This window comes from Pseudomonas sp. MF08831, assembly GCF_059862645.1.
Window position 1 is genome coordinate 1 of sequence record NZ_JCBCUX010000022.1, and the last position, 82,043, is coordinate 82,043.

The following is an 82,043-nucleotide window of genomic DNA, read 5'->3' on the forward strand; positions in this document are numbered from 1 at the left end:
CATGGATGGCCCGTCACGGCGGCCCACGGATTCAAGCCTTCGTTCGGGCACACCGAGCCTAAGCGAGGTGCCGAGTGGTGGGGCAAGAGCCCTTTGGTTACTTTGGGGCTTTTCCAAAGTGACCCGCCGTAAGGGCGGAACCCAAACCAGCCATCACCCAAACAACGGATATGTACTCAATAACCCCCCAAAAAACATCACCGAAAAAACTCCCCCGGTGTCGCATCAAACTGCTGCCGAAACGCCGCAATAAACGCCGAAGTCGACTCATACCCACACCCCAGCGCCACATCCGTAACCCGCTCCCCCTGCTCAAGGGCAGGCAACGCACTCAGCAGCCGCAACCGCTGACGCCAAGCCCGAAACGTCAGCCCGGTATCACTCAAAAACAACCGACTCAACGTCTTCTCACTCACCCCCAGCCTGCGCGCCCAATCCCCCAAGGTCGTCTGCTGCTCCGGATGCAGATTCAAACTGCGATAAACCTGACGCAACCGCGGGTCCAGGGGCAAGGGCAGCATCAAATCCACCTGCGGCGCAGCGGCCAACTGGTCGAGCACCACTTGGGCCAGGCGCCCATCCGGCCCGTCCTCGGCATATTCCACCGGCAACTCGCTGAAACTGCGGATCAACTCGCGCAACAAACTGCTCACCGCCAACACCTGACAACGCTCGGCCGCCCAGGCGGTGACACTGCAATCGAGGTACAGGCTGCGCATTTCCGTGTGCGGCGAACTGAACACACGGTGCGGCACGCCCGCCGGGATCCACACCGCGCGCTGGGGCGGGGCGACGAAGCGGCCGGCGCTGGTCTGGATCTCCAACACCCCGCAAATCGCGTAGGACAACTGCACCCACGGGTGGCTGTGCCGGCGGGTCAGCGCGCGATTGGGCAGCGACTCCGTGCGCCCATACACGGGCCGCGGCAGGCTGGAAAGCCCGGGAACACTGCGGCGGACGGTCTTGTCATGTCCTTTAGGCGGCATTTACTGGCTCATTGGCGTTAGTCGGTAACAAGCCGTTACGTTAGAGTCGCAGCGATGCTCTTGGCAACCCCTGGAAGATTTGCTTATGACCCGCCCGCGTTTTCTGCCTGACAACTTCACCCTGACCCTGATTGCCACGGTGATTCTCGCTTCCCTGCTGCCCGCCAGCGGCCAGACCGCTGTGGCCTTTGGCTGGGTGACCAACCTGGCGATCGCGCTGCTGTTTTTCCTGCACGGCGCCAAGCTGTCGCGCCAGGCCATCGTCGCCGGTGCCGGGCACTGGCGCCTGCACCTGCTGGTGTTCAGCCTGACCTTTGTGCTGTTCCCCTTGCTGGGCCTGGCGCTCAAGCCGGTGCTGTCGCCGCTGATCGGCAAAGACCTGTACATGGGCATGCTCTACCTGTGCGCCTTGCCGGCCACGGTGCAATCGGCGATTGCCTTTACGTCGCTTGCGCGCGGCAACATCCCGGCGGCGATCTGCAGTGCGGCGGCCTCCAGCCTGTTCGGCATTTTCCTCACGCCGCTGCTGGTGACGCTGCTGCTTAACGTGCACGGCGACGCGGGCTCTACCGTCGACGCGATCCTGAAAATCAGCGTGCAATTGCTGTTGCCGTTTATCGCCGGGCAAATCGCTCGTCGCTGGATCGGCGATTGGGTTGGCCGGAATAAATCCTGGCTGAAGTTCGTCGATCAGGGCTCGATCCTGCTGGTGGTTTACGGCGCGTTCAGCGAAGCGGTCAACGAAGGCATCTGGCACCAGATCCCAGTGTGGGAGTTGGGCGGCCTGGTGGTGGCGTGCTGTGTGTTGCTGGCCCTGGTACTGGTGGCGTCCACCGTGCTGGGCAAGGCCTTTGGCTTCAACCAGGAAGACCGCATCACCATCTTGTTCTGCGGCTCGAAAAAAAGCCTCGCCACTGGCGTGCCGATGGCGCAAGTGCTGTTCGCCGGCGCGACCATGGGCGTGTTGATCCTGCCGCTGATGCTGTTTCACCAGATCCAGTTGATGGTGTGCGCGGCGCTGGCGCAACGCTACGCCAAGCGGCCGGAAAGCATCCCCGAGATGATGGGGCAGGTGGATCCGTGATCTAGATCACACCCTTGGCCGAATCACCTCAAGTTAACGCCCGGCCAGACGACTTCCTTGGTGAGAGCCCAATAAGGAGTGTCGGCATGAGCGTTAAAGGTATTTCGGTGTTTGCAGGGCTGTTTTGCCTATGTGCCAGTACTTGTGGTGCGGCGCAGACTGTAGGGCAGGGCACTATCCAGTTCACCGGCGCAATCGTCGAGCCAGGGTGTGCGACAAATGCGCGCAGCGGTGCGGTGATGGAGTTGACCGGCTGCGCCCCTTCCAACCGCGGCAGCCGCTTCGAAGTGCGCAGTCTGGCGCCGGTGGCCAGCGTCGATGCGGCCCGGGTGAAGCTGGTTGCCGACAGTGGCGCCGGGCGTTATTACGACCAGCGCTACCTGCTGGTGGAGAGCGCCGGCACGCCGATTGTGTCGGGCAACTACGTGATCACCATGACCTCGCCCTGAACCTCAGAGCGACGATGCGCGTCAACAGCGCGGCGAGAAACCTATAGAATGCTCGGCGGCGGCGCTGTTCTGCGTGGCCGTTGGATCACCGTCAGAGTACCTCGCCCGCCAATGAGCATTTCAGCCGCAACCCCCCAAGCCAACTGGCAACCGGTCATCGCCCTTGCTTTGGCCGCGTTTGTGTTCAATACCACCGAATTCGTCCCCGTCGGACTGCTCAGCGCCATCGGCGCCAGCTTCGACATGCCCATCGCCAGCGTCGGCCTGATGCTCACTATCTATGCCTGGATCGTGTCGCTGACGTCGCTGCCGGTGATGCTGCTCACACGTAACGTCGAACGGCGCAAGTTGCTGATCGTGTTGTTCGGCTTGTTTATCGCCAGCCATATTCTCTCCAGCGTTGCCACCAGCTTCGGCTTGCTGATGGTCAGCCGCATCGGCATCGCCTTGTCCCACGCGTTGTTCTGGTCGATCACCGCCTCCCTGGCCGTGCGCCTGGCGCCGCAGGGCAAGCAGGTGCAAGCGCTCGGCCTGTTGGCCACCGGCACGTCACTGGCGATGGTCCTGGGCATTCCACTGGGCCGCCTGCTCGGCGAAGCCATGGGCTGGCGCACCACGTTTCTGGTGATCGCCGCCTTTGCCGCGGCCCTGGTGTTCTGGCTGGCGCGCACCTTGCCGCTGCTGCCGAGCCAGAACTCCGGCTCGTTGCGCAGCCTGCCGATGCTGTTCAAACGCCCGGCATTGGTGGCGCTGTACGTGCTCACCGCCATGGTGGTGACGGCGCAATTCACCGCCTACAGCTACATCGAACCCTTCGTCGAAGGCGTTGCCGGCCTGAGCGGCAACGTGGTCACGCTGTTCCTGCTGGTGTTCGGCGGCGCGGGCATCATCGGCTCGCTGCTGTTCAGCCTGGTGCACCGTTTCAACCCGCACCTGTTCGTGGTCAGTGCGGTGTTCCTGCTCGCGGCATGCCTGGCGCTGATGCTGCCCTTGAGCGGCGCCGAGTCCTACCTCGTCGGCCTGAGTGTGTTCTGGGGCATGGCGATCATGGGCTTTGGCCTGGCCATGCAATCCAAAGTGCTGGTGCTGGCACCCGACGCCACCGACGTGGCCATGGCGATGTTCTCCGGCATCTACAACATTGGCATCGGCGGCGGCGCCTTGATGGGCAGTTGGGTTGGCAGCCACTTCGGCTTCGCCTGGATCGGCGCGGCGGGCGGGTTGCTCGCGGCAGTGGCGCTGATCGGCTACTGCCTGGCGATTCACCGGTATGGGCAGGGCGTGGCGCGTAGCAGCTGATGCGTTGGTCACTGATGACTTGAAACAATCAAAGGATTGAACCCGTGAGACACCTCGTCGTTTTAGGTTTTCTGTGTTTACTCAGTGGTTGCGTGACCAACCAACTGCATTTTGCTCCGTACTCCACCGAGGCGGAACTCGCCGCGATAAAAGCGCGTGTGATCCAGGCTGACGTTGTGCACGTTTCCGGCGGGGAGCGGTGCACACGTTGCTCGGAGTCGAGCAAGGTTGTGTGGCATGCGGCCAATTACAACGTCGGGCTCTATGAAGGCTTCGCCAACGTGCCGGTCGATGACTGGACCGAATTCACCCGGCAGTCGATAGGCGCGGTCCCGGGGTCGGCGCTGAAAACCGACGTTGAAATCGACCGAGTCTTTGTTAAAACCTTTAACTCACCAGACTATTACGCGTGTGAAGTCAGGCTTTCAGTGGACATCGGCGGCGCTCGTTACGCGGGCCGCGCGCGTCTCAAGCTCAAGCAATCGGGGCAGAGCCTGGTAGGCCAGAACGCTGCCACGCTTAATTCCGAGGTGCTCGGCACGGTGAGTCTGGGATTGAAAGCGGCCTATATGGATGCCGTGGATCAGTATAAAAACGTGCATTGATCCGTCGACACGGTGGGTAGCGACCCGGTGGCTCTGGGACGCAGAAAAAAATGAAGGGTGGGTGAGACCACAGAAGACCACCGCAAGTTGCCCATACGCGTGGCGTGGAATAACACCCTGCTGGTGGAGAACATCATGGAAGGCTGGCTGCCAGAGAAAGACCCTCGATAACCTGTCAGGGCGCGGCCCTGGAAGCATTTTTTTGCTGAGCAGCCGACGGGCAAAACGCTGCACATTCGATAAAACCAGACAATCCTTACAGGGCGTTTTGACGCCCATTGCTACCGTCGCCCCGGGCCTGCCACATCTCGTGGTGACGGCGATTGCCACGACCTTGAACAACAGGGCGTAGCACTTGGAATGCAAGGGAGTCGATTGTGCAAAAACGTTTGACCGCAGAGTTTCTAGGTACCTTCTGGCTGACGTTCGGCGGCTGTGGCAGCGCCATCCTGGCGGCGGCCTTTCCGGAACTGGGCATTGGTTTTGTTGGCGTTTCGCTGGCGTTTGGTCTCACCGTGCTGACGATGGCCTACGCGGTGGGCGGTATCTCTGGCGGGCACTTCAACCCGGCGGTGACCATCGGTTTATGGGCGGGGCGCCGTGTTCGCAGCGTTGATGTGCTGCCCTACATTGCGGTGCAGGTGTTCGGCGCGATGCTTGCCGCTGCGGCCTTGTACGAAATTGTCAGCGGGCAGCCGGATTTTGCGGTCGGCGGGTTTGCCGCCAACGGTTACGGTGCGCTCAGCCCAGGCAAGTTCGATATGCTTGCCGCCTTGCTGGCCGAAGTGATCGCCACGTTTTTCTTCGTTCTGATCATCATGCGCGTGACGGCGGCGGGTGCGGCGGCGGGCTTTGCGCCCATCGCCATCGGCCTGGCGCTGACCTTGATTCACCTGGTCCTGATCCCCGTCACCAACACCTCGGTCAACCCGGCCCGCAGCACCGGCCCGGCGCTGTTTGCCGGCGGCGAATACCTTTCGCAGCTCTGGCTGTTCTGGCTGGCGCCGATCGTCGGCGCAATACTCGGTGCACTGACCGCTCGCGCGCTGGGTGAACGCGACTGAAGGGTGCTCGGTGTCGAAGAACTTTTTGGTCGGCGGCGGGCCTATCTATAACGCCGCCGTTTGCCCATTTTCTTCGGAGCCCATCGCCGATGTCACGTTCATTGCTCAAACCCGCACTCTTCACCGGTATTTGCACCCTGATGCTCAGCCTTTCAAGCCAGGCCGCCAGCTTTGATTGCGCCAAGGCCAAGGCCGCTGACGAAATTGCCATCTGCGCCAACCGCAGCCTGAATGACCAGGACGTCACGATGGCGTTGCTCTACGACCTGAACAAGCACTTCATGGCGATGGGCGGGCGCGGCTCATTGATGGACGGGCAGGCGGACTGGCTCAAGCAGCGGCGCGCGTGTGGCGCGCGGCTGAGCTGCCTGAGTGATGCCTACACCCAACGGATTGGCATGTTGCGCGGGTTTATTGATGAGCGGGTGATGACGAAGGGGCCGTTCTGAATCACGTCGAACACACAGCCTTTGAATGACTGCTGTGGCGAGGGCGCAGGCTCTCGCCACAGCAATCGGGCGTCCTGTTACAACGCCGCCAGCACCGCCTCCAACTTCTCCTGATCGCGCGCAAACTGCCGAATACCCTCGGCGAGTTTTTCCGTTGCCATCGCATCTTCATTCGACGCCCAGCGGAACTGCGCTTCGGTCAATTGCTGACGCACTTCACCTTCAACGCCCGGCACCAATTTGCGCTCCAGCGTACCGTTGTCTTCATCGAGTTTGTGCAGCAAGTCGGGGCTGATGGTCAGGCGGTCACAACCTGCCAGTTGCTCGATCTGGCTGAGCGTGCGAAAGCTTGCGCCCATGACCACGGTCGGGATGGCGTTGGCCTTGTAGTAGTTGTAGATACGGGTGACCGATTGCACGCCCGGGTCTTCGGCGCCGGTGTAATCCAGGCCCGTACTTTTGCGGTACCAGTCGTAGATGCGGCCTACGAATGGCGAGATCAAAAACACCCCGGCGTCAGCGCACGCCACGGCCTGGGCGAAGGAGAACAGCAGTGTGAGGTTGGTCTGGATGCCGGCTTTTTCCAGGCGTTCGGCAGTGCGGATGCCTTCCCAGGTGGACGCCAGCTTGATCAGCACGCGCTCGCGGCCGATGCCGGCCTGGTCGTACAGGGCGATCAACTGGTTGGCCTTGGCCCACAGTGCGTCTTCGTCAAAGGACAACCGCGCGTCGACTTCAGTCGAGATGCGCCCGGGAATGACCTTGAGAATGCCCGCACCGACCGACACGGCGAAGTGATCGCAGGCCAGGCCGACGTCGCCCTTGGACAGGTTCACGGCAGTGCGCAGCAGCTCGGCGTATTCCGGGATGGCGGCGGCTTTGAGCAGTAACGACGGGTTGGTGGTGGCGTCGACCGGACGCAGGCGGCTGATGGCTTCCAGGTCGCCGGTGTCGCAGACCACGGTGGTGAATTGCTTGAGTTGTTCGAGCTTGGACGTCATGAGCGGCGGTCTCCAGGAAGTGGGATGTGGCGCAGCGCTGGGCGGCACGGGACACCCGTTGTACCACTTCCCGGGCGGCTTGTTTACCCGCGCGCCATGCCTTTACGCCTCTGGGAAGCCGACTTTCTGCGGCCAGCGGTTCTGGAAAACCTGCACATCCACTTGTTTGAACAACCCTCCACGCGTAAACGGCTCGGCCGCCAGCCACGCCCGCACATGGGCTTCATCGTCAAAGTCGACCACCATCAGCGAACCCACGGGTTCGCCTTGGGCGCCGAGCAACGGCCCGGCAAACGCAATGCGTTCGGCAACCGTTGCCAGGTAGTCGCGATGGCTGGGCAGCAGCGCGGCGCGCTGCTCGGTCACGTTAGGTAGGTAGAGTGCATGGATGGCGAAAATCATGCGCGATGACCTGATCAGCAAAAGAGGAGAAGCCCTTTATGCGGCAACCCGTGGGGGTTGCCAAATGAAACTTTTCACGGCTGCCAGGTCTGCACATCCTGGGCATCCACCGCCTTGGGCAACAAGCCAGCCTTGAAGAAGGCATCGGCGATCTTTTGCTGCTCACCCAACTGTTCGACCGTGACCGGTTGCACCTCGTAACTGCGATGCGCGTTGGCGGCTTCCACCGTGGCCACATCCAGGTTGCCCCACAGTGGGCCGAGTACTTTCGCCGCGTCCTGTGGGTTGGTTTTTACCCATTGACCGGCTTTTTCCAACTGCTCATACACACGTTTCAAGACCTCGGGATGCGCCTTGGCGTAAGGCGTGCCGGTCAGGTAATAGCGCTTGTAACTGGCAAGGCCTGCGCCGTCGGCCAGGGTGCGGGTCGGCAGTTGACGCTGCACGCTGGTGAGGAAGGGTTCCCAGGTGACCCAGGCGTCAACCTTGTTGTTCTCGAAGGCCGCGCGACCATCGGCCGGCGACAGATAGGCCGGCTCGATATCCGAGAACGCCAAGCCGGCTTTGGCCAGTGCGGCGATGAGCAAATAGTGAGTGCCGGCGGCCTTGGTCACCGCGATTTTCTTGCCTTTCAAATCTGCCAACTGCTGGATCGGCGAGTCCTTGCGCACCACGATGGCCTGGGCTGAAGGCGAGGGCGCTTCCTGGGCGAAGTAGGTGAGTTTGGCCTGGGCGGCCTGAGCGAAGATCGGCACGGTGTCGGCCACGTCGGCGCTGATGTCCACGTTGCCCACGTTCAATGCTTCGAGCAGCGGCAGGCCGCTGGGGAATTCATGCCAGCTCACGTCGATGTGGTCGGCCTTGAGGGCTTTTTCAAGCGTGCCCTGGGTTTTCAGCAGGGTGATCAGGGTCGAGGATTTCTGGTAACCGATGCGCACGGTTTCCTGAGCCTCGGCGCTCACCGCAACGCAAAAGGCCAGCAGCCCGAGGACAACGGCGAGGGGACGACGAATAGACATGGCGCGCTCGATCTTCAGCGAAATAAGACCAAGCTTAAAGTTCTAAAAAGCATTCGATAAATACTCTTTCGGTCTGAGCTTAGGGCGCTTTTAACGCGTTCCGACGGATTGGGCATAACCATAGAATTATAGGGTTCTTTCATAATTAGCCGTTCTTAATATAATCGATTTCGCTTGTCTGCCAGGCTTTATGGGGTCTTTTAGCATAAGCAGCTTCCTTCAACTCACCTATGCCAAGGCCTTCCATGACGTTGAAACAACTGATCCTCGCCGCCAGCCTGCTGTTTGCCGCAGCGGCGGCCCACGCCGAGCAGACCCTGGACATCAGCTACCAGCGCTCGTCGACGCTGTGGATCCTGCTCAAGCAAAATGGCCAGCTCGAACAGCGCCTCAAGCCCTTGGGTTTCACCGTCAACTGGCATGAATTCAGCACCGGCCTGCTCAGTTCCTTGAACGCCGGCAGCGTCGATTTGCACGCAGACGTGGCTGACGCCTTTGCGCTGTTCACCCAGGCTGCCGATGCGCCGCTGACGTATTACGCCCAGGAAAACTCATCGCCCGGCGCCCAGGCGATCATCGTCCAAGACGCATCCCCGATCCACAGCATCGCCGACCTCAAGGGCAAGACCGTGGCCGTGTCCAAGGGCTCTGGCAGCAACTTTCTGCTGATCTCGGCGCTGCACAAAGCCGGCCTGACGCTGGCCGATATCACCCCGCGTTACCTTGAGGCGCCCGACGGTGGCGCTGCATTTTCAAATGGCAGCGTGGATGCCTGGGTGATCTGGGACCCGTTCTTTGCCACCCAGCAGCTTGAGCATCACGTGCGTGTGATCGCCGATGGCAACGACGGCCTGGCCAACTACAACCGCTTCTACCTAGCGACCACACAATTTGCCAACGCGCACCCGGATGTGCTGCAAATCACCTTCGATACCCTGCGCGAGACCGGCCAATGGGTCAAAGCCCATCCCAGGCAAGCCGCTGACATCCTTGGGCCGCTGTGGGGCAACATCCCACCGGCCACCGTGGAGCGCGCCAATAGCCGGCGCAGCTACGACATCATCCCGGTCAAGCTGCAAAACCTTGCCGAACAGCAACGCATCGCCGACACCTACTACGCCGCCAAGCTGATTCCCAAGCCGCTGAACGTCTCCGATATCACCGTGTGGACCCCCAAACCATGAGCCGCCAGATCCATTTGTCAGCCTTCCTCCTGAGTGGGCCGGTGGTGCACAGCCACGCCGTGTGGCGCCACCCCGAAACGCTCGGCAATTACCTCGACCCCGACTATTACTCGCGCATCGCCAAGGTGGTGGAGGAGGGCCTGTTCGACTTCCTGTTCTTCGCCGACCGCCTGGCCGTGGGCGACCAGATGGGCGGCTCGCGCGAGTTTGCCTTGCGCTACGGCGCCCAGGACGCCACGCGCCTGGACCCGTTGCCGATTCTCTCCTACCTGATAGGTCAGACCCGCAAGCTGGGCCTGGGCGCGACGCGCTCGACCACCTATTACGAACCGGCACACATCGCGCGCGAATTTGCCACCCTCGACCACCTGTCCAAGGGCCGCGCGGCGTGGAATATCGTCACATCGATGAATGACAGCGAAGGGCGCCTGTTCGGCAAGGACAAGCACCTGGAACACGACCTGCGCTACGACCGCGCCGATGAGTTTGTCGAAGTCGCATTGAAGCTCTGGAACAGTTGGGGCAAGGACGCCCTCAAGCTGGACCGCGAACATGGCGTGCTCGCCGACCCGGCCTTGATCACGTCGGTGCAGCATCAGGGCGAGTGGTTCAAGGTCGAAGGCCCGCTGAATATCCCGCGCACGCCCCAGGGCCGTCCGGTATTGATTCAGGCCGGTTCGTCCGGGCGCGGACGGCGCTTTGGCGCGCGCTGGGCCGAGGCGATTTTCACCATTCACCCGCATTTGAACGCGATGCGCGCCTTTCGCGATGACGTGCGTGCCCAAGTGGTGCAGCAAGGGCGCGACGCCGACAGCTGCAAGGTGTTGACCGCGGTGATGCCATTTATTGGCGGCAGCGAGGCCGAAGCCCGTGCCAAGCGCGATCGGCACAACGCCCTGGCACGCCCTGAGCTGGGGCTGGTGACACTTGCTTCGCAGCTCAATGTGGACCTGTCGCCGTTCCCGCTGACGGCCACCCTGGCCGAGGTTGCCCGGTCGCCACTGATCCCTGCCGCTGCAGCGGAAAAGCTGTTGATGCAAGGGCCTGAAATCACCCTGGAACAACTCGGCCGCATTTTCGCCAGCAGCGTACGCGTGCCGCAACTGGTGGGCACTGGCGCGCAGATCGCCGACCAGTTGGCGGAGCTGTTCGAGCAAGGCGGATGCGACGGGTTTGTGATCTCACCGGGCTATCTGCCGGGTTCGTTCACTGAGTTTGTCGAGAGCGTGATTCCGCACTTGCAGCGCAAGGGGTTGTTTCGTACCGCCTATGCAGGCTCGACGCTGCGCGAGCACCTGGGGCTGGCTGATCTGACGACCTGACACCGCCTCGATGTGGCGAGCGGCGCTGTCGTGGCGAGCGGGATTGTGTTCAGTGACCGGCCGGCCAAGGTTCAGACTCAATTGACGATTGATCGGCCGTATCCTCGGCATCGGGATGATGCGTATCTGGTGGGGTTGCGGCGGGAGATATTCGGGTTGCTGGGGTTGGGCGGGCTGTCAGATCGAAGTCAAAAGCAAGATCAAAAGCAGAACACGGCGGCCTAGTAGCCGACCTGAGTGGTAGCAGCAAAAAAGCACAGCAACACACTTCTATCTGATGCACAGAGATCCAAATGTGGGAGCGGGCTTGCCCGCGAAGGCGGTGGGTCAGTCAGCTCATGTGTCACTGGCAGGCCGCCTTCGCGAGCAAGCCCGCTCCCACAAGTTGACCGCGTTCAGATGCTAGCACCGCAGTGCTTTGCTTTTCTGTGGGAGCTGGCTTGCCTGCGATGCAGGCAACTCGGTGTATCAGGCACAACCAGTTGATGCCATCGCAGGCAAGCCAGCTCCCACATTTGATTGAGTTCAGCCTTCAAGATCAGGCCGGCTGTCAGGCCGCCTCGCCTTCGCTTTTGATCTAACCACTCAGGTCGGCTACTAGGCCGCCGTGCTCTGCTTTTGATCTTGATCTGCTTTTGACTTTGATCTTAGGCGCCCCGTTAAACCACGCTGGCCGAACGCAGGCTTGAATCCGTGGGTAACCCGGCAGGACGCCGGGTTAGCCGTGTTGGGCCATGGATGGCCCGTCACGGCGGCCCACGGATTCAAGCCTTCGTTCGGGCACACCGAGCCTAGGCGAGGTGCCGAGTGGTGGGGCAAGAGCCCTTTGGTTACTTTGGGGCTTTTCCAAAGTGACCCGCTGTAAGAGCGGAACCGATATCAGCCATCACCCAAATAACGGATATACACCCAGCGACCCCGCGCCAACCACCGTCCAGACAGTATGGGTAAATACACCGCCCACCCAGGGCCTACTTGGGATACAACGGCGGCAAGCTGGTGGTATCCGTCGCCGGGTCTTGCTCTCGCTCGGCAACCGGGATGGCCTTGACCGCACGCCAAAGGTCTTCACCCAACCAGAAATGGCCACTTTCGCTGTAGAGCGCACCATTCAACCCGTCCAGCGCATCGGACAACGGCACAAACCGCGCCGCCATGTCGGCCAACGTCTCCGGCTGTTGCCGCGCCCAGGCATCCAGCGCCTGGCGCGTGGCCTGCGGGTCGTTGGCCTGGGTTGCGCGCTTGAGGTCGTCGAGCAGTGAACGCGGGCTCGGGCCCGTCTGAGCGGCCCGTTGCACGGCCGGTTGCCGACGCGCACGCCACCACAGGCCGAAGCCCAGCAGCGTGGTGCAGGCGAAGATCAACGTGCTGAGCTGCCACAGCCACAGGCGGTCATCGTCTGGCGCGGTGATCACGGTCGGCGTGGCGGGGGTGTCGACCACCAGGCTCGGGTTGGTCGCCACTTGCAGCGTGCGGGCAGGCAGGCTGGTGCGTTCGAGGTGATCCTCGTGGGTGTTCCACCACACCACCTCGACGGCAGGCAATTCGATGGCGCCGGCGCGGGTCGGCACCAGGGCTTCGCGGTCTTCGCGGCTGGCGGTCAGGCCGTGGTCGTTGTTCTGGTTGCCCAGCACCGGCTGGTCGGGGTAGCGGCGCAGGCCATTGATGTCGGTGCTGGGCAGGGCCGGCAGTTGCGCGCTGGACAACCCTTCGGCCTTGACCGTGAGGCTGCGGGTCAGCGAGTCGCCGACTTGCACGTGCTCAGGCTCGGGGTTCCAGGCTTGCGTCAGGCTGAGGCTGCGGGCCGGTATCCACGGCGCGTCGGCCGGGTACAGCGCCGGCTTGGGTTTGACCGTCAGCGCAATTTCGGCTGAGCTGACGTGAATCAGCTTGCCCGGCTTGGTGCCCTGCAGCGTGTTTTCCTGCGGCGGGCGCGATTCCACCAGCGTGGCGCTGAAGGTCTGCGCCGGAATCACCAAGGCGCCGCTGTGCTGCGGGTAGATCGCATAGCGGGTTTCGATCACGCCATGGCGAATGCTGTTGATGACTTTTTCATAGGTGCGCGACTCGCCCAATTGCTCGATGCGCGCATCGGGAATCTGCAACGGCGTGAGGCTGCTGTCGTCGTACAGCGACACCGAGTGGTACACGCGCACGGTCAGCAGCGCCTGGGCCTGGACGTACACGCTGCTCTGGTCGAGGTTGGCTTCGATGAACACCGGGGCCAGCTCGGCGCTGGTGTTCTGGCTTGCGGTTTCGACCACTTGCAGGCTGATCGGCTGGGTCTTGAGCTCTCCCACTTGAAGCGGCGGAATCACCACGGTGCCGTTTTCCTTGGGCAGCAGGGTGATGATCCAGCGCGTGGTGGCGTGATTGTCGCCGCCCAGGGTGGTCAGTTGGTTGATCTGGCGAGTGCCGCTGACTTCAAACTGCGCATCCAGCGGCGCTAGGTCCGGCTTGCCGAATTGGGTGACGTCGCTGGACTCGACTGTCAGCTCCACCGTTTCCCCGGAATTGAGGCGGCTGCGGTCGACGCTGGCGACCAGGTTCGCCGCCTGGGCGTGGCCTGCCGTTAACGCGAGCAGGAGCAGAAGGGTGGTGCGGCGGCTCATCGAGTCTTGTCCTGATGTTGTTGCTGTTCGTACCAGAATTTGCGCCGCAGCAGTTCGCCGGGGTTGTCCGGAATTTCCCGCAGCCATTGCTCCAGGGCCTGGCGATGCTCGCCGTCGATACTGGCATCGGCGGGGCGCAGCGGCGGGGTGGTGGTGTGTTCGTCGCCCAGTTCGCTGCCCGGTACGTCGTTGCCGCCAGCTTTGGGCGTGCCACCGGTCTGGGTATCGCCGGTGCCGGCCTCGCCCTGACCTTGGGGCGACTGTTCTCCACCCGTGGCACTTTGCCCGCTCGTGCCCGGTTGCGCAGTTTGGCCGGGTTGGGTGGTTTCGTCATCTTCCTTTTTTTGCGGCTTGGCGGGCTCGGGCTGGGCCTTTTCCTGGATCAGCGCTTCGACCAGCGCTTTGTTTTTTAGCGCCGGTTGCAGGTCGGGTTGGGCTTCCAGCGCCTGTTCGTAGGCGTCAATCGCGGCTTCCAGTTCGCCGGACCTGGCCAGGGCATTGCCGCGGTTGTAGTGGGAATAGGCGTCATTGCTCAGCGCAAAACGCTTGATCGCCTCGGCGTAATTACCCGCCTCGTACAGGGCAACGCCCTGCCATTGCGGGTTTTCGAAGTGTTCGGCGGCTTCGGCCGGGCGTTTTTTCTTCAGCAGGTATTGGCCCTGTTGGTCGGGACGCAGCCACAGGTCCTGAAAATCGAAGGCATAGCTGGGCTGCGGCGCGCCCATTAACAGCAACGGCAGGCAGAACAGCCAGCCGCGGCGCCCGGCGCAGGCCGCGAGCAACAACAGTGGCAGCAGCAGCCAGTAACCCTGATCGGCCCACGTGTCGAGGTGCAATAACTGGCCGTCGTTGCGCAGGGTCTGCGGGCCGTCGAGCAAGTTGAGTTGGCGCAGGTCCTTGTCGTCCAGGCGCGCGGCGCGGTAGCGGCCGCCCATTTCGCTGGCAAACGCCTTGAGGGTCGGGCTGTCGAGGCGCGGCACCAGAATCGCGCCCTGGTCGTCCTTGAGGAACTCGCCGCTTTCCTGGGTCACCGGCGTGCCTTCGCGGCTGCCGATGCCAAGGATCGACAACGTCGGTGCCTGCGCCCCTTGCAGCTGCAGCCGAATGCCTTGGCGTTCCTGCTTGGACAGCGATGAGCCCACCAACAACAGGCGCCCTTGGCCGAGGCCGCCTTGCTTGAGCAAACCCAGGGCTTTCTCCACGGCGAGGTCGGCGCGATGGCCGGGCTCGGGCATGATCGAGGGGCGCAGGGCTTCGAGCAGGTTGCGGCTGGTGCCCAAGTCATCCGACAGCGGCACCAGCGTGTGGGCGCTGCCGGCATACACGACGATGGCGGTCGGTGCATCGGCGCGTGCTTGCAGCAAGTCATAGAGCTTGCGCCGGGCTTGTTCGAGGCGATTGGGCGGGCTGTCGGTGGCGAGCATTTCCGGGGTCAATTCCAGCAACACCACCAGCGGGTCGGCGGGTTTCTGGCTGGATTGTTCAACCCGTTGCCAACTGGGGCCAAGCAACGCCAACACGGCCAGCAGCCAGGCGATGCCCAGCACCACCCACGGCGATTTGCTCTCGCGGCCACTGCCGCCACTGAGCAGTACCGCATGAAATGCCGGCGGCAAAATTATCTGCCAGCGCCCGGCGCGCTTTTGCCGATGCCACAGCTGCCACAGCAGCCAGCCGAGCAACGGCAACAGCAACACCCACCAAGGGCGGAACCAGTGCGGCCAGAGGTCGATCATCGACGCCTCCGCAAACGCAGGCGTTTGAGGCGCTGGCGCCATTCAGGGTGCTGTTGCAGGAAATTGCCCTTGGTCGAGAGTTTATGCAAGGCGCGTTGCAGCGCGTTGTTGGGCCAGCGTTCCTGGATCACCAGCAACATGCTCAGAACCAGCGCAAGGGCCAATGGCGCGCTGTACAGCGCCTGGGCCGGACGCGCCTGGGTCGGTTGCTGGGCAACGGGCTCAAGCTGGTCGAGGGTTTGCTTGATCTTGAGCAACTCGTCGCCGTCGCGGGCGCGGAAATAGCGGCCACCGGTGGCGTCGGCGATGGCCTTCAACGCAGGCTCGTCGAGGTCCAGGCTGGGGTTGACGCCCAGAATGCCCAGGGAACCGGTTTGCGCCGGATCGGCGCCAATGCCGATCGGGTAAATCTTCACGCCTTCTTCAGCGGCCAGGCGCGCGGCGGTCAGCGGGTCGATCTGGCCGGCGTTATTGGCGCCGTCGGTGACCAGAATCAGCACGCGGCTTTGCGCCGGGCGCTGGCGCAGGCGTTTCAGGGCCAGGCCGATCGCGTCGCCGATGGCGGTGTTTTTGCCGGCGATACCGATGCGCGCTTCGTCGAGCCAGGTGCGCACGGTGCGCCGGTCAAAGGTCAGCGGTGCCTGCAGGTAGGCCTGGCTGCCAAACAGGATCAGGCCGACGCGGTCGCCTTCACGGCTTTCAAGGAAGTCGCCGAGCAAGTGTTGCACCAGGCTCAAGCGGCTGACGTCCTCGTCCTGCCAGTGCATGTCGGGGAAGTCCATCGAACCGGACACGTCCACCGCCACCAGCAGGTCGCGGCCGCTGGCGGCAATCGGCAGCGGCTCGCCGAGCCATTCCGGGCGCGCGGCGGCGGTCAACAGCAGCAACCACATCACCACAAACGGCGCCTGCTGGCGCCAGCCGGGCAGGTTGACGCGTGCGCGACGGCGGGCCAGGCCTTCGAGGTCGGCGAGGTAGCTGACTTTTAACGCCGGCTCACCGCTGTCGGCCACCGGCAAGACAAGCCGCATCAACCAGGGCAATGGCAGCAGGGCGAAGATCCACGGCCAGGCGAACTCAAACATGTTTGCGAATCCAGGTGTCGACGGCTTGGGTCAGGCCGGCGATGGCCTTGTCGTCGAGTTTGCATTCGGGTTTGTAAGCGCCTTCTACCAGGACCATCCAGCGCGTGAGGCCGGCAGCCGGGCAGCGGTTGTCGAGGAACGCCAGCCATTTGCGGCCATTGAGGGTGTGGCTCTGGCTGTAGGGGTAGTCGTTGCGGCACAGGCGCTTGAGCAGGCCGTTGAGTTGCTGCAGCCAGGCACCGGCGGGCGCGCCGTCGTAGGGTTTGGGCATCAACGCCAGCTCGGCGAGGGCGGCGATGCGCAGTGGGTCCAGCGGTTGTTCGGCGCGGGCCACCGGGCGGCGCTTGGGCAGGAAACGGCGCAGCGACCACAGCCCCCAGCCAAGCAGCGGAATCACCAGCAGCAACAGCCACCACCCTGGCGCAGGCGGCCAGAATCCGATTGCCGGCGGGGCGATCAAAGGTTGCAGTTGGTCGAGGCTGCTCATTGCTTTTTAACCGGGCGTTGCGGGTTGAGGTATTCGCGCAGTTGCTCGACCATTTCGCTTTGCGTGCTCAATGGCATCAGCAGGATTCGCAGCTTTTGCGCCAGCAGCTCCCAACGCGCGATGCGGGCTTCGGCCTGGGCTTTGTAGGCCTGGCGCAAGTCGAAGTTCAGCGTGTCGAGTTCCAGTTGTGCGCTTCGCTCGGCAAAACGTAACAGCCCGGCGGCGGGCAGGGCGTGATCCAGCGGGTCTGAAATCGGCAACAGCAGCAGGTCGCAGTGCCGAGACAGCAGGCTGAGTTGTTGCTCTGCGCCTTCGGTCAGCGCGCGCTCGTCGCAGATCACAATCACCAGGCTGCCTGGGCGCAGCACTTCGCGGCCACGGCGCAGCGCCATGCCCAACGCGTCGGCTTCGGGGCGGCTCTCGGTGTTGAGGCTCTGGTTGACGCGCACCAGGCGGTTGAGCAGTTGCAACAAGCTTTGTTTGCTGCGCCGGGGTTTGATTTCGTAGTGTTCGTTGTCGCCAAACACCAGCCCGCCGACGCGGTCGTTATGGCCCAGCGCCGCCCAGCCAATCAGGCTGGCGGCTTGCGCGGCGAGCACTGACTTGAACATTTGGCCAGAGCCGAAAAACAGCCGGCAACTTTGCTCAACCATGATGAAAATCGGGCGTTCGCGCTCTTCGTGGAACAGTTTGGTGTGCGGCTCCTGGGTGCGCGCCGTGACGCGCCAGTCGATGGTGCGCACGTCGTCGCCGGCCTGGTACACGCGCACCTGGTCGAAGTCGACGCCACGCCCACGCAGCTTGGAATGGTGCAGGCCGATCAGCGGGCTGCGCTGGCTCGGTGTGGAAAACAGCTGCACTTCGCGCACGCGGTGGCGCATCTCAATCAATTCGCTGAGTGTGACGCGGATGCCATCGCCTGCGTTCATGGGGTTCAAGCGACGGCAACGACGTCGAGAATGCGTTGCACCACACGGTCCTGGTCGATGCCGGCCGCTTCCGCTTCGAACGACAGGATAATGCGATGGCGCAGCACGTCGAACAGCACCGCCTGGATGTCTTCCGGGCTCACAAAGTCGCGCCCGGCCAGCCAGGCGTGGGCACGCGCGCAACGGTCGAGGGCGATGGAGCCACGTGGGCTGGCGCCGTAGGCGATCCACTCGGCCATCTCCGGGTCGAACTTGGCAGGGGTGCGGGTGGCCATGACCAGTTGCACCAGGTATTCCTCCACCGCGTCGGCCATGTACAGGCCAAGGATTTCCTTGCGCGCCGCGAAGATTGCCTGCTGGCTGACGCGGCGCTCGGGTTTGGTTTCACCGTTGAGGGCTTCGCCGCGGGCTTGTTGCAGGATGCGCCGTTCGACGGCGGCGTCCGGGAAGCCGATCTTGACGTGCATCAGGAAACGGTCGAGCTGGGCTTCGGGCAGTGGGTAGGTGCCTTCCTGCTCGATAGGGTTTTGCGTGGCCATCACCAGAAACAGCGGCGACAGGTCGTACGTGCTGCGGCCCACGCTGACCTGGCGCTCGGCCATGGCCTCGAGCAATGCCGACTGCACCTTGGCCGGCGCGCGGTTGATTTCGTCCGCCAGCACCAGGTTGTGAAAGATCGGCCCCTGCTGGAACACGAAACTGCCGGTTTCCGGGCGATAGATCTCGGTGCCCGTGATGTCGGCGGGCAGCAGGTCGGGGGTGAACTGGATACGATGGAACTGCGCTTCGATGCCTTCAGCCAACTCTTTGATGGCCTTGGTCTTGGCCAGGCCCGGTGCGCCTTCGACGAGCATGTGGCCGTCGGCCAGCAGGGCGATCAGCAGGCGATCAATGAGTTTTTCCTGGCCGAGAATCTGCGTAGAAAGAAAAGTTCGCAGCGCGAGCAGCGCTTCACGATGTTCCATCGATGACGGTTCCTGGAGAGATGAGGCCGGGCGTTGATAAAAACGCCGGCCTGGGGCGCCTACTTTAATGCATCGAGGTGGGTGGCGACTAACGGCGTGACGGGTATTTTTGGCAAATCTTGTAGGAAATTTGTATGGGAACGGCGCCAATGTAGGAGGGGGCTTGCCCCCGATAGCGGTGGATCAGTTTATACATCTATAACTGATCGACTGCTATCGGGGGCAAGCCCCCTCCCATATTTGATCGTTGGTGCAGCTTAGATTCGCGTGAACGTACCAGTGCCCTTAAGAATGTTCTGCAAGGTTTCTTCAACTTCAGCCAAATCCGACGCGGCGGTGCTGTGGAGAATTTCCAGATGATCCTTGCCCCCCAGCGCATCGGCATCGCCTGCAGCCAACTCCACCCGCAACGTCGTGTTGCTCAGCGTGACTTTCAGGCCATCCAGGGTCGACGGCTCGTAATCCCAGGTCAGTTCTACTTCCTCTTCATCCGGGTAACGGGTGAGCATAAACATCTCGCCGTTTTTGCCGTGGCAGCAGAGCATGGCCATGTTGTCTTCTTCTTCGTCGCACGGGGTGGCCATCAGTGCGTCAGTGTTCAGTTGCAGCATGGGAAATCCTGTCTGGGGGAGGGCGCAGCGCGCCAATTGTGCCATCGCCGCGAATTTTGTGCTGCATCGTGTGTCAGACCCAGTGCATGACCTGACGGGCAATACCAGTCATTTTCGGTACTCGAAGGCTTGAAAACAGGCGGTTTTTCTTCGGAAAAATCCGGGTTGCTCAAGTCGCAACCCAAAGCCTGCGTACCGATGACCGAATATGTCGCAGCGTCGCAAGCAGCTGTCTTCCTACACTCGTTAAGCTGCGCAACGGATATGCCCTGTGCCGGGAGTCTGACCTGCCCGTCGTACCGTCGCCCTGCACGATGTACATCTTATGGAAGTTGTATGTGACCTCATTGTCTTGTCCAGCTTCACCCACCTGTCACTCTGAATTCGTTACTGTAGACCGCGAACAGAGCTGACGGTCTCCCCGCAAGGGGATAACACGCGACGCTTCCATCAATAACAAGCCCAAGCGGAGTACCACAGATGGCGTTCTTCACCGCAGCCAGCAAGGCCGACTTCCAGCATCAACTGCAAGCGGCACTGGCGCAGCACATCAGTGAACAGGCACTGCCACAAGTGGCGCTGTTTGCTGAACAATTTTTCGGCATCATTTCCCTGGACGAACTGACCCAACGTCGCCTTTCCGACCTGGCCGGTTGCACCTTGTCTGCCTGGCGCCTGCTTGAGCGCTTTGATCACACCCAACCGCAGGTGCGGGTCTACAACCCCGATTACGAACGTCATGGCTGGCAATCGACGCACACCGCGGTCGAAGTGCTGCACCATGACTTGCCCTTCCTGGTCGACTCGGTGCGTACCGAGCTGAACCGTCGTGGCTACAGCATTCACACTCTGCAAACCACCGTGCTCAGCGTGCGCCGTGGCAACAAGGGCGAGTTGCTGGAAATCCTGCCTAAAGGCACCCAGGGCGAAGGCATTCAGCAAGAATCGCTGATGTACCTGGAAATCGACCGCTGCGCCAATGCCGCCGAACTCAACGTGCTGAGCAAAGAGCTTGAGCAGGTGCTGGGTGAAGTGCGCGTGGCCGTGGCTGATTTCGAACCGATGAAAGCCAAGGTCCAGAACCTGCTGGCCGGTATCGACGCCAGCCAGTTCAGCATCGACGGCGAAGAAAAAGCCGAGATCAAGAACTTCCTCGAATGGCTGGTGGGCAACCACTTCACCTTCCTGGGCTATGAAGAGTTCGTGGTACGTGACGAGGCGGACGGCGGGCATATCGAATATGACGCCAATTCCTTCCTCGGTCTGACCAAGCTGCTGCGTGCCGGCCTCACCGCCGAAGACCTGCGCATCGAAGACTACGCCGTGGCCTACCTGCGTGAACCGACCGTGCTGTCGTTCGCCAAGGCCGCGCACCCAAGCCGCGTGCATCGCCCGGCGTACCCGGACTACGTGTCGATCCGCGAGATCGACGCTGATGGCAAGGTCATCAAGGAACACCGCTTCATGGGCCTCTACACCTCCTCGGTGTACGGCGAAAGCGTGCGAGTGATTCCGTACATCCGTCGCAAGGTCGCGGAAATCGAACGCCGTTCGGGTTTCCAACCCAAGGCTCACCTGGGCAAAGAGCTTGCTCAAGTGGTTGAAGTGCTGCCGCGTGACGACCTGTTCCAGACCCCGGTCGACGAACTGTTCAGCACCGTGATGTCGATCGTGCAGATCCAGGAGCGCAACAAGATCCGCGTGTTCCTGCGCAAAGACCCGTACGGTCGTTTCTGCTACTGCCTGGCCTACGTGCCGCGCGACATCTATTCCACCGAAGTGCGCCAGAAGATCCAGCAAGTGCTGATGGATCGCCTGAAAGCCTCGGACTGCGAATTCTGGACCTTCTTCTCCGAGTCCGTGCTGGCCCGCGTACAGCTGATTCTGCGGGTTGACCCCAAGAACCGCCTGGACATCGACCCGCTGCAACTGGAAAAAGAAGTGGTGCAGGCCTGCCGCAGCTGGCAGGACGACTACTCCAGCCTTGTGGTCGAAAGCTTCGGCGAAGCCCAGGGCACCAACGTGCTGGCGGACTTCCCCAAAGGCTTCCCGGCCGGCTACCGCGAGCGTTTTGCTGCGCATTCGGCCGTGGTCGACATGCAGCACCTGAACAGCCTGACCGAAGCCAACCCGCTGGTGATGAGCTTCTACCAGCCGCTGGGCCAGGTCTCCGGCCAGCGCGAGCTGCATTGCAAGCTCTACCACGCTGACACGCCGCTGGCACTGTCCGACGTGCTGCCGATCCTGGAAAACCTTGGCCTGCGCGTGCTGGGTGAATTCCCGTACCGCCTGCGTCACGCCAATGGCCGCGAGTTCTGGATTCACGATTTCGCCTTTATCGCCGCCGAAGGCGTGAACCTCGATATCCAGCAGCTCAACGACACCCTGCAGGACGCGTTTGTGCACATCGTGCACGGCGATGCCGAAAACGATGCGTTCAACCGCCTGGTACTGACTGCCGGCCTGCCATGGCGCGACGTGGCGCTGCTGCGTGCCTATGCGCGTTACTTGAAGCAGATCCGCCTGGGCTTCGACCTGGGTTACATCGCCAGCACCCTGAATAACCACACCGACATCGCCCGCGAGTTGACCCGGTTGTTCAAGACGCGCTTCTACCTGGCGCGCAAGCTCACCGCCGATGACCTGGAAGACAAGCAGCAACGCCTGGAACAAGCGATTCTGACTGCCCTGGACGACGTTCAGGTGCTCAACGAAGACCGCATCCTGCGTCGCTACCTGGACCTGATCAAGGCCACCCTGCGGACCAACTTCTACCAGACCGACGCCAACGGCCAGAACAAGTCGTACTTCAGCTTCAAGTTCGACCCGCGCGCGATTCCTGAGCTGCCCAAGCCGGTGCCGAAATTCGAAATCTTCGTGTACTCGCCGCGTGTTGAAGGCGTGCACCTGCGCTTTGGCAACGTGGCGCGTGGCGGCCTGCGCTGGTCCGACCGTGAAGAAGACTTCCGTACCGAAGTGCTCGGCCTGGTAAAAGCCCAGCAAGTGAAAAACTCGGTGATCGTGCCCGTGGGCGCGAAGGGCGGCTTCCTGCCGCGTCGCCTGCCATTGGGCGGCACCCGCGACGAAATCGCGGCCGAGGGCATCGCCTGCTACCGCATCTTCATCTCGGGCCTGTTGGACATCACCGACAACCTGAAAGACGGCGCCCTGGTGCCGCCGGCCAACGTCGTGCGTCATGACGACGATGACCCGTACCTGGTCGTGGCAGCGGACAAGGGCACTGCGACCTTCTCCGACATCGCCAACGGCATCGCCATCGACTACGGCTTCTGGCTGGGCGACGCGTTCGCTTCCGGTGGTTCGGCCGGTTACGACCACAAGAAAATGGGCATCACCGCCAAGGGCGCGTGGGTGGGTGTGCAGCGTCACTTCCGTGAGCGCGGCATCAACGTGCAGGAAGACAGCATCACGGTGGTCGGCGTCGGCGACATGGCCGGTGACGTGTTCGGTAACGGCTTGCTCATGTCCGACAAGCTGCAACTGGTCGCGGCCTTCAACCACCTGCACATCTTCATCGATCCAAACCCGAACCCGGCGACCAGCTTCGTCGAGCGCAAGCGTTTGTTCGAGCTGCCCCGTTCGGCCTGGACCGACTACGACACCAGCATCATGTCCGAAGGCGGCGGTATCTTCTCGCGCAGCGCGAAAAGCATTGCCATCTCGCCACAGATGAAAGAACGCTTCGACATCCAGGCCGACAAGCTGACCCCGACCGAGCTGCTGAACGCCTTGCTCAAGGCGCCGGTAGACCTGTTGTGGAACGGCGGCATCGGCACTTACGTCAAGGCCAGCACCGAAAGCCATGCCGACGTGGGCGACAAGGCCAACGACGCTTTGCGTGTCAACGGCAACGAGCTGCGCTGCAAAGTAGTGGGCGAGGGCGGTAACCTCGGCATGACCCAACTGGGCCGTGTGGAATTCGGCCTCAATGGCGGCGGTTCCAACACCGACTTCATCGACAACGCCGGTGGCGTGGACTGCTCCGACCACGAAGTGAACATCAAGATCCTGCTCAACGAAGTGGTGCAGGCCGGTGACATGACCGACAAGCAGCGCAACCAGCTGCTGGCGAGCATGACCGACGAAGTCGGCAACCTGGTGTTGGGCAACAACTACAAGCAGACCCAGGCCCTGTCCCTGGCTGCGCGCCGTGCCTACGAGCGTGCTGCCGAGTACAAGCGTCTGATGAGCGACCTGGAAGGCCGTGGCAAGCTGGACCGCGCCATCGAGTACCTGCCGACCGAGGAGCAGCTCACCGAGCGCGCCTCCAACGGCAAGGGCCTGACCCGTCCGGAGCTGTCGGTGTTGATCTCCTACAGCAAGATCGACCTCAAGGAAGCCCTGCTCAAGTCGCTGGTGCCGGATGACGACTACCTGACCCGTGACATGGAGACCGCGTTCCCGCCGAGCCTGGTCGCCAAGTTCGGCGAAGCCATGCGTCGCCACCGCCTCAAGCGCGAGATCGTCAGCACCCAGATCGCCAACGACCTGGTCAACCACATGGGCATCACCTTCGTGCAACGGCTCAAAGAGTCGACCGGCATGAGCCCGGCGAACGTGGCCGGTGCCTACGTGATCGTGCGTGACATTTTCCATCTCCCGCACTGGTTCCGTCAGATCGAAGCCCTGGACCACCAGGTTTCCGCTGACGTGCAACTGGAGTTGATGGACGAGCTGATGCGTCTGGGCCGCCGTGCCACGCGCTGGTTCCTGCGCAGCCGTCGCAACGAGCAGGATGCTGGCCGTGACACCGCGCATTTTGGTCCGCACCTGGCCGCGTTGGGCCTCAAGCTCGACGAACTGCTGGAAGGCCCGACCCGTGAAGGCTGGCAGAACCGCTACCAGGCCTACACCGAAGCGGGTGTGCCAGAGTTGTTGGCGCGCATGGTTGCAGGCACGACTCACCTGTACACCCTGCTGCCAATCATCGAAGCCGCCGACGTGACCGGGCATGACGCCGCCGAAGTGGCCAAGGCCTACTTCGCCGTCGGCAGCGCCCTGGACCTGCCATGGTACCTGCAGCAGATCAGCGATCTGCCGGTGGCCAACAACTGGCAGGCCGCGGCCCGCGAAGCCTTCCGCGATGACGTGGACTGGCAGCAACGCGCGATCACCATCGCTGTTCTGCAAATGGCCGACGCACCACACGACATGGAAGCCCGTGTGGCCCTGTGGCTTGAGCAGCATCAGGACATGGCTGATCGCTGGCGCGCCATGATGGTGGAAATTCGTGCTGCGGTCGGCACGGACTACGCCATGTATGCAGTCGCCAACCGTGAACTGCTGGACCTGGCGTTGAGCGGTCAGTCGGTGCTGCAACCGGCTTGATCCTGCGGTAAAACAAAAGCCCCCGTCTCGTGAGAGGCGGGGGCTTTTTGTTTCGCCACGATTGACCAAACACCCTTGGCCACACGTGGGGGCGGCTTGCCTGCGATGGCGGTCTTTCAGTGAAAGACGTGCAAACTGACCCACCGCTATCGCAGGCAAGCCAGCTCCTACAATGGATCTTTGTGCGATCGATCTACGGGGTAATGCTTAAGGTGGCCGGTAACGCTGATTCTGCTCGTGGGATGTGGCGTGGTTAAATGAGCGCTGTGCTCAACACAATCAGATCAAGTGAGGGTGTATGCGACTTTGTATTTTCTCGGGTTCAAGCCCGGGCCGATTGCCGGTGTATGCGCAAATGGCGGCTCAATTGGGTGAGGCGCTGGCCAAGGCGGGTATCGGCGTGGTCTACGGTGGCGCCTCGGTCGGCTTGATGGGGGCGGTGGCTGACGCCGCGCTGGCCAATGGCGGTGAAGTGATCGGGGTCATGCCAGCGTTTCTGGCCGAGAAGGAACTGGCGCACACCGGCCTCAAAGACTTGCGGATCGTCAGCTCCATGCACGAGCGCAAAGCGCTGATGGCCGAGCTTTCCGATGGCTTTATCGCGTTGCCCGGCGGCATCGGTACGTTTGAAGAGTTGTTTGAGGTCTGGACCTGGGCGCAACTTGGCCAGCACGCAAAACCGTGCGCTCTGCTGAACATCAACGGCTTTTACGACGGCCTGGCCACGTTTCTCGACTCGGTTGTCAGTGAGGCGTTTCTAAAACCCGTGCACCGCAACATGCTGATCGTGGAACCGAACGTGGAGCGTTTGCTGGCCGCCGTATTGAGTTACCAGGCGCCCAAGGTGCCCAAGTGGATCACGCGAGAAGACACTTGATGCAGCAGGCAATCGACGCGGTGGCGAGCGTCAGTCGAGTGTGAGCAATTTTGCCTCCAGATGATCCAGGTGCTGGGTCATCAGGCCGATTGCGCGGTTCACATCGCGTTGTTCCAGCGCATCCACAATCGCCACATGCTCCTGCCACGCGCAGTACGTGCAGGCGTGTGCCTCGTATTGGGCAATGATCAATGAGGTCAACGGCACCAGGCTATTGAGGAACTGCGCCAGGGGCGCGTTGTGCGCCATCGCGGCCAATTGCAGGTGGAACTCCCCGGACAGTCGAATCGCCGTTGCGCGCTGGTCGCGGTCGATGCAATCACGTTCACGGGCGATCAACTCACGTAGCTGCCGAATGTGCGCGGGCGTGGCCTGGGCGCAGGCCAGCTGCACCACGGTCACTTCCGTCATTCGCCGCGCTTCCAGAATCTGCCGCGTCTGCTGGGCATCAGGCGCGGCCACTTGGGCGCGCTGGTTGGGACGCAGAATGATCACTTGCTGATGGGACAGCTTGGCCAGTACGCGCCGAATCACGCTGCGGCTCACACCAAAGATTTCGCCCAGGCCTTCTTCGGTAAACCGGCTGGCGGGGGCGATGCGCTGTTCGAGGATGGCATCAAACAAGCGCGGGTAGATGTCGTCCACCGAGGGCTTTTTACCGGCCACAAGGCGCAGGGCCGGGAGAATGGGATCGCGGTGCAGCGCGTGGGCGGTCATGGCCGGTCTCCAAAAATTCAGCTGCCCAGATGGTCGTCCGGGATGTTCAAACGGATGCCCATGCGCAGGCCTTCCTGGAGGATGTGCCGACGCATCTCCGCACTTGCCAGGGCGCTGTTTTTGTTGCGGATGGCGCGCACCACGGCTTCGTTTTCCTGCAGGCGTTCGGCCAAATGTTCGGGCGAGTTGCGCAGCACCTGGGCACTTTGCTTGAGGGCGTTGCTGGTCTGTTGCACCACGTTTTGAAAGATCGGGTTGGAGGTGAGGGCGAACAGTTCTTCGTGAAAGCCGATGTAGGCATTCATGCCGGCTTCGGCATCGCCGGCATCCAGGGCTTCACGCATGTCCATCAAGGTGAGCCGCAGTTGCCCGACTTCTTTGCTGCTGATGGACTGGGCCACCAGGCCGACGATGAAGGGCTCGAGGGTGTAGCGCAGTTGCAGGATGTCTTCGAGGCTGGCGTCGGCCACGGCGTCGCTGGCGTGCGGCTCGCTGACGCTGGTTTCCAGTACCACCACGCCCTTGCCGGGCATCGAGCGCACCAGGCCAAGGGTTTCCAGCACGATTACCGCTTCGCGCAGGCTCGGGCGGCTGATGCCCATCTGCTCGGCCAGTTCACGCTGGCCGGGCAGCATTTCGCCACGCCGCCACTGGCCACGCTTGAGTGCGGCGCGCAGTTTTTCTACGACTGAATTGACGACGGTTGAGGTGCTGATCACGTCTACGTCTCCTTGATGGTGCGAATACAATGGCCAAACTGGCGACGGTCAAAAGGTGGGAGCGGGCTGGCTCGCGAATGCGCGATGCCAGTCACCCCATGTGCAAGCTGAACCTGCACCTTCGCCAGCCAGCCCGCTCCCACAGCTGACCTGTGTCGCTCATAGAATGGGTCAGAACTCCTGATGCGCCGGCAGCACCGGCTTCTTGGCCTGGAAGGCATAGCCTTGCTGGCCGTTGAGCACCTTGTTGGCGCGTTGGATATCGATGTCTTTTTCCCAGCGAGCAATGGCCACCGTGGCGACGCAGTTGCCGATCAGGTTAGTCAATGCGCGCCCAATACCCATGAACCAGTCGACTGCCAACACCAGCACCAGCCCTACGACGGGAATCGCCGGGATAGCGGTGAGGGTCGCCGCCAGAATCACCAGTGCCGAGCCGGGAATCCCATGGGCGCCCTTGGAGGTAATCAACGACACCAGCAGGATGGTCAGCAAGTCGGTCATCGACAGCGGCGTGCCGGTGGCGTTGGCGATAAACACGATGGCCAGGGTCAGGTAAATCGAAAAGCCGTCGAGGTTGAACGAGTAGCCCGTCGGAATCACCAGGCCTACAGTCGAGCTGCCAATGCCCAGGTGCTCGAGTTTGCGCATGATCTGTGGCAGTACCGCATCGGAGGAGGCGGTGCCCATCACGATCAGCAGTTCTTCGCGCAGGTACTTGAGCAGCGGCAGCATGCGCAGGCCGGACACGCGCATCACCAGGCCAAGCACCACCGCGACAAAGACAAAGCAGGTCAGGTAGAACAAACCCACCAGGCTGCCCAGGTGTTGCAGCGAATCCAGGCCATAGGTGCTGGTGGTGAATGCAATGGCGCCGAACACGCCGATCGGCGCCAGGCGCACGATCATGCCCATGATGCGGAATATCACGTGGCTCAGCTCGTTGATCAACCGCGAAATGCCCGAGGCGGCTTCGCCCACCAGGTTCAGCGCGCTGCCGAACAGCACCGAGAACAGCAACACTTGCAGCACGTTGTTGTCGGCGAAGGCGCCGATCACCGAGTTGGGGATCAGGTCCATCAGGAACTGGCTGGTGCCGCGGATGTGTTGGCCTTTGTCGGCCAGTTCATTCAACCCGGCGGACGAAAGCTGTTCCAGATGAATATTCGCGCCTTGGCCGATACCGGTGCTGAACGCCATGATCAGGCCGATCACCAGTGCGACGGTGGTCAGCACTTCAAAGTAGATCACTGACTTGAGGCCGATGCGCCCGACTTTCTTCAAGTCGCCGGCGCCGGAAATACCGCTGACCACCACGCAGAATACGATCAGGCCAATCAGCATTTTGATCAGCTTGATAAAGCCGTCACCCAGGGGTTTGAGTTGCGAGGAGAATTCGGGAAGGGCCAGGCCGCAGATAATGCCCAGCATCAGGCCTATCACGACTTGCAGGAAAATCGAACGCGAGCACCATCTGAGCATGGGAGGGATCTCTATTCGGTGCCCTGGTGGTTCCAGGGCTTAATTGTTGTGGTCTTACCGGTAAGTCCAGTGCGCGGCCAGTCTACGCCGGGTTTTTTTGAAATCACAAGTAAATAATCGGCGGTTGACAGGTCCCGGTCTGACCAGTTGGTCGGCAAGCGTGGCGCTTGAGCGGTTGGCGGGCTGGAAAAAAATTCGCTTATCATCCGCGGCTTGAATCGCGAGGTGATTGATGGATGCATCAGGACTGACCACGGACGCCACAGGGCAGACCCACTGCACCTGGCGCACGGCGGCGCCGGAGTACCCGCGCTATCACGACCACGAGTGGGGCGTGCCGGTGGCGGATGATATTCAACTGTACGAGAAGATTTGCCTGGAAGGCTTTCAGGCCGGCATGGCGTGGATCACCATCCTGCGCAAGCGCGAGCAGTTTCGGGCAGCCTTCGAGGGCTTTGATTTTCGCCGCGTCGCGCAATATGACGAGGCGGATATCGCCCGCCTGATGAATGACCCCGGCATCGTGCGCAATCGGGCCAAGATCGTCTCCACCATCAACAACGCGCGCAGGGCGTGCGAACTGGTGGAGGAAACCGGCTCGCTGGCCCATTGGATATGGGCGTTCGAGCCAGCCGAGGCGGAGCGCCCGGCCGTGGTGGACATGGCTTACTGGACCGGCAACCCAACGTCACCGGCTTCGGTGCGCTTATCCAAAGCCTTGAAAAAACGCGGCTGGACCTTTGTCGGCCCGACTACGATGTATGCGTTGATGCAGGCGACGGGCATGGTCAATGATCACTTGGAAGGCTGTGCCTGCCGACCGCGGATCGAGCAGCTGCGCCGCCAGTTCAAACGGCCCTGAACCTCTGGCCCAAGCCAATCCAAAGTGTGGGAGCGGGCTTGCCCGCGAAGGCGCTGTGTCAGTCTCCAGCTGTGGAGGCTGAACCGCCGTCTTCGCGAGCAAGCCCGCTCCCACAAGGGTTTTGTGGCGTAGCTGATTACTGTGGCAGCGGCGTCAGCACCTCGGCCTTGTCATCCAGCACCATCACCACCAGCAGCTTGGCCGGCTGGGTCTGGCTGGCATTGCTTGATTCAAAGTGCCGCGAGCCGGCCGCTTCATAGAACGACTCACCGACCTTGTAGGTAATCGCCTTTTCATCGTTGACCCGCGAGGTGATCTCACCCTCCAGCACATATGCCACGGCAGTGCCGGTGTGGCTGTGCGGCACGGTGGCCTGGCCGGGGGCGTAATCGACGGTGAGCATGATGGTTTTCTTGCCGGGCACATTGGTCAAGGCGTGTTCCTGCAGCACCTTGATGGATTCCTGGTTGTAAACCGGCTCGTGGGCGAGGGCGCTGAGCGAGGCGAGCATCAGGGTGGCAGCGAGCAGTCGTTTCATGATGAGGTTTCCGAGAAGTTCGAGACCTCTTCACCCTACGCCGCCGAGCGCACCGGACCAATGACCAATGCGCGGGAAAACCCGCTAGCCAATCTGCTGCAGAATATCGCGCAGCCGGTCCAGCGCCGGGTCGATGTCGAGCAGCTCGATGGCGCCGAAGCCGATGATCAAACCTTGGCGCACGGGGGTGTCATGGAAGAACACATCCACCGGGTACACCCCCACTTCCACGCGCCGCGCCAGTTCCATCAGCAACGGGATATTCACCGGCACCTTGCACAGCGCCGCCATGTGAAACCCCGCCACGCTGGGTACCGCTTCAAACCAGGGCGCCAAGTCACCTGCCAGGCGCTGCAGGATGCGTTCGCGGCGCCCGGCGTACACCGTGTGGCAGCGGCGAATGTGCTTGAGCAAGTAGCCTTCGCTGATGAACTTGGCCAGGGCCCATTGCGGCAGGGTGGAACTGTGCTGATCGGTCAGTTGCTTGGCCTTGAGCACCGCGCCGTAAATGGCCGGCGGCAGCACCGCATAGCCCAGGCGTAACTCCGGCAGCAGGGTTTTCGAGAAGGTCCCGACGTACGTGACCACGCCACGGCTGTCCATGCTTTGCAGGGAATCGGTGGGGCGGCCTTCGTAGCGAAATTCGCTGTCGTAGTCGTCTTCAATGATGATCGCGCCCAGCTCGAACGCGCGCGCCAGCAAAGCTTCGCGGCGCGCCAGGCTCATGGGCATGCCCAGGGGAAACTGGTGGGACGGGGTCACGTAGATCAGCCGTGTGCCGTCCGGGATCAGGTCGACCTGAATGCCTTGCGCGTCGACCGGCACGCCGGCAACCTGGGCGCCCATGGCCATGAACAGCTGGCGCGCAGGGCTGTAGCCGGGGTCTTCCATGGCGACCGTGGTGCCCGGTTCCAGCACCACGCGGGCGATCAGGTCCAGTGCCTGCTGCGCGCCATTGGTCACCACGATGTCGTCGGCGCGGCATTTCACCCCGCGTGAAAATGCGACGTGCCCGGCGATGGCCTCGCGCAGCGCGGGCAAACCTTCCGGTTGACTGTAAAAGCCGCTGTCCCGGGCGATACGCCGCAACGCATCCTGGGTACAGCGCCGCCATTCATCCTGGGGGAACTGATTGCGGGTGGTGGCGCCTCCGATAAATTCATAGCGCAGTGTGCTGTCGCGCGTGGGATGGCGCATGGGCGAGGGCAGCGCCGCCCATTTGCCCAGGTTGGCGGCACAGGCCAGGTCGGCGGCGGTTTGCACGCGCTCAGTCTGCACTGGATGGGCATTGACGAAAGTGCCGCGGCCGGTCTTGCCCACCAGCAGGCCTTCGTACGTCAGGGTGGCATAGGTGTCAGACACGGTTTTGCGCGACACGCCGATTTGCTCGGCCAACAGGCGGCTGGGCGGCAGTTGCGCGCCGACAGCCAGGCGTCCGGACGCAATGGCTTCACGCAACTGCCGGTACAGCTGTTCGGCCAGGTCTTTGCGGCCGTTGATCACCACGTGCAGTTCCATGTTTCATCCCAAGGCAGTCACTCTGGGCCAAGACTACTCGCTCGCGCAGCGCGCTCAAAATGGTCTGCGCATAAACCGCTCGATTGGCTATAGGGCTTATGGGGCGTGGGCTCTAGGCTAGCGCACAATGACTTGCCCGCCCGAGAGCCGCCCATGGAACGCCGTCTGGATTACTACACCGCCTCACCGCAAGCGCTTAAAGGCATGTTGATGCTGGAGGCGGCGACCTTTGAGCTGTCCATCGAGAAGCCGCTGCTGGAGTTGATCAAGGTCCGCGTCTCGCAGCTCAACCACTGTGGGTTTTGCACCGACATGCATTCGATGGCAGCGCGTCAGCGTGGCGAGAGCGAGCGACGCCTGTTTGCACTGTGCGTATGGCGTGATTCGCCGTTTTTCAGCGCGCGGGAGAAGGCCGCGTTGGCCTGGAGCGAGTCGGTGGCGACACTGCCGACGTCAAGTGTCTCGGATGAACTCTACACGGCAGTGCGCGTGGAGTTCAGCGAACAGGAACTGGTGGACCTGACCATGGCGGTGTCCAGCATCAGTGGCTGGAACCGCCTGGCGGTGAGCTTTCGCCAGCAACCGCCGAATGCTTAATCAGGACAGGAAGCCGCCGTCCACATTCAGCGACACGCCTGTGGTGTAGCTGGAGGCGTCGCTGGCCAGAAACAGCACCGCGCCGGCCATTTCGCTCGGGTCGGCCACGCGCTTGAGCGGGATCTGCGCCAGCGCCATTTTCAGGATCGAATCATTCTTTACCAGCGCCGAGGCGAACTTGGTGTCGGTCAGGCCCGGCAGCAGGGCGTTGCAACGAATGCCGAACGCTGCGCATTCCTTGGCGAACACCTTGGTCATGTTGATCACGGCGGCCTTGGTCACCGAGTAGATGCCCTGGAACACGCCAGGGGAAATGCCGTTGATCGACGCCACGTTGATGATGCTGCCGCCACCGTTGTCGCGCATCAGCTTGCCGGCTTCCACCGACATGAAGAAGTAGCCGCGAATGTTCACGTCCACAGTCTTCTGGAAGGCGCCGAGGTCGGTGTCCAGCACGTTGCAGAACTGCGGGTTGGTGGCGGCGTTGTTGACGAGGATATCCAGGCGGCCGAACTGTTCACGGATACCGGCAAACACTTGGGTGATCTGCTCCATTTCACCGATGTGGCAGGCCACGGCCGTGGCCTTGCCGCCGGCGGCGATGATTGCATCCGCCACGTGCTGGCAGCCTTCCAGTTTGCGGCTGGAGACGATCACATGGGCGCCTTGCTGGGCCAGCAGCTTGGCGATGGCTTCACCGATACCGCGGCTGGCGCCGGACACAAAAGCAATCTTGCCGTCGAGGTCGAACAGGTGGGTCTTGGACATGAAGGGTTCCTTGTTCTAGCAGTCAGAGGGCTGATTTGGCGATGACGTTCAGGCTCATTTGCTCCAGCAGCTTGTTCATGTGGATGAACTGCGCAAAGCGTTTGTCCTGGGTCTGGCCGTGGAAGAAGCGGTAGTAGATCTGTTGCACGATGCCGGCCAGGCGGAACAGGCCATAGGTGTAGTAGAAGTCGAAATTGTCGATCTGAATGCCCGAGCGCTCGGCGTAATAATCGACGAACTGGCGGCGGGTCAGCATGCCGGGGGCGTTGCTTGGCTGGCGACGCATCAGTTGCACCGGTGCCGGGTCGGCGGCTTCGATCCAGTAGGCGAGGGTGTTGCCCAAGTCCATCAGCGGGTCGCCCAACGTAGTGAGTTCCCAGTCCAGCACACCAATGATCTGCATCGGGTTTTGCGGGTCGAGGATCACGTTGTCGAAGCGGTAGTCGTTGTGCACGATGCTGGAGGTCGGATGGTCGGCCGGCATCTTGTCGTTGAGCCAGGCGCGCACTTTCTCCCAGCTTGGGGCATCTGGGGTCAGGGCTTTCTCGTAGCGATCACTCCAGCCGCGAATCTGACGCGCTACATACCCTTCGGGCTTGCCCAGGTCGGCCAGGCCGCAGGCGGCGTAATCCACCTGGTGCAGTTCGACGAACTTGTCGATAAAGCTTTTGCACAACGCCTCGGTCTTGGTGGCGTCCAGGCCCAGTTCGGCGGGCAAGTCGGAGCGCAGGATGATGCCGTTGACGCGCTCCATCACGTAGAACTCGGCGCCGATCACCGACTCATCGGTGCAATGCACGTAGGCCTTGGGGCAATACGGGAAGCCATCTTTCAACTGGTTGAGAATGCGGTATTCGCGGCCCATGTCGTGGGCGGACTTGGCCTTGTGGCCAAAGGGCGGGCGGCGCAGCACGAATTCCCGGTCCGGGTACTCCAGCAAGTAAGTCAGGTTGGACGCGCCACCGGGGAACTGGCTGATCTTGACCGCGCCGTGCAGGCCCGCAATATGCGCCTTGAGGTAGGGATCGATGAGGCTGGCATCAAGTTCTTCGCCTGGGCGAATCTGGGTCGATTGGTCGTTAAGCGCCATGCTTATCCCTTCTGCTTATTCTAAAGGCCTTGGACTATTGGCTAATCTAATGCGCACCGCCGTCCAGCGACAAGGTCGGGGCGGCTTAATAGGTTAGCGTGTTGGATGATGATCAGCGGGCCTGATGCGCTCAAATCACCAGCATCGCCCGGCCAGCGGGGTTGCAGGACAGGTTGGCACCGATTTCGACTTTTGCCAGGTCAATGCCCAGGCCGGCGAGCAGGTTATTGACGATGGGGTCGAGAAGCGGGCCGAGTACCCCGCCAATCACGCCCCCAAGCATTGACAGCAAGCCATTGAGCAGGCCCGTGACCAGACCCAGCACGGCGCCCAACAGGCTGGCGATTTTCGGTGGATGGTTGATCAGTTGGATGCCGGTGAGCGTTTCTTTAAGGCTGCTGACGACGTTCGAGGCAGCGAATTGATAATACGTCGGGGGCAGATTGACCGCCGGCGGGTTGGTGTAGGTGTGCGCGCGTTCGGTCCGGGCCACATCGCTGTCGACGCGCACGCCCAGCCCGCCTGCCGCGAAGGCTTGCCGGTCGCCGCAGACGCCGGTGCCGCGCTTGCAGGTCTTGGTACCGATATCCACCACCGGGTACTCGTCGACGTGCAGCGTTTGGGTGGATGAAAACAGGTTTTTCGGATCAACCTGCCCAATCATCACGTGCAGGGCCGAGGTTTCGCCGAGCACCGACAATGATTTTTTGCCACTGTCGCAACTGTAATCCGTGACCTTGGCGCTGCCACCGGCGGCCTCCAGGGCAATGTCGAGTGTGTCGCCGATCTCAAGGCTGGTGACCAGGCAACAATTGGGGTCAAGCAGCCCCAACAAGCCGCTCAGTACCTCATTCAACGCCTGCACCACGCCCCCCAGCGCGTTATTGACCAGCGTGACGATCGGCAGCTTGACCGAAATCAATGTGCGCACTTGCGCGGTTCGCACATAAATAGGCTGTGTGGCGATGTTTTTCGGGTCGCCGATGCTTGAGAGTTGCCCAGGCTCGATCACTTTGGTCGAGACAGTGACGCCCAGCAGCCCCAGCACATCCACCGGCAGCTCAACGGCAACGGCGCTGGCCTTGTTCGACAACTGCACAAAGCCCTGGATCAGGTTAAACAGTTGCAGGTTCACATCCAGCGCACTTTTGTCCGTGCCGTTCTGGATATTGATCAGGTCGCCCAAGTGCAGGATTTGCGTACCCGGCGCAATCAGCTTGATGGCTTCGAGGTTGTTGATGACGAGGGTGACCGCATCTCCACCGAGCTTGAGCACGTCGATGGCGGCCTGGATCAGTTGGCCGACGGTGGCGTCGGTCTTGAGCAACTGATCGTAATTGCCGGCGCTGACGTTCAGGCGGATGGCCAAGGCATCCAGGTACTTGAGCAGACTGATATTGGTATTGATCAAACCGTTCCAGCCCACCGCGTCGAGCTGCAATTTGCCGCCCAGCAAGCCGCCGATCAAGGCGTTGAGGGCCACGGATTTGGTGCTGTCGACGGTCAACAAGGTGCTGCGCACGGTGAGTGACGCTACTGTCGGGGCTGGCGCGGCAGCGACCGCCGTGGCGCTCAAGAGCGTCATCATGGTGAGGGGTTGAGCCGAGAACAGCGTGAGTAAGCCATGGGCGAGGCTGGTGTGCACACGGTGGGTGGCGATGACCCGGATAGCATCGGTTTTGGCCGGGTCGGCGCTGAAGGTGCGCATGAAGTCAGCACCCGTGGCCAGGGTGCCGCAGGCAACTGCCAGGGTGCGATTGTCGTCAATGTTGAAGTGGTTGCGCGCGGCGCTTTGAGTCGCAAACAGGGCCGCATTGTTACTGGGCGCCGCGCACGTGCCGCTGCGGCTGACCGCTTCGAGCGCTGCTGTGTCGACTACACGCTGTAACTTGCGCTTCTCCAGGTACAAGCGACCGCTGTCGACCACCAGCAATAGAAACAACAGCGCAACCCCAAGGGTCACCGCGCCGATCAAACCGATGGCGCCGCGCTGGCGGGCCGGGCCGAGTCCGTGGCCAAACATTCTGCGATCCTTCGCCGGTCATGCACCGACGTCCTGAGCATCCCCGCAAAGCAGTGTAGTCAGGTTTCACATCGGCGCTGGCTATTCGCTACTAGTTGCGCGGCGGCAGCGTCACCGGGGTAAGCACCGGGCGGCCGGCAAAGTACTCCACCAGGTTATCGGCCACGCGCTGCACCGTATCGTGGGCGGCTTCGGGAGACAGGCCGGCCACGTGGGAGGTGAGTACGGTATTGCTCAGGCGCTTGAGGGCGTCCGGCACTTTGGGTTCGTCGTCGAACACATCCAGTGCCGCGCCGCCGATTCGCCGTTGCTCGAGGGCCGCCACCAGGTCCGCCGTGACTACCACGCTGCCGCGCCCGATGTTCACCAGGTAGCCGTTCGGCCCCAGCGCATCCAGGGCGTGGCGATCAATCAGGTGACGGGTGCTTGCACCGCCGGGGGTGGCCAGGATCAGGAAGTCCGAGATGCGCGCCAGTTCCACGGCGGTGGCGCAATAGGTGTAGTCCACGTCATCGCGGGGCTGGCGGTTGTGATAGCTCACCTCCATGCCGAAGCCGAGTGCCGCGCGCTTGGCGATTTCCATGCCCACTGCGCCGAGCCCGAGGATGCCCAATTGCTTGCCGCCCAGGGACGGGCGCATCACCTTCGGCCATTCGCCGCGACGCACTGCCGCGTCGGTCTGGGGGACGCCGCGCACCAGCGACAGCAGCAAGGCCATGGCGTGGTCGGCCACCGACGGCGCATTCACCCCGGCGCCGTTAGTGACGACGATCCCGCGGTTGCTGGCCGCCTGCAGGTCCACATGCTCGTAACCGGCACCGATCACGCAGATGATCTCGAGCAGGGGCAATGCGGCGATTTCCTCGGCATACAGCCCCAGCGGGCCACGGGTCAGCACGGCCTTGATCTGCCCGCCATGCGCCTTGATCGCCTGGGCGCGTTCGGCCGGCGTCGGCGCCAGAATCACGTGAAAGTCGTTGCTCTCGATGATTTGCAGGTATTCGTTGATGGTTTCAACCAGGACCAGAACAGTGGTGGACATCGGAAGGCTCTTCCTGAAGGGTTTGAGAGGTGAGTATGCGGGATTTGTAAGACAGAACGTTTTGTTCGGCCAGAAAAATCCCACATAGACGCCGTTAGAACGCGATGCTGTGCGCTTTCACCCGTTTCACAAACGCCCCGGCCAGGGTCGCATTGTGATGCGCGATGATCGCCTCGGCCGACAACGCCGGGGTGTCCATGCAGGTGTGGCTGTCTTCCGGCAAGATCACCGAAAACCCGAGTTCCACGGCGACTCGGCAGGTGGTGTCGATGCAGAACTGGGTTTTCATCCCCACGATCACCAGTTCATTTACCTGCGCCGCCGCCAGTTGCCGGGCGAGGTCAGTGCCCAAAAAGCAGCTGGGGCGGGTTTTATTGAACAGGTGGTCGCGGGCTTCGTCGACAGCCAGGCCGGGCCACAGCTGCCAGAGCGCGCTGCCGGCTTCAATCGGCGAGCCCGCCGGGCCGGTGTGGCGGGCGACGAAGATCGGCGCGTTGACTGCGCGGGCGCGCTGAATCAGCTGGTTGATGTTCTCCAGTACCCGTTCGCGCTGGAAAGGTTTGTCCGGGCCATCGTATAAACCGGTTTGCATATCGACGATCAGCAGGGCGTTTGCCATGGTCTTGCTCCTTGCAGTGGCCAGAGGGCGGGGCAATAAAAAGGCCCCGTCCATTGCTGGCGGGGCCTTGGGTTGAATCCGGGTGTTTTAGCTCAAGCACCCACAGCAACCGCACGACCCGCCATAAGCGGTCGTGGTGGTGGTGCAGGTGAGGTGCAGCTCAATAGGCTTCATGGCCCGATCATGCTGGGACGGGCGCAGGGCTGTCAACGGACGCGGTCGATTTCGCCTCGGGTAGCAGCGTATTTCGTGCTGCCTCCAGGAATTCGTCCGACAAGCTACTGCCGCGCGTCGCACGAGCGAGCGTGACGGCGCCGATCATCATCGCGTAGTTGGCCAGCATGGCCTGGCGGTCTTGGGCCTGAAACTGCGCAAAGATCTCCAGCGACCGTTCAACACCGGCAATGAAGGTGCGCTGTAATTGCGTGTTGGCGGGCTCATGGCACATGTCCGGGGTAAAGGCCGATATCGGGCAGCCATCACCGGGATTGTCGCGGTGGGTGGCCGAAAAATAGTGGCGCAAGATGGCCTCGCATGCCGATTGCGGGTCTTCACTGCGCTCGACTTTGTCCTGCCAACCCTGGTTCGAATGCTCAAAGGCCTTCTGGCAGGCTTCGTTGGCCAAGGCTTCCTTGGACGCGAAATGCCCGTAGAAACCACCGTGGGTCAGCCCGGCGGCGGCCATCACGTCCGCCAGGCTGATGCCGTGCAGGCCGCGCTCGCGAAACAGGTGCGTGGCGGCCTCCACGATGATTTCACGGTTGAGTTCGGCTTGTTTGCGGGACACGCGAGGCATGACAGGGCTCTCAGAATAAAGGCGGGCGTTGCCTGAAAAGTACAGCAAAGCCCGCGATTCTAAAATAGATTTGTTTGGGCATGTATTATCTCGACGGCGCTGCAGCCCTCTGGAACCGCTGCCTGCAGCGACCCCGACTGATCTGTCCAAGGCCACCGTTCCTCAGCTAAGTCTTTGCTTATTCAGGAGAATCCCGGACAATCGCGCGCTTGTTATGGTCGGGGCGCTGCCTGTCAGGTTTTTCTGACTCGTCCCGGCTGTGGAAATGCGGAGATCCGACCGGATGAATGATCAGGCCAATAGCGTCGACGAACGCTATGCAACGACACCTGCAACCCTCACGCGCTGGAGCCGCCAGGACACCACCTGGATGCTTGGCCTGTTCGGCACCGCCATCGGCGCCGGTACTTTGTTTTTGCCTATCAACGCGGGCCTCGGGGGCTTCTGGCCGCTGGTGATCCTGGCGCTGCTGGCATTCCCGATGACGTTCTTTGCCCACCGTGGCCTGACCCGTTTCGTCCTGTCCGGCCGTGAAGGTTCGGACATTACCGACGTGGTCGAAGAGCATTTCGGTCTCAAGGCCGGCGCACTGATCACCTTGCTGTACTTCTTCGCGATCTTCCCGATCCTGCTGATCTACAGCGTGGCCCTGACCAACACCGTCAGCAGTTTCATGGAACACCAGCTGCACATCATGCCGCCGCCGCGCGCGATCCTGGCGTTTGTGCTGATCCTTGGCCTGTTGGCCGTGGTGCGGTGCGGCGAGCAAGTGATCGTCAAGGCCATGAGCCTGATGGTGTATCCGTTTATCGTCGCGTTGCTGTTTCTGGCCGTGTACCTGATCCCGCACTGGACCGGCGGCATTCTCAGCACCGCCAGTGAAGTACCGGCGCCGTCGGCGTTGCTCAACACACTGTGGCTGGCGATTCCGGTGATGGTGTTCTCGTTCAACCATTCGCCGATCATCTCGGCCTTTGCGGTGGACCAGAAGCGCCAGTACGGTGCCAACGCGGATGAGCGCAGCTCGCAGATCCTGTGCCGCGCACACCTGTTGATGGTGGTGATGGTGCTGTTCTTCGTGTTCAGCTGTGTACTGACCCTGACGCCGGCGCAACTGGCCGAAGCGAAAGCACAGAACCTGTCGATCCTGTCGTACCTGGCCAACCACTTCGACAACCCGACCATCGCCTTCGCCGCGCCGTTGATTGCGTTCGTGGCGATTGCCAAGTCGTTCCTGGGCCACTACATCGGCGCCAGTGAAGGCCTCAAGGGCCTGGTGCTCAAGACCGGTCGCCGCCCGGCGGCCAAGTCCTTGGACCGCATGACCGCCGCCTTCATGCTGGTGGTGTGCTGGATCGTCGCCACGTTGAACCCGAGCATCCTCGGCATGATCGAGACGCTGGGCGGGCCGATCATTGCGTCGATCCTGTTCCTGATGCCGATGTATGCGATCCGCAAAGTGCCCGCCATGGCCAAGTACCGCGGGCAGGCGTCCAACGTGTTTGTCACTGCTGTTGGTCTGGTCGCGATTACCGCGCTGGTCTACTCGCTGCTGTCCTGACACCGAGCTGCGCTGCCCAAGGCCGATTCGCGCACTCCGCGAATCGGTCTTTTTTTGGCCTTGGAAAACCTGTCGAGTCTCGACCCCGGGCAGGCAATGAGGGCTAAGCTGTCGGCATAGTCATTTCCTGTGGAGAGATTCATGGCACGGCCGCGCCCGCAACTGATTACCTGCAAACTGGAAAAGCTGCACCCGACGCAATTGACCGTCGGCATGGCTGAAGTCGCTACCAAGCGCGAAGCCTGGACCAAGCTCAAACGCAAGGAACGCGCCGCCGCGCTCGACAAGCACTGGTTTCCTTGCGTGCTGGGGCCGGACGAGCGTTATTACATCACCGATCACCACCATTTCGGCCTGGCGCTGCTGCTGGAAGAGGTCAAGAGTGTTTCGTTGCTGATGCTCAAGGACTTGTCGTTTGTGGAGCGCAGCACCTTCTGGAATGTCATGGCGTTCAATCAGTGGGTGCATCCCTACGACGCGCGTGGCTTGCGTCGAACCTACGAAGCCATTCCGCGCAAGATTACCGACCTGCAGGACGATCCCTACCGCAGCCTGGCGGGCCTGTTGCGCATGGCGGGTGGCTACGCCAAGGACGCGACGCCGTTCAGCGAATTTCTGTGGGCCGACTTCTTTCGCAGCCGCATCGGCAGCGACGTGGTCAGCCAGCCGAACGCCAAGCTGTTGAGCAAGGCCATGGGCCTGGCGCGCAGCCAGGAAGCACGTTATTTGCCGGGATGGGTCGGGCCGATTGAAAACTGAAACAGTTGACCCGGTTGCCGCGCCACCCAATCGCACCCAGGACCTGCTCGCCGGGTTATCCATTGCCGGTTTGCTGCTGCCGGAGGCCGTGGCTTATTCCAGTATCGCCGCGCTACCGCCCCAGGCCGGGGTCATTGCGCTGTTTGCCGGGCTGGTGTGCTACGGCCTGTTCGGCACCAGCCGGTTTGCGATTGTCTCGGCCACATCGTCCTCGGCAGCCGTACTGGCGGCCGCCACCGCCAGTCTGGCGGGTGGTGATCCGGCGCTGAGGCTGGCCCTGGCATTCGGGCTGGTGTTGATCACTGGCGTGCTGTTCCTGTTGGCCGGGCTGTTCAAGCTCGGTGGCGTGACTTCGTTTATCGCTAAGCCGGTGTTGCGCGGGTTTGCCTTCGGCCTGGCGCTGACCATCATTCTCAAGCAGTTGGCCAGCGTCGTCGGCGTGCACCTGACCGATAACAACCTGATCCGCTTCCTGCCGCACCTGATAGAGCAACTGCCTGGATGGAACTGGCCGGCAGCGATGGTCGCGGCGGTTGCGTTGATGGTGTTGTGGTTGTGCGCGCGTATTCCGCGTCTGCCGGGTGGGCTGCTGGTGGTGATTCTGGGAATCGTCGCCGGGCAGTACCTGGATTTGCAGGCCCATGGCGTGGCGCTGATCGGCCTGATCGACCTGCGTCTTGAGTTGGGGCATTTGCCGGTGCTGCCGTTTGCCGACTGGCTGCGCCTGGGGGAGTTGGCGTTTGCTTTGGTGATGATCCTGTATGCGGAGTCCTACGGCTCTATCAGCTCGTTCGCGCTTAAACACGGCGATCGCGTGTCATCCAACCGCGACTTGCTCGCGCTGGGTGCGGCCAACCTGATCTCTGGGTTGTTTCACGGCATGCCAGCCGGTGCCGGTTATTCCGCGACTTCGGCCAATGAGGCCGCCGGTGCCGGTTCGCGCCTGGCCGGAATCGTAGCCGCGCTAGTGGTGCTGGTGATTGTGCTGACGGTGCTGCCTTATGTCGCGCTGACCCCGGAGCCGGTGCTTGCCGCCATCGTCATCTACGCGCTGGGCCGTGGTTTGAGCCTGCAGCCGCTGGGGCGTTATTTTCTCTGGCGGCGCGATCGTCTGCTGGTGATCTGTGCCGTGGCGGCGGTGCTGGTGTTGGGCGTGCTGGATGGCTTGCTGGTGTCGGTAGCGATCAGCGTGGTGCTGATGCTGCGGCAGATGTCGGCGGCTGATATCCAGGTGCTGGGGCGCTTGGGTGACAGTCATGACTTTGTTGATCGTGAGCACCACGCCGATGCCGTGCAAGTGCCGGGTCTACTGATCGTACGGCCCAGCGAGGCGCTGTTTTTCGCGAATGCCGAGCGCATCCTGGGTGCGGCATTGCGCCTGATGCGCCAGTCGCCGGTAGAGGCGGTGGTGCTGAGCCTGGAAGAATCTCCGGATTTGGATGGCACCAGTATCGAAGCGCTGGCGGCGTTTTTTGCGCAGGTGCGCGGGGAGGGCAAGCGTTTGGTGCTGGCGCGTGTGCGGCATGAGGCGTTGGACGTGCTGCAAGGCTTGCCGGAGGCGCTTGCGCCACAGGTCTTGCTCAGTGGTCTGAGCGTTGATGGCGCTGTGCAATTGGCGCTGCGGCACCCGTCCTGAGTGTGCAAAGCGTCAAGTGTGGGAGCTGGCAAGCCAGCTCCCACAGGTGTTTTGTTGGGGTGTGAAGGCTGTATGCCCGGCATAAAAAACGCCGCGTACCTTGCGATACGCGGCGCTGATTTACCCGGTGTAGCTACATCAACACACCTTAGGCTTGAATCACCGGGATGTTGGCGCTTGCTGCGATTTTGCGGAACTCGGCGATCTGGTCGAAGTTCAGGTAGCGGTAGACGTCACTGGCCATGGTGTCCAGTTTGGCCGCGTAGCCCATGTACTCTTCGACGGTCGGCAGGCGACCCAGCGTGGAAGCCACTGCCGCCAGCTCAGCCGAGGCCAGGTAGACGTTGGCACCATCACCCAGACGGTTCGGGAAGTTACGGGTCGAGGTCGACACAACGGTCGAGTTCGGTTCTACGCGTGCCTGGTTACCCATGCACAGCGAGCAGCCCGGCATTTCCATGCGCGCGCCAGCCTTGCCGTAGATGCCGTAGTAGCCTTCTTCGGTCAGTTGGTGAGCGTCCATCTTGGTCGGCGGCGACAGCCACAGACGGGTTGGCAGCTGACCCTTGACCTGTTCCAGCAACTTACCGGCAGCGCGGAAGTGACCGATGTTGGTCATGCACGAACCGATGAACACTTCGTCGATCTTCTCGCCGGCAACGCTGGACAACAGACGGGCATCGTCCGGGTCGTTAGGTGCGCAGAGGATCGGCTCGTTGATTTCAGCCAGGTCGATTTCGATGATTTCGGCGTATTCCGCGTCGGCATCGGCTTCCATCAACTCAGGGTTGGCAACCCAGGCTTCCATCGCTTGAGCACGACGTTCCAGGGTACGTGCATCGCCGTAGCCTTCGCCGATCATCCAGCGCAGCAGGGTGATGTTGGAGTTCAGGTACTCGGTGACCGAGTCTTTCGACAGCTTGATGGTGCAACCGGCAGCCGAGCGTTCGGCCGAGGCGTCGGACAGCTCGAAAGCCTGTTCCAGCGTCAGGTCGTTCAGGCCTTCGATCTCCAGGATGCGACCGGAGAAGGCGTTCTTCTTGCCTTTCTTCTCTACGGTCAGCAGGCCAGCCTGGATCGCGTAGTAAGGAATGGCGTGAACCAGGTCACGCAGGGTGATGCCCGGTTGCATTTTGCCTTTGAAGCGCACCAGGATCGATTCCGGCATGTCCAGTGGCATGACGCCAGTGGCTGCGGCGAACGCGACCAGACCGGAGCCGGCCGGGAACGAGATGCCCATCGGGAAACGGGTGTGGGAGTCGCCACCGGTGCCGACGGTGTCCGGCAGCAGCATGCGGTTCAGCCAGCTGTGGATGATGCCGTCGCCTGGACGCAGCGATACACCGCCACGGGTCATGATGAAGTCAGGCAGGGTGTGGTGGGTGGTCACGTCGATCGGCTTAGGGTAAGCCGCGGTGTGGCAGAACGACTGCATCACCAGATCGGTCGAGAAGCCCAGGCACGCCAGGTCTTTGAGTTCGTCACGGGTCATCGGACCGGTGGTGTCCTGGGAGCCCACGGTGGTCATCTTCGGTTCGCAGTAGGTGCCAGGACGAACGCCTTTGCCTTCTGCCAGACCGCAGGCGCGACCCACCATTTTTTGCGCCAGGGTGAAGCCCTTGTCGCTTTCAGCCGGTGCTTCCGGCAGCTTGAACAGCGTCGAAGGCGGCAGGCCGAGTTCGGCACGTGCCTTCTCGGTCAGGCCACGGCCGATGATCAACGGGATACGGCCGCCGGCGCGAACTTCGTCCAACAGCACCGGGGTCTTCATTTCGAAGGTGGTCAGGACTTCATCGGTGCCGTGTTTGCAGACTTTGCCAGCATGCGGGTACAGGTCGATCACGTCGCCCATGTTCATGTTGGTGACGTCGAATTCGATTGGCAGTGCGCCGGCATCTTCCATGGTGTTGTAGAAGATGGGTGCGATCTTGCTGCCGAAGCAGAAGCCGCCAGCGCGCTTGTTCGGCACGTAAGGAACGTCGTCGCCGAAGAACCACAGTACGGAGTTGGTCGCCGATTTACGCGACGAACCGGTACCGACCACGTCACCGACGTAGGCGATCGGGAAGCCTTGGCCACGCATCTCTTCGATCTGCTTCATCGGGCCGGTCTTGCCTTGCTCGTCCGGCACGATGCCTTCGCGAGCCATTTTCAGCATGGCCAGGGCGTGCAGCGGGATGTCAGGGCGGGACCAGGCGTCAGGGGCAGGGGACAGGTCGTCGGTGTTGGTTTCGCCGGTGACCTTGAACACGCGCAGGCTGATCTTGTCGGCCAGGGTAGGGCGGTTCTTGAACCACTCGCCATCAGCCCAGGATTGCAGCACGGCTTTGGCGTGCTCGTTGCCGTTCTTGGCTTTTTCAGCCACGTCGTGGAACGCATCGAACATCAGCAGGGTGTGCTTGAGTTGGGCGGCAGCGACAGGCGCCAACTCGGCGTCGTCCAGCAGCTCGACCAACGTCACGATGTTGTAGCCGCCTTGCATGGTGCCAAGCAGTTCAACCGCGCGCTTTTTGTCGATCAGGGGGGAAGTGGCTTCGCCCTTGGCCAGGGCAGACAGGAAACCGGCCTTGACGTAGGCAGCTTCGTCAACGCCTGGTGGAATGCGGTTGGTGATCAGGTCAACGAGGAATTCTTCTTCGCCAGCCGGGGGATTTTTCAGCAGCTCGACCAGGCCTGCGGTTTGTTCGGCGTTAAGCGGCTGGGGAACGATACCCAGTGCTGCACGCTCTTCGATATGTTTGCGGTAGGCTTCAAGCACAGTTATTACCCTCATCAGTGGTCCCACGGGACGCTCATCCAGAAATGAACGGCACGCATGCGCTCGGGGGCTTTTTGGGCCGCAAAGCCAGCGCTGCCGGCATTCCTCACAGAAGCTGCTTTCAAAGTTTTACGCCTGCAGAACGGAGCTGATGAGGGTTGGCGCTGGCAATTACCTACCGGGTAATAACCATCGCCAACACCGTTCTGAAGGAACGACTGTGCTCGTGACGCTTTGAAAACAGCTTCCAGCGGATTATTGGCGCCTTACAAGGCCGGATGATTCTACGGCAAAAAAAATCTAAAGGTAAGTTGCCTAACCAAGTTTGCTGGGTGATCAACCTTAGACAAAGGGCTAACATGCGGCATTGTTTCGCGGATTTGTGTGTCGTTGCCTATGCCCAACCAAACCATCAAGACCCCCTGCGTCGGCCTGTGCTCCACGGTTTACGGCGATCTCGTGTGCCGTGGCTGCAAGCGCTTCCACCACGAAGTGATCCTATGGAATGGCTATAACGAGGAAGAAAAGCGCGCGGTATGGCTGCGGCTCGAGCAACTGCTGGTGCAGGTGATGGCCGGTAAACTCGAAGTGTTCGACCCCAAGAGGCTGCGCGGGCAGTTGGAGCAGCGCAAGATTCGCTTTGTGCCGCACCAGTCCGAGTACTGCTGGGCCTACCAATTGATCGCCCGGGGCGCACGGGTGATTTCCAACCTGGAAGCCTATGGCATGGTGCTGCTGCCAGAGTTTCGCGACTGGGCGCTGCCGGAGCTGCGCGATGCGATTGATCGGGAGTTTTTTATCCTCTCGGAGGCGCACTACCAGCGCTACATCGCCCCGGGGTTCCTCAACGATGCATTTGCTGGCTGACACCGCACAGCAAAAATGTGGGAGCGGGCTTGCTCGCGAAGAGGGAGTGTCAGCCAATCAATTAATTGACTGACTGATCCGCCGCTTTCGCGAGCAAGCCCGCTCCCACAGGGGATTTTCAGTGAGTCACGCCTTGGTCGCCAGCGCTTCCAGATGATCCATCAGTTCCTGCGGCTTGAGCACCAGCACATCGCTCTGCACCTCGTCGAGCACCACCTCCGCCGTATTCCCGATCAATGCTCCGGAAATCCCGGTGCGCGCCACGGTGCCGATAATCGTCACCGCCGCCTGCCACTTATGCGCCGCATGGGGAATCAATACATCTGCCGGGCCTTCTTCGATGTGCAAATGGGTGTCGTCGATATCGAACTCGGCCTGGAACGTCTTGCACTGCTCGCGATAGCGCGCCTCGATGGTTTCCTTGAGCTGAAACGTCGGGTCACTGGCCGACAGCATGGGCGAGGGATGGGCGCTGATCACGTGCAATTGCGCCTTGGCCAGGCTCGCAATTTCGAAGCCGTGATCAATGATGGTGTTGTGCAGCGCCTGGTGCTCAGTGTCGTTGTTGCCCACATCGATTGCCGCCAGCACCACCTTGTCGGCCCAGGGCGTCGAGGTTTTCACCAGCAGCACAGGCGTTGGGCAATAACGCAGCAGCTTCCAGTCGGCCGGCGTCAACAAGGCCTTTTTCAGGGGGCTATCGGCGAAATGCTGCTTGATCACCAACCCACAGCCCTCGGCTTGCTGCACATCAATGATGGTTTCATGCAGGCTCTCATTCCACGCCTGCTCGGTGGTTACGCTGTAGCCGTCTTCATGCAGGCCGGACTTGAGTAGGCTCAGCAGCGCCGAATGCTCGTGTTTTTTGTCGCAGACCAGCAAATGCAGATGCGCGCCGGTGACCCCGGCGATCAGCTTGGCGCGCTTGAGCGCCAGGCTTTCCGAGTGCTCGGGCTCGATGACCACCAGGATGCTGCGGATAGCTTGCATGGACGGATCTCCAGAGACGCAATAAAAGGGGCCTTGCACAACTATAGTTGCTGCCCGCCAGACGTCATGTTGATGCACATCAAAGCCGGTGGCTGGTGGTCTGCGGTGGGGTCGGTATAATCGGCGCCCTTTTGTGATCTATTTGCCCGTGAGCCCGATGAACCTGCCCGAAATCCACGAATTCCTCGGCTGCCGCACCCCCGACGCCTGGGTCCAGGCTGCCTTGGCCGATCAGGCAACCCTGCTGATCGACCACAAGAACTGCGAATTCAAAGCTGCCAGCACCGCCTTGAGCCTGATTGCCAAGTACCACGCGCATGTTGACCTGATCAACATGATGTCGCGCCTGGCGCGCGAAGAGCTGGTACACCACGAGCAAGTCATGCGCCTGATCAAAAAGCGCAAAGTCGAGCTGCGCCAACTGCACGCCGGCCGTTATGCCTCGGGTTTGCGCAAAGTGGTGCGCAGCCATGAACCGGTCAAACTGGTGGACACCCTGGTGGTCGGCGCCTTCATTGAAGCGCGCAGTTGCGAGCGTTTCGAAGCGCTGGTGCCGCATTTGGACGAAGAACTCGGCAAGTTTTATTTCGGTCTGCTCAAAAGCGAGGCGCGGCACTTCCAGGGGTACTTGAAACTGGCCTACCAGTACGGCGACGCCAAAGACATCGCCCAGGTGATCGAGCGGGTCAGGGCGACCGAGCAGGAACTGATCGAATCACCCGACATCGAGTTCCGCTTTCACAGTGGCGTGCCAGCCTGAGGCGACGGCCACGCCCAGCAGTGCGGTGATCCCGGTCAGCAGCAGGATCACCGTTTGTGTGCCCAGCGGCGCCGCCAGCACGCCAATCAGCAAACCCGCCAATGGCTGCGACAGGTTGTTGAGCAGCGTGATCACGCCCACGGTTTTGCCAAAATCCTGTACCGGAATCACGCGCTGACGGGTGCTGCGCAGGTACACGTTAAACATCTTGTCGAAGCCGGTGATCAGCAGGAACCCGAGGGTATAGGCCCACACGCCGGGGCTGATGGCCGTGATCAGCGCACCCACGCCGATCATCGAATACGACAGGCCGCCCAGTACCTTCAACGGCAAGGTTGCGCGCGCCAGGTAAAACAGAATCCCGATCGTCACCACGGCGCCCGCGGCTTGCAGCAGGGCGTAGGTGTCCTTGCCGGCGCCATAGTGGCCGGTGACCATCGCCGCCGACGTGGCCAGCGTCACACCAATAATCAGATTCACGCCCACCGCCAGGGTGATGATCCGTTTCAAATCGGCGAGCGTGCGGATATGCCCGAAGGCAATGCGCAGCGGTTGAAGCCAGATGTCCCGGTGCTGCTCAAAGGTTGGCAGGCTCACCGCGCTGGTGCGCTGCCACAGCAGCATGGCCAGGTCCGCCAGCACAAATAGCCCGGCAACCCCCAGCACCACCCAATGCCAGGCCCAGACTTCAAGCATCAGCGCCGCCAGCAGTGGGCCGAGCACCAGGCCACTCTGGTCGGCGATTTGTGAATAGGAAAGGGTCTTGGCGTAGGTGTACTGCTTGAAAATATGCGGCATCAACACTTCGCGCGCCATGATGCCCTGGGTGGTCAGCACACCGCACAGTGCCGAGAGCATGACGATCCAGTAAATGCCGTCGAACACGCCGTACAAGGCCACGGCCACCACACAGGCCAGCGCCCGGTAGACCTGGCTGATATGCAGAATGCGCACCGGTGAGAGTTTGTCGCACACCGCGCCGCACACCGGGAAGGCCAGGTAACGCGGCAGTGACTCGACAAAAAACGCCAGGCCCGCCCAGGACACACTCCGAGTGGTCTGGAACACGATCAGAGGCACGATAAACAGCAGAATCTGGTCCGCCAGCCGCGACAGAAACAGCGAAACAAAGAACGCCAGGTAATCCTTGCGCATACAACTCCCTGTGAATGGCGTTAAAGATTGCAGGCTATTTGTTAAAAACTCTTAAAAGCATGAAGCTTGGTCGGTCACTGATGGCCAGCGGCTTCTGTTGAGCAGCTTGCCACCTATAATGCCTGCACTTCAATCCGCGCAGCCACACTGAGAATTTATGGAAAACCTGGGTCTGGGCAAGGTCCTGCTCGTTGAGGACGATGAAAAGCTGGCAGGGCTGATCGCGCACTTTCTGTCGCAACACGGTTTCGAGGTGCGGGTGGTGCACCGCGGTGACGAAGCCCTGGCCGCATTTCTCGACTTCAAGCCGAAAATCGTCGTGCTCGACCTGATGCTGCCCGGCCAGAGCGGCCTGCACGTCTGTCGCGGGATTCGTAACCTGTCCGACACGCCCATCGTGATCCTGACCGCCAAGGAAGACGACCTGGACCATATCCTCGGCCTTGAGTCCGGCGCCGACGACTACGTCATCAAACCCATAAAACCACCGGTGCTGCTGGCGCGATTGCGTGCGCTGCAACGTCGCCAGGTACCCGAGCCCACCGTGCGCGGCTCGCTGGAGTTTGGCCGGCTGGCGATTGACCGCAGTTGCCGGGTGGTCAGCCTGGGCGGTGACAAGATCGACCTCACCACCATGGAATTCGAACTGCTCTGGCTGCTGGCCAGCAGCGCGGGCAAGATCCTCTCGCGCGATGACATCCTCAACCGCATGCGCGGCATTGCCTTCGATGGCCTGAACCGCAGCGTCGACGTGTACATCAGCAAACTGCGCAGCAAACTCAATGACAACCCGCGTGAGCCGGTGTGCATCAAGACCATCTGGGGCAAGGGCTATCTGTTCAATCCATTTGCGTGGGAGGTTTAGATGCTGCGGCTGTTTCTGCGCCTGTACGTGATCCTGGCGCTGGGGTTGGCGGGCGCAATCTGGCTGGTCAACTACACCTTCGACGAGTTACTGCCCGAGGCCAACGAAACCTATAACCGTGAGGCGCTGCGCGGTCCGGCCTACGGCCTGGTGGAGCAGTTGCGACCCCTGCACGGCGAGGCCCGGCAGGCGCGCCTGGACGAACTGCAGCCCCATTATGGTTTGCGCCTCAAGCTGGTGCAGAGCGACACCCAGGCGCTGACCGAGCGCGAACAGCAGCTGCTGGCCGACGGCTTGCTGGTGGTGCGCGGGGATTTCATGGAATTCCTGACCAATATCGACGGCGGGCCGCAACTGCTGGAGATCAAACTGCCGGAAGAGCCCAAGTGGCTGTACCTGTGGGCCTATGGTTTTCTCGGCTTGTGCCTGGCCATCGTCCTGTATTTCTGGGTACGACCGCACTGGCGCGACCTGGAGCATATCCGGCTGGCCGCGCAACGCTTTGGCGACAACGACCTGGCGTCGCGCATCCTGCTGCCGCGCCGTTCCACCGTGCGCGAGCTGGCGGGGCACTTCAACCAGATGGCCGAGCGCATCGAAAGCCTGATCGCCAACCAGCGCGAACTGACCAACGCCGTTTCCCACGAACTGCGCACACCGATTGCGCGCTTGTCGTTCGAGCTTGATCAACTCAGGCAACAGGCCGACCCGCGACAGAGCCGTGAACTGATCGCCGACATGTACGCCGACCTGGGCGAACTGGAGGAAATGGTTTCCGAACTGTTGACTTACGCCAGCCTGGAACGCGGCGCCACCCAGGTTACCCGCGAAAACATCGAGGCCCACAGTTGGCTCGACAGCGTGATCGGCAGCGTGGCCCTGGAGGCTGAGGCGGCGGGTGTGCAGCTGTCATTGCGTACCTGTGAGGTCGACTTTATCCAAATCGAACCACGCTTTATGGCGCGTGCCGTGATCAATCTGCTGCGCAACGCCATTCGCTACGCCGAGCGCCGTGTTGAAGTGTCGTTGATCAGTTTTGGCAGCGGTTACGAAGTGCGCGTCAATGACGACGGCCCTGGTGTGCCGATGGACGGGCGGGCAAAGATCTTCGAACCCTTCCTGCGCCTCGACGCCAGTCGCGACCGCCGCACAGGCGGTTTCGGCCTGGGCCTGGCATTGGTAAAACGGGTCAGCCAGTGGCATGGCGGACAAGTGGAAGTGCTGGATTCGGAGTGGGGCGGAGCGTCGTTTCGAATGACCTGGGCGTATGCCGAGTAAGACTTGGCGTGGAATCAGCGATGCACAGGAGGGGAGCGGGCTTGCTCGCGAAGGCGGTGGTTCAGTCAGCTCATGTGTCACTGACACACCGCTTTCGCGAGCAAGCCCGCTCCCACCTTTGATCGAGTACAAACGAGCAGCACCCATCTACCTGATGCACTGCGATCCAACTGTGGGAGCGGGCTTGCTGGCGAAGGCGGTGGCTCAGTCAGCTCATGTGTCACTGACATACCGCTTTCGCGAGCAAGCCCGCTCCCACAAGTTGACCGCGTTCAGCTGCCAGCACCGCACTGCTTGGCTTTTTTGTGGGAGCTGGCTTGCCTGTGATGCAGGCACCTCGGTGTGTCAGGTACACCGGGTTGATGCTATCGCAGGCAAGCCAGCTCCCACCTTTGATTGTGTTCAGTCTTCAAGGTCAGGTCGGCTGTCAGGCCGCCTCGCCTTTGCTTTTGCTTCTACCACTCAGGTCGGCTACTAGGCCGCCGTGCTTTGCTTTTGATTTTGATCTCAGGCGCCCCGTTAAACCACGGCGGCCCACGGATTCAAGCCTTCGTTCGGGCACACCGAGCCTAGGCGAGGTGCCGAGTGGTGGGGCAAGAGCCCTTTGGTTACTTTGGGGCTTTTCCAAAGTGACCCGCCGTAAGGGCGGAACCATAAGCCGCCATCACCCAAACACCGGATATGTCCCCAACACCTACGCATCACCTACACCCGCCGCCGCCCCCCACCCATCCATTACCCCATCAAAACGCGTACTCAACCATCCCCAGCACCGACGCCTGCAACCGCCGCTCCACAATCGGGCTCTTGCCCGCCTCATCCGCCAAATACTGCACATCCAGCAAAGTCGAGAACTGCGTGTGCTCGCTGATCGGCACGCTCCACACCAGGTTCATGCCATTACTGATATTGCCCGCGCCCGCCTTGTAGGCCTTGAAGCGGCTCTGCGCCGCCTGCCCGGTAGTCACGCCGTACCAGGTCTGCAAGTACGCTCGATCACCAAAGTGACTGCTCAAGCTGGCCTCGACCGAACCGTAACGGCCTTCATACAGGTTGGTGCCCAGGCTCAGCTCCAGGTGGGTGTAAGCCCTGCCGGTGTCCGCGTGGTCGTCTTCCTTGAGCGCATGTTCCAGGGTCGCGCCGACAATCACGCCACCCAGGTTATAGCTGGCGCTCACCCCCAGTTGCGGACGCGCCTTGATCTCGCCCATGCCTTTGAGGCGCTTGGAGCCGGCATGCAAGCTCTGGTTTTTGTCCCTGCGCGCGCCGCTGGCGCCCACATACGCGCTCACGCTCAGGGCGTGGCCTTCGTAACCCCAGCCAAGCCCCTTGTCAGTGTCGAGAAAAATACCCCACGGGCTGACGATGGCGCCGCCCAGCAGCGGCGCGGTCATGCGTTCGTCGCTGCCGCTGTAGCGCGGCGCGTTGGCCACGCCGGCCTTGAGGCTGTATTGCCAGTCTTCGGCAAACGCGGTGTCGGCAGCGGCGAGCAGGCACAGCGAGGTGAACGACAGGCAGAAATGTTTTGAGCGCATCAGGGGGTTCGTCCGTGTCAGAAATTCAAGCGGTTGTGGGGAGAATTCGTGCGTTTGAAGGCGTAGCCCGACGCGCTGAGGCCATTGACCTGGCGGCTCACGGTGTCGCCCAGGCCATAGCCGTTGCCGGCCAGCACCGCGTGGGCGTTGTCGACGGGGAGCAGGATGTAGTCGGTCAGCGGCTCGTCGCGCAACTGGCCGCGAATCACCAGAAATCCTTCTTCCAGACGCACGCTGATGCCGCTCAATGGCGCATCGGGCTCGTGGGTGTTGAGCACTTGATACGTGCCGATGGTGTCGGCCCAGGCCAGGGGCAGCGGCGTCGGGTCGATGCGCTCGCCGATGGCGATGCGTTGGCCGTGAGTGCGCGCAGTGAGCATCTGGCGCCCCTGCACCTTCACCACATCAAGCTGCACGCGGCCCAGGTCGCCGAGGTCCTTGAGCCAGAAACCAAAGATTTTTTTCTGTGCGCGCAGCCAGCCCTGATCGTCGCGTAACAACTCGAAGCTCAAACCGGCCAACTCGCCCGACAACTGATGAGGCTCATCCTTGATCCGGAACACGCCCCAGGCCGTGGCATAAAAGCCGGCCAGGCGCTTGCGGTCGATGGCAGCCGGCACGTGACGCAATTTGAGCCCGTGACTGGGTGCCTGGCAGTCGTCGGCGCAGACCGCTTGGCCGGTCTGCGCCTGCAGCATCATGCGCAGGGTGTCGGTGGCAAGGCTGGCCACCAGGTCTTCGGCGTTACTGTCATTGGCCATGACGATCACGGCCATTTGCTGATCGGGCAGCACGCTCAGTTGCGCGGCAAAATCGTCGCCACCCCCGCTGTGCTGATACGTGCGTATCCCCGGGGCAACCGGTTCATCGCCACAGGGTGCCAGGAACCAGCCAAGGCCCACCTGGCAATCGAAGTCCAGCGCATTGCCGGTGTTTTGCTGGGTGAACATCTCATCGATCGACGCGCTGCCGATGACCCGGTTGCCTTTGTAGAGCCCATGCGCAAACAGCATCTGCACGTAGCGGCTGAGGTCTTTCGGGCTTGCCCACAAACCGCCGGCAGCGAGGTCGCGCACTTGCGCATCGGCACTGGCGACACCGTCTTCGTAGCCCAGCGCGCGGTAACTCATCTGCGCACCGGTACCGACAAAACTCGACTGGTTCATCTCCAGTGGCTTGAGCAGGCTGCCTTGCAACTGCGCTTCAAAAGCTTTGCCGCTGCTGCGTTCAATCGCGGCGCCGACCAACGAATAACCCAGGTTGGAGTAGGCCACCTGGGCACCCGGTGGGCTGCTCAGCCACACACCGGATACGCGCATCGGCATCTGGCCCATGGCGAAGGTGCTGCGCAGGTCGCGCAAGTGTTCGCTGGGCAAGCCCGACTGGTGACTGAGCAAGCGGCGCAAGGTGATCGCGCGGTCCGCTGCCGCCGGGTCGTCGTGAAAGCGTGAGCGGACATGGAACTCGCGCAGGCTCTGCTGGATCGGCGCATCCAGCGACAGACGCTGTTGCTCGACCAACTGCAAGGCCGCCGTGGCCGTGAGCAGTTTGGAGATGCCGCCAGCGCGAAACGCCGTATTGGCTGTCACCGGCACGCCCTGGGCTTTGTCGGCCATGCCGAAGCCGCGCGCCCAGATCAGCTCCTGGCCATTGACCAGCGCAATGGACAGGCCCGGCACATTTTCCCGGCCCATTTCACGCGGAATACGCGCTTGCAGGTAACGGATGATCGCGCCGTAATCGCCCTTGGGAATCGGCGGCGGGGCAGGCGGTTGCCCATGGCAACCGAGCGTGCCCAGCAGGCAACCCAACAGCGGAATACCGCGCAATGTGCGAAACATGAAGAGCACCCGCAGGCTTATTTGGATGCTCGAATGCTAGGGCGCGGCAGGCCAACAATCTTTGTGAGCTTTGTCGGGAAACTGTCAAAGACTGTTAACGCGACAGGCCCAAGCGTGCATGCCACTGGGCGATGGATTCTTCGGGGTATTCGTCGAACTGCAGGTCACCCTTGCGCACGCTGACTTCCACCCACGGCGCCTTGGAACCGAGCATCAGGTGCGTGTGCTCCGGCGGCACCGGCAACGGCGTGTCGATGGCCGAGGCAAACGGGTGAATCAGCTCCGGCCACTCCGGGCTGAACAGCCACAAGGCGCTGCTGCACTGCGAGCAAAAATGCCGTTCGGCAGTGCTCGCGTGCGCGCGGCTGGCGCCCTCGGGCTTGAGCCTGGCGTGGTAGATCGAGATGTGCTTGCGCCCCTGCACCTTCAGGCTATGGGTATCGCCGGCAAGGTTGATCGCGTAGCCACCGCTGCCTTGGGTTTTGCGGCAAATCGAGCAGTAGCAACGCTGATAGGGGTATGGATGCTGGCTGTTCAGGCTGAATGTGACGGCGCCGCAATGGCAGGATCCTTCGAGTTGCATGGGCTGACTCCTCAAGGCAGGTTGTAACAACGCTTTGCTAATACCTTAGCCTCAGGCAAGATTCCCCGCTTTGGTTTCAGGGAAGACACCCATGATTGCTCAGTTGCAAAGCGCTGCCACGCAAATCCGCCACGCTGTGCGCACGGCGACCGAAGGCTTGGTCGGGCGCGAGCAGTTGGCCGAGCTGATTGTGCTGGCGGCGGTCGCCCAGGAGCACATTCTGGTCATCGGCCCGCCCGGCACGGCCAAGAGCGCCGTGGTACGCCGAGTGGCGCAGTCCATGGGCGGGCGTTACTTCGAGTACCTGCTGGGGCGCTTCACTGAGCCGTCGGAGCTTTTCGGTGCCGTGGACCTGAAGAAACTGCGTGAAGGCACGGTGGAAACCGACGTCAGCGGCATGCTGCCGGAAGCCGATATCGTGTTTCTCGATGAAGTCTTCCTGGGCTCCACCGCCATCCTCAATACCTTGCTGGGCGTGCTCAACGAACGCCGCTTTCGCCGTGGCCATACCCAAATCCAATGCCCGCTGCGGGTGTGCGTCGGCGCGGCCAACGGCTTGCCGGACGATGAAGCGCTGGCGGCATTTGGCGACCGCTTCCTGTTGCACCTGTTCGTCGAGTCGGTGCCGGACAATCAACTGGAAGCCATGCTGGCGGGCGGTTGGCAGTCGGAACAGCGGCCCGTGCAACAGTTGCTCGGGTTGGCGCAGTTGGACACGCTCAGCCAGGCCCTGAAAAACGTCGACCTGGGCGCCGTGCGTCCGGCCCTGGCCCAGGCGATTCGGCGCCTGCGCGAAGCCGGCATCCCGTTGTCGGACCGCCGTATCGTCAAGTCCCAACGGCTGATCGCGGCTGCCGCGCTGCTGGGCGGGCGGCTGCAAGCCAGCGACGCTGACCTGTGGCCGCTGCTGTATGTGCTGCCGACCAAAGAGGCTCAGCAGCATGGCCGCGAGGTACTGCGCGACCTGTTTGCCGCGTCCAGCAACAGCCATTTGTTCAGCGCGGTCGAAGAGGCCACCTTGCAGCCGATGTCGCGCTTGAATCGCTTGCTCGAAACGGCCCAAGACTACCTGGCCCGCAGCGAGCCGCCCGGCAGCCCGGCGCTCGAAGGGCTGCTGCGCGAGATCGACGCCAACTTCAATAGCGAGACCATGCCGGAACCCTTGCAGCAGGTACGCGGGCAACTGTCCCGAATGCTGACGCCATGAGTGCCGACCACTACGCCTGGAGCTGGCGCCCGAGGCAGGTGCCGGCCGACCCTCAAGCCGCCGTTGCCTGGGGCGACGCCGCGCGCCGCTTGCATGCGCGCTTGCGGCTGCTCGCCGATGAACAGGCGGCGCGCTTGCACGCTACCGCCAATGGCAATGTATTGGTGGTCACCGGGGCGGCGGCGGATTTACCGTGGGTCGACGGCGTGGCCTACGCCGCAGTGCACCCCGGTGCGCCGGGGCTGTGGCTGCCCACCAGTTGGGAGCCGACAGCGCCGGTGGACGTGCTCGGCCAAACGCTGTCGGCACGGTTCAAGCGCTCGCCCTTGCTGTTATGGCGCGAACCGCAAGCCGTCGTGCCGTTGGATCGCCTGTTGCCGGTGACGGTTGAACACCTTCAGCGCATCGCGACGCAGTGGGGAGCCCGCCATGCAACTGCCTGAAGCCCTGCAACCCTGGCGCCAGTGGCTGGAGTGGTTTGCGCCGCAGCATCTACCGCTGTTCGCCGACTTGCTGGGGCGCCTCAACCCGGTGCTCGGGCCACTGCGCGGTCGGCAGCAAGGCGGGGTGCCGGAGCCGGATGGCGTGGGTGATCTGCAACGCCGTGGGCCTTACGAGCGCCTGCTTTCCAGCGAATGGCTGCTGGCCGATGAAGTGCCGGATGAGTTTATGCGCCGGGCTGTCGGCGGCGAGCATATGTTCCTGGCGCCGCAATACCGCGCCCGTGAAGCCAACCGCCTGATTGTCGTGCTGTTCGACGCCGGCCCGTTGCAGTGGGGCGCCGCGCGGCTGGTGCATATCGCCTTGCTGATGCTGCTGGCCCGGCGTGCCGAGGAGGCGGGCGCACAGTTGCGTTGGGGCATCCTGCAAGGCGCGCCGGTGCTGCATGCGTTCGATAGCGCGGGGCAGCTCAAACGGCTGCTCAAGGCGCGCACCTACGAAAGTGTCGCCCCGGCGCACTGGCACGCCTGGCAGGAATGGCTGGCCGCGCAGGGTGAGACGCTGGGTGAATGCTGGACCGTCGGGCAGCGCTTGCCCAAGGACACGAGCAAGACCTGTACACACCGGGTGCAGGTGCAGCGAAGCCTGGATGGCCAAAGTCTGTCCTTCGAATTGCAGGCCGGATCGGTGCGGCGCGTGCTGTTACCTATGCCGGATGAAGGGCGCGCGGTGCAACTGCTCAAAGGCCAGTTCGACGATGAAGGCCAGGCGACGCCGTCGAAGCTCGCACGTGCGGTGCCACGCGTCGCCTTGACCTTGCCGCCGGTAATCTCCAGCGCCGGCAACTATGTGGCGCTGCGCATGCTCGATGAGCCGGGCATGGTGGTGATCAAGCTGCCGCACAAGAACCAGAAAAAGTCCCTGGAGGTTCGACGCCGTCTGTGGGGCAAACATCAGCGCGTCTTGAGCACCACCTTTCACCACCGCAGCCTCGGGGCCGTGTTGAGTGATAACGACAGCCTGACGTTCTGGAACATCCCCGGTATGCCCACCGTCGACAAACCCAACCGTGAACAGCTGCAACTGCCACCGGGCACTGCGACGTTCCTGCCGAGCGTGTGGCTGCACAGTCAGAACTCCGTGCGCGTGTACTTGCTCGACAGCCAGGGGCGGCTTGCCTACTGGAAGTCGCGTGAACTCTGCCGGGTGGCGGATGACGTGATGAGCCTGGTGCAGGTCGACCCCTTGACCATCGCTTATGCGCGCAGCGAAGGCGGGCAGATCGTCGCGTATTCCGGGTCTGCTGACGGTTTACGTACCAATGGTCATGCGGTCGGCTCGGCAGCGGGCGTCAGCCAGGTGTTGCTGGCCGCCAACTTTTACTGGCGCCAGTACTGCGGCGGTTGCGCGCTGCTGACCACCGAGGGCGGCCACCAGAGTTGGCGCCTGGTGACCCATGAAAGTTTTCCGACCAAACACGAACAGATCGACTTGGCGCCCGGCTGGAAAGCCATCGGCCTGCACTACACGTACGCCCAACGGTCGCGTTACTCACTGGTGCTGCTGGGGCCGAACCAGCACAGCGTCGGGCTGTACGCCGAGGGGCAACAGCGCACGTTGTTCACCACCTCGGCGCCGATTGCCCGCGCGAGCTTTTGCCCCATGAGCGGCTTGATCGCCGTACTGACCACTGACCGCGAATTACTGGTTTACTCGGTTGGCGAGCGCGCCATGCGCTTGCAAGTGATGTGCAACCAGGCACCGCAGCTCACCCAGGACGCTGCCAATGCTTGAGCCAGAACAGCTGCTGATTCGCCGCCCGGTACTCACCGGGCACCAACAGATTGACGGCCTATGGTTTGCCGCCGAGCGTTTTGACGAAGGCGAGCGCAGGCGCTTGATCCTCGACTATTGGCAAACCGACGCGCGTGCCTATCGCTTTGCCGACGGCGACTTGTTGCAGTTCCACAGACCTTGCCCGGTGCATTGCGAAAGCCTGCTCGGCTGGCCGCTGATCCGCCAGGGCCGGGGCTTGTCATCTGCCGCGCTGCACCCGGAGGAGTTGCGCGGGCTGCCCGTTGCCGACCTGTGGCTGGTGCGCGGCAGTCATGTCCACGCCCTGCAGTTGCGCGATGCACAGGTGCTGAAGCCCGGGCTGTGGCTCGACATCAGCACCTACACGCTGCTTGACACCTTTGACTGCCATACCCCGTTGCCGGCAACGCTGCCGGAAGCGGTGGTCACCGACCTGCGTGAAATCCTCGGCGGGCCACTGGAGCCCGTCAGCCCGGAGCGCGAAGCAATCATGCAAGCGCTGCTGGAGCGCCCGCGTCACCCGCCGAGTAAAGGGCCGGGCGCCAGCGCGGCGTCTGCGCAAAACAACGCAAACGGCGCCCGCGAAGTCTCTTCCCCGGTGCTGAAAATCGTGATCGGCTTGCTCCTGCTGGGTGGGCTGGTCCGCCTCTTCGGCCAGAGCGAGCCCGCCGCCATGTTGGCCACCCACACACAGTCCCTCGGCGGCACGCTCCTGGGCGCGCTGATCTGGATGGTGGTGATCACCGCGCTGCTGTTCGGGTTGAACCGCTTCCTGCACCGTGGCGCCTCGGCACCCGCCAAAGCGGCGCCCAGGCCGGTGGCCCGCGCACCCGCTAACCCAGGCATCGCTGCGCGTGCCACCCCGCGCAGGCACAAACCTGCTGCGTGGCGCCGCCTGTTGACCCGGCTGACCCAGCATTCCCAGCTCTCCAAGCTGTATGGCAAACGCCAGGCCGCCTACATGCAGCGCATGTTGGAGATGTTCGAAGACGGCAATTTCGAAGAAGCCTTGCGTCACGCCATCCCCTTGAACGGTGGTGCCTCCAGCGGTGAACAGAGCTTTGGTACGCCCCAGCGTCGCGAGGACTTGAGCCTCAGCCAGCAGCATGGCCCGGCGCGCTCGATGCTGTTCGAAGACGACTTGACCGAGCACTTGCGCCAGGTGTATCGCCAGACCTTTGAGCGCCTGGACCGTGCTGGTCGTATCGAGGAAGCGGTGTTTGTACTCGCCGAATTGCTCAAAGAGCACCAGCAAGCCCTCGATTACCTGGAGAAACACGCGCGCTATCAGCAGGCCGCCGACCTGGCTCTGGCCTGGGACATGCCGCCCGCGGTGATCGTGCGCCTGCTGTGCCTGGCAGAGCAGTGGCAGCGCGCCGTGCTGGTGGCGCGGCGCGACAACGCGTTCGCCGACGCCGTGGTGATGCTCCAGGCCAAGTCGCCGGAAGCCGCCGACCGCTTGCGCCTGGAATGGGCCGAGTCGTTGATCGCCAAAGGCCTGTGGCTGCAAGCCGTCGATGTGATCTGGAGCCTGCCGGCTGAACGCCCACGCGCTGCGCAATGGCTGCTTAACGCCGAGGCGGCCGGCGGGCGCTTGGGCATTGAGGCGCTGGTTAAACGCGCGATCCTGTTGCCCGAAACGCTGCACGCTTACGGGCCGTGGGTCGAGCAATTGCGTGACGACCCCGCACGCGCCAGCGAACGCGCCGCCCTGGCGCAAGCCTTATTGCTGCACAAGGCCAACACCACCGCCCTGGCCTGGCTGGCCGGTGCCACCGTGCACGCGATTCTGGCCGATCAATTCAGCGATCAGGGCCAACTGACCCATAACCAGCTACAAGCGCTGGTCAAGATGAGTCGCGACAAAGCGCTTCAGGCAGACTTGCCGGGCCAGGCGCTGAAGCGCACGCCTGTGGTCTCGCTGGAGCGTTTGGGTGTACTCCGCGAGTGGTCTGCACCGGCCGCCGGCAGCCGGCCGATTTTCGACGCGGCGCCGCTGGAGGATGAGCGTTACCTGGTGGCGCTGGGCGAGGCGGGGGTGATGGTAGTGGATGCGGCGGGCGCAGCGTTGTTTCACTTTGCGGTGCCGGCGCAGAAGATCGTGATTGCCCATAGCCGACAGGTCGCGTTGGTGCTGATCTGGCGGGGGAATGTATGGCGCGTGAGCAAACTGGACCTGGTCAATCGTGTCGCCAAAGACCTCGGTGTACTGGCCATGGATGTCTTTGCAAACGCGTTTGATGGCAGCCGCTGGACCATCGGCAAAGGCCCGCAGTTGCGCGTGGTGGATGTTGATCGTGGCTTTGAAACGCTCTGGCATGTGAGTGATCTGCCGGAGTCGGTGCGGGCCATCAAGGTCGATGAACACAACGAATACCTGTGGTTGTCAGCGCCGGGTGGGTGCCTGATGCTGTGGCATTATCGTCTGCCGGAGCGGCGCCTGGTCAGCCGCGAAAGCGCGTTTGACATTGTGGCGACGGACTTCCAGGTTCCCAGTGCCACCGCTGAATCGGCGCAGTATCGGATCAAGCACGACGATGGCACACCCATTCTGGTCCTTAAGCAGCACGGGGTTAGAAAGGGCTACAGGCTGCCTGGCAACTTGCCGGACGAGGAATGGGATGAGTCCGTCAGCCCGTTTCTATTTGAGGACTGGTTGCTGATCAGTTATCGGGTTGAGGAGCACGACACCTGCTGGCACGTGATCCACCGTACCAGCGATCGGCTTTGCGTCACGTTGCACTGGCCGCAATCGCCGGCCCAGCTTCGCCGCCTGGGGTCTGATTTGTTGCTGTTCGACGGGCAGGGCCGACTGAGCCATATCAATATCGATACCGCCAGCCAGCGCAACATCAGCCTGCACTGAGTGGGTCCGGCATCAGGGTGGCAATCAGCGCCCGAATGGTGCCGGGCAGGGCTTCCAGTTCGCGCACCAGAATACTGCGCTCGCGAATCGCCCACGGCTCATCGAGTTTCACCGCCACCAACTGCATGGTCCGGCTGTGCCGCACAGCGGCCGACTCGGGGATGATGCCGATGCCCACGCCGGCCTCGACCATCCGGCAGATCGCCTCGAAGCTCGACACTTGGATACGCAACGACAAATGTTTGCCGAGACGCTCCACGTGTTCACGCAAAAAGCTCAACAGCGTGCTGCCTTCGTGCAGGCCGATATGTTGGTAGGCGAGGGTTTGGTCCAGCGTCACTGAAGGCTGGTCGGCCAACGGATGACCCACGGGCACCATCAGCACCAGTTCATCGGTGCTGAAGTGCAGCACTTGCAACCCCGCTGCTTCAACCGGCCCGGCGATGATGCCCATGTCGCTGGTGCCATCGAGCACGCCACGCACGATGTCGCGCGACAGGCGCTCCTGCAGGTCGACAGTCACGCCAGGGCGCTGGGACAGGAAGCCCGCCAACACCTCCGGCAAAAACTCGGTGACCGCCGTGGTGTTGGCGAAGATGCGGATGTGCCCGGCCGAATCCACGCCGTATTGGGTGAACTCGCTTTTCAGGTAATCCACCTGGCGCATGATCAGCCGCGCATGGTGCAGCAAACGTTCGCCCGCCGGGGTGATTTCCACGCCCCGACTGTCGCGGTACAGCAGTCGCGTGTCGAGTTGGCCTTCCAGCGCCTTGATCCGCGCACTGGCGGCGGCCGGCGAGAGAAACGCGCGCTTGGCGCCTTGGGTCAGGCTGGGGGATTCGGCGATATGGATAAACAGGCGCAGGTCAGCGAGATCGAAGTGCATGCAGAACACCTATTCGGCAACGGGGAAGATCAACTGTGGGAGCTGGCTTGCCTGCGATAGCGGTGGAGCAGGCAATGCATGTGCTAGCTGACACACCGCCATCGCAGGCAAGCCAGCTCCCACAGGGATATAGGGTGTGCATCGGTGAGTCGGCGTTCAGCATAACCGAACGCTGGTTTATTGAAATGCAAATTCTCAGAACGGGCAGGCGCTTGCATGATCCGGGGCAGACAGCCACTGCCCGAGGATTTTTACCCCATGAGCGCCACCGATTGGATCGGCCGAAGTGAAACCGCCCACGACCACCTGAGCCACAACCTGCTCAAGCGCATCGCCGCGACCTTCGGCGAAGCGGTGCCTCAGGAGGGCGAGGCCGTTCCACCGTTGTGGCAGTGGTGCTTCTTTCAAGACCCACTGCCGGAATCGGCGCTGGGCACCGACGGCCATCCAGCGCGTGGCGGCTTCCTGCCGCCGGCGGATAACCGCAATCGCATGTGGGCCGGTGGGCGCATCGAGTTCCTGCAGGCCTTGCGCGCCGGTGAGGCGGCCACCCGCGAATCGACCATCACCCACGTCGAAGAAAAGACCGGCCGCACCGGCTCGCTGCTGTTTGTCACCGTGCGCCATGACTATTCCCAGGGCGGCCGCCTGGCGATTCGCGAAGAACAGGACATTGTCTACCGCGAACCCACGCCGCCCAAGCAGGGCAGCGGCGAGGCACTGGCCCAGGGTCAATGGCAGGAGACTGTCGACCCCACGCCAACCCTGCTGTTTCGTTACAGCGCCGTGACCTTCAACGGCCACCGCATCCATTACGACTACCCCTACGTTACCGGCACCGAAGGCTATTCGGGCCTGGTGGTGCACGGGCCGTTGATCGCCACCTTGAGCCTGCGCGCGTTTTGCCGTGCCCATCCCGAAGCCACCCTGCGCCGGTTTGCCTATCGCGGCGTGCGCCCTTTGATCGCGCCGCAGCCGTTTGCACTGAGCGGGCGCGTGACGGCACCCGGCGTGGCGCAGTTGTGGGCCGGCAATGCCGAGGGCGTGGCGCAAACAGCCGAACTGCATTTCGAATAAAACCAGAACAACAGGCGGAGAGCCGTTAATGAACCCTAATGACAACGAAGAACTCAATGCCATCCGCGAAGGCGTGCGCGCCCTGTGCGCCGAATTCGATACCGCTTACTGGCGCAGGATCGACGAACAAAAAGGCTTCCCCGAAGCCTTCGTCAAAGCCCTGACCGACGCCGGCTGGCTGTCGGCGATGATCCCGGAAGAATACGGCGGCTCCGGCCTGGGCCTGGCCGAAGCCTCGGTGATTCTTGAAGAAGTGAACCGCTGCGGCGGCAATTCCGGCACGGTTCACGGCCAGATGTACAACATGTTCACCTTGCTGCGCCATGGCAGCGACGCACAGAAAAGCTTCTACCTGCCCAAGCTCGCCAGCGGCGAACTGCGTCTGCAATCGATGGGTGTCACCGAGCCCACCACCGGCACCGACACCACCAAGATCAAGACCACCGCGATTCAGCGCGGCGACAAATACGTGATCAACGGCCAGAAAGTCTGGATCTCGCGGGTGCAGCATTCCGACCTGATGATCCTGCTGGCGCGCACCACGCCACTGGCTGAGGTGAAGAAAAAATCCGAGGGCATGTCGATCTTCCTGGTGGACCTGCGCGAAGCCATCGGCAACGGCCTGACCGTGCAGCCCATCGCCAACATGGTCAACCACGAAACCAACGAGCTGTTCTTCGACAACCTGGAGCTGCCGCTCGACAGCCTGATCGGCGAGGAGGGCAAGGGCTTCAAATACATCCTCGACGGCCTGAATGCCGAGCGCACGCTGATTGCCGCCGAATGCATCGGCGACGGCCGCTGGTTTATCGAAAAGGCCAGCGCTTATGCCCGCGACCGCGTGGTATTTGGCCGACCTATCGGGCAGAACCAGGGCGTGCAGTTCCCGATTGCCGAAGCGCACATCGAGATTGAGGCAGCGGACCTGATGCGCTGGCGCGCGTGCGAGGAGTACGACAGCGGCCAGAATGCCGGGGCCAGCGCCAACATGGCCAAGTACCTGGCAGCCAAGGCGTCGTGGGAAGCGGCCAACGCCTGTCTGCAAACCCACGGCGGTTTCGGGTTTGCCTGCGAGTACGACGTGGAACGCAAATTTCGCGAAACCCGCCTGTACCAGGTGGCACCGATTTCCACCAACCTGATCCTGTCTTACGTGGCCGAGCATTTGCTCGAACTGCCACGCAGTTTCTGAGGGCCTGACCATGAGCCATACCCAAGCCCTGTGTCGGTTCCTCGCCGAGTTGAACTACGAACAGTTGCCCGAAAACGTGCTGGCGCGCACCGAAGACCTGTACCTGGATTGGCTCGCCTGCGCATTGGCGAGCAAGGGCGCGCACCCGATTCCTTTGTTCGAGCGCTATGCGCACGAGATGGGCCCGAGCAGCGGCCCGGCGCAGATTATCGTCAGTGGCGCCAGCAGCAGCGCGTATTTCGCCGCGCTGGTAAACGGCGCTTCGTCCCATCTGGTGGAGCAGGATGACCTGCACAACAGCTCGGTGCTGCACCCGGCCACGGTGGTGTTTCCAGCAGCCTTGGCCGCCGCGCAAGACCTCGGCAAGTCCGGTCGCGAGTTGCTGCTGGCGTCGGTGGCCGGTTATGAGGCCGGGATTCGCATCGGCGAATTCATGGGGCGTTCTCACTACCGCATCTTCCACACCACGGCGACTGTCGGCACCCTGGCGGCGGCCGTTGCGGTGGGCAAGCTGCTGGATTTCAACGAAGAACAATTCATCAATCTGCTCGGCAGCGCTGGTACTCAGGCCGCGGGGCTGTGGGAATTCCTGCGTGACGCTGCCGACTCCAAGCAACTGCACACCGCCAAGGCTGCCGCCGATGGTTTGCTCGCCGCGTACCTGACCGCGGACGGCCTGACCGGCGCGCGCAATATTCTTGAAGGCGACCAAGGGTTGGCCGCGGGCATGTCCAGTGATGCGCAGCCGAGCCAATTGTCGGCCGGCCTGGGCACGCGCTGGGCGCTGCTGGAAACCTCGTTCAAGTTTCACGCCTCGTGCCGCCACACCCATCCTGCCGCCGATGCGCTGTTGGATTTGATGCAGCGCGAAGGGCTGGGCGCCGATCACATTGCGCGCGTGGAAACCCGTGTGCATCAGGGCGCCATTGATGTACTGGGCCGCGTGGCAGTACCCACGACCGTGCACCAGGCCAAGTTCTCCATGGGCACGGTGCTCGGCCTGATCGCCGTGCATGGCAAGGCCGGGCTCACCGAGTTTCACCACCTGGCGCTGACCGATCCCGCCGTTGCGAGCTTTCGCGACAAGGTCAGCATGACGCTGGACCCAGAAGTGGACGGCGCCTACCCGCAACGCTGGCTGGGCCGTGTCAGCGTCACCACCACCGACGGGCGCACGCTGCACGGCGCCATCGATGAGCCCAAGGGCGACCCGGGCAACACCTTGAACCGTGAGGCGCTGGCGGACAAATTCCAGCGCCTGACCCACTTCAGCGGCGCCCGCACGCCGGCCCAGGCGGATGCACTGATCGATAAGGCCTGGAACCTGCGTAACGCCGCGTCCATGGCCCACTGGCTTTGAGGAATTGTGATGACTCATCAACGACCGCTGGACGGCATCACTGTCGTCAGCCTGGAACACGCGATTGCCGCGCCATTCTGCACGCGGCAACTGGCCGATTTGGGCGCCCGCGTCATCAAGATCGAACGCCCTGGCGCTGGTGATTTTGCCCGCGGCTACGACGAGCGCGTGCGCGGCCTGGCCTCGCATTTTGTGTGGACCAACCGCTCCAAGGAAAGTCTGACCCTGGACCTCAAGCAGGACGAGGCGGGCGCCATCCTCGACACCTTGCTGGCCGACGCCGACGTACTGGTGCAGAACCTCGCACCCGGCGCGGCCGCGCGCATGGGCTTGTCGTTCGAGGCGCTGCACGCGCGTTTCCCGCGGCTGATCGTCTGCGATATTTCCGGCTATGGCGAGGGCGGGCCTTACGAGAAGAAGAAGGCCTATGACTTGCTGATCCAGAGCGAGGGCGGCTTCCTGTCGGTGACCGGCGGCCCCGGTGACGACCAGATGGCCAAGGCCGGTTGTTCCATCGCCGATATTTCGGCGGGCATGTACGCCTACAGCGGCATCCTCTCGGCGCTGCTGTTGCGCGGCAAAACGGGCAAGGGCAGCCGCATCGACGTGAGCATGCTCGAAAGCCTGGTGGAGTGGATGGGCTACCCGATGTATTACGCGTTCGAAGGTGCGCCGCAACCCCCGCGCGCCGGGGCGGCGCATTCGACGATTTACCCGTATGGGCCGTTTCCCACCGGCGACGGCGGCACGGTGATGCTCGGTTTGCAGAACGAGCGCGAATGGGCGGCGTTCTGCGACAAGGTGCTGCTCACGCCTGAATTGGCCACCGATGCGCGTTTCTCGGCCAACTTCAAGCGTTCGGCCAACCGTGAGGTGCTGCGCCAGATCATCGTCGACAGCTTCGCGCAGCTGAACGCCGAGGCGGTGATCCAGCGTTTGGAAGACGCGCAGATTGCCAGTGCGCGCGTCAACGACATGCAGGGCGTGTGGGACCACCCGCAGCTCAAGGCGCGAGGCAGCTGGCGCGAAGTCCAGAGCCCGGCCGGGCCATTGCCGTCGCTGCTGCCACCGGCGCGCAATGCCGCGTTTAGCCCGCGTATGGATGCCGTACCGGCGCTGGGGCAGCACAGCCAGGGCATCCTCGAACAGCTCGGCTACTCGGGTGAAGCCATCGATACTTTGCGTGCGCGCGGCGTTATCTAATAAGGAATTCAAGTGATGCCAAAGCCTTTGGTTCGTTCGGCCTTGTTTGTGCCCGGCAGTCGCCCGGAGCGGTTTGCCAAAGCGTTGGCCAGTGGCGCCGATGCGGTGATTGTCGATTTTGAAGACGCGGTCGAAGAGCCGCTCAAACGCCAGGCGCGGGATAACCTCGGGGCGTTTCTGCAAGGCCATCTTCAGGCCCAGGTGTGGGTGCGTATCAACGCGCCGGAGCATGCCGAGCATGTTGCGGACGTGGCGTTCTGCAAAGCCCATGCAAATGTGGCAGGCGTGCTGCTGCCCAAGGTCGAGAGCGCGGCGCAGGTCGCCGTGGTCGCGGCCACCGGCAAACTGATCTGGCCGATTATCGAAAGTGCGCGGGGGTTGTTGGCGGTGGCTGAAATCGCTCGTGCGCCGCAGGTGGAGCGCCTGTCGTTTGGGGGCCTGGACCTGGCGCTGGATTTGAACCTGAGCAGCCATTCCGCGGCCGCACAGTTCGCCCTCGACCAGGCACGCCTGGCGTTGATCGTGCATTCGCGTGCGGCAGGGCTGGTTGCGCCGCTGGATGGCGTGCACCCGGCTATCGATGACCCGGAAGGTTTACGGCGTTCGATCCGGCACGCCTACGAGATGGGCTTTGCCGGCGCGTTGTGTATTCATCCCAAGCAGGTTGCGGTGATCCACGCGGCCCTGGCGCCGAGTGCTGAAGACCTGGCGTGGGCCAGACGCGTGGTGGATGCCGGCGCGCATGGGGCAGGGGCCTATCAAATTGATGGGCAGATGGTGGATGCGCCGGTGCTGCTGCGCGCACAGAGGTTGCTGGCGGCCCGACGCTGACTGACGAAACCGAATCAAAATGTGGGAGCGGGCTTGCCCGCGAATGCGGTGGCTCAGCTAACAAATCTGCTGCCTGACACACCGCTATCGCAGGCGAGCCAGCTCCCACACTTGATCTTCACTGTTCTGAAGATCGGCGTTCGCCCACGCCGAACGCAGGTATCTAAAATTCGAAATTCACTACACACGTGACATCAGGCACCTTGCCCTACAACACAACAATAAGAAGGTGATTGTCCATGCTCAAGCTTTCTCGGGCGCTGCTGTGCGCCGCCACTTTGTTTGCCGCGGGCCTGGCCCAGGCGGCGGACCCGATTGTGATCAAGTTCGCCCACGTGGTCGCCGAAAACACCCCCAAAGGCCAGGGCGCGCTGCTGTTCAAGAAGCTCGCCGAAGAGCGCCTGCCGGGCCGCGTCAAGGTTGAGGTGTACCCCAACTCGTCGCTGTTCGGCGATGGCAAGGAGATGGAAGCGCTGTTGCTGGGCGACGTGCAGATGCTGGCGCCGTCCCTGGCCAAGTTCGAGCAGTACACCAAGCAAGTGCAGATTTACGACCTGCCGTTTTTGTTCAACGACCTGGCCGCCGTCGACCGCTTCCAGGCCGCCCAGGGCAAGGACCTGCTGACCTCGATGCAGGACAAGAACATCCTCGGCCTGGCGTATTGGCACAACGGCCTCAAGCAACTCTCCTCCAACAAAGCCCTGCACGAACCCAAGGACGCCCGTGGCCTGAAGTTCCGCGTGCAGGCTTCCAGCGTGCTTGAGGAGCAGTTCAAGGCGATCCGCGCCAACCCGCGCAAGATGAGTTTTGCCGAGGTCTACCAAGGCCTGCAGACCGGCACCGTCAACGGCACCGAGAACACCTGGTCGAACTATGAAAGCCAGAAGGTCAACGAGGTGCAGAAGTACTTCACCGAGTCCAACCACGGCCTGATCGACTACATGGTGATCACCAACGCCACGTTCTGGAACGGCCTGCCGCCGGACATCCGCGCCACCCTGGACCAGATCATGCTTGAGGTCACTGTGGAGGTGAACAAGCAGGCCGAGGCGCTGAACCAGTCGGCCAAGCACAAGATCATCGACGCCAAGACCAGCGAAATCATCGAACTGACCCCCGAGCAACGCCAGCTCTGGCGCGAAGCCATGCGCCCGGTGTGGCAGAAGTTTGAGGGCGAGATTGGCGCTGACCTGATCAAGGCGGCGGACGCGTCCAACCAGTAGTTGGGCGAGCCCCCAAACCTACTGTGGAAACGGCTTTATGTGGGCGCTGGCTTGCCTGCGATGCAGGCGACTCGGTGGATCTGTGGAACCGGGTTGATCCCATCGCGGGCAAGCCCGGCTCCCACAGTGGTTCGCTCACACCTGTTGATCCGGTTTCCACCCCGACATCATTCCCGCTTCGCGAGGTTTTGCCATGCAAACGCTAAGGCGCGTCTGGGAGCACCTGGAGGAAGGTTTTATCGCCTTCCTGCTGGCCGCCATGACCCTGGTGACATTTGTCTACGTCATGCTCAACAACATCTACACGCTGTTCTTTTCCCTGGCGGACAAGTGGGCGTGGAGCAGCAATTTCTTCAATGCCCTGGGCGATCACACCATGACCTGGGCCCAGGACATGACCTGGAGCGTGGCGCTGACCAAGGCCATGTTCGGCTGGTTGATTTTCTTCGGCATCTCCTACGGTGTGCGCACTGCCGGCCACCTTGGCGTGGACGCGCTGGTCAAGCTGACCAGGCGCCCGGTGCAACGCTTGCTCGGCATGCTCGCGTGCCTGTGCTGCCTGGCCTACGCGGGGCTGTTCATGGTCGCCAGCTACAAGTGGGTGAGCGCGGTGATGAGCGCCCATATCGGCGCCGAAGACCTCGACCAATACGGCGTGGACGTCGGCGATATCGTGATCATCGTGCCGATTGGTTTTGCCCTGGTGTTCATCCGCTACCTGGAAATTTTCTACCGCATTTTCACCCACCGTCAGGTCGGGTTGGGCCTTGCCGACGAGGCCGGCGAGGCCAGCAAGTTGGCCGGCAGCCATGAGGAGCGTCACTGATGGCCGTGCTCTGTCTGTTTTTGCTGTTGTTTGTGTTCATGTTCCTGGGCGTGCCGATTGCGATTTCCCTCGGGCTGTCCGGCGCGGTGTCGATCTTGATGTTCAGCCAGGACTCGGTGAGTTCGCTGGCGATCAAGCTGTTTGAAACCTCCGACGCCTACACCTTTCTGGCGATTCCGTTCTTCCTGCTGTCCGGTGCGTTCATGACCACCGGCGGCGTGGCGCAGCGCTTGATCGACTTTGCCAACGCCTGTGTCGGCCACATCCGTGGCGGCCTGGCGATTGCGGCGGTGTTGGCGTGCATGCTGTTTGCCGCGCTGTCGGGCTCATCGCCGGCGACGGTAGCTGCGGTGGGTTCGATTGCCGTGGCGGGCATGGTGCGCTCCGGTTACCCGAAGGAATTCGGCGCGGGGATCATCTGCAATGCCGGCACCCTGGGCATTCTGATTCCGCCCTCGATAGTGATGGTGGTGTACTCGGCGGCCACCGAAACCTCGGTGGGCAAGCTGTTTATGGCCGGCGTCATTCCAGGCTTGCTGCTGGGCTTGATGTTGATGGTCGCGATCTACATCGTCGCGCGCATCAAGAAGCTGCCGGCTCAACCGCGTGCCACCTTTCGTGAATGGCTGACCTGCGCGCGTCGCGCCTTCTGGGGCTTGCTGTTGCTGGTGATCATCCTCGGCGGCATTTACAGCGGCATGTTCACCCCGACCGAAGCCGCAGCGGTGGCGGCGGTGTACTCGGCGTTCGTGGCCTTGTTCATCTACAAGGACATGAAGTTGCGTGACTGCCCCAAGGTGTTGCTGGAGTCCGGGCGCCTGGCGATCATGCTGATGTTTATCATCGCCAACGCCATGCTGTTCGCCCACGTGCTGACCACTGAACAGATCCCACAGGAAATCACGGCCTGGGTGATCTCTGAAGGCCTCACGCCGATCGGCTTTCTGATCATGGTCAATATCGTGTTGCTGGTGGCGGGCAGCTTTATGGAGCCGTCGGCCATTGTGCTGATCCTGGCGCCGATCTTCTTCCCGATTGCCATGAAGTTGGGCATCGACCCGATTCACCTGGGGATTGTGATGGTGGTGAATATGGAAATCGGCCTGGTGCACCCGCCCGTGGGGTTGAACCTGTTCGTGACCTCGGCGGTGACTGGCCTGACCTTGGGGCAGACCATCCGCGCGGCATTGCCGTGGCTGATGATCTTGCTGGTGTTCCTGATCATGGTGACTTACTTGCCGTTTATCTCGCTGGCGCTGCCGCACTGGTTGGGGATGTAGCACGGTCAAAAATGTGGACGCGGGCTTGCTCGCGAAAGCGGTGTGTCAGGCAACACTTTCACCGACTGACACTGCGCCTTCGCGAGCAAGCCCGCGCCCACAGTTGATGTGTGCGAGGCCTTAGTGATCTATCGCGCTCAAGATCGCGTGTGCCACTTTGACTCGTTCAGCGTTGGGGTAATTCTTGTTCGCCAGCATCACCACGCCCATGTCCTTGCTCGGCACGTACACCACGTACGCCCCGAAACCGCCGGTCGAGCCGGTTTTGTTGTACAGCACGTTGGCCGGTTGCGGCTGTGCGGGCGTCAGCCAGTTGACCTTGTGGGGCTCCATCGCCATAGGCGTGGAGTTGCCCTCCAGCAAGGCTTGCAGCGTGACCGGGTAGGGGTAGCGTTCCCAGCCCAGGCCCTGGGTCATGCCGTTCACGGTGTAATAGCCCGCGTGGGTGGTGGCAATCGCCTGTTGCAGGGGTTTTTCCAGGGCTTGTGGGTGCATGTTCACCATCACGTAGTGAGCCAGGTCCTGGGCGCTGGTCTTGATGCCGTAGGCTTCGCTGTCCAGCGCGCCGGGGCTGACGCGTACCGGCTTCTGGTTGCTGTCGTAGCCTTGGGCGTACAAGCCGGATTTTTCGGCGGGCACGCTGACGTGGGTGTTGGTCAAGCCCAGCTTGGGCAGCAGGGTTTTTTCCATGGCCACGTTGAACGGCTGGCCCAGGCTTTGCGCCGCCAGATAGCCGAACAGTCCGATGCTTGGGTTGGAATACAGGCGTTGTGCGCCCGGTGCGTAAGTGGGCTTCCAGTGCTGAAAGTAGCCGAGCATGGCCTCGGCGCTGTCGTCAGCGTCGGGAAATTGCAGGGGCAGGCCGCCGGGAGTGTAGGTTGCCAGTTGCAGCAGGCTGATCTTGTCGAAGGCGCTGCCGGCCAATGCCGGCAGGTGCTGGCTGGCGGTGTCCGAGAGCTTGAGCTTGCCGGTCGCCTGGGCGTAACCGCCGAGGGTGGCGGTGAAGGTTTTACTCACCGAGCCGACTTCAAACAGGGTGTTTTCGCTGACCGGCTGCTTGGCTTCCTTTGACGCAGTGCCGTAGTTAAAGTATTGCACCTTGCCGTCCTGGACCACGGCGACCGCCAGGCCCGGAATGGCCTGTTGTTGCATCAACGGTTTTACGTTGGCATCTACCACGGCCTGCAGGTCGGTGGCGGCCAAGCAGTTGCCGGCCGCCGCCAATACGGCCAGCGCGGTTAAATTACGCACTCCAAACAGAGACAGTTGGGGCATGATGTGGCTTCCATGAGAATGATCGATTGAATAGATAGCCTGCGCAGGCGCCGCAAATGTAGGCAGTTTGCCCATCGCGAACAACCGATGATATCTCGCACCAGCCATTAGAAAATCTGGGGTCAAGCATGCTGCGTTCCCATTTGCCGCTCAATGCCTTGCGTGCCTTCGAGGCGTCGGCCCGCCATTTGAGTTTTACTCGCGCGGCCATTGAGCTGTGCGTGACCCAGGCGGCGGTCAGTCACCAGGTCAAAAGCCTGGAGGCCCAACTCAATGTAGTCTTGTTCAAGCGCCTGCCACGCGGCTTGATGCTGACCCGTGAAGGCGAAACGTTGCTGCCGGTGGTGCGTGAGTCGTTTGATCGTATTGCCCAGACCCTCAGCCAGTTCGAAGGCGGACATTACCGCGAAGTGCTCACGGTGGGGGCCGTCGGCACCTTTACCGTGGGCTGGTTGCTGCCGCGCTTGCCGGACTTCCACGCGCGCTACCCGTTTATCGACCTGCGCCTGTCCACCCACAATAACCGCGTCGACGTGGCCGCCGAAGGCCTGGATTACGCGGTCCGCTTTGGTGCCGGCGCCTGGCATGGCACCGACGCCTGCGAACTGCTGGCGGCGCCGTTGACCGTGCTGTGTACGCCAAGCATTGCTGAGCAGTTGCGCACGCCCGTCGATTTGTTGAAACACACCTTGCTGCGCTCCTACCGCGCCGATGAGTGGAGCCTGTGGCTCCAGGCCGCCGGTTTGCCCGCCGATACCCTGATACCGCGCAGCATTGTGTTCGACTCCTCACTGGCGATGATGGAGGCTGCGCTGCAAGGCATCGGTGTAGCGCTGGCGCCGGCGATGATGTTTTCGCGGCAACTGGAAAGCGATGTGATCCGCCAGCCGTTCGGCATCGGCATCACCACCGGCAGTTATTGGCTGACGCGCTTGCAGTCGCGGGCCGAAACCTCGGCGATGCTGGCGTTCAAGGCGTGGCTGCAGGACGTGTGTGCACAGCCGGGAAAACTGTCTTAATGCCACTATCTTGAAACAAAATGAAACATCTCTTGGCGGCGAAGCTCTACTGTATCTCCCGCACTGAGTTCATCCATGAAGACCCCGCGCCCCGCCGACCGCATGCCCCACCTCACGCAACTGCGCAATTTGAAAATGGCGCGCTCTGCCCACGCCTATGTGCGCGGCAGCACGGTGCAGTTTTATGAATGGCTGCACAGCCAGCCCGGCCGTCGCTTGCCGCATGGCCCGGCGATTTGGATTTGCGGCGACTGCCACGCAGGCAATCTGGGCCCGACCGGCGATATCAAGGGCCGTATCGACATGCACATCCGCGACCTTGACCAGACCGTGATCGGCAATCCGGCGCACGACCTGGTGCGCCTGGCCTTGTCGTTGGCCACCGCCGCCCGCGGCTCGGACCTGCCGGGAGTGACCACCGCGCGCATGCTCGAAGAGATGATCGGCGGCTACGAACAAGCCTTCAAAGACAAGCCCGACGAAGCACCGCCACGTCCCTCCCAGGTCAAGGCCGGCATGCGCAGCGCGGTGGAGCGCACCTGGAAAAACCTGGCGCGTGAACGCATTGAAAACGTGCGGCCGACGATTCCACTGGGCAAGCACTTCTGGGCTTTGTCGCGGGCCGAAAAGGGCGCCCTGCAAACCCTCTGCGCCTCGGATGAAATCCACCAGTTGGTCACCTCGCTCAAAGGCCGGCCCAAAGACGCCAAGGTTGAGCTGCTGGACTCAGCCTATTGGGTCAAGGGCTGCAGTTCCCTCGGCTTGCTGCGCTATGCAGCACTGCTGGGCGTTGGTGACAAGGATGATCAGGAATATTGCCTGATCGATATCAAGGAGGCGGTTGGCGCGGCTGCACCGCGTACACCGCGCGCGAAGATGCCCCGCGACAATGGGCGGCGGGTGGTGGAGGGCGCGCGTCAGCTGTCACCGGGCCTCGGAGAACGCATGCTGGCGACGCGTTTTCTCGACCATGGGTTTTTTATCCGTGAGTTGCTGCCCCAGGACATGAAGCTGGAACTGGATGAACTCAGCGAAACCGACGCCATGCACGCCGCCGGTTACCTGGCCCGCGTGGTCGGCATCGCCCATGCCCGGCAGATGGACCGTGACACGCGCAAGCAGTGGATGGCGGTGCTGCAGGAAAACCGCTCCAAACAGCTGGATGCGCCGTCGTGGTTATGGACCAGTGTGGTGCAGTTGGTGGGGAGTCATGAGCAGGGTTATCTCAACCATTGCCGGCGGTATGCCCTCGAACACTGATCTGGAAAACAGCGACTACTCCATGTGGGAGCGGGCTTGCTCGCGAAGACGGTGTGCCAGCCGGCTGATTGGGCGCTGACCCACCGCATTCGCGGGCAAGCCCGCTCCCACATGGGTTCTGTGTTGTGACAGGAGAAGCGGGGTTATTTCCAAGCTGAGCGCTGACTTGTTGTGGCGAGCGGGCTTGCCCCGCGTTGGGCTGGGAGAGGCGGGGTCAGGCCCCGGTTCTAGCATTAACCGTGGTCTGACCCTTATGTCCCTCTTATGTCCCTTATTTCTACCCTCGAACACTAATCTGGAAAACAGCGACTACTCCATGTGGGAGCGGGCTTGCTCGCGAAGGCGGTGTGCCAGCCGGCTGATTGGGCGCTGACCCACCGCGTTCGCGGGCAAGCCGGCTCCCACGTGGGTTCTGTGTCGTGACAGGAGAAGTGGGGTTATTTCCAAGCTGAGCGCTGACTTGTTGTGGCGAGCCAGCTTCCACATTTCAGCTCGGGGCTAGGCCAGGTATTTGTGGAACCAGCCTAGGGTTCTTTCCCACGCCAGATTCGCCGCCGCCTCGTCATACCGGGGCGTTGAGTCATTGTGAAACCCGTGGTTGGCGCCCTTGTAGATGTACGCCTCGTACGTCGTGCCCGCCGCCTTCAACGCCTTTTCATACGCCGGCCAACCTTCGTTGATGCGCGTATCCAGCTCGCCGTAGTGCAGCATGATCGGCGCCTTGATGCGCGGCACATCTTTGGCCTCCGGCTGTTTGCCGTAGAACGACACCGCCGCGCCCAACTCCGGATAGGCTACCGCCGCCGCATTGGTCACGCCGCCGCCATAGCAGAAGCCGGTAATCCCGACTTTGCCGGTGCTGTTGTCGTGGTGCATCAGCCATTCGATGGCGGCGAAGAAGTCGTTCATGAGTTTTTCGGGGTCGACTTTCTGTTGCAGTTCCACGCCTTTTTCATCGTTGCCGGGGTAGCCGCCCATCGAGGTCAGGCCGTCTGGCGCCAGGGCGATGAAGCCGGCTTTGGCCAGGCGGCGGGCGACGTCTTCGATGTAGGGGTTCAGGCCACGGTTTTCGTGAACCACCACCACCGCCGGCACCTTGCCGCTGGCCTTGGCCGGGCGTACCAGGTAGCCGCGCACCGTGCCGTTGCCTTTGGGCGAGGGGTAGGTGATGTAGTCGGCGATGATCTCCGGGTCGGTAAACTTGACCTGTTCGGCCAGCGCGTAGTTGGGGCTCAGGGCCGCCAGCAGCGCAGAGGCGGTGAGGCCGCCAAAGGTGAACAGTGCGGCGCGGTCGAGAAATTCGCGGCGGTTGAGCTTGCCATGGGCGTAGCCGTCGTAGAGTTCCAGCAGTTCGGGGGCAAAGTCTTTCGCGGTGAGACGAGTCATCGGTGCATTCCTCGATTAGCGGTGGCAATCAATGTAGACCAGGATCAGCCCGCGCGACCATGGGCGGCAGCCGCCAGTTGGCCGGTATCGACGCGCACGAACACCGAGTCACCGATGGCGGTGAGCACCTCACCGGCGTACACCTCGCAGACCACGCGGCTCTTGCGCCCCACCTCGCCCTCAACCCGCGCGCGCAGGCTCAGCGTGACGCCCATGGGCGTGGGCTTGATGAATTTGATGCCGAGGTTGCCGGTGACGCAATCGATGCGCGGCGAGCTGCCGGGTTCACGTTGCTCGGCGCGGTAGTGATAAGCCATGGCCGTCCAGTTGGAATGGCAGTCCACCAGCATGGCGATCAGGCCGCCGTAGACCAGATCGGGCCAGCCGCTGTATTTGGCCTCGGGCTGATGCTCGGCGATGACATGGATGCCATCGGCGTCCCAACGGCTTTTGATGTGCAGGCCATGCGGGTTGCTGCCGCCGCAGCCGTAGCAGATGCCTTCGGGGGCGGTGGTGTCCTGCAGAGAAGGGGTGGGCATGAAAAGTCCTTATTGTTTTTCGCGACTACTCTGTTTAGCAGGACGCGCGCCCGATGGGAATAAATCCATGCCATGGCGTGTTAGCTCAGCACGTGTGTCCTTTTCTCTCGCGGAGCGTTTCATGAAGCGTCGAATGTCCAAGGTGTTCTTGCTGGCCCTCGTCTTCGGTTGGTTTTCCAGCGCGCAGGCTGTGGAATACAAAGACGTCAACCGCACCGCCAGCCAGATCAGCTTTACCTTCCAGCAGTTCGGGCAGCGAGTGTATGGCACCTTCAGCGACTTTGAAGGCACCCTGACGTTCGATACGCAAAAGCCCGAGGCGGCGCATGCGTTGCTCAAAATCCAGCTCGCCAGCATCGACGCCGGCAGCCCGGACGCCAATACCCAATTGCAGCAGCCCGCGTGGTTCGACACCACGGCCTATCCGGTCGGCGTGTATGAATCCAACGGCGCCACCGCACTGGGCGACAACCGCTACACGATCGCCGGCAACCTGACGATCAAGGGCATCACGCGGCCGGTGGACATCACTGTGCTGCTCAAGGAGCAAAGCGGCATCGGCGTGTTCGACGGTGAGTTCGTGCTCAAGCGCGACGACTTCAAGATTGGCGAAGGTGAGTGGGCGGGCAACAGCGTGGTGTCCAACGACATCACCATCAAGTTCAAGATGGTCGCGCCGCAGCGTTAACGTGCAAACCGTTTCGCGCCGGCCACGCAGCCGATCACCGCAACCGTTACCAGCACCATGCCCAGGCTGACCTGCTCATGCAGCAGGCCCGCCGCCAGCGCCAGGCCGAAGAAGGGTTGCAGCAACTGCAACTGGCCGACGGCGGCGATGCCACCCTGAGCCAGGCCGCGGTACCAGAACACAAAGCCGATGAGCATGCTGAACAACGCCACATAGCCCAGGCTCAGCCAGGCCGGCAGGCTGATGCCGCTGAAGGTCGCGGGGGCGAGGATCAGACTCAGCGGCGCCACCACCGGCAGCGACACCACCAGTGCCCAGCAGATCACCTGCCACCCGCCCAGGGTGCGTGACAATTTGGCGCCCTCGGCATAGCCCAAACCGCATGCCAGCACCGCCAACAGCATCAGCACGTCACCCACGGGCGCGGCGCTCAAGCCTTGGGCGACGGCGTAGCCCATCACCAACAGGCTGCCGAGTATCGAAAACAGCCAGAACACCGGGCGCGGCCGCTCGCCGCCACGCAGCACGCCGAACACCGCCGTGGCCAGTGGCAGCAGGCCGATGAAGACGATGGAGTGCGCCGAGGTGACGTATTGCAGCGCCAGTGCCGTGAGCAGCGGAAAGCCAATCACCACGCCGAGCGCGACGATTGCCAGCGGCAACCATTGCGCGCGCGATGGGCGTTTCTCCTTGAACAGTCTCAGCAGGCACAGCCCCAGCGCGGCGGCGAGGGTGGCGCGGATCATGGTCAGGAACACCGGGTTGAACTCCATCACCGCCAGGCGCGTGGCCGGCAGTGAACCGCTGAAAATGAGCACGCCGATAAAACCGTTGATCCAACCTTGAGTGCTGCTGTCGAGCCTGTTGAGGCCAAAGGTGCGTTCCATGAGGGCGTGCCTGAAAAGGATAAGTTGCGTTCGGCCATCCTAGGGTCGAAGATTAAGACAATCAAAAAATTGTCATGGATACATCGCTTATGCCACGTGCTCGCTACAAGTCGCTGGTCGATGCGTTTGCCGGGGATATCCGCAGCGGTGCGCTGCCACCCGGCACGCGTCTGCCCACCCACCGCCAATTGGCCGCCGACCATGGCCTGGCGCTGGTCACGGCCAGCCGTGTGTACAGCGAGCTTGAGGCGATGGGCCTGGTCAGTGGCGAAACCGGGCGCGGCACGTTCGTGCGCGAAATCTCGTTGCCGCCGGGGCAGGGCAGTGGGCAGATGACGGTAGCGACGGGCATGCTCGACCTCAATTTCAACTACCCGTCGCTGCCGGGCCAGGCCGATTTGCTGCGTACGGCGTTGCGCCAACTGGCGCTGTCGGGCGACCTGGAGGCGCTTCTGCGCTACCAGCCCCATGCCGGCCGCCTGCACGAGCGGGCAGCGGTGGCGCGGCACCTGTTGAACCGAGGGCTGGTGGTGGAAGCCGAGCAAGTGCTGGTGGTTAGCGGTGCCCAGCACGGCTTGGCGGTGACGATGATGGCATTGCTCAAGCCGGGGGATGTGATTGCCGTCGATGCCCTGACGTATTCAGGCTTTAAAGTGCTGGCCGAAACCCTGCACCTGGAAATCGTCGCGATCCCGGTCACCGCCAGTGGCCCGGACCTGGACGCCCTGCAACGCCTGTGCAGCAAGCGGCCGGTGCGCGCGGTGTACAGCATTCCGACCTTGCATAACCCGTTGGGTTGGGTGATGAGCCTGGAACAGCGCGAGGGATTAGTCGGCATTGCCCGACAACACAATCTGATGATCATCGAGGACGCGGCCTACGCGTTTCTGGCGCAGGAGGCGCCGCCCCCATTGGCAACCCTGGCGCCTGAGCGCACGGTGTACGTCGGCGGGTTTTCCAAGAGCGTCGCGACCGGGTTGCGGGTCGGCTTTATTGCCGCGCCCCCGGCCTGGGTAAAGAAACTGGAACGCACCATCATGGCCACCACCTGGAACGTACCCGGCGTCATGAGTGCGATGGCCGTGGCCTGGATCGAGGACGGCACGGTCGACCAGCTGGAAGCGCAAAAGCGCCAGGATGCCAAAGCGCGACAGGCTTTGGCGGCGCACGTGCTCAAGGGCGTGCATTACATCAGCCACCCGTCATCGTATTTTCTGTGGTTGCCGCTGGGTGAAGAGGCCAGGGCCGATCAAATCGCCATGGCCTTGCAGCGCGAAGGCATTTCGGTGTCCACCGCCGAGCCGTTTGCGGTTTCGGCAACCGTGCCCCACGCGCTGCGTTTGGCATTGGGCTCGGTGAGCATGTCGGCGCTGCGCGAGGCGCTGGTGAAGGTCCGCGAGGTGGTGCAATGGTGAGCTGACGCGCGCCAGCTCACCACCGTTCATCAGTATTTGTAAGCCTGGCGCCCGATCAGCAGCCACTTGCCTTTTTGCTTCTGCCAGACCTGGAAGTTGTCGATGTCGGTCGGCGTGTCTACGCCACTGTTCACCGCCAGTGCGTGAAAGTGGTTACGCACCAGGGCCGTGTCGCCGTCGAGGGTAATGGTCTGGTTCTGCATTTCGAGGGTCTTGAACGCGCTGGTGTGGGTTTCCAGATCAGCAATGAATTGCGCTTTGTTCTGCACCTTGCCGCTGGAGTGGCCGTAGGTGAGTTTGTCGGAGGTCAACGCATGAAGCTGCTTGAGGTCCAGGTGCAACATGGCTTGGGTCAGTTGGTCGACCGCTTGGGCCACATCCTTTTCGGCGGGGGCAGGCGCTGCTGCGACGTAGCCGGTGAACAGGCACAGAAAACCGATCAGCACTTTGACGTTTTGCATGGGTGTTTCCTTATTGTTGTTAGGATCGGGCACGATTATTTAAGTCGTCGTACAACCATGCAATATTTCTGATGGGGAAGGAAAGTGAAATTTTGAAATATCTTGAAAAGGTTAGGCGATGACGCGTTGTAAGCGCTTTAGAGTCTTGTACGACATGTCAACACGTCGTGTAGGGGTGTGAGTTTTACCGTGCCGCTTCCTGCTCAAGTAGCACATCGCTATGCTACTGCCGACACAACAAGAACCCCGAGGGAAAAATGGATTTTAACTGGCACAGCGACGTTATTACCCGCGCCACCCCCGTCACCCCACACTACAAAAATACCCAGAACGTTCGCCGTTTCATGCTTGAACACTGCGGCCCGGGGTTCAAGTTCGACCGGCCCTTCATGGCCTGGATTCGCAGCGACATCCCCAAGACCCTGGGCGATGTGGTGGATGAGTGGCAACGTCGCAACGAGGTTTGACGAGCATGACAGCAGACGAAAAATACCAGGCAGTCCAGCAGCGCCTCGGCTATCAACTGGACGAGTTCAAAATCGGTGGCAATTACACACCCTTGGTGCGCGATGGTCACCACCTGTACATCAGCGGCCAGATCCCCCGGGTCGGCGACACGATCGTGCTGCCCGGCAAAGTCGGCGAAAGCCTGACCCTGGCCCAGGCGCAAATCGCCGCCGGCATCAGCGCGCTGCGTTGCCTGGGCTTGCTCAAGCAGGCATTGGGCTCGCTGGATCAAGTCAAGGCCATCGCACGTATCACCGTGTACGTGCGCAGCGCCGAAGACTTTGATCAGCAAAGCGAGGTGGCCAACGGTGCGTCGGACCTGCTGCATGAAATTCTCGGCAGCGCCGGCACGCACACCCGCACGTCGGTGGGGGTGATGCAGTTGCCGAAATCGGCAGCGGTCGAGATCGACATGATTGCTGTCGCCCACGGTTGAGGCCGGCATGATCACCCAAGGCATGGGCGTACTGACCAACTACGGCGTTCACCTGGCGCCGGGGCTGGTGCTGTTTGGGCTGTGGTTTGCGCTGACGCCCAGGGCGATGCTGGCGATGCGCATCCTGATACTGCTGACGGCATTTGTGTTGACGCGTGACGCGATGACGCCGCTTGGGATGTGGTCGCTCAGCAGCGAAGTGCAGATCGCGTTCAGCGCGAATGCCTTTGTATTGGCGGCGCTGGGTGGGATGTCAGTGCTGCTGATTATGGTGCTTGCACGCACGGCGCCGGAGTTATGGCGGCTGATGCGCTGGACCATCGGCAATCCTGCGCTGGGTTTGGCCGTGGGACTTGTGGTGGGCTGTTTGCTCGGTGTGCCGCTGCGGGTTTACCAGGGCATCGAGGCGTTCGAGATTCACGGCTACTGGATCTGGCTGCCGGGGATGTTGGTGCTGGCCTATGGCGCGAATGCGTTGGAGGAGGTGCTGTTTCGCGGTTTTTTGCAGGGCTACCTCGAACAGCAGGTGACGCCATTGCGCGCGGCATTGATCAGCGGCGTAGCCTTTGCGGCCTGCCACGCGTTTCTGGCCTTGAGTGTCACCCAGTTGGGCTGGCCGGTATTGCTGTTCACCCTGATCGAAGGCCTGGCCTGCGCGCTGGTGCGCATGCGCTATGGCGTGTTGCCGGCAACCGTGGCCCATGGCACGGCCATCCTGTTGATTGCCGTGCCCTACCTGACTTGATGTGAAATGCAGTAAAACTTGTGGGAGCGTGTTTAGCCAGCTGCTGACCGGCCCGGCCTGAAATGCAGTCAACACTGTGGGAGCGGGCTTGCTCGCGAAGGCGGTCTGTCAGTGAAAAACAGGTTGGCTGATCCACCCCTATCGCAGGCAAGCCAGCTCCCACATTTGGAGTGTGTTTAGCCAGCTGCTGATCGGCGTGGCCTGAAATGCAGTCAAAACTGTGGGAGCGGGCTTGCCCGCGAAGGCGGTCTGTCAGTGAAAAACAGGTTGGCTGATCCACCGCTATCGCAGGCAAGCCAGCTCCCATATTTGGAGCGTGCTTAGCCAGCTGCTGACCGGCCCGG

General features: G+C 62.2%; 72 protein-coding genes. 38 read left to right on the top strand and 34 right to left on the bottom strand.

What is annotated here, in order from left to right; all coding sequences use genetic code 11:
- Window positions 1-197 precede the first annotated feature (197 nt).
- The gene (locus AC19YS_RS30340) at window positions 198-986 is read right to left on the bottom strand and encodes an AraC family transcriptional regulator (protein WP_500603428.1); all 789 of its coding nucleotides are present in this window, start codon (window positions 984-986) and stop codon (window positions 198-200) included.
- 85 nt (window positions 987-1,071) lie between these two features.
- Here AC19YS_RS30340 and AC19YS_RS30345 point away from each other — a divergent pair, with 85 nt between their 5' ends.
- From AC19YS_RS30345 to AC19YS_RS30370, 6 genes are all read left to right on the top strand, one after another.
- The gene (locus AC19YS_RS30345; RefSeq protein WP_106580641.1) at window positions 1,072-2,070 is read left to right on the top strand and encodes a bile acid:sodium symporter family protein; all 999 of its coding nucleotides are present in this window, start codon (window positions 1,072-1,074) and stop codon (window positions 2,068-2,070) included.
- Window positions 2,071-2,156: 86 nt separating this feature from the next.
- Complete coding sequence (locus AC19YS_RS30350; protein ID WP_500603429.1) at window positions 2,157-2,519, top strand: type 1 fimbrial protein; 363 nt, start codon at window positions 2,157-2,159, stop codon at window positions 2,517-2,519.
- Between the two features lie 111 nt (window positions 2,520-2,630).
- Window positions 2,631-3,818: a sugar transporter gene (locus AC19YS_RS30355; RefSeq protein WP_106580643.1), complete on the top strand. Its 1,188-nt coding sequence runs from the start codon at window positions 2,631-2,633 to the stop codon at window positions 3,816-3,818.
- A gap of 44 nt (window positions 3,819-3,862) precedes the next feature.
- A complete protein-coding gene (locus AC19YS_RS30360) occupies window positions 3,863-4,423 on the top strand; it encodes a hypothetical protein (RefSeq protein ID WP_500603430.1) in 561 nt (186 codons plus the stop codon).
- A gap of 377 nt (window positions 4,424-4,800) precedes the next feature.
- Window positions 4,801-5,487, top strand: coding sequence for an aquaporin Z (gene aqpZ, locus AC19YS_RS30365; RefSeq protein WP_500603431.1), 687 nt, complete (start codon window positions 4,801-4,803; stop codon window positions 5,485-5,487).
- 89 nt (window positions 5,488-5,576) lie between these two features.
- Complete coding sequence (locus AC19YS_RS30370) at window positions 5,577-5,936, top strand: lysozyme inhibitor LprI family protein (protein WP_164487921.1); 360 nt, start codon at window positions 5,577-5,579, stop codon at window positions 5,934-5,936.
- Window positions 5,937-6,013: 77 nt separating this feature from the next.
- Here AC19YS_RS30370 and tal read toward each other — a convergent pair whose 3' ends face one another.
- The 3 genes from tal to AC19YS_RS30385 all read right to left on the bottom strand — a co-directional run bounded on the left by tal (window position 6,014) and on the right by AC19YS_RS30385 (window position 8,358).
- The gene (gene tal / locus AC19YS_RS30375; protein ID WP_500603432.1) at window positions 6,014-6,937 is read right to left on the bottom strand and encodes a transaldolase; all 924 of its coding nucleotides are present in this window, start codon (window positions 6,935-6,937) and stop codon (window positions 6,014-6,016) included.
- Window positions 6,938-7,039: 102 nt separating this feature from the next.
- Window positions 7,040-7,339, bottom strand: a complete 300-nt coding sequence (locus AC19YS_RS30380; RefSeq protein WP_500603433.1) for a YciI family protein — start codon at window positions 7,337-7,339, stop codon at window positions 7,040-7,042.
- A gap of 74 nt (window positions 7,340-7,413) precedes the next feature.
- Window positions 7,414-8,358, bottom strand: a complete 945-nt coding sequence (locus AC19YS_RS30385) for an aliphatic sulfonate ABC transporter substrate-binding protein (RefSeq protein ID WP_119735799.1) — start codon at window positions 8,356-8,358, stop codon at window positions 7,414-7,416.
- 245 nt (window positions 8,359-8,603) lie between these two features.
- Between AC19YS_RS30385 and AC19YS_RS30390 the strand changes: the two genes are divergently transcribed.
- Together AC19YS_RS30390 and AC19YS_RS30395 are read left to right on the top strand one after the other, a co-directional pair.
- Entirely contained in the window at window positions 8,604-9,542 is a 939-nt protein-coding gene (locus AC19YS_RS30390) for an aliphatic sulfonate ABC transporter substrate-binding protein (protein ID WP_169366388.1), read from the top strand.
- Complete coding sequence (locus AC19YS_RS30395; RefSeq protein WP_448198732.1) at window positions 9,539-10,864, top strand: LLM class flavin-dependent oxidoreductase; 1,326 nt, start codon at window positions 9,539-9,541, stop codon at window positions 10,862-10,864. Before AC19YS_RS30390 ends, AC19YS_RS30395 begins: the two co-directional genes overlap by 4 nt.
- Before the next feature lie 971 nt (window positions 10,865-11,835).
- Here the strand turns inward: AC19YS_RS30395 and AC19YS_RS30400 are convergent.
- The 7 genes from AC19YS_RS30400 to AC19YS_RS30430 form a co-directional block, all read right to left on the bottom strand.
- Entirely contained in the window at window positions 11,836-13,476 is a 1,641-nt protein-coding gene (locus AC19YS_RS30400) for a BatD family protein (RefSeq protein WP_119739929.1), read from the bottom strand.
- On the bottom strand, window positions 13,473-15,212 hold the full coding sequence (locus AC19YS_RS30405; RefSeq protein WP_500603435.1) for a tetratricopeptide repeat protein: 1,740 nt from the start codon (window positions 15,210-15,212) through the stop codon (window positions 13,473-13,475). Before AC19YS_RS30405 ends, AC19YS_RS30400 begins: the two co-directional genes overlap by 4 nt.
- Window positions 15,209-16,297, bottom strand: a complete 1,089-nt coding sequence (locus AC19YS_RS30410) for a vWA domain-containing protein (protein ID WP_106580491.1) — start codon at window positions 16,295-16,297, stop codon at window positions 15,209-15,211. Before AC19YS_RS30410 ends, AC19YS_RS30405 begins: the two co-directional genes overlap by 4 nt.
- A complete protein-coding gene (locus AC19YS_RS30415; RefSeq protein WP_119739933.1) occupies window positions 16,290-16,784 on the bottom strand; it encodes a DUF4381 domain-containing protein in 495 nt (164 codons plus the stop codon). Before AC19YS_RS30415 ends, AC19YS_RS30410 begins: the two co-directional genes overlap by 8 nt.
- A complete protein-coding gene (locus AC19YS_RS30420) occupies window positions 16,781-17,713 on the bottom strand; it encodes a DUF58 domain-containing protein (RefSeq protein WP_500603436.1) in 933 nt (310 codons plus the stop codon). Before AC19YS_RS30420 ends, AC19YS_RS30415 begins: the two co-directional genes overlap by 4 nt.
- Window positions 17,714-17,718: 5 nt before the next feature.
- Window positions 17,719-18,678 carry an AAA family ATPase gene (locus AC19YS_RS30425; protein ID WP_003174327.1) on the bottom strand — a complete coding sequence of 320 codons (960 nt, stop codon included), beginning with the start codon at window positions 18,676-18,678 and terminating at the stop codon, window positions 17,719-17,721.
- A gap of 257 nt (window positions 18,679-18,935) precedes the next feature.
- Window positions 18,936-19,289 (bottom strand): hypothetical protein, encoded by a 354-nt coding sequence (locus tag AC19YS_RS30430; protein ID WP_106580488.1) that lies wholly within the window; start codon window positions 19,287-19,289, stop codon window positions 18,936-18,938.
- 480 nt (window positions 19,290-19,769) lie between these two features.
- Here AC19YS_RS30430 and AC19YS_RS30435 point away from each other — a divergent pair, with 480 nt between their 5' ends.
- Together AC19YS_RS30435 and AC19YS_RS30440 are read left to right on the top strand one after the other, a co-directional pair.
- Window positions 19,770-24,638 (top strand): NAD-glutamate dehydrogenase, encoded by a 4,869-nt coding sequence (locus AC19YS_RS30435; protein ID WP_500603437.1) that lies wholly within the window; start codon window positions 19,770-19,772, stop codon window positions 24,636-24,638.
- Between the two features lie 298 nt (window positions 24,639-24,936).
- A complete protein-coding gene (locus AC19YS_RS30440) occupies window positions 24,937-25,515 on the top strand; it encodes an LOG family protein (RefSeq protein WP_106580486.1) in 579 nt (192 codons plus the stop codon).
- A gap of 30 nt (window positions 25,516-25,545) precedes the next feature.
- Here the strand turns inward: AC19YS_RS30440 and AC19YS_RS30445 are convergent, their stop codons facing one another.
- The 3 genes from AC19YS_RS30445 to AC19YS_RS30455 form a co-directional block, all read right to left on the bottom strand.
- A complete protein-coding gene (locus AC19YS_RS30445; protein WP_500603438.1) occupies window positions 25,546-26,232 on the bottom strand; it encodes a GntR family transcriptional regulator in 687 nt (228 codons plus the stop codon).
- Between the two features lie 17 nt (window positions 26,233-26,249).
- Window positions 26,250-26,951: a FadR/GntR family transcriptional regulator gene (locus AC19YS_RS30450; RefSeq protein ID WP_106580484.1), complete on the bottom strand. Its 702-nt coding sequence runs from the start codon at window positions 26,949-26,951 to the stop codon at window positions 26,250-26,252.
- Window positions 26,952-27,122: 171 nt separating this feature from the next.
- Window positions 27,123-28,448: a C4-dicarboxylate transporter DctA gene (locus AC19YS_RS30455; RefSeq protein WP_177410144.1), complete on the bottom strand. Its 1,326-nt coding sequence runs from the start codon at window positions 28,446-28,448 to the stop codon at window positions 27,123-27,125.
- A gap of 217 nt (window positions 28,449-28,665) precedes the next feature.
- Here AC19YS_RS30455 and AC19YS_RS30460 point away from each other — a divergent pair, with 217 nt between their 5' ends.
- Window positions 28,666-29,295, top strand: coding sequence for a DNA-3-methyladenine glycosylase I (locus AC19YS_RS30460; RefSeq protein WP_500603439.1), 630 nt, complete (start codon window positions 28,666-28,668; stop codon window positions 29,293-29,295).
- Between the two features lie 136 nt (window positions 29,296-29,431).
- Here the strand turns inward: AC19YS_RS30460 and AC19YS_RS30465 are convergent, their stop codons facing one another.
- Together AC19YS_RS30465 and pdxR are read right to left on the bottom strand one after the other, a co-directional pair.
- The gene (locus tag AC19YS_RS30465; RefSeq protein WP_106580481.1) at window positions 29,432-29,833 is read right to left on the bottom strand and encodes a cupin domain-containing protein; all 402 of its coding nucleotides are present in this window, start codon (window positions 29,831-29,833) and stop codon (window positions 29,432-29,434) included.
- 84 nt (window positions 29,834-29,917) lie between these two features.
- Window positions 29,918-31,351 carry a MocR-like pyridoxine biosynthesis transcription factor PdxR gene (gene pdxR / locus AC19YS_RS30470; protein ID WP_500603440.1) on the bottom strand — a complete coding sequence of 478 codons (1,434 nt, stop codon included), beginning with the start codon at window positions 31,349-31,351 and terminating at the stop codon, window positions 29,918-29,920.
- A gap of 153 nt (window positions 31,352-31,504) precedes the next feature.
- Here pdxR and AC19YS_RS30475 point away from each other — a divergent pair, with 153 nt between their 5' ends.
- Window positions 31,505-31,948, top strand: a complete 444-nt coding sequence (locus AC19YS_RS30475; RefSeq protein ID WP_106580479.1) for a carboxymuconolactone decarboxylase family protein — start codon at window positions 31,505-31,507, stop codon at window positions 31,946-31,948.
- Here AC19YS_RS30475 and AC19YS_RS30480 read toward each other — a convergent pair whose 3' ends face one another.
- From AC19YS_RS30480 to AC19YS_RS30505, 6 genes are all read right to left on the bottom strand, one after another.
- Entirely contained in the window at window positions 31,949-32,716 is a 768-nt protein-coding gene (locus AC19YS_RS30480; RefSeq protein WP_056860254.1) for an SDR family oxidoreductase, read from the bottom strand.
- Window positions 32,717-32,738: 22 nt separating this feature from the next.
- Window positions 32,739-33,806, bottom strand: a complete 1,068-nt coding sequence (locus AC19YS_RS30485) for a phosphotransferase family protein (protein ID WP_119739951.1) — start codon at window positions 33,804-33,806, stop codon at window positions 32,739-32,741.
- A gap of 130 nt (window positions 33,807-33,936) precedes the next feature.
- Entirely contained in the window at window positions 33,937-35,829 is a 1,893-nt protein-coding gene (locus AC19YS_RS30490; protein ID WP_500603441.1) for a pilus assembly protein TadG-related protein, read from the bottom strand.
- Window positions 35,830-35,920: 91 nt separating this feature from the next.
- Window positions 35,921-36,871, bottom strand: a complete 951-nt coding sequence (locus AC19YS_RS30495) for a 2-hydroxyacid dehydrogenase (RefSeq protein WP_200625547.1) — start codon at window positions 36,869-36,871, stop codon at window positions 35,921-35,923.
- A gap of 94 nt (window positions 36,872-36,965) precedes the next feature.
- The gene (locus tag AC19YS_RS30500) at window positions 36,966-37,490 is read right to left on the bottom strand and encodes a cysteine hydrolase family protein (RefSeq protein WP_200625546.1); all 525 of its coding nucleotides are present in this window, start codon (window positions 37,488-37,490) and stop codon (window positions 36,966-36,968) included.
- A gap of 181 nt (window positions 37,491-37,671) precedes the next feature.
- Window positions 37,672-38,286, bottom strand: coding sequence for a TetR/AcrR family transcriptional regulator (locus tag AC19YS_RS30505; RefSeq protein ID WP_106580474.1), 615 nt, complete (start codon window positions 38,284-38,286; stop codon window positions 37,672-37,674).
- 283 nt (window positions 38,287-38,569) lie between these two features.
- Here AC19YS_RS30505 and AC19YS_RS30510 point away from each other — a divergent pair, with 283 nt between their 5' ends.
- From AC19YS_RS30510 to AC19YS_RS30520, 3 genes are all read left to right on the top strand, one after another.
- Window positions 38,570-39,847 carry a serine/threonine transporter gene (locus AC19YS_RS30510; protein WP_106580473.1) on the top strand — a complete coding sequence of 426 codons (1,278 nt, stop codon included), beginning with the start codon at window positions 38,570-38,572 and terminating at the stop codon, window positions 39,845-39,847.
- Window positions 39,848-39,988: 141 nt separating this feature from the next.
- On the top strand, window positions 39,989-40,606 hold the full coding sequence (locus tag AC19YS_RS30515; RefSeq protein ID WP_179608362.1) for a ParB-like protein: 618 nt from the start codon (window positions 39,989-39,991) through the stop codon (window positions 40,604-40,606).
- A complete protein-coding gene (locus tag AC19YS_RS30520) occupies window positions 40,596-42,242 on the top strand; it encodes a SulP family inorganic anion transporter (protein WP_500603442.1) in 1,647 nt (548 codons plus the stop codon). The genes AC19YS_RS30515 and AC19YS_RS30520 overlap by 11 nt, the downstream gene beginning before the upstream one ends.
- A 148-nt stretch (window positions 42,243-42,390) precedes the next feature.
- On the opposite strand, the gene acnB is transcribed toward AC19YS_RS30520, so the two are convergent.
- A complete protein-coding gene (gene acnB, locus AC19YS_RS30525; RefSeq protein ID WP_106580470.1) occupies window positions 42,391-45,000 on the bottom strand; it encodes a bifunctional aconitate hydratase 2/2-methylisocitrate dehydratase in 2,610 nt (869 codons plus the stop codon).
- A 396-nt stretch (window positions 45,001-45,396) separates the two neighbouring features.
- Here acnB and AC19YS_RS30530 point away from each other — a divergent pair, with 396 nt between their 5' ends.
- The gene (locus tag AC19YS_RS30530; RefSeq protein ID WP_106580469.1) at window positions 45,397-45,867 is read left to right on the top strand and encodes a DUF1289 domain-containing protein; all 471 of its coding nucleotides are present in this window, start codon (window positions 45,397-45,399) and stop codon (window positions 45,865-45,867) included.
- A 126-nt stretch (window positions 45,868-45,993) separates the two neighbouring features.
- On the opposite strand, the gene uspL is transcribed toward AC19YS_RS30530, so the two are convergent.
- Window positions 45,994-46,857 (bottom strand): universal stress protein UspL, encoded by an 864-nt coding sequence (uspL, locus tag AC19YS_RS30535; RefSeq protein ID WP_119739965.1) that lies wholly within the window; start codon window positions 46,855-46,857, stop codon window positions 45,994-45,996.
- A gap of 157 nt (window positions 46,858-47,014) precedes the next feature.
- Between uspL and AC19YS_RS30540 the strand changes: the two genes are divergently transcribed.
- The gene (locus tag AC19YS_RS30540) at window positions 47,015-47,617 is read left to right on the top strand and encodes a MiaE family protein (protein ID WP_106580467.1); all 603 of its coding nucleotides are present in this window, start codon (window positions 47,015-47,017) and stop codon (window positions 47,615-47,617) included.
- Here the strand turns inward: AC19YS_RS30540 and AC19YS_RS30545 are convergent.
- Window positions 47,573-48,772 carry an MFS transporter gene (locus AC19YS_RS30545; RefSeq protein ID WP_169366926.1) on the bottom strand — a complete coding sequence of 400 codons (1,200 nt, stop codon included), beginning with the start codon at window positions 48,770-48,772 and terminating at the stop codon, window positions 47,573-47,575. The genes AC19YS_RS30540 and AC19YS_RS30545 overlap by 45 nt on opposite strands.
- Window positions 48,773-48,929: 157 nt before the next feature.
- On the opposite strand from AC19YS_RS30545, the gene AC19YS_RS30550 reads away from it, so the two are divergent.
- Both AC19YS_RS30550 and AC19YS_RS30555 read left to right on the top strand, forming a co-directional pair.
- Window positions 48,930-49,637: a winged helix-turn-helix domain-containing protein gene (locus AC19YS_RS30550; protein ID WP_106580465.1), complete on the top strand. Its 708-nt coding sequence runs from the start codon at window positions 48,930-48,932 to the stop codon at window positions 49,635-49,637.
- On the top strand, window positions 49,638-50,915 hold the full coding sequence (locus AC19YS_RS30555) for an ATP-binding protein (RefSeq protein ID WP_106580464.1): 1,278 nt from the start codon (window positions 49,638-49,640) through the stop codon (window positions 50,913-50,915).
- Between the two features lie 743 nt (window positions 50,916-51,658).
- Here AC19YS_RS30555 and AC19YS_RS30560 read toward each other — a convergent pair.
- The 3 genes from AC19YS_RS30560 to AC19YS_RS30570 all read right to left on the bottom strand — a co-directional run bounded on the left by AC19YS_RS30560 (window position 51,659) and on the right by AC19YS_RS30570 (window position 54,874).
- Complete coding sequence (locus AC19YS_RS30560; RefSeq protein ID WP_500603443.1) at window positions 51,659-52,450, bottom strand: MipA/OmpV family protein; 792 nt, start codon at window positions 52,448-52,450, stop codon at window positions 51,659-51,661.
- Between the two features lie 17 nt (window positions 52,451-52,467).
- Window positions 52,468-54,291, bottom strand: coding sequence for a serine hydrolase domain-containing protein (locus AC19YS_RS30565; RefSeq protein ID WP_500603444.1), 1,824 nt, complete (start codon window positions 54,289-54,291; stop codon window positions 52,468-52,470).
- 94 nt (window positions 54,292-54,385) lie between these two features.
- Window positions 54,386-54,874, bottom strand: a complete 489-nt coding sequence (locus tag AC19YS_RS30570) for a GFA family protein (RefSeq protein ID WP_179608351.1) — start codon at window positions 54,872-54,874, stop codon at window positions 54,386-54,388.
- A gap of 91 nt (window positions 54,875-54,965) precedes the next feature.
- Between AC19YS_RS30570 and AC19YS_RS30575 the strand changes: the two genes are divergently transcribed.
- From AC19YS_RS30575 to AC19YS_RS30590, 4 genes are read left to right on the top strand one after another with little or no spacing between them, the layout of a single operon-like run.
- The gene (locus AC19YS_RS30575) at window positions 54,966-56,081 is read left to right on the top strand and encodes an AAA family ATPase (protein ID WP_119739980.1); all 1,116 of its coding nucleotides are present in this window, start codon (window positions 54,966-54,968) and stop codon (window positions 56,079-56,081) included.
- Window positions 56,078-56,524, top strand: a complete 447-nt coding sequence (locus AC19YS_RS30580) for a bpX5 domain-containing protein (protein WP_119739982.1) — start codon at window positions 56,078-56,080, stop codon at window positions 56,522-56,524. The genes AC19YS_RS30575 and AC19YS_RS30580 overlap by 4 nt, the downstream gene beginning before the upstream one ends.
- The gene (locus AC19YS_RS30585; protein WP_119739984.1) at window positions 56,511-58,316 is read left to right on the top strand and encodes a hypothetical protein; all 1,806 of its coding nucleotides are present in this window, start codon (window positions 56,511-56,513) and stop codon (window positions 58,314-58,316) included. Before AC19YS_RS30580 ends, AC19YS_RS30585 begins: the two co-directional genes overlap by 14 nt.
- A complete protein-coding gene (locus tag AC19YS_RS30590; RefSeq protein WP_119739986.1) occupies window positions 58,309-61,203 on the top strand; it encodes a bpX6 domain-containing protein in 2,895 nt (964 codons plus the stop codon). Before AC19YS_RS30585 ends, AC19YS_RS30590 begins: the two co-directional genes overlap by 8 nt.
- Here the strand turns inward: AC19YS_RS30590 and AC19YS_RS30595 are convergent.
- Window positions 61,190-62,089 carry a LysR family transcriptional regulator gene (locus tag AC19YS_RS30595; protein ID WP_159956078.1) on the bottom strand — a complete coding sequence of 300 codons (900 nt, stop codon included), beginning with the start codon at window positions 62,087-62,089 and terminating at the stop codon, window positions 61,190-61,192. The genes AC19YS_RS30590 and AC19YS_RS30595 overlap by 14 nt on opposite strands.
- Before the next feature lie 258 nt (window positions 62,090-62,347).
- On the opposite strand from AC19YS_RS30595, the gene AC19YS_RS30600 reads away from it, so the two are divergent.
- The 8 genes from AC19YS_RS30600 (at window position 62,348) to dctM (ending at window position 71,081) form a co-directional block, all read left to right on the top strand.
- Entirely contained in the window at window positions 62,348-63,166 is an 819-nt protein-coding gene (locus AC19YS_RS30600; protein ID WP_106578974.1) for an HTD2 family dehydratase, read from the top strand.
- Between the two features lie 28 nt (window positions 63,167-63,194).
- The gene (locus AC19YS_RS30605) at window positions 63,195-64,358 is read left to right on the top strand and encodes an acyl-CoA dehydrogenase family protein (RefSeq protein ID WP_500603448.1); all 1,164 of its coding nucleotides are present in this window, start codon (window positions 63,195-63,197) and stop codon (window positions 64,356-64,358) included.
- Window positions 64,359-64,368: 10 nt separating this feature from the next.
- Complete coding sequence (locus AC19YS_RS30610; protein ID WP_500603450.1) at window positions 64,369-65,718, top strand: MmgE/PrpD family protein; 1,350 nt, start codon at window positions 64,369-64,371, stop codon at window positions 65,716-65,718.
- A gap of 9 nt (window positions 65,719-65,727) precedes the next feature.
- The gene (locus AC19YS_RS30615) at window positions 65,728-66,921 is read left to right on the top strand and encodes a CaiB/BaiF CoA transferase family protein (protein ID WP_500603452.1); all 1,194 of its coding nucleotides are present in this window, start codon (window positions 65,728-65,730) and stop codon (window positions 66,919-66,921) included.
- 15 nt (window positions 66,922-66,936) lie between these two features.
- Complete coding sequence (locus tag AC19YS_RS30620) at window positions 66,937-67,752, top strand: HpcH/HpaI aldolase/citrate lyase family protein (RefSeq protein ID WP_500603453.1); 816 nt, start codon at window positions 66,937-66,939, stop codon at window positions 67,750-67,752.
- 239 nt (window positions 67,753-67,991) lie between these two features.
- Window positions 67,992-68,975 carry a TRAP transporter substrate-binding protein gene (locus AC19YS_RS30625; protein ID WP_500603455.1) on the top strand — a complete coding sequence of 328 codons (984 nt, stop codon included), beginning with the start codon at window positions 67,992-67,994 and terminating at the stop codon, window positions 68,973-68,975.
- A 193-nt stretch (window positions 68,976-69,168) separates the two neighbouring features.
- The gene (locus AC19YS_RS30630; RefSeq protein ID WP_169366918.1) at window positions 69,169-69,801 is read left to right on the top strand and encodes a TRAP transporter small permease; all 633 of its coding nucleotides are present in this window, start codon (window positions 69,169-69,171) and stop codon (window positions 69,799-69,801) included.
- The gene (dctM, locus tag AC19YS_RS30635; protein WP_106578981.1) at window positions 69,801-71,081 is read left to right on the top strand and encodes a C4-dicarboxylate TRAP transporter large permease protein DctM; all 1,281 of its coding nucleotides are present in this window, start codon (window positions 69,801-69,803) and stop codon (window positions 71,079-71,081) included. The genes AC19YS_RS30630 and dctM overlap by 1 nt, the downstream gene beginning before the upstream one ends.
- A gap of 120 nt (window positions 71,082-71,201) precedes the next feature.
- Here the strand turns inward: dctM and ampC are convergent, their stop codons facing one another.
- The gene (ampC, locus tag AC19YS_RS30640; RefSeq protein WP_500603457.1) at window positions 71,202-72,356 is read right to left on the bottom strand and encodes a class C beta-lactamase; all 1,155 of its coding nucleotides are present in this window, start codon (window positions 72,354-72,356) and stop codon (window positions 71,202-71,204) included.
- A gap of 128 nt (window positions 72,357-72,484) precedes the next feature.
- Here ampC and AC19YS_RS30645 point away from each other — a divergent pair, with 128 nt between their 5' ends.
- Window positions 72,485-73,375: a LysR family transcriptional regulator gene (locus AC19YS_RS30645; protein WP_200625539.1), complete on the top strand. Its 891-nt coding sequence runs from the start codon at window positions 72,485-72,487 to the stop codon at window positions 73,373-73,375.
- 75 nt (window positions 73,376-73,450) lie between these two features.
- The gene (locus tag AC19YS_RS30650; protein WP_106578984.1) at window positions 73,451-74,635 is read left to right on the top strand and encodes a DUF2252 domain-containing protein; all 1,185 of its coding nucleotides are present in this window, start codon (window positions 73,451-73,453) and stop codon (window positions 74,633-74,635) included.
- 498 nt (window positions 74,636-75,133) lie between these two features.
- On the opposite strand, the gene yghX is transcribed toward AC19YS_RS30650, so the two are convergent.
- Window positions 75,134-76,021 (bottom strand): YghX family hydrolase, encoded by an 888-nt coding sequence (yghX, locus tag AC19YS_RS30655; protein ID WP_106578985.1) that lies wholly within the window; start codon window positions 76,019-76,021, stop codon window positions 75,134-75,136.
- A gap of 44 nt (window positions 76,022-76,065) precedes the next feature.
- On the bottom strand, window positions 76,066-76,560 hold the full coding sequence (locus tag AC19YS_RS30660; protein ID WP_124417670.1) for a PaaI family thioesterase: 495 nt from the start codon (window positions 76,558-76,560) through the stop codon (window positions 76,066-76,068).
- Between the two features lie 121 nt (window positions 76,561-76,681).
- On the opposite strand from AC19YS_RS30660, the gene AC19YS_RS30665 reads away from it, so the two are divergent.
- A complete protein-coding gene (locus AC19YS_RS30665) occupies window positions 76,682-77,248 on the top strand; it encodes a YceI family protein (protein WP_164487943.1) in 567 nt (188 codons plus the stop codon).
- On the opposite strand, the gene AC19YS_RS30670 is transcribed toward AC19YS_RS30665, so the two are convergent.
- Entirely contained in the window at window positions 77,245-78,135 is an 891-nt protein-coding gene (locus tag AC19YS_RS30670) for a DMT family transporter (RefSeq protein WP_200625536.1), read from the bottom strand. The two genes, AC19YS_RS30665 and AC19YS_RS30670, sit on opposite strands and share 4 nt — an antisense overlap.
- A gap of 89 nt (window positions 78,136-78,224) precedes the next feature.
- Between AC19YS_RS30670 and AC19YS_RS30675 the strand changes: the two genes are divergently transcribed.
- Window positions 78,225-79,550 carry an aminotransferase-like domain-containing protein gene (locus AC19YS_RS30675; RefSeq protein ID WP_500603459.1) on the top strand — a complete coding sequence of 442 codons (1,326 nt, stop codon included), beginning with the start codon at window positions 78,225-78,227 and terminating at the stop codon, window positions 79,548-79,550.
- A gap of 29 nt (window positions 79,551-79,579) precedes the next feature.
- On the opposite strand, the gene AC19YS_RS30680 is transcribed toward AC19YS_RS30675, so the two are convergent.
- A complete protein-coding gene (locus AC19YS_RS30680; protein ID WP_106578990.1) occupies window positions 79,580-80,011 on the bottom strand; it encodes a nuclear transport factor 2 family protein in 432 nt (143 codons plus the stop codon).
- Between the two features lie 257 nt (window positions 80,012-80,268).
- Between AC19YS_RS30680 and AC19YS_RS30685 the strand changes: the two genes are divergently transcribed.
- From AC19YS_RS30685 to AC19YS_RS30695, 3 genes are read left to right on the top strand one after another with little or no spacing between them, the layout of a single operon-like run.
- Complete coding sequence (locus AC19YS_RS30685; protein WP_145161156.1) at window positions 80,269-80,478, top strand: DUF6434 domain-containing protein; 210 nt, start codon at window positions 80,269-80,271, stop codon at window positions 80,476-80,478.
- A gap of 5 nt (window positions 80,479-80,483) precedes the next feature.
- Entirely contained in the window at window positions 80,484-80,954 is a 471-nt protein-coding gene (locus AC19YS_RS30690; RefSeq protein ID WP_179677322.1) for a RidA family protein, read from the top strand.
- A 7-nt stretch (window positions 80,955-80,961) separates the two neighbouring features.
- The gene (locus tag AC19YS_RS30695) at window positions 80,962-81,699 is read left to right on the top strand and encodes a CPBP family intramembrane glutamic endopeptidase (RefSeq protein ID WP_500603461.1); all 738 of its coding nucleotides are present in this window, start codon (window positions 80,962-80,964) and stop codon (window positions 81,697-81,699) included.
- Window positions 81,700-82,043: the final 344 nt, after the last annotated feature.

What these genes read in the sequence shown, in the direction of transcription:
- AC19YS_RS30340 (WP_500603428.1), bottom strand. Translation starts at nt 986, where the DNA reads ATGCCGCCTAAAGGACATGACAAGACCGTCCGCCGCAGTGTTCCCGGG.
- AC19YS_RS30345 (WP_106580641.1), top strand. Translation starts at nt 1,072, where the DNA reads ATGACCCGCCCGCGTTTTCTGCCTGACAACTTCACCCTGACCCTGATT.
- AC19YS_RS30350 (WP_500603429.1), top strand. Translation starts at nt 2,157, where the DNA reads ATGAGCGTTAAAGGTATTTCGGTGTTTGCAGGGCTGTTTTGCCTATGT.
- AC19YS_RS30355 (WP_106580643.1), top strand. Translation starts at nt 2,631, where the DNA reads ATGAGCATTTCAGCCGCAACCCCCCAAGCCAACTGGCAACCGGTCATC.
- AC19YS_RS30370 (WP_164487921.1), top strand. Translation starts at nt 5,577, where the DNA reads ATGTCACGTTCATTGCTCAAACCCGCACTCTTCACCGGTATTTGCACC.
- tal (WP_500603432.1), bottom strand. Translation starts at nt 6,937, where the DNA reads ATGACGTCCAAGCTCGAACAACTCAAGCAATTCACCACCGTGGTCTGC.
- AC19YS_RS30380 (WP_500603433.1), bottom strand. Translation starts at nt 7,339, where the DNA reads ATGATTTTCGCCATCCATGCACTCTACCTACCTAACGTGACCGAGCAG.
- AC19YS_RS30385 (WP_119735799.1), bottom strand. Translation starts at nt 8,358, where the DNA reads ATGTCTATTCGTCGTCCCCTCGCCGTTGTCCTCGGGCTGCTGGCCTTT.
- AC19YS_RS30390 (WP_169366388.1), top strand. Translation starts at nt 8,604, where the DNA reads ATGACGTTGAAACAACTGATCCTCGCCGCCAGCCTGCTGTTTGCCGCA.
- AC19YS_RS30395 (WP_448198732.1), top strand. Translation starts at nt 9,539, where the DNA reads ATGAGCCGCCAGATCCATTTGTCAGCCTTCCTCCTGAGTGGGCCGGTG.
- AC19YS_RS30400 (WP_119739929.1), bottom strand. Translation starts at nt 13,476, where the DNA reads ATGAGCCGCCGCACCACCCTTCTGCTCCTGCTCGCGTTAACGGCAGGC.
- AC19YS_RS30405 (WP_500603435.1), bottom strand. Translation starts at nt 15,212, where the DNA reads ATGATCGACCTCTGGCCGCACTGGTTCCGCCCTTGGTGGGTGTTGCTG.
- AC19YS_RS30410 (WP_106580491.1), bottom strand. Translation starts at nt 16,297, where the DNA reads ATGTTTGAGTTCGCCTGGCCGTGGATCTTCGCCCTGCTGCCATTGCCC.
- AC19YS_RS30415 (WP_119739933.1), bottom strand. Translation starts at nt 16,784, where the DNA reads ATGAGCAGCCTCGACCAACTGCAACCTTTGATCGCCCCGCCGGCAATC.
- AC19YS_RS30420 (WP_500603436.1), bottom strand. Translation starts at nt 17,713, where the DNA reads ATGAACGCAGGCGATGGCATCCGCGTCACACTCAGCGAATTGATTGAG.
- AC19YS_RS30425 (WP_003174327.1), bottom strand. Translation starts at nt 18,678, where the DNA reads ATGGAACATCGTGAAGCGCTGCTCGCGCTGCGAACTTTTCTTTCTACG.
- AC19YS_RS30430 (WP_106580488.1), bottom strand. Translation starts at nt 19,289, where the DNA reads ATGCTGCAACTGAACACTGACGCACTGATGGCCACCCCGTGCGACGAA.
- AC19YS_RS30435 (WP_500603437.1), top strand. Translation starts at nt 19,770, where the DNA reads ATGGCGTTCTTCACCGCAGCCAGCAAGGCCGACTTCCAGCATCAACTG.
- AC19YS_RS30440 (WP_106580486.1), top strand. Translation starts at nt 24,937, where the DNA reads ATGCGACTTTGTATTTTCTCGGGTTCAAGCCCGGGCCGATTGCCGGTG.
- AC19YS_RS30445 (WP_500603438.1), bottom strand. Translation starts at nt 26,232, where the DNA reads ATGACCGCCCACGCGCTGCACCGCGATCCCATTCTCCCGGCCCTGCGC.
- AC19YS_RS30460 (WP_500603439.1), top strand. Translation starts at nt 28,666, where the DNA reads ATGGATGCATCAGGACTGACCACGGACGCCACAGGGCAGACCCACTGC.
- AC19YS_RS30465 (WP_106580481.1), bottom strand. Translation starts at nt 29,833, where the DNA reads ATGAAACGACTGCTCGCTGCCACCCTGATGCTCGCCTCGCTCAGCGCC.
- pdxR (WP_500603440.1), bottom strand. Translation starts at nt 31,351, where the DNA reads ATGGAACTGCACGTGGTGATCAACGGCCGCAAAGACCTGGCCGAACAG.
- AC19YS_RS30475 (WP_106580479.1), top strand. Translation starts at nt 31,505, where the DNA reads ATGGAACGCCGTCTGGATTACTACACCGCCTCACCGCAAGCGCTTAAA.
- AC19YS_RS30480 (WP_056860254.1), bottom strand. Translation starts at nt 32,716, where the DNA reads ATGTCCAAGACCCACCTGTTCGACCTCGACGGCAAGATTGCTTTTGTG.
- AC19YS_RS30485 (WP_119739951.1), bottom strand. Translation starts at nt 33,806, where the DNA reads ATGGCGCTTAACGACCAATCGACCCAGATTCGCCCAGGCGAAGAACTT.
- AC19YS_RS30490 (WP_500603441.1), bottom strand. Translation starts at nt 35,829, where the DNA reads ATGTTTGGCCACGGACTCGGCCCGGCCCGCCAGCGCGGCGCCATCGGT.
- AC19YS_RS30495 (WP_200625547.1), bottom strand. Translation starts at nt 36,871, where the DNA reads ATGTCCACCACTGTTCTGGTCCTGGTTGAAACCATCAACGAATACCTG.
- AC19YS_RS30500 (WP_200625546.1), bottom strand. Translation starts at nt 37,490, where the DNA reads ATGGCAAACGCCCTGCTGATCGTCGATATGCAAACCGGTTTATACGAT.
- AC19YS_RS30505 (WP_106580474.1), bottom strand. Translation starts at nt 38,286, where the DNA reads ATGCCTCGCGTGTCCCGCAAACAAGCCGAACTCAACCGTGAAATCATC.
- AC19YS_RS30510 (WP_106580473.1), top strand. Translation starts at nt 38,570, where the DNA reads ATGAATGATCAGGCCAATAGCGTCGACGAACGCTATGCAACGACACCT.
- AC19YS_RS30515 (WP_179608362.1), top strand. Translation starts at nt 39,989, where the DNA reads ATGGCACGGCCGCGCCCGCAACTGATTACCTGCAAACTGGAAAAGCTG.
- AC19YS_RS30530 (WP_106580469.1), top strand. Translation starts at nt 45,397, where the DNA reads ATGCCCAACCAAACCATCAAGACCCCCTGCGTCGGCCTGTGCTCCACG.
- uspL (WP_119739965.1), bottom strand. Translation starts at nt 46,857, where the DNA reads ATGCAAGCTATCCGCAGCATCCTGGTGGTCATCGAGCCCGAGCACTCG.
- AC19YS_RS30540 (WP_106580467.1), top strand. Translation starts at nt 47,015, where the DNA reads ATGAACCTGCCCGAAATCCACGAATTCCTCGGCTGCCGCACCCCCGAC.
- AC19YS_RS30545 (WP_169366926.1), bottom strand. Translation starts at nt 48,772, where the DNA reads ATGCGCAAGGATTACCTGGCGTTCTTTGTTTCGCTGTTTCTGTCGCGG.
- AC19YS_RS30550 (WP_106580465.1), top strand. Translation starts at nt 48,930, where the DNA reads ATGGAAAACCTGGGTCTGGGCAAGGTCCTGCTCGTTGAGGACGATGAA.
- AC19YS_RS30555 (WP_106580464.1), top strand. Translation starts at nt 49,638, where the DNA reads ATGCTGCGGCTGTTTCTGCGCCTGTACGTGATCCTGGCGCTGGGGTTG.
- AC19YS_RS30560 (WP_500603443.1), bottom strand. Translation starts at nt 52,450, where the DNA reads ATGCGCTCAAAACATTTCTGCCTGTCGTTCACCTCGCTGTGCCTGCTC.
- AC19YS_RS30565 (WP_500603444.1), bottom strand. Translation starts at nt 54,291, where the DNA reads ATGTTTCGCACATTGCGCGGTATTCCGCTGTTGGGTTGCCTGCTGGGC.
- AC19YS_RS30570 (WP_179608351.1), bottom strand. Translation starts at nt 54,874, where the DNA reads ATGCAACTCGAAGGATCCTGCCATTGCGGCGCCGTCACATTCAGCCTG.
- AC19YS_RS30575 (WP_119739980.1), top strand. Translation starts at nt 54,966, where the DNA reads ATGATTGCTCAGTTGCAAAGCGCTGCCACGCAAATCCGCCACGCTGTG.
- AC19YS_RS30580 (WP_119739982.1), top strand. Translation starts at nt 56,078, where the DNA reads ATGAGTGCCGACCACTACGCCTGGAGCTGGCGCCCGAGGCAGGTGCCG.
- AC19YS_RS30585 (WP_119739984.1), top strand. Translation starts at nt 56,511, where the DNA reads ATGCAACTGCCTGAAGCCCTGCAACCCTGGCGCCAGTGGCTGGAGTGG.
- AC19YS_RS30590 (WP_119739986.1), top strand. Translation starts at nt 58,309, where the DNA reads ATGCTTGAGCCAGAACAGCTGCTGATTCGCCGCCCGGTACTCACCGGG.
- AC19YS_RS30595 (WP_159956078.1), bottom strand. Translation starts at nt 62,089, where the DNA reads ATGCACTTCGATCTCGCTGACCTGCGCCTGTTTATCCATATCGCCGAA.
- AC19YS_RS30600 (WP_106578974.1), top strand. Translation starts at nt 62,348, where the DNA reads ATGAGCGCCACCGATTGGATCGGCCGAAGTGAAACCGCCCACGACCAC.
- AC19YS_RS30605 (WP_500603448.1), top strand. Translation starts at nt 63,195, where the DNA reads ATGAACCCTAATGACAACGAAGAACTCAATGCCATCCGCGAAGGCGTG.
- AC19YS_RS30610 (WP_500603450.1), top strand. Translation starts at nt 64,369, where the DNA reads ATGAGCCATACCCAAGCCCTGTGTCGGTTCCTCGCCGAGTTGAACTAC.
- AC19YS_RS30615 (WP_500603452.1), top strand. Translation starts at nt 65,728, where the DNA reads ATGACTCATCAACGACCGCTGGACGGCATCACTGTCGTCAGCCTGGAA.
- AC19YS_RS30620 (WP_500603453.1), top strand. Translation starts at nt 66,937, where the DNA reads ATGCCAAAGCCTTTGGTTCGTTCGGCCTTGTTTGTGCCCGGCAGTCGC.
- AC19YS_RS30625 (WP_500603455.1), top strand. Translation starts at nt 67,992, where the DNA reads ATGCTCAAGCTTTCTCGGGCGCTGCTGTGCGCCGCCACTTTGTTTGCC.
- AC19YS_RS30630 (WP_169366918.1), top strand. Translation starts at nt 69,169, where the DNA reads ATGCAAACGCTAAGGCGCGTCTGGGAGCACCTGGAGGAAGGTTTTATC.
- dctM (WP_106578981.1), top strand. Translation starts at nt 69,801, where the DNA reads ATGGCCGTGCTCTGTCTGTTTTTGCTGTTGTTTGTGTTCATGTTCCTG.
- ampC (WP_500603457.1), bottom strand. Translation starts at nt 72,356, where the DNA reads ATGCCCCAACTGTCTCTGTTTGGAGTGCGTAATTTAACCGCGCTGGCC.
- AC19YS_RS30645 (WP_200625539.1), top strand. Translation starts at nt 72,485, where the DNA reads ATGCTGCGTTCCCATTTGCCGCTCAATGCCTTGCGTGCCTTCGAGGCG.
- AC19YS_RS30650 (WP_106578984.1), top strand. Translation starts at nt 73,451, where the DNA reads ATGAAGACCCCGCGCCCCGCCGACCGCATGCCCCACCTCACGCAACTG.
- yghX (WP_106578985.1), bottom strand. Translation starts at nt 76,021, where the DNA reads ATGACTCGTCTCACCGCGAAAGACTTTGCCCCCGAACTGCTGGAACTC.
- AC19YS_RS30660 (WP_124417670.1), bottom strand. Translation starts at nt 76,560, where the DNA reads ATGCCCACCCCTTCTCTGCAGGACACCACCGCCCCCGAAGGCATCTGC.
- AC19YS_RS30665 (WP_164487943.1), top strand. Translation starts at nt 76,682, where the DNA reads ATGAAGCGTCGAATGTCCAAGGTGTTCTTGCTGGCCCTCGTCTTCGGT.
- AC19YS_RS30670 (WP_200625536.1), bottom strand. Translation starts at nt 78,135, where the DNA reads ATGGAACGCACCTTTGGCCTCAACAGGCTCGACAGCAGCACTCAAGGT.
- AC19YS_RS30675 (WP_500603459.1), top strand. Translation starts at nt 78,225, where the DNA reads ATGCCACGTGCTCGCTACAAGTCGCTGGTCGATGCGTTTGCCGGGGAT.
- AC19YS_RS30680 (WP_106578990.1), bottom strand. Translation starts at nt 80,011, where the DNA reads ATGCAAAACGTCAAAGTGCTGATCGGTTTTCTGTGCCTGTTCACCGGC.
- AC19YS_RS30685 (WP_145161156.1), top strand. Translation starts at nt 80,269, where the DNA reads ATGGATTTTAACTGGCACAGCGACGTTATTACCCGCGCCACCCCCGTC.
- AC19YS_RS30690 (WP_179677322.1), top strand. Translation starts at nt 80,484, where the DNA reads ATGACAGCAGACGAAAAATACCAGGCAGTCCAGCAGCGCCTCGGCTAT.
- AC19YS_RS30695 (WP_500603461.1), top strand. Translation starts at nt 80,962, where the DNA reads ATGATCACCCAAGGCATGGGCGTACTGACCAACTACGGCGTTCACCTG.